Source organism: Candidatus Paceibacterota bacterium (assembly GCA_035530615.1).
In the GTDB taxonomy this organism is placed as follows: domain Bacteria; phylum Actinomycetota; class Actinomycetes; order Nanopelagicales; family Nanopelagicaceae; genus QYPT01.
The window spans coordinates 403,698-508,213 of the sequence record DATKUL010000003.1; the positions used below are offsets into that span (position 1 = coordinate 403,698).

The window sequence follows — 104,516 nt, forward strand, 5'->3', positions numbered from 1 at the left end:
AAGAAATATACGCCTAAAGGCCCAGGTGCTGTGATGTCATTTGAACTCAAAGGCGGCCTCGACGCAGGACGCAAGTTCGTCGAAGGACTCGAGATGTTTAGTCACGTGGCAAATATTGGTGATGTCCGTTCGCTGGTGATTCATCCAGCATCGACCACTCATTCGCAATTGAGCCCTGACGAGCAACTGCGCGCCGGGATTACCCCCGGGATGGTGCGCTTGAGCATTGGTCTTGAAAACATCGTCGACATCAAAGCCGATCTCGAATTGGGATTCGCCGCCGTTCTTATTTAAGCGAACGAAGTCCTAGGAGCGAGGAAGTTCCCATAATGGAGTCCAATGTTCGACGGTGGGTGGGCTTACAAAGAATGGTCCAATGATTGCGCGCCACTCAGCAAAGAGTGAGGATTCTCTGAATCCGATTGTGTGGTCTTCAAGCGTTTCCCAATGAAGAGTGAAAATGTAAACATTGGAACGTTCTATTCCGCGATGTATTTGAAAGTCTATAAAGCCCTTGGCTCTCGGAAGCACTGTGCTGGCCGCAACCTTGATTGCCGCTTCAAATTCTGGTTCGCGACCCTCAAGAACTTCAACTAAACCAATTTCCCGAATCATCTCAAACCCCTTTAGTTATTTATGTGTCATAAGGATAGATATAAAAGCCCGACAATAACGACAAGAATGCCAATCCAGCCACGGCCATTAATAGTTTCTTCGAGTACAACAGCAGCCAAGATGGTCGCGGTAGCAGGCTCTGCCAAGATCAGAGTTGAGGCAGTGCTCGCCCGCACCTTCTCTAACCCATATGCATAAGCTATGTAGGCAAAGGCGGTTGGCACGAGTCCCAACCAGAGAATCATGGCAGAGCCTTTTGCGCTAACGATCCAATTAAGATCTCCCACAAATAACAACGGAAATGAGAGAACGGCCGCAAGGGCGAATATGCGAAACATCGCCTCGGTTATTTTCACACCGCTGGCAAGTGCGCGTTTACTCACCACCGCAAGTGGTGAGACGCCCTTCGGACCCAATGCTTGGGCAGTTCCGGTCGTGCCGAAGCAAACACCAGCGAGAACTAGAGCGGCGTTGCGCGCTCGTAGATTGGAAACGGCTGAAGTCTATGGGCGCTGCTTGTAGAGACTTCCTAGGTGAGTGGTTTGAGAGTGAGACGCGCGAGCAAGTGATAGGGTCTTTTGAAAATTACCCGATACGTGTAATTGGTGCGACTAATGGGGACTACGAATGACGAAATCGACGAAGCGGCTTCTCCTTGGTCTCGATCTTGGTGGAAGCTCGATCAAGATTGCCGTTATCGCAGTTGGTGTAGATGGTAAACCAACGGTCCTGGCGCAAGAAAGCAGGGATACGCACCCCTCTAGGGCATTGTCCAAAGTCCTGGATGACCTTCTTCTCATAACCAATGAATTTCGCGAGAAGTACGGCGCCTGCGATTCCATCGGCGTGGGACTACCAGGCATTCACGATGAAATCAGTGGAGTGACATCACACTTGACAAATTTTTCCGCGGAATGGGAAGGGTCCCAATTTCGAAGTAAGTTAAGTAATCGACTGGGCCGACCGATAACCGTTGCAAACGACGGGCGTGCCTTTAGCCTGGCCGAGTCAGTGCTCGGCGCGGGCGCTGGATTCGAGACGGTTGTGTGTGTAGTTCTTGGTACTGGAATCGGTGGAGGCGTGGTGATTGATGGAAAACTGTGGAAAGGGAGATCGAGCGTAGGTGAACTTGGGCATCAGAGTGTTCAATTTGACGGACCGCTCTGTGGATGTGGGAATCGAGGTTGTGTCGAGTTATTTGCCGGCGCAGCAGCGATTACAGAGGCGGGTGGAAGGGAAACCGTTCGCGAAGTTTTTGAGGCCGCAGCAAGTGGAGATGCCTTGGCACAGGGCGCGGTTGATCAAGCGATTTCTGCGCTGGCAGCGGGTTTAGCCAATACGTATGTGATGCTGGCGCCTGACCTGATTGTCGTTGGGGGAGGCGTCGCCAAAGCTGGAGCTCAGCTACTTGATCCGCTTACCGCGCAAATTCGTGAGCGCGCCAATTTGGTTTCGTCTGCGCAAATTCGAGTTGTTCCAGCAGAATTAGGTTATTTTGCAGGTGCGATTGGCGCGGCATTAATGGGGGCTGAGCAGTTCGCGCTCTAGCGTCCCCGCAGGAGATAATCGATGTGAGGTATTAAGGTTCTGACTGACCAATATTGATTTTAGGAGGATTCTGTGGCAACAACACGCAAAGCATCAGCGGTATGGAATGGAACGCTTTTAGAAGGTCAAGGCGTAGTGAGCCTGGATTCTTCTAACATTGGAAAGTTTCCCGTCTCGTGGCCAGCACGAAGTGCCGAGCCAAATGGCGTCACGAGCCCTGAAGAACTTATTGCCGCTGCACATTCCACATGTTTTTCGATGGCCCTCTCCAATGCATTGGCTAAAGCAGGAACTCCAGCCGTGGAACTGCGTACTTCAGCCGAAGTTGATTTTCAACCTGGCGTTGGCATTACAGAAATTCGCCTCCATGTAAGTGGAGATGTGCCTGGTCTTGATGCTGCGGGATTTGCAGCCGCAGCCCAGGGAGCAAAAGAAGGATGTCCGGTGAGCAAGGCACTGAGCGCGGTACCGATCACACTTACGGTTGGCTAATTTCGAACTGTCGGGGCAGGGTCAGAATATGCTTTGAGTCGAAAGTAAGAGGTGAAGAGATGAGCAAATTTCCAGACCGTAGTGGCGCAGCGCTTCTTGTCATCGATGTACAAAATAATGTTGTTAAAGACGCGTGGCATCGAGATGAAATCGTGAAGAACATAAACACAGCAGTCGAGAAAGCCCGTGCTGGAAATACAAAAGTAATCTGGATTCAGCACTCCTCTAAGGATCTTCCCGTCGGAAGCGAAGGATGGGAATTTGTTCCAGAATTGAAGCCTCTCGATTCAGAACCCATGGTTCGCAAGATTTACCGAAGTTCATTTGAAGATACCGAATTGGAATCCCTGCTAAAAGAAATGGGAGTGTGTCGTCTCTTCATCACTGGAGCTCAGACAAATAACTGCGTCCGCCATACGACTCACGCTGCCCTTGAGCGTGGGTATGACGTAACTCTTATTAAGGATGCTCACACAACGTCTGACGTTAAGTGGAAGACATTCGATGTTCACGCCGCCGACATTATTGACGATCTCAATCTTTCTTTCTGGGACTACAAATTGCCGGGGCGCTCGGCGAACACCGCATCAACATCGGAAGTGGTTCTTTAGGAGTTGCGCCGAATGGTTCCTTGACTGCTCGGAATATCCTGACCGCTCGGAATATATGGAGGGAGGATCGCTAGGTGCTTAAAATTTCCAACTTCAGGCAGCGTGTAGTTCTCGTTTCGGTATTCGCATTTGCAATGGCTTATTTTGAATCGGCAGCTGTTGTGTATCTACAACGTGCACTAGATATGACACCTCAAAGCATCTTCCCTTTGCGCGATCAAAATTCTCTTGGTGGTCTGGGAGGTGTTGAAATCGGTCGTGAGGCTGCAACCCTGGTGATGCTTGCAACGGTTGGTTGGATAACCGGAAAGCGCGGTCTAGAACGCTTGGCGTGGACAGCCGTGGCATTCGGCGTTTGGGATATCGGTTATTACTTCTGGCTCTGGATCTTCATCGGATGGCCAACAAGTCTGGATACTTTTGATTTACTTTTCTTGCTCCCGGTACCTTGGGTCGGACCCGTCTGGGCTCCTATGGTGGTCAGTTTGGCACTGATCACCTTTGGCTTGATCGTTGCGAAGAGGATGAGAAGTAATGAAATCGTCATCGCTAAACCCAGAGATCTTGCCCTCCTTATTGGAGGCGGGCTTGTGGTCATGTTAAGTTTTACGATTGATGCGGCGGACACATTGCATGGTGCGATTCCAACGACTTTTGCTTGGCCAATTTTTATTGCGGGGATCTCTTTGGCGCTAGCAGGGATCTTGCCGTTGTGTAAGACGTCGTCAAAAGAACTTTGATTTAAGAATTTCGGCTCGATCTTTTTTGGTTCTGCCTCTCACCTTTTCTCTCTTGCTTTACCTGTGCTATTGCGCGCAATGAGCGTTGGTCTGAAGGCGATATCGGGAGTCGACGTAGTGGAATTCTGAACTGATTCCTCTGCATTGAGCCATCCAGCGACGTAGTCAGAAATCGCATCGATGGGTTGTGCAACGGTTGAGAGTGAAGGGAATACCCAACGCCCCATTTCGATTCCATCCGAACCGAGAATTGATACATCATCGGGAACTGAAACCCCCATTGATTGACAGTAATTCATGGCTCCGATGGCGGTTAGATCGCTTGCGCAGATGAGAGCGGTTATATCGGGATGCGATTCAAGCAATTTGCGCGCACCGATTACTCCACCTTCAACTCCCCAGTCGCTGTGGATGGGATGAATGACGGCATTGGGAACTCCCGCAATCATTTCCTTTATTCCAGATAGGCGAAGGTGGGATCGGCTTGAAGTTGTTTCAACGCCAGTTATAAAACCTATTGAGCGATGACCAAGTTCGAGAATATGTTGCGCAGAAATTCTGCCGGCGGCCCACTCGTCATCTCCGATGGCAGGTGCAGCGAGATCATTGGGCGCGCCGTTCACAAAAAGCAATCGAGCGCCGTGTTCGAGCAACGCTTGATAATGCGGTAAATGTTCCGCGGTATTTGCTGCGACGGAAGAAACGAAAATCAGGTTTGTGATTTGACGGGTGTAGAACCCTTGAGCATGCTCTCGCTCTGCACTTGCCAAGTCGCCTGTAGTGCAGAGGACAATTGCCCATCCGGCGTCTCGAGCCTTCATCTCTATTGCCTGAGTTATTTGGGTAAAAATTGGGTTCAAAATATCTGGCACGAAGAGACCAGCAAGTTTCTCGGGCTGCGATGGCACCGGAATGGAGAAGAGCAACTCCTTCATGGCTCTCTCAACTCGCTCGCGTGTCTTCGGACTCACGATTTCTGAGTTATTGAGGACGCGGGAGGCGGTAGCTACGCTCACGCCAGCGTGGGCTGCTACATCTCTCAAGCTTGCCATGGCGAAAATGTATCATGTTTCAGACTCTTGACATATGTTTCATACGGGCTTACTTTTCCACCACTAGCAAATCCACCTTCAAGAAGGGAAGCCCGTGGTGAAACGAACTCATCGCAGCCTCGCCTCGATCCTAAGCTTGGCCGTTCTCGCTACGGTCTCCCTAGGCACTGGGTCAGCGATCGCCGCAAGTAAGGCAACAAAGCCAGTAACAATTCAATTCTGGAACTACTGGGATGGCGGAAACGGACAAGCACTGAGCAAGCTTGTCGCTGAATTCAACAAGAAGAACCCAGGGGTCATCGTTAAGCCAGTGACATTCCCTTGGGGTGATTTACTTCCCAAGCTCCAAGCATCTATCGCAAGCGGAACAACCCCTGCCCTTGCTGCAACGGATATCGCATGGATGGCCAACATGAATCGATCAGGCAAGTTGGTTGATTTGGGTGCTGCACTCGGTGGCATTAAGAAAGCAACGAATGGCATCTACCCGCAATTGCTCACCTACGGTCTATACAAAGGCAAATTGCAATCATTGCCGGCTAGCACAAACAATCTTTCGCTCTTCTACAACAAGGACCTGTTCCGCAAGGCTGGTCTAAATCCCAATAAGCCACCGAAGACATGGTCTGAAATGCGCGCGGCCGCGATCGCAATCAGCAATCTTGGCAACGGTATCCAAGGGATGGAAATCTATGTACAGCCAGGTGAAGGACTTACCTGGCAGTTCCAGCCATACCTTTGGCAATCTGGTGCCGGTTTCTTGAATAAAGCGAACACGGCACCCACATTCAATTCGGCAGCTGGAAGATCAGCCCTCCAATTCCTTGTAGATCTCATCAATGTTGACCACGCAGCAACTGCTGGTCAATGGGGCGCCTTCGATAAGGGTCAGGCTGGCATGAGAATCGACGGCTCTTGGATGGTTGGCGGATACCGTGAAAACGCTCCATTCGAATTCGGAACTGCGATGTTGCCGATTCCAGATGGTGGCGTACATGCAACCAATATGGGCGGCGAGCAAATTATGGCCTTCAAGGGCAAGGCGGCTTCCCAATCCGCAGCCGTGAAGTTCATTCGTTGGTTCACCAGTGCCCCTATCCAAGCTCGCTGGGATGTTGCGACAAACTTCATGCCAATCAGCGACGCTGTCGCCAATAGCAAAGTGATTTTGAAGCACATTGCCGATGAGCCTGCTCTCAAGGCTTTTATCAACCAGCAGAAATACGCCAAGGCACGTCCTGCTATCGCCACCTACCCGGCCGTATCAGATGCCTTCTCAAAGGCACTTGAGCCTGCGTTCTATGGGACGGTAAGCGTGGCCGAGGCTATGGCCAATGCCGATGCTGCAGTACGCAAAGCACTGAAAAGTAATTAAGTAAAAATAGAACTGCCCTGGGCATAATGAGGTCTGGGGCAGTTCTATTCTTTTGTAACAATCCACTCTGACCTTATTAGGGAGTTGAAAATGCAGACTCGCCAGACGAGAACTGCTTATCTCCTAATTGCGCCAGCCCTCCTGCTCTTTGTCGTATTTACCGCGTACCCCTTCATCTGGAGTGCTCAAATCAGTTTGACGAGTTGGGATGGTCTAAACGCAGTCAAAAAATTCGTTGGATTCCAAAACTACATTCAACTTTTCCAGGATGCGGAGTTCAGGCAATCCATTTCTGTCACAACCATCTACACAATCTCTGTCACTCTCATAAGTACGGTCCTTGGCTTTGTAATTGCGTTGATGTTGCAACGAAGAAGGAGATCATCAGCTATCTATCGGACTATTTTCTTCTCACCCGTTGTGACAGCCACGGTCGCTGCTGCCGTTGTGTGGCAACTCCTTTTTGACCCCTATGTTGGTGTCATCGACATCGGTCTAAGGGCGCTTCACCTCCCGGCGCCAAATTGGCTCAGTGACACTAACTGGGCTTTACCAGCGGTGATAATTGTTGGAATATGGAAGAGGCTCGGTTTCGCAGTAATTGTTTACGCGGCAGGGATGAGCAGTCTTCCGGTCTCGTGTTTTGAAGCAGCAGATCTTGATGGTGTCTCCGGATGGCAGAAGATTCGCTACATGACCATTCCTCTGATGCGACCAGTTACGACCTTGGTACTTATCACGGGCTTTATCGACGCAATTCAAGTATTTGACCACATCTTTTTACTTACTTCGGGCGGTCCAATGGGATCGACAAATGTTATGTCGCTATTTTTGTATAACCAAGGTTTCAGAATCTTCCATCTGGGCTACGCATCGGCAATCGGATGGACTCTCTTTACGGTGATTCTTGGCCTCACCGTCTTGCAGTGGCAATTGAGACGTAGGGGCGAGTCGTGAGATCTACGAAGACGCTGTTGATCAAGGTCGCAGATCACATGACTCTCATTGTGATCTCTAGCATCGTGATTCTGCCATTTCTTTGGATGATTACAACATCGCTGAAGCCACCTAAATTGGCCTTTAGTTCGCCATATTTGATTCCCACTCATTTCTATTGGCAGAACTTTGTTAACGCATGGCAAGAAGCACCCTTTGCTCGCTACTACCTCAATTCCATAATTGTTGCTGTTTGCGTCACGTTCGGCCAAGTATTTACGAGTGCCTTAGCGGCGTACGCTTTCGATAGATTTGAATTTCCATTTAAACGAACTTTGTGGTTTACCTTGCTGGCATCAATGATGGTTCCGCTGCCATTGCTTGTCATTCCTTCATTCCAGATAATTCAGAATTTGCATTGGGCAGATAATTTGGCTGCGCTGATCATTCCTCGATGCTGGTCGGCTTTTGGAATACTTCTGCTTCGTCAGTTCATACATTCGATTCCGCGCGACTTTGATGACGCGGCAAGGATGGATGGAGCAAACACATTGAGAGTCATATGGAGTGTGATCCTGCCAATAGCGCGCCCCGCAGTCGCCACATTGGCTTTGTTTGCCTTCCTTTTCGCTTGGAACGATTTCCTCTGGCCCCTGATTGTTCTAAATACCCCTGAGCACTTCACGGTGCCGCTGGGAATCGCCAATTTTTCAGGAAAATACGGAACACGGTGGACGTTATTGATGGCGGCCACGGTGTCAGCGACAATCCCCGCCGTGATTGCGTTCTTGGCGATGCAGAAATCCCTTATTAGAGGTTTAGCGTCGGGAGGAGTCAACGAATGAGCCAGGAGATTGTGCCGTCAGCGAATCCAGATCGGCTGGACTGGTTCCGTAAAGGAACCCTCTACCAAATTTTTCCGGATCGCTTTGCCCGAGTTGAAGAAGACGCTTCCAGCTCATCCACTCTCGTGCCTTGGGATAGTGCGCCAACGAGAGAAAACTTCTTCGGCGGCAATCTTGCAGGAATCTCGTCAAAGCTTCCGTATCTTCAGCGGATTGGAATCGCAAATCTATACTTGAATCCAATTTTCTCTTCTCCCTCAAACCATCGCTACGACACGCAAAGTTACTTTCAAATTGATCCACTTCTGGGGGATGAGAGAAGTTTGGCCAAACTGGTTCTGTCAGCAAATGACTCTCAGGTAGGGATTCTGCTGGATGGAGTCTTCAATCATGTCGGGGATCAATTCCACAGTTTTACGCGTGCACTCAATGGCGTGACGGAAGATCGCGAGCTCTTCACGTTTATATCGAATTCATCTGAGTATCAAACCTGTGGGGGAGCTGACTTTCTCCCCAAACTTAATCACGGTAATCCACAAGTACTAGAAATGATTTCCCAAGTCATGTCTTATTGGGATCAATTCGGAATTAGTGGTTGGCGCCTCGATGTGCCCTGGAAGGTCTCGCCCGAATTTTGGCAACAACTGCGACTTTCAACGAGAGATCTCATCTCTTCGCAGTTATGGCTGGCTGAGGCTTGGCAACAGTGGGGGTTCGCCTCTGAATTTGAGTCCGTGACCAATTATTTTGCCCGTACACGTCTTCTCGATTTCGTTGTGCGTCACGATGCGGATGCAGAGGATCTTGCTGTCGATATAGAGCTTTGGTGCCGCCTTCGCTCTGATCCATCGCTGATTACCAATTTTGTCGGGAGTCATGACACATCACGACTGATAAATGAATGTCGGGGCTCGCACCGAGATGCCTTGATAGTACTGATTCTCAACCAATTCTTACCTGGCGTTCCTGCTCTCTACTACGGTGATGAAATAGCCCTTGAAGGTGGCAATGATCCTGACTGCCGCCGCACCTTTCCTCAGAAGTTTACGAGTCAGCAAGATCGCTTCTTGGCAACACTTGAGCCGATTCTGGCATTGCGTAGAGAACATCGGTGCTTGAGCCATGGCAATTTCTCCATCGTGGAAAGTATAAATCGAACAATTGTCATCAAGCGTGAGTATGAAGATTGTGAGTTTACTATCGTCGTCAATTCCGGCGATCGAGCACAACTTGTTTCTACCAACCTGTTCGGAAATTTCCAATCGATCGTCGGTGAACAGGTGAGTGGAAACTCCGTGCCGGGCCATTCACTTCTTATTGAAGGAGGAACGAAATGCTCGTGCCCGAAACGATAAGAAATGTGGTTGCGCCGAAGTCGTCAGAGAAACAATGGTGGCGAGATGCAGTGACTTACCAGATCTATATTCGCTCCTTCGCTGACGAAAACGGAGACGGGGTAGGCGATATCCAAGGAATTATCAGTCGCATTGATTATTTGAAGAAACTTGGCCTCGATGCCATATGGATAACTCCGTGGTATCCATCACCACAACACGATAATGGTTACGACGTCGCTGATTTCATGGATATTCATCATGAATATGGAACTTTGGATATCGCCCAAGATTTGATCAACAAAGTGCACCAGGCGGGACTTCGAATTATCATTGATATCGTTCCAAACCATTCAAGTAATGAGCACCAGTGGTTTAAAGAGGCTCTCGATTCTGAGCCGGGTTCGCTTGCTCGCGATCGCTATCTCTTCCGCGATGGAAAGGGGGAGACTGGGGAACTGCCGCCTAATAATTGGCAATCTGTTTTCGGTGGCCCAGCGTGGACTCAGATCCGGGAAAAGAATGGCGAATTTGGCCAGTGGTACTGCCATATTTTTGCTCCAGAGCAACCTGACTTCAATTGGGAGAATCTCGAAGTGAGAGATCACTTCATCCAAGTCCTGCGTTTCTGGCTTGATCGAGAGATCGATGGATTTCGAGTTGACGTCGCACATGGGCTCATTAAGGCAGAGGGGCTACCGGACGCGCCTATTCAAGAATATTTCGGCCAGTTAGATTCGCGCGACTTCCCTTTCTGGGATCAAGATGGCGTTCACGAAATCTACCGCGAGTGGCGCAAACTACTCGACTCATATCCTGGTCAGCGGATGGCTGTCTCGGAAGCGTGGGTCAATCCGCCATCTCGTTCTGCGCTCTATGTAAGGCCAGACGAATTGGCTAATACTTTCAATTTCGATTTTTTAACGCTGAAATGGGAGATTGAGTCGGTTAGATCAAGTATCGATCGCTCTATTGAGAGTATGGAAGAAGTCGGTGCTCCTGTGACTTGGGTGCTTAGCAATCATGATGTGGTACGTGCTGTTGACAGGCTCGATATGAATCTCACTGCAGGTACGAGACAGACTGTTGAAGAACAACGGAACGAGAGCAGGCTTTTTGATCTCGAACGGGGTAGAAGGCGCGCTCGCGCTTCCGCGATGTTGATGCTGGCACTTCCCGGAGCCGTTTACCTCTATCAAGGAGAGGAGCTCGGACTCCCCGAGGTCTTTGATATTCCACTGGAGAGCCTTCAAGACCCGATTTGGCGAATGAGCGGCAACACCGATCGTGGTCGGGACGGATGCAGAGTGCCCCTCCCATGGAAAGCATCCCAGAGTGGCGCCTTCGGTTTTTCAAATAATGAATCACTTGCGCCAGATCAGTCTTGGTTGCCTCAACCTCTGAACTGGGGTCGTTTTTCGGCGGAGGAGCAGGAAGTCGATGAGAGTTCCATGCTCAATCTTTACCGACGGGCTCTTAGTATTCGAAAGACAAATTTTCACTTGCGTGACTCATTCTTCTGCTGGATCGAGTCAGGCGAAGGGCGATTTATGTTTGCCCGAAAAGATGATGATTCTTTTCTTTGCATCGTCACATTTGAAAAAGGTGAATCTATTCCACCGAATTATGACATTCTGCTCAGTAGTCAAAAAATTGTATTAGGTCAGATCCCACCGGATACGGCCGTGTGGCTACAGAGAATAATTTAAAGCCAATTAAACTGGGCAATTGAAGAGAAATCGATCTGTTACTCTCACAGCCATGTGGTTGGAAGAGCTTCGGCGAGCAAAGCTCGCGGTAACTCTCACTTTCATTACAAACGGGTTGGTAATTGGATCCTTCATCGCGCGCATTCCTGATATCAAAGCTCATCTCGATATTTCCAATTCAACACTCGGCCTTGCTCTGCTCTCATCATCTATTGGTGTTTTCTTGGCTCTTGGGCCATCAGGAAAGTTCTCCGCAAAGTACGGAAGCGCCCCGATTGCTTTTCGATCATCACTCGCCCTCGCCACCACAACCGCGCTCCTTGGATTTATTTTCAATCTTGCGTGGTTCTGTTTTTCCCTCTTTCTCTTTGGTTTTTCTCTCGCGTTCCAAGATGTGGCTATGAATTCTCATGCCGTGGCTCTTGAACACAAATCTGGCAATCGAATGATGAGCGTCTTTCATGGAATGTTCTCTCTGGGAGGGCTCATTGGAGGCGCGATTGGTGGAGTGTTTTCACAGACCAAAACGTCCTTCTTACTACAAACATTGATTGTCGGCGCTTTTGTAATCTTTGTCGCCTTCTATGTAAAGCCGCGTTGGCTTCCCGCTGATGCAGACAAGCATGAATTCATCAAGGAAGAGAAGACAGAAAAACGTCCAACACTTCTCTGGATCCTTGGATTCTTTGGTTTCTGTGGCGCTCTCTCCGAAGGCGCTGCAGGGGACTGGGGTGGGGTTCTTTCGCGTGAAACTTTTCACACATCAAACTTTGTCTCGGCTCTTCCCTACATCGCCTTCTCTGCCACGATGGTGATTGGTCGATTCTCTGGAGATCGCCTGGCACACAGGTTTGGCGCACCGAAGATTCTCTCTGCTGGCGGCGCGGTTGCAAGTTCTGGGTTGGCAGTTGGATTAATCATTGGGGGAAGTTTTGGAGTTGTTCTGGGCTGGTTCTTCCTCGGTTTGGGACTCTCAGTAGTTATTCCACTTCTCTTCAGCGCTGCCGGAACTATTGCAGCAACGCGCTTTAAAGGGCAGGTCGCTCCTTCGCAAGCAGTGGCAATTGTCTCGGGAATTTCCTACTTCGGATTCATAGTAGGGCCACCAACGATGGGCTTTTTAGCTGACATTTTCCAACTTAGGTGGGCAATGTTTGTTCCGGTAGTCCTCATCACTTTCTTGATTGCTAGCGCGAGGTATGCCAAGACTGATTGATAAAGATGAAGTTATTAGGAGTAAATTGTAATCATGACAATTCAAAGCCACGAACGATGGCACAAGCTACTCAGCGAGCAGAGTTAAGAATTCGCCATGTGCTCTCATTGTGGGTGTCAGTCGATATTAGTAATAAGACGCTTAACTCTTCAGCATGAGGAAATCATCAATAAAGTGGGAGCGATACGTCGTGCTCTCAAAAAGTCGGATCTTCCGACGGCGCAACTTTTAGCTTCCGAATTGGGGCATCTCATGAATACTCACACAGTATTTGAGGAGGATGGATTATTTGCGGCACTCATGTCGGATCTTGAATTCAGGGAATCTCTTGTGAAGCTCATGCTTGAGCATACGGAAATCGACAGATTAATCGGTCGCTTGATCGAAGGCGATATCTCGATAGTAGAAGACCTCGATAGGCTGCTTCGAAACCATATTGGTAATGAAGAAAATGGAATTTTTCCTGCTTCGGCAGTGACACTTGATGGCAGCATCTGGGATCAAATCGAAAGAGATCATGACATTGATAGTCACTTCGATTCAAAATAAGTACAACCATGAGTTCAAAGCGCAGGACGTCAGGTTTTCTTCGATTCGATTGAGCCAGCGGAGTCAACTAAACCTTCAGTAGTCCCAACAGTGTGAAGTCTCATATTGCAAAAACAATTCGCGTGCTATACGTTGTCAGAGTTAGCCAATAACCACGGGAGTTCGCATCAGCGAACTGAGAGGACGACTAGGGTCGTCGACCGTTGAACCTGTCCGGGTAATGCCGGCGTAGGGAGGATTTAAAATGACCAATAGCGACTTTTCAAAACCATCCACCGTGACCACTGGGTCTATTCAGAACAGTATAAAACGGTACGAACCAGTTGCTGGGTTCGCAGAAATGAGTTTCCCGGTCAGACGAGTGAACCTAAGCAATGGAGAATATTTCGATCTCTATGACACGTCGGGGCCCTACACGGATGAGCGTGCTGTCATCGATATAGAAGCGGGTCTGCCAAAGACTCGAGATAAGTGGGAGCGGTCCGCGCCCATAAATGGTGCATCCACACAGTTGGTCTGGGCTAGAGCTGGCATTGTCACGCCAGAAATGGCCTACATCGCGGCTCGTGAGGGAGTTTCACCTGAACTTGTCAGAGATGAAGTCGCACGTGGTCGTGCAATCATCCCTGCTAACCACAACCACCCCGAGAGTGAACCGATGATCATCGGTAAGAAATTTGCGGTGAAAATCAACGCCAATATCGGCAATTCCGCAGTTACCTCATCTATCGCCGAAGAGGTTGAGAAAATGGTCTGGGCTGCCCGTTGGGGCGCTGACACCCTCATGGACTTGTCGACTGGCAAGAATATTCACGAAACTCGAGAGTGGATTCTGCGGAACTCGCCCATCCCTATTGGCACCGTTCCTATCTATCAGGCTTTGGAGAAAGTCAAAGGCGACCCCACTGCGCTGACCTGGGAGATCTACCGAGAGACCATCATCGAACAGTGTGAACAGGGCGTGGACTACATGACTATCCACGCTGGAGTTCTCTTACGTTATATACCGTTAACAGCCAAACGCGTCACAGGGATAGTGTCACGCGGCGGATCGATTATGGCCGCCTGGTGTCTTGCCCACCATCAAGAGAACTTCCTCTACACACACTTCGCGGATCTCTGCGAAATTCTTAGCCGTTACGACGTCTCGTTCTCACTGGGTGATGGGCTTCGTCCTGGCTCCGTTGCGGATGCGAATGATGAAGCACAATTTTCAGAGTTGCGAACTTTGGGCGAACTTACCAAGATCGCAAAATCTCACGGAGTCCAAGTCATGATCGAAGGTCCTGGACATGTGCCCATGCATAAGATCGTTGAAAACGTCCGCATGGAAGAGGAACTCTGCGAGGAGGCTCCCTTTTACACACTCGGCCCACTAACTACTGACATTGCCCCAGCCTACGATCACATCACTTCTGCCATTGGTGCGGCAATGATCGCCCAAGCCGGAACTGCGATGCTCTGCTATGTCACTCCGAAGGAACATTTAGGTCTTCCCAATCGTGATGATGTAAAAACTGGTGTTATCACGTACAAGATCGCAGCCCATGCTGCCGATTTGGCCAAAGAACATCCACGAGCCCAAGAGCGCGATGACGCACTAAGCAAGGCTCGTTTCGAATTTCGATGGGCTGATCAATTCGCGCTCTCACTTGATCCAGATACTGCGCGAAGTTTCCATGACGAGACTTTGCCGGCAGAAACAGCAAAAACAGCTCACTTCTGCTCGATGTGTGGGCCAAAGTTCTGCTCGATGCGCATCTCTGCTGATGTAAGGACATATGCGCAAGAGAACGGGCTCTTAACCTTGGAGGCAATAGAGGTCGGCATGGCCGACAAATCTGCCGAGTTCATTCGGATGGGCAACTCGGTCTACGTGCCAATCAGCACCCACTAAGACTGTCCAGGTCGCTTAAGTGGAAAGATCACTAGTTGCTCCTGCAACTGCGCAAGACGCGATCCGCGTTCTTACGGCTCTTCGTACTATCAATCCGCTCGTACACTGCATGACAAATATTGTCGTGGCAGGATTTACCGCAAATGTTCTTCTGGCAATCGGTGCCTCACCGGCGATGGTAGAGAATGCTGAAGAATCAGCCGAATTCGCAAAAATTGCTGATGCCTTGCTGATAAATCTTGGCACCCTGTCTCCAGATAAAGTTTCCGCGATGCGATTGGCCGTACATGCCGCAAAGATCGAGGGAACTCCATGGGTGTTAGATCCAGTAGCAGTTGGAGCTCTTGGCTATCGCACTCGGTTCGCTGCCTCCCTACTAGCCGAGGGTCCATGTGTTATCCGAGGCAACCCATCAGAGATTCTTAGCCTTGCTGGTGTAGCAGATTCAGCGGGCCGAGGAGTCGATTCCACGATCGATTCACGCAACGCCTTTGAAGCAGCCTCAGGCTTTGCTCGCAAAGAGCAGACCGTTGTTGCTATGAGTGGTGCTGTTGATTACATCACCGATGGAGTTTCCACCGTTGAAGTGAGAACTGGTCACGAAATGATGACGCGAGTTACCGGAGTTGGGTGCGCACTTGGCGCGCTTGTAGCAGCATGTTCTGCAGTAGAACCTTCGCCGCTCATCGCCGCAAGCGCTGCCACAACAATCCTTACTGTCGCTGCAGAAGTTGCGGTAAAAGAAAGTCAGGGACCAGGTAGTTTTGCAGTCGCGTTGCTCGACTCTCTTTACAGGCTAGATGAATCCACTCTTCGCAACCATCTCATCGCTAAGTTATGAAAAATAATCTCTCCCTGTATCTGGTTACGGATCCGCAACTCTGCGGCGAACGTGGAGTAGTCGCCACAGTTGAAGCAGCCGTGCGCGGTGGGGTAACCGCCGTGCAATTGAGAGATAAGGGAGCTCCTGCTCGCGAACTCGTCCAAGTAGCCACTGCGCTTCTGGATCTTCTTAAAAAAACCGGTATCCCACTTCTGATTAATGACCGGCTTGATGTAGCCCTGGCAGTCGGTGCGGACGGCGTACACCTGGGTCAATTGGATTTGGATGTGCGAGCGGCGCGTAACCTCGCTGGAGCGGACTTTCTTATAGGCCTCACGGTCTCACGATCGGAGGAAATTGCAGCGGTACATGCTCTTCCAGTTGGAACCGTGGATTACTTCGGAATTGGTCCAGTTTTTGTGACATCAACTAAGGCAAATGCGCTAGATCCACTAGGGCTTGATGCAGTAGCGCAGTTACGTCGATCCACTGATGTGCCGTGCATTGGAATTGGCGGCATCACCTTGAAAAATGCCTCGTCGGCATGGTCCACTGGTCTGGACGGCCTTGCGGTTGTCTCCGCGATCTGCGCTTCTGATGATCCTAGGTCTGCGGCAGAAGCCTTCCGAAATAGCCGACCATGATTTTTAATACGGTCAGTATCGCCGGCACTGATCCCAGCGGTGGTGCTGGGATGTCGGCTGATCTGAAAACTTTCTCTGCACTTGGCACCTACGGGATGAGCATCATCACAGCCGTTGTCGCGCAGAGTACGCAAGGAGTCGCGGCGGTCCATCAGATTTCTGGAGACTTTGTCACTCGTCAATTGGATGTCTTGTTCGATGATGTTCGGGTTGATTCAGTGAAGATAGGCATGCTTGGAAATACAGAAGTCATTCGAGCAGTTGCAAGTGCCTTAGAGCGCTATCGCCCTCCGTATGTCGTATTGGACCCTGTCATGGTTGCCACCAGCGGTGATCGACTACTTGCCCCTGACGCTGTCGTGGCACTTCGAGACGAATTGCTACCTCTTGTTGATCTTATAACGCCAAACATTCCGGAGGCAGCCCAACTTCTTGGTCGGGGTGAGGCAACAAACGAGGAGGAGATGTTGGATCAACTGGAAAGGCTAGGTCGGTTCAGTGCTGGTGTTCTTATTAAGGGCGGACATCTACATGGTAATGAAAGCGTGGACCTATTAATGATTGACGGAACAACTACTCGTCTTGAGGCACCGAGAGTAAAAACGAAGAATTCCCACGGTACTGGTTGCACTCTCTCTGCGGGGATTGCTGCACTCCGTCCCCAGCGATCAGATTGGATTAGCGCGGTATCTGATGCTAAAAACTATCTCACGACTGCATTGCGAGCATCGGAGATGCTTACAGTGGGTCACGGCAGTGGTCCTGTGCATCATTTTCATGAACTTTGGTCGTCATGAGGAAGTCTCTACATAACGATGCTCTGACGGGTCTGACGGAGACCGCAATGCCACTCAATGCCAGACGTGCGGTGCGCGGTGGAATACTCGGCAACTATGTCGACCAATTCGACATTTTTCTTCCCATCATTGCGCTTGCCCCAGCCGCGGCACATCTTTACGGGACTGAGAACATGGCAAGAAATGCCGGCCTTATTTTCATTGCGACACTTATCGGACGTCCCCTTGGATCCGCATTTTTTGGTTCGATAGCTGATCGAATCGGTCGAACGACCACAACAAAAATCACCATCCTTGGCGTTGCTATTACCACCCTTCTCATTGCACTGGTACCTGGGTCACTTGGCAGCGGAACGCTCTTCTGCATCCTCGCTCTGCGATTCATCGGCGGTATTTTCATCGGCGGTGAGTACACATCTGCCATACCACTAGCGATGGAATGGACGCACGAACGACGACGCGGTCTCGTTAGCGGTCTGATCATGTGGATGTCACCGTGGGCTAACGCCTCAATTGCCGCCCTGGTCTTTATATTACTTAGCGTTTTAGGCCCGGATCAGTACAGTGAATGGGGTTGGCGCATACCGTTTATTCTCGGTGCATTGATGGCCTTTGCCATGCTGATCTACTACCGTGCATATGTTTTGGACTCTCCACTCTGGCAAGAGAGCAGAAAAACATCAAGCCCACTTAGGGATATTTTTACCGGGGCGAATCGTCGCGCACTCTTGCAAGTTTTTGTATTGATGAGTGGGATGTGGCTTTTTACTTACATGGCGATTGCTGTTCTCACTGGTCAATTGAAAGACAGTGGACACCTTAGTTATCAAGGCGTCTCTTTTACGATGATGTGTGCGACAGCACTCTCTGCCATCGCCATGGCGACCTGCGGCCATCTCTCTACCTATATCGGCCGACGTAACTTTTTTATTCTTTTTGGCGCTCTCTCAACAATTCTTGCGCCGATTGCGTACTTACAAATTTTTCAACAGAAATCACTGATGCTGCTGGCCTTCTTTGTGGTTCTACTGCAAGTTGTCACAGTCTCCGTCTACGGACCAATCGCTGCCTATCTCACAGAGCGTTTCCCAACTGTTGTGCGTTCAAGCGGATACGGAGTGGCGTACAGCATGTCTATCGTTCTGCCTGCTCTCTACCCCTACTACCTACCGCCATTGCAACGGGCATTCGGTGAGCATCTAGCAGTGGCACTGTTGCTTGGATTGGCAGGAGTCCTTGTGGCAACTGGCGCGGGCATCGGTCCGGAAACATTCAAGAGAGTTCAGAAGATTGAGAGCACTCAGAGTAGATTGCGATGAATTGTGTGAGTTCTGGACATCACAAGAGTGCGGGAGGCGGGACTTGAACCCGCACGTCCGAAGACACAGGTTCCTAAGACCTGCGTGTCTGCCATTTCACCACTCCCGCAAGAGCGTAGATCCCCAAGAAGAACAAGAAGGATCGGCAGGGGCAAGGTTATGGCCTTTTCGGCCAACTTCCAAAACAGGTCAGATTCGGTGCTTTTTGCAGAGCGCTTCAAGGCCTTTGCAGATGTCGGCCCGCTTTTGGTAGCCATCTGCGATCACTATTTTTACCCGCTCTTTTGTTATGCCAACGGGGGCCACCAAGACTGAAGGCACATTGATTAGATCGTTACTAGTTTTGTGGGTGGCATTGGTGATCGTTTTGCCAAGCAGAAGCGCCACTGCCAAACTTGCCGCAGCGTTCGCCTCCGTCTTAATTGGCCTATAGGTAGTGATTGCAAGATCGCCCGTGAGGATAGCGCGGAGTCCATCTGCTGTGGCATCTTGTCCGGAGACACAGATCTTGCCGTTGAGTTTGTTCTTTTTGAGAATATTAATAATCGCCAACCCAAAAGCATCATTGGGTGCGACGACGGCATCTAAATTGCCGCCCGATTTTGAAAGCTGTTGCTCAAAAATTATGCCTGCACTATTTGGATCCCAACTTGGAACTGCGGTGTCGTCAACAAGTGCGTACGCCTTAGATTTAACCAGCGGTCCAAGAATCGAGTCGTAGCCCTGTTTGTAAAGCACGGCATTGCTATCGTTACTCGGGCCATTGAGATAAGCAATGCGGGCGGTCTTTTTTCGAGCTCGGTTGAGACAAGACTTAATTCCTTGTCCTATCGAACGTCCAATTGCAATGTTGTCGAAGGAAACGAAATAAGAGGCAGAACCTTTGGAAGTAAGGCGGTCATAGTCGATGGTAGGAACGCCATATTTTTTTGCTCGCTCCTGCACCGCTCTGGCAGATGGTGAATCAATTCCGGCGAGAACTAGGACTTTCGCACCCCTGGAAAGCATCTGGTCGGCAATATTTTGAAAGGTATCAACGTCACCGCCGGCGCTTTCAATGTCATAGCCAACACCCGCGGCCTTGAATGCTGCGTTGAAGTATGGCCGGTCGAAAGTTTCCCAGCGACTTGAGTCGCCGCTATCGGGGAGTATGACCCCAATAAATCCCGTGGCAGCAGTCGAGGAGGTCGTGACGAGCCCACTTATCGTGAGCGCGGCTACTGCAAGTGCAGAAATTGCTCTACGTAGGGTCAAAAGAATGTACCTTTCGCGGGGGAATTCAGGCTCGGCAGAAAACTCGTTTTCACGCTCAGGGTTGGCGCGAACTATCTGGAAATCTACTGCCCACCTTTGAATAAGGCACGGCTTAGAAACGGACAAATCGGATATTTAATCTAACGATTCCGTAACACCGTCTCACTATTTGATGAAAAATGCAGAACTGCAACGCAAAATCAGGTGACCTCCGCGCTCCCGTCAACGGTAGCCTTGCGCAGGTGTCCTCTCATGGTGAATTACTAGCAGCCAAAATCAAGGCTGCCCTCGAAACCCTGGTCCAACAAGGCGAGTTTGAGTGTGTGATTCCTGACCATATCCCGCTGGAGAGGCCGAAAAATCGCGATCATGGCGATTACGCCTCATCCATCGCCCTGCAGGTGTCAAAGGGCGCCGGCAAGTCCGCGCGAGAAATCGCCGAATTGTTGAAGCGCAGCCTCGAAGGGCTAGATGAGGTATCCCTCGTTGAAATCGCTGGCCCAGGATTCATCAATATCACTCTCAATGCCGCAAGCGCTGCCGATGTCGTTCGCCAGATCCTTGAAAAAGGTACTGATTTTGGAACCGGCACCGCTCTATCTGGTGTCAACGTCAACCTCGAGTTTATTAGCGCGAACCCAACTGGTCCGCTTCACTTAGGTCACACGCGGTGGGCGGCGGTGGGCGATTCCCTTGGTCGAGTTCTCACAGCATCGGGTGCGAAAGTAACGCGCGAGTTTTACATCAATGACCGCGGCAACCAGATGGATCTTTTTGGCGCCTCTGTTCGGGCGGCAGCAGTAGGTGAGCCAATTCCGGAAAATGGTTATCAAGGTGCATACATCAATGATTTGGCCAGCGCTGTTGTCGCGGAGTACCCAGAAATTTTGTCACTACCTAAAGCTGAGCAACTGATTGAATTTCGCGAACGCGCATACAAAGCGCAGTTGACTGATCAGCAGCGAGTTCTCGAACTCTTTCGAACTCATTTCGATGTCTGGTTTTCGGAGCGAAGCCTTCACGAGAGCGGCGCGGTTGAGCACGGCCTCGACAAGTTGCGCAAGCAAGGTCATATTTTTGAGAAAGATGGCGCAACGTGGATGCGCACGACCGACTTTGGGGATGACAAGGATCGCGTCCTTGTTAAGAGTGAGGGGACATTGACGTACTTTTCCACGGATACTGCCTATTACATAAATAAGCGCGAACGCGGTTTTGACATCTGCATATACATGCTCGGAGCAGATCACCATGGGTACGTCAATCGTTTGAAGGCATGTGCCGCGTGTGCAGGGGATAATCCTGAGTACAACATCCACGTTCTAATCGGACAACTCGTGAAGATCATGGAAGGTGGGGAGGAAGTAAAACTCTCCAAGCGAGCCGGCACGATTATCACCCTTGAGGATCTTGTCGAAAAAGTCGGCGTAGACGCTGCCAGGTATGCATTAATTCGCTACCCAGTCGATACGCCTATGGTTCTTGATGTTGATGTATTGAAGAAGCGCACCAATGAAAATCCCGTGTATTACGTTCAGTACGCCCACGCGCGTATCGCTGGCGTTCTTCGCAATGCGGTGGAATTGAATGTGCCTGGCACGCTCAATGACTTCGATCCGGCCATGTTGACACACGAACGCGAGAGCGAATTATTAGGAACTCTCGCGCAATTCCCACGTGTGATACAAGGTGCCGCTGAACTTCGCGAGCCGCATCGAGTGGCGCGTTACCTTGAGGAATTGGCCGGTGTTTATCACCGCTTTTACGCAGATTGCAGGGTCTTGCCGATGGGGGACGAGTCAGTTTCATCGATTCACTCTGCTCGTGTGAATCTTTGCGCAGCTACTCGGCAGGTGCTGGAGAACGGACTTCAACTTCTCGGTGTAACCGCACCAGAACGGATGTAAGTGTCATGAGCAACATCTGGTCTTTGAAGGTTTCTTTTCCTAATGGATTACTCCACTTGGATGGCATACCTGCAACTGACCTCGCTCGCGATTTTGGAACACCGACCTTTTTCCTAGATGAATTTGATTTCCGCAATCGCGCTTCTTCTTGGAAGTCTTCCCTTGAGAAATCATTTGGCACCAACGCAGGCACTGTCTATTACGCGGGCAAAGCATTCCTCTGCGTTGAAGTTGCGCGATGGGTTGAGCAGTCCGGTATCGGCCTTGATGTGTGCACGGGTGGCGAACTAGCCGTTGCACTTGCGGCAAATTTCCCGCCTAAGAAGATACAAATGCATGGAAATAACAAATCGGTCGAAGAGATAGACCGTGCGGTCGAAGTGGGAGTCGGGACCATAGTCATCGATTCACTGATCGAAATCGAACGAGTTGCAACCGCTGCTAAAAAATGTGGCATGCGTCAGCCAGTACTCCTTCGGCTTACTCCTGGCATTGAAGCGCACACTCATGAATCCATAGCCACTGCGCATGAGGACGTGAAATTTGGATTCTCGATTGCCAGCGGTGCTGCTTGGCAGGCGATTGTTGCAGCCCGTAGACACCCAGAAATCGAGCTCCGCGGATTTCATAGCCATATTGGCTCGCAGATACTTTCGCATGACGCTTTTGGTATAGCGGCGGAGCGGCTCATCACTCTCCTTGCGAAATATCGTGATGAGTTTGGGCAAGAGTTGCCAGAACTTGATCTAGGTGGGGGTTATGGAATTGCCTACCTTCCAGAGGATGAGGAATTGGCACCTAACGATGTTCTCCCTTGGCTCTTTGAGGCAGTAGAGCGCGCCTGCAAGAAATCAAATCTCGCGATTCCTAAGGTTTCCATTGAACCCGGTCGCTCGATTGTCGGACCAGCAATGTTCACCCTGTACGAAGTCGGAACCACCAAAGATGTCATTCTCGAATCAGAGGAGACCAGGCGGTATATCTCAGTCGATGGTGGAATGAGTGACAACATCCGCACGGCTTTATACGGAGCTGAATACACCGCCGTCATTGCCAATCGGGTTTCGAGTGCTGAGATTGTCCTGTCACGGGTGGTTGGAAAACATTGCGAAACTGGGGATATTGTCATTAGAGATATCCAATTGGCCAGCGATCTTCAACCCGGTGATCTGCTCGCGATACCCGCAACTGGAGCTTATGGACGCAGTATGGCGAGCAATTACAACCATGTTCCCAGGCCACCAGTTGTGGCGGTTGTCGACGGTAAGGCGCGAGTGATCGTGCGGCGCGAAACCTTTGCCGATCTGCTCAATCTAGATGTGTGAAAGAGTAAGCACATGAACTCAGCATTGCCCGTACTCAAGATAGGGATGCTGGGCTGTGGAGTAGTAGGCACTCAGGTCGCACGACTTCTGGCCCGTCATCAACAAGAACTTTCGACGCGTTCAGGTGCGCGACTGGTTCTTTCCAAAATTGTCGTGAGAGGCCTCAGTATTCCTCGTGACGGGGTTGATACCTCTTTATTAACAACGGATGCGAACTCTGTGGTCTCTGATCCAGAGATCGACCTCATCATTGAAGTAATGGGCGGAATCGAACCCGCCCGCGAATTGATTCTGGCTGCAATTTCCCATGGGAAGTCCGTCGTCACTGCTAATAAGGCTCTGCTCGCAACCCATGGCGCAGATCTTTATAGTGCAGCGGATAAACAAGGCGTAGACCTTTACTACGAAGCTGCCGTCGCTGGTGCGATTCCGATTCTTCGCCCACTTCGCGAATCTCTGGTTGGCGACCACGTCACTCGGATTATTGGAATTGTCAACGGCACGACAAACTACATTCTTACCAAGATGGACGAAGAGGGCTTGGCGTTTGGAGAAGCACTCGCACAGGCTCAGAGTCTGGGCTATGCCGAGGCTGATCCGACTGCAGATATTGAAGGGTTCGATGCGGCTGCAAAGGCCGCGATTCTTGCTGGTCTTGCATTCCATACCCGCGTCACCTCCAATGATGTTTATCACGAAGGAATAACCGCAATCACCGCCATGGACGTCGCCGTGGCAAAATCAATGAACCACGTCATTAAATTACTGGCGATTGCTGAGCTCACCGCCGAGGATCACATCTCCGTCCGTGTTCATCCAACGCTCATTCCACGAACGCACCCTCTGGCATCTGTACGTGAGGCTTACAACGCCGTCTTTGTCGAAGCAGCGTCTGCTGGCGAGTTAATGTTTTATGGGCGCGGTGCTGGTGGAGAACCTACCGCCAGTGCGATTCTGGGAGATGTAGTTGCGGTTGCACGCAATAAGACAACTGGAGCAACCGGACCTCGTGAGAGCGATTATGCAGATCGCGCCATAGCATCCATAAGTGAAGTGCGCACCCAGTACCTCATCCGTTTAGATGTTGCCGATAAATCAGGTGTTCTGGCATCAGTTGCACAAGCTTTCGCCAGTGAAGGTGTTTCCATTCAGACCGTCCGACAGACAGGTCGCGGAATTGATGCAGAACTGATCGTGGTAACGCATGGTGCGACAGAGTTGGCTCTGGCATCCACAGTTAAGAGGCTTACACAGATGGATATGGTGCGGAGTGTTGAAAGCGTTATTCGAGTTGAGGGAGTTGCTTAGAAATGTCACACCAATGGCGTGGAGTAATTGAGGAATACCGTTCGCGACTTCCAGTAGATGCAAACACTCCTGTTATTACACTTCGGGAAGGCGGAACTCCACTCGTTCACGCGCAGAATCTTTCCAAGTTGCTCCACAATGACATTTGGTTGAAATTTGAAGGTGTTAACCCCACGGGGTCTTTTAAAGACCGCGGAATGACGATGGCTATTTCCAAAGCCGCTCAAGATGGAGCAAAAGCTGTCATCTGTGCATCCACAGGAAACACAAGTGCGAGCGCTTCCGCCTACGCCGCGAAAGCCGGCATGGTGTCAGCCGTACTTGTCCCACAGGGAAAAATTGCCATGGGAAAGATGGCGCAGGCGATTATTCATGGATCGAAACTTCTCCAGGTCGAAGGGAATTTTGATGATTGTCTGACTCTTGCTCGCGAGCTTTCCGAAAAGTATCCCGTTGCACTCGTTAACTCAGTCAATCCATACCGAATTGAAGGACAGAAGACTGCGGCATTTGAAGTGATTGATTTCCTCGGGGACGCACCTGATATCCACGCGCTTCCGGTGGGCAACGCAGGCAATATCACCGCATACTGGAAAGGCTATGGCGAGTATCGACTTGATGAAATCTCCTCACATCTTCCTGCCATGTGGGGTTTCCAAGCTGAAGGCTCAGCGCCAATCGTGCGCAACGAGATAGTTGCTAATCCCGAGACGATTGCGACTGCTATTCGAATCGGCAATCCCGCTTCATGGAAGCAAGCAGTTGCGGCACGCGATGAATCAGGTGGTCTTATTGACTCAGTTACTGATGATGAAATCTTGAGTGCTTATCGTCTCATTGCGCGCGCTGAAGGCGTCTTCGTCGAGCCATCAAGCGCGGCTGGACTTGCCGGGCTCATTAAGTATGAAGCTATGGGTAAGTTGCCGCACGGAAAGAGGATTGTCATTACGGTCACTGGGCATGGTCTAAAAGATGTTCAGTGGGCACTAGAAGACGCTCAAGATCCGATTGTGATTGCCCCTATTGCTGAAGTTGCTGCATCCGCTCTAGGTTTGAGTTAAGTCAAGGTTAAGGGGCGCCACAATGGCAAGACCGACTTTCCGAGCCAACCCAATACAGGTACAAGTTCCAGCGACGAGTGCCAATATTGGACCTGGTTTTGATTCTTTCGGCCTGGCCCTCGGGTTGTACGATCGTTACGTCGCGCAAATTATGGACGACCCGGGCCTTGATATTGACGTAACCGGTGAAGGCGCCGAGACCGTGAGACGCGATGAGAAGAACTTGCTTGTGCGGGCGATGTACCAAGGATTCGAATTCATGGGTGGCAAGCCGCGCGGACTCGCAGTTCGCGCGCTTAACGTCATTCCACATGGTCGAGGGCTTGGGTCATCGGCAAGTGCGATTGTTGGCGGCTTAGTTCTGGCACGTGCACTTGTTCTTTCTGGTGATGCGCGAATGAATGATGAAGCCTTGCTCACCATCGCGGCAAAGATGGAAGGACACCCCGATAACGTCGCTGCTGCGCTCACCGGTGGTGCGACTATCGCTTGGCAAGAAGTTCGACATGGGCAATCGGTCTCGCGATGCGTTGGATCAACGGTTGATCCACGGATCAAAGTGCTCGCGTTCATTCCTTCCAATTCAGTTGCGACTATGAAGGCGCGAAAACTTCTTCCTGATATGGTGCCGCATGCGGATGCAGTAACGAATTCCACTCGTTGCGCGTTGTTGGTGCATGCATTGTCGAACCGACCTGATCTACTTTTCATAGCAACAGAGGATTTTTTGCACCAAAAATATAGAGAAGAAGTGATGCCTAAGTCTTTTGCCCTGGTACATAAGTTGCGGGCTGCAGGGGTCGCGGCCTTCATCTCTGGCGCTGGTCCGACCGTTTTAGTATTGCACACAGGCGACCCAAGTGAAGTCGCCGAGCTTCAAAGAACAGCGGGGGATACCTTCGCCCTTCATGCACTTGAAATATCGGCGGTGGGCGCTGGAGTAGTTCCTAGTTAGCCCCCGATGTCGGTATCCCCACTCGCCATCGAGGGGTTTTTGCAGTTGACCATCTCTGGTGCTATGGTTTTGGTATCTGATCGGCCTTAAGGCGTTTTACATTCAGATAATTAGCAAAAATAATCACGGGATTTTTCCCATAACTGAAATGAAGCTCAATGACTGAAAAAGGTACCGTCCGTTCAAATAGCCCTGAACTATCCTCCATGCTCCTTCCGCAACTCCAAGGAGTTGCTGGGCAACTAGGGATCGAAGGCGCTAATAAGTTGAAGAAGGCCGCACTCGTGCAAGCGATTAGCGATTTGCAGGCCGCCAACCGAGAAGCAGCCAAACTTGAGCGAGAAGCTCGACGCGCGGAGCGCAATAACAACCGTAATAAGAAACGTGAAGCCGCTGAGGAGAGCGAAGAATCTCCGCAATCCAGCAACGAAGAACGCGCTCCAGAGTCCAACTCTGATCGAGGCAATTTTGACAGCGCAGATCGCGACGGCGGGTCCCGCCGCGACCGCGACCGTGGGCGCGACCGTGGGCGTGGGCGTGACGGCGGGCGTGATCGAATGAGAGAGCGTGCTCCACGCGAAGAGCGCGAGCCAGTGATCTCCGAAGACGACGTGCTCGTCCCCGTCGGTGGACTTATCGATATTATGGAAAGTTATGCATTTATTCGTACCGGCGGCTACCTACCAGGGCCGAATGATGTTTATGTCTCACTCCAGCAAGTTCGTCGCTTTGCTCTGCGCAAGGGCGATGTGGTCACTGGCGCAGTGCGTCAACCACACGAGGGGGAGCGCCGCGAGAAATTTAATGCTCTGATCCGTCTGGACACGATCAACGGGATGCAACCTGAAGAGGCGCGCAACCGGGTTGAATTTTCCAAATTGGTTCCGCTCTATCCTCAGGAGCGGTTGCGCCTTGAGACCGAGCCCAACATTCTCACCACGCGCGTGATTGATCTGATTTCACCAATTGGTAAGGGACAGCGCGGTCTTATCGTTTCGCCTCCAAAAGCTGGCAAGACCATGGTGCTACAAGCGATCGCAAATGCGATCACGACAAATAACCCTGAATGTCACCTCATGGTTGTTCTCGTCGATGAACGTCCCGAAGAAGTTACAGATATGCAGCGGTCTATCAAAGGTGAAGTTATTGCTTCGACATTTGATCGTCCTGCAGATGACCATACAACGGTCGCCGAACTTGCGATTGAACGAGCAAAGCGTCTGGTAGAACTTGGGCACGACGTCGTAGTCTTGCTCGACTCGATCACGCGCTTGGGCCGTGCCTACAACATCGCAGCCCCTGCAAGCGGTCGAATCCTTTCGGGTGGTGTTGATTCTGCCGCCCTATACCCACCGAAGAAATTCTTTGGAGCGGCGCGAAACATTGAAGATGGTGGCTCGCTTACCATTTTGGCAACGGCTCTTGTCGATACTGGTTCACGAATGGATGAAGTTATCTTCGAAGAGTTCAAGGGCACGGGCAACATGGAACTCATCCTGGATCGCCGTATGGCAGATAAGCGAATCTTCCCGGCGGTAAATGTGGATCTGTCGAGTACTCGTAAGGAAGAAATCCTTATGGGTTCAGAGGAACTCAATATTGTTTGGAAATTGCGTCGCGTGCTCCATGCACTTGATGCCCAGCAGGCACTCGAACTTCTCCTTGAGAGAATGAAGGGCACCAAATCCAACGCCGAATTCCTTATGCAGGTTCAAAAGACCACCTTGGCCAACGGCAACGAGGGCTGAGTTACTCATTAATTGAGCGGTAGATCCATGTGAAATTGCTGGATTTCCTTAAGAGGGCGCTTCGGGGATACCCTTACGCCCATAACGAGCTGGTTCACGACCGGTAAATACGGCGACCCAGCCCAACCGAGAGGGAAAAAATGAAGAAGGAAATTCATCCGCAATACGGTGAAACCAAAGTCACCTGCGGTTGTGGCGAATCATTTGTCACTCGCTCAACCGTTCCAAGCGGTGCCATTCACGTTGAAGTTTGCTCAGCATGCCATCCGTTCTACACCGGCAAGCAGCGCATTCTTGATACTGGTGGACGCGTTGCGAAGTTCGAAGAGCGTTTCGGAAAAGCAGGCGCTAAGTAGCTTTCTAAATAGACCGCTTCCGTTACCTTCGTAACGGTTGCGGTCTTTTTATTTCTCGAAATGAACCATTTTAAGACACTACTAAGGACCTATTAAGAAAATGAGGGGGCGAATATGAACAAGAATGATCGTTTTGCCTCTGCTCATAATCTTGTCGACGAGTATGCCGAACTTGAAGCACAGATGGCCGATCCTGGAATCCATAATGACCAAGGCAAAGCCCGGCTACTCGGACGCCGTTACGCTCAACTTGGCCCGGTAGTTGCAGGTTACCGAGAATGGCGAAGCGCTGAAGACGACCTGGCCGCGGCGAGGGAACTTGCGCAGTCCGATCCTGATTTTGAATCAGAAATTCCAGTTCTTCAGGAGGCTTGTATCGCGGCCGCAACCAAGTTGGAAGAACTTCTTCTGCCCCGCGACCCCAATGACGACCGTGACGTCATTATGGAAATCAAAGCAGGTGCCGGCGGAGATGAGTCCGCCCTCTTTGCGGGTGACTTACTTCGCATGTATTTGAGGTACGCAGAGAAACACGGCTGGAAGACCGAAGTGCTCGACGCGACCGAAAGTGATCTGGGCGGTTACAAGGACGTCTCCATCGCAATTAAATCGCGGGGAGTGCCCGAGCCTGGAAAGTCGCCTTACGCACGATTGAAATTCGAAGGTGGAGTACACCGAGTCCAACGTGTTCCAGAAACAGAGTCACAGGGGCGAATTCATACTTCCGCCGCTGGTGTGCTCGTTCTTCCTGAAGCCGAAGAAGTCGAAGTTGAAATCAATATGAATGATCTGCGTATCGATGTTTTTCGGTCAAGTGGCCCTGGTGGACAGAGCGTAAATACGACCGACTCGGCAGTGAGAATCACGCACATTCCTACTGGAATTGTTGTCTCTTGTCAGAACGAAAAGAGTCAATTGCAAAATAGAGAGTCTGCGCTACGTATTTTGCGCGCTCGTATGCTGGCAGCGGCGCAAGAGGCAGCGGACGAAATTGCATCGGCGGAGCGCAAGAGTCAGGTGCGAACCGTAGATCGGAGTGAGCGAATCCGTACGTACAACTATCCGGAGAACCGGATCAGCGATCATCGCGTGAATTTCAAGGCAAATAACCTCGATGCTGTCCTTGGGGGCGAATTAGATCCCATGATTCAGGCCTTGCTTGATGCAGATAAAGCCGCCAAATTGGCTGCCACGGGCAAGTAAGAACGGTTAGTGATGGAAGTGAGGGATCAACTCAAAAAGGCGAAGGGCAATTTTCGCGCTTTAGGTATAAGTGAAGTTGATGCCGAGCATCTCTTTGCACACATTCTAGGTATTTCTCGGATGGATCTGCATAACAGCATCAAGGTTGATCAAGCACTCTCGGAATTTGAAGATCTAATGGATGTTGAGGAGAACTTCTCTGCGCTCTGCCGTAGACGAGAGACTGGTGAGCCACTTCAGTACATCACCGGAATTGCATACTTCTATAATCTGGAATTGGAAGTGGGACCTGGAGTATTGGTGCCTAGACCTGAAACGGAGCAACTCGTCGAGAGTATTTTGCTTTACCTCAAATCGTCGAAGAAGCCCACAAGTGTGATTGATTTAGGAGCAGGATCGGGAGCGATCGCTCTTGCTATTGCTACGCAGGTGCCAACTGCTCATGTCATCGCAGTTGAGAATAATCCCGGCGCCCTCGTTTGGCTGCGTAGGAATTGTGAGAGTGCCGATGCGGAAGTCCGTATCGTTGCGCAGGATGTTGCAACGGCTTTGATGGGCGTTAAAGCCGATTTGGTTGTCGCAAATCCGCCTTATATTCCCAACGGTCAAAAATTGCCAAACGACGTTTTAACTCACGAACCGCACGTCGCACTCTTTGGTGGCGGAGACGATGGGATGGAAATTCCCAGGATCTTCATCGACGCAGCTGCACGATTGCTCAAGACTGGTGGGCTTTTTGTCATGGAGCATGGAGAAGAGCAAGCGGATGCGGTCAACATTAAATTGTCCGAAGATTTTGTAGAAATCAAGACTCATGTGGACCTCAACCAGCGACCGCGGTGGAGCAGTGCCTTGCGGAAAAATCATGACTGAAAGAATTCAAATAGATCCTGCAGATCAAGAGGCGCAGATATTGCAGGCGCTGAGTTGGATCCATTCAGGATTTGTCATCGCCGCCCCGCTGGAAAGCGGATACGTTTATTTAGCAGACGCATTTACCCACGATGCGGTCCGTTCTATGCATGTGCTGCGCGGAGATGATCTAGGCGTTGCCGCGCAGGTATTGATCGCCGGCATTGAAGTCCTCCACGGTATCGCGAGAGACGTCTCTCCAAGTGCGAGAGTGCTCATGAGCAATTTCTGGCCAGGTTCACTTTCGTTTTACTTACGACCCCAACAGGCGCTCTCGTGGGATCTTGGTGATGGGGGAAGGTTGGATCAGATCTGTGTGCGTGTTCCGAAATCGAGTTTTGTCCTCTCACTTCTTCGCAAGAGCGGACCTCTTGCAGTTGTAAGTGCCGCGAATGCTGGTAGACCCCCCCTCTTGAATACTGATCTCGTCGCAACTGGAAGTCCGGCGTTAGCCGCAATATTTGATGGGGGCCAACTGGCGGCATCGTTGGCAAGCACGATCGTGTCAGATATCGAGACTGCGCCGACTCTGGTTAGGGAAGGGTTGATTACTCTGGCAGAACTCAAGGGACATCTGCCTAACATAGAGGGCGAAGATTCTGTAAATTGAAAAGTAACGCCTAGGCTAGGCCGTATGGCTGATACCCCTTTCTACGGTCCTGATTTTGACCTCCTTTCTAAGCAAGACCCCGATATAGCATCGATTCTCATCTCTGAATTGCACCGACAACAGAACGACTTGCAACTCATTGCCAGCGAGAATTTCACTTCGCGCGCCGTTCTTGCCGCTCTCGGATCGACGCTTTCCAATAAGTATGCTGAGGGGTACCCAGGTAAGAGGTATTACGGTGGCTGTGAAGAAGTGGATAAGGCTGAAGTTCTAGCCATCGAACGAGCCAAATCCCTTTTCGGTGCAGAGCATGCAAATGTTCAACCACACTCGGGCGCAAGTGCCAATATTGCGGTTTACGCCGCCTTCACTAAACCGGGCGACACCATTCTTGCGATGTCGCTCCCACACGGCGGCCACCTGACACATGGATCCAAAGTTAATTTTTCTGGCAAATGGTTCAATGTCGTTTCATACGGCGTCCGTCCAGATACCGAATTAATTGATTACGATGAATTGCGCGATCTGGCAATAAAAAATAAGCCAAAGATGATTTGTACGGGTGCTACCGCCTATCCAAGTTTGATCGATTTTGAGACAGTCCGAAAGATTTGCGATGAAGTTGGGGCAATTATGTGGGTTGATGCAGCCCACTTCATTGGTTTGGTCGCTGGAAAGGCGATCCCGTCGCCGGTTCCGTACGCGGATGTAGTTTCATTCACAACACACAAAGTTCTTAGGGGCCCTCGTGGAGGAATGATTCTTTGCAAAGCGCAGCACGCGGGCGCCATTGATAAGGCAGTCTTTCCAGGAACGCAGGGCGGTCCAATAATGTCGGCCGTGGCCGGAAAGGCAGTTGCTCTTAAAGAATGCGCGCAACCCGTTTACCAAGAGTATGCACGGAATGTGATTTCCAATTGCCAAGTACTTGCCAAATCTTTGGAAGAAGAGGGCATGCGGGCCGTGTCTGGCGGAACTCAGACCCACCTGGCCCTTATCGATATTCGCAACACTAGAGTCAATGGCAAAGTTGCCGATCAACGCTGTGGTCAAGCAGGCATTGTTCTCAACAAGAACTCGATTCCCTTCGATCCAGAATCTCCCATGGTTACCAGTGGTATTCGAGTTGGGTCGGCTGCTACGACAACTCAAGGCATGGGTTCCGCCGAAATGAAGACAATTGCCGCGCTGATCGCGCGCGCCATCGCTAGCGAAGATGAGAAAGTCCTCGCCCAGATTCGCACTGAAGTGCACCAACTCACTTCGCGCTTTCCGATTTACGCAGTTTAGTAAGCAAGCCTGGTAGAAAACCATGCGCGTCTATCTGGTTACCTCTCTATTAGCGGCGGCGATCTGTTACTTAGTTACTCCTTTTGTGAAGCAGGTGGCGGAGCATTTTGGGGTTGTGGCTCAGATACGCACTCGAGATGTTCACACTCTTCCTACCGCCCGCTGGGGTGGAGTGGCGATGTGGATTTCGATGGTGATTACATTTCTTATCGCGCGCCATTTAACTTTGGTAGAAAGCACATTTGGACATGAGCTGCAAGGCATCTTTTTTGCTTCAACGTTCGTCATCCTTTTGGGAATGGCCGACGACCGCTATCAATTAGATGCGCTCACTAAGTTGGCCGGACAGGCATTGGCCGCCGGCATTCTCCTTCTTTACGGAATTCAGATTCTCTGGCTGCCCATTAACGGCGTGATGACCTTGCCGCCAAGCATTGGCCAAGCAGTCACTGTATTGGTGGTTGTTATCACCATTAACGCCGTCAACTTTGTTGATGGTCTCGATGGACTGGCAGCAGGAATTGTGGCAATCGCCGGTGCTTCATTTTTTGCTTTTGCTTATCTGCTTGCAGTGGTAAATGGATTTAGCCGAGCGGGTTCTCCTTCCTTGATAACAGCCATAATCGTCGGTGTCTGCATAGGTTTTCTTCCGCATAATTCGCACCCGGCAAGAATCTTCATGGGGGACTCAGGATCAATGTTCTTGGGACTACTTCTGGCCGCTGCCGCGGTAACTCTGACCGGACAGGTGGATGCAAATGCAATCACCGCAGAAAATAAGGGACCAACCTTTCTTCCACTTCTCCTCCCATTTGCAGTCTTGGCCATCCCTTTAGTAGATCTAATCCTGGCTGTCTTCCGCCGCGCCTTCTCCGGACGATCCCCATTCGCTCCCGACAAAGAGCATCTGCATCACCGTTTACTGGGAGCAGGAAATTCACATCAGCGCAGTGTTGTCATCATGTATTTCTGGACGGCCGCCATTGCAGTGCCCGCAACTCTTCTTGCTTTCCTACCTGTGTGGGTTGGAGTGGTCACGGCACTTGTATTGATGGGAATTAGCATGGCGATTTCTCGTCGATGGCTAGATGGCAGAAAGCAGAAAAGACCGGTTGATATTGCTCAATGAAAAAATTGACCCATGCCTATTCAAGTGATGAAGCGAATTTAATTCGGGGAGCGCTCATCCCGACTATTGCAGTCGGCATTCTGGGAATAATTCTCGCCACGATTTTCCGTGGAAAACCTGGATTTTTCGCGGCCCTGTTGGCACAGCTGGTTGTTGTGATGTACTTCACGGTTCATATCGCAGTCTCTTCGATTTCCAGGAAATTGGATCCGATGACGACTTTTGCGCTGGCTATGTTCTCTTATTTTGCCAAAATTGCCGCCCTGGGCGTCTTTCTCTGGTTCTTGACCCGTTTCACCTCCCGCTCCAGCATTGATCGCGCCAGTTTCGGCATCGTTGCAATTGCACTCACCGTGGCTTGGCTGGGCGGGGAGATACGAAGTTTCTTAAAACTGCAGATACATCTACCATTACCGCAGAGCACGGACCGTAATGAATCCAAAATAGGGGAGATTGAGTGAAGAGAGACGAAGGCGCGGCCTGGTCGATCTTTGGATATCTCCTTTCGGGGCTCCTCTTTTGGGGTGGCGCCGGCTACTTCCTGGACCGCTGGCTCAATACCCGGTATTTCCTGCTCGGCGGGTTGCTGCTGGGCGTGAGTGCGGCTATTTATCTCATCTGGCTCAGGTTCGGGCGGGAATGAGTCGGCTCATGCCCCGATTTCACAGGTGAGAACCTTTGCCAATAAGGTTGCCCCGCTGACCAAATCTTTCCGAAGTCAATAAAGTAGAAGTCAATACAAAACTCTCGAAACATAAGGAGTGTGTGTGCGCACGTTGCACTTGTTGAGTACTGAAGGTGGCGGATTCGTCCCGCCGAGCACAAACGACTTCAATCTCCCACCTATTTTCGGCAACAATGAATACACCACAAAGCCAATTCTCTTGGTCTTTTTGTCGGTCATTCTGGTTTCGGTCTTTTTCATCATGGCTTCACGTAAGGCAGCAGTTCTCCCTTCAAAATTGCAGTTTGCTGGCGAGAGTATCTATTCCTTCATTCGCAACGACGTGGCTCGCGACAACATCGGACACGAGTTCATGCGCTTCGTGCCTTACTTATTCACACTCTTCACTTTTGTCTTAACCAATAATATTTTTGGCATCGTTCCTTTACTTCAATTCCCTTCCATGTCACACGTGAGCTTCCCTTATGTGCTGGCTGTGTTCACCTTTGTCGTCTTCCACTATGTCGGAATTCGCAAGCAGGGGATTCGCAAGTACATGAAGGACATCATGTTCATGCCTGGCGTTCCCAAAGCGGCATACATCCTTCTGACTCCACTTGAGCTAGCGACCTTCTTTATTGTTCGCCCACTTACTCTATCCCTGCGTCTTTTCGCCAATATGTTCGCGGGGCACTTGCTTCTTCTCGTTTTCATCTTGGGTGGAGATCATCTACTCAAGGGAGTCATTGGTTTGAAGTTGATCAGTCCTTTCGCCTTCGCATTCGGCATTGGTCTGACCTTCTTTGAATTTATGGTCCAAGTTCTGCAGGCGTATATCTTTACCCTGCTTACTGCTCTCTACGTCGCCGGCGCCCTAGCCGACGAGCACTAAAGAAATAAATCCCATCAAGCAGTTCGCTTGATTACTTGCTAGAAAGGTAAGAAAAATGACAGGCACACTCAACCTGGTCGGTTATGGCCTCTCTGCAATCGGACCCGCGATTGCTACTGGCATGATCTTCGCTGCTTACATCAGCGGCGTTGCACGTCAGCCAGAAGCACGTAGCGTTCTACAGCCAATCGCCTTCCTTGGATTCGCACTTGCTGAAGCACTTGCGCTCTTCGGTCTCGTTCTCGCATTCGTTCTCTAACCACTAGCGATGCACTCAATTAATCTGGCAGCGGAGACTGTAGAGAAGATCAACCCTCTCATTCCGCATACCGCAGAACTGGTGGTCGGCTTTATCGCCTTCACCCTTCTTTTCCTCGTCATGAAATCCAAAGTCGTGCCAATGTTTGAAAAGGGTTTTGCGGCACGAACTGAGGCCATTCAAGGCGGGATTGAGAAGGCGGAGAAGGCGCAGGTTGAGGCTGAGCGCGCTCTGCGTCAATACACCGAGCAACTTTCCAAGGCTCGCGATGAGGCTCACTCACTTCGTGAAGATGCCCGTACCCAAGGTGTTGCGATCATCGAAGAACTGCGTAGTAAAGCGCAGGAGGAGGCAGCTCGTATTTCTGCTTCCGCGCACGCTTCTATCGAAGCCGAGCGCCAGCAGGCAATTACTTCACTTCGCAATGAAGTGGGAGCACTGGCAGTCGAATTAGCGTCCAAAATTGTCGGTGAATCACTCGATGACCAGGCGAGAGCCTCGCGCGTGGTTGACCGATTTCTTGACGATCTTGAAGCCTCAAAAAATCCAACGACCACAACGAGCAATTAAGTCCACTTCGGAAAGATAGGTTCATGAGAGCACATTTCGGCGGAAGCAGCAGAGAATCCCTCAAGGTTTCTCGCTCGGCCATAGATGCTGCCGTAAAAGGGGCTACCCCTGAAGCGGCGTCGACTCTAAGTACCGAACTTTTCTTCGCCGAGATGATTCTCGCTGGCTCTATTGGATTACGTCGCGCGATCACAGACCCATCACGTGACAACGCTGCGAAAGCAACTCTTGTCACTGAGATTTTTGGAAAGACTGTGGATGCGAAGACGCTGGGGATTCTCACCACTATTTCCTCGCTTCGCTGGTCTTCTTCGGGAGATCTCGTCCAGGTGATCGAGCAACTGGCGATCGAAGCTGAAGCATCGGCAGCCAATATGGGAAACGAACTAGATCGTGTTGAGGATGAATTCTTCGCGACATCACAAGCAATATCTCAATCCTTTGATCTTCGAAAAGCACTTCTGGTTCCGGATGCGGTAGCTGCAAAAGGTGCACTTATACAAAAACTTCTGGGGAAGAGTGCGACGGCATCGACCATTAAATTGGTGATTCATCTGGTCAATAATCTTCGCGGGAGAAGTATTGAAGCCGCCTTTGACGATTACCTGTATGCGCTCGCCGCACGTCGCAACCGCGTAATTGCCCATGTACGTGTTGCTGCTGCTCTAACAGATGCACAGCACGATCGACTTGTCACCGTTCTAACTGCGCAAGTTGGTCAACCAGTGCGGGTCAACGTGGAAATCGACCCCACCATTGTTGGGGGAGTAAGCGTGATGTTTGGCGATGAAATTGTCGATGGAACTATCAGTAATCGAATAGCGGATGCCGGACGAGCTCTCGTCGGTGTGCACGCGTAAAGAAATTATTTAACCGACCAATAAGGGAGAAGAAGATGGCCGAACTGCAGATCCGACCAGAGGAAATTCGCGATGCACTTGCGAATTTCGTGAAGTCGTACGATCCAGGAGTCGCTGCACGTGATGAGGTCGGAACGGTCACGCAGGCAGGCGACGGAATCGCCCGTATTGAAGGCCTTCCTTCCACAATGGCCAACGAACTTCTTCAGTTCGAGAATGGCACATTAGGTCTGGCCCTCAACCTCGACGTCCGCGAAATCGGCGTTGTTATTCTCGGTGATTACGCGGGAATTGAAGAAGGCACATCAGTTCGTCGCACCGGTGAGATTCTCTCTGTGCCAGTTGGAGATGCATTCCTCGGACGCGTTGTTGATCCACTCGGTCGCCCCATTGACGGCAAGGGAGAAATTAAAGCCGATGCCCGTCGTATTCTTGAATTACAGGCACCTTCGGTAGTTCAGCGTCAGCCAGTTAAAGAGCCACTGGCCACTGGTATCAAGGCGATCGACGCGATGACGGCTATTGGTCGCGGCCAGCGCCAGTTGATCATTGGTGACCGGCAGACCGGAAAGACCGCGGTTGCAGTCGACACAATTATCAACCAACTCGAAAATTGGAAGACCGGAGATCCAAAGAAGCAGGTGAAGTGCATCTACGTGGCTATTGGTCAGAAGGGTTCGACCATTGCCTCCGTTAAGGCATCTTTGGAGGAAGCAGGCGCCATGGAGTACACAACCATTGTTGCCTCTCCTGCTTCCGACCCCGCCGGATTTAAGTACCTTGCTCCATATACAGGTTCTTCAATCGGCCAGCACTGGATGTACGCGGGCCAGCACGTGCTCATTGTTTTTGATGATCTTTCCAAGCAGGCTGAGGCATACCGCTCGGTCTCACTCTTGCTGCGCCGTCCACCAGGGCGCGAGGCCTACCCAGGCGATGTTTTCTACTTACACTCACGTCTTCTCGAGCGTTGCGCAAAGCTTTCCGACGAACTCGGTGGCGGTTCCATGACCGGACTTCCGATTATCGAAACAAAAGGGAATGACGTCTCTGCGTTTATCCCTACCAACGTAATTTCTATTACTGACGGGCAGTGCTTCTTGGAGACTGACCTCTTCAACGCAGGTGTGCGCCCAGCGATCAACGTCGGTGTTTCGGTATCGCGTGTTGGTGGTTCGGCCCAGACGAAGGCGATGAAGAAGATCGCCGGACGTCTACGTCTGGACCTGGCACAGTTCCGCGAACTCGAAGCATTTGCGGCTTTTGGTTCCGACCTTGACGCTGCTTCCAAAGCACAACTGGAGCGCGGTGCGCGCATGGTCGAACTCTTGAAGCAGGGCCAGTACTCGCCTTATTCACTTGAGAAGCAGATTGTCTCAATCTGGGCCGGTACGTCTGGTCAACTCGACGATGTTGCAGTTGCCGACATTCGACGTTTCGAGACCGAGCTGCTTGATTTCATTGCTCTGGAGCGGAAGTCAATCTTCGACGTGATTTCAGAGACCAAGGAACTCAAGGACGACACTGTTACTGCTCTTGAAGAAGCAGTCACAATGTTTAAGTCTCGCTTCACATCCTCTGTTGCAAAGGCGATTAACGAAGCGCCAGTTGCTGCTCTTGAAGGCGAAAAGAACGAACAAGTGACTAAGTACGTTGCGCCGGCGGTAAAGAAGTAAACAATGGGAGCCCAACTACGCGTTTATCGCCGCCGGATGCGTTCGGTAAAAGCGACTAAAAAGATTACGAAGGCTATGGAGTTGATTTCGGCCTCTCGTATTGTCAAGGCGCAGCAAAAAGTTTGGGCCTCCACTCCGTATGCAAACGAATTGACCCGCGCGGTTTCCGCGTTGGCTACTTATTCCTCCACGGACCACCCGTTGACCACTGCAGAAGAGAATCCAATGCGCGCAGCGGTTTTGATTATTACATCTGATCGAGGCATGGCCGGTGCTTATTCAAACAACGCGATTAAGGAAGGCGAGCAACTCGCGACCCTTCTGAGAGAGCGCGGTCTGGAAGTCCGCCCATACTTGGTGGGACGCAAAGCGGTGAATTACTACAAGTTCCGCAACCGTGCTGTTGCTGGATCATGGACGGGATTCTCCGATAGTCCGACTTATGAAAATGCCAAGGAAGTTGCTGACGCACTCATCAAGGCGTTTGTGGCGGATGCATCAAGTGAAGATTTTGGAATCGATGAGATTCACATTATCTATACCGAATTTCAATCAATGATGACCCAGACTGCCATGGCAAAGCGAATGCTGCCCCTCGAGGTTGTCGAAACTGACGAACCAATTCCTGAGGGCTTGCTGCCAATGTATGAGTTTGAACCGGATGCAACCAGCGTGCTTGACGCGTTGCTTCCCCGTTATATCGAAGCTCGAATCTTCAACGCGATGTTGCAATCAGCTGCTTCCGAGCACGCTGCTCGCCGTCGTGCGATGAAGTCAGCGACTGACAATGCTGATGATTTAATCAAGTCGCTCACGCGGCGTGCGAATGCGGCCCGTCAGGCCGAAATTACCCAGGAAATCAGTGAAATTGTTGGCGGCGCAGACGCGCTTGCCTCGGCTAGTGCAGGGAGAGAATGATGTCGACAGTAACCGGTAAAGGTCGAGTAGCGCGCATTATTGGACCAGTGGTGGATATTGAATTCCCCGCCGACTCAATGCCATCGATCTTTAATGCACTACACGTTGATGTGACCATGAACGGTCAGACTCGTATGTTGACGATGGAGGTAGCTCAACACATCGGAGACAACCTCGTGCGCGCTATCTCGATGCAGCCAACTGACGGCATGGTCCGTGGTGCTGAAGTGAGCGACACCGGCTCTGCGATCTCAGTGCCAGTCGGTGATGTCACCAAGGGACACGTCTTCAACACACTAGGCGAGTCACTCGATGTTCCAACATCATCTCTCGATATCAAAGAGCGTTGGCCAATTCACCGCAATGCGCCAGCATTCGATCAACTTGAGTCAAAGACCGAGATGTTCGAGACCGGCATCAAGGTCATCGACCTACTCACACCATATGTAAAGGGCGGAAAGATCGGCCTCTTCGGTGGTGCCGGTGTTGGTAAGACCGTTCTAATTCAGGAAATGATTTACCGGGTAGCTGAAAACTTCGGCGGTGTCTCCGTATTCGCCGGTGTTGGAGAGCGTACTCGTGAAGGTAACGACCTCTTCTTGGAAATGACCGAGACCGGCGTTATCAATAAGACCGCCTTGGTCTTCGGTCAGATGGACGAGCCACCAGGGACCCGTCTTCGTGTCGCTCTCTCTGCGCTCACGATGGCTGAGTATTTCCGCGATGTTCAGAAGCAGGACGTTCTGCTCTTCATCGACAACATCTTCCGCTTTACTCAAGCAGGTTCTGAGGTATCAACTCTGCTTGGACGTATGCCATCTGCGGTTGGTTACCAGCCAACACTTGCCGATGAAATGGGCCAGCTTCAGGAGCGCATTACTTCTACCCGCGGTCACTCGATTACATCGATGCAGGCTATTTATGTGCCTGCCGATGACATCACCGACCCAGCTCCTCACACCACCTTCGCTCACTTGGATGCGACCACAGTTCTCTCGCGCCCAATTTCCGAATTGGGTATTTATCCAGCGGTAGATCCACTTGATTCAACTTCGCGTATCTTGGATCCGCGCTACATTGGCGAGCACCACTTCCGAGTTGCCAACCGGACTAAGCAAATTCTGCAGCGTTACAAGGATTTGCAGGACATCATCGCAATTCTTGGTATCGACGAACTCTCTGAAGAGGACCGGATTCTCGTTGGGCGCGCTCGCCGTATTCAACGCTTCCTTTCCCAGAATACCTTCGTCGCCAAGGTCTTCACCGGCCTTGAGGGTTCGTTCGTTCCACTAAACGACACCATCGAAGCCTTCGAAGCACTTGCAGATGGAAAGTACGATCACGTTCCAGAACAAGCATTCTTCATGTGCGGCGGTCTCGATGACGTTGAGCGCCGGGCTGCTGAATTGGCTAAGGGTTAATAGATCATGTCTGAAAGTGTGCTTGGAGTAGAACTCGTAACTCCAGAAGCAAGGGTCTGGTCCGGGCAGGCGAAGATGGTTTCTGCACGTACCGTAGAGGGTGACCTGGGAATACTTCCAGGTCACGAACCACTCTTTGGTGTACTAGTTGATGGAAAAGTAAGTATTAAGGCTCTCGATGGCGCCGTGAGCGAATTTGAAGTTCACGGCGGATTTCTTTCTGTCTCCAATAATCGTGTGTCGATCCTGACCGAGAGTATTAGCTAGTTCGAATCCCTTCGGGTGCACAACCAAAATCGATTTGACTATAGAAAAAGCCCCCAGATTTACCTGGGGGCTTTTTGCATCCACCTGACTAAATAAATGGTAACACTTTTCCCCAAGGTTCTACGATAAACATAGAGTTACCCATCGCTCACGCCGAAATTCGCCTAGGAAATATGGTTCGCGAATGCGGCTGTAGCTCAGCGGATAGAGCATTCACCTGACGAATGGAAGGTCGTGAGTTCGACTCTCACCAGTCGCATATACGTGGGGTGGCCTTCGTCTCGTCAACGGGGGTCATTTCACTCTCGATTTCGAACATGAGTATGGAAACACGATTTAGTTACAAATTTACGATCGAAACCCAGTGCCAAGTTTCATCCCTTCGGGCGCAGTTATGAGGAAGGGCGTCACTACTAGTCATGGTGCAGCCCTTTTTTCACATTCAAATCAATTAATATTCAGCCACTTTCAACTGCTCGATCGTGTCAGTTACTTTAAAGCGTTCGGCGGAGAGCGAACCAGCATTCAAAATTGCTGCTACTAAACTTTCGCTCCCACCAATGAGAGTTACGTTGAAGTCAATCTCTGTCGCCAATATCCAACCCCGATCACTTGGCCACAAGAGGTTAGGTGATTGAGACTGAAACGACTCGGAGAATACCCAACCGATCTTTCTAGCCTCTGATAATGGGCCACGCATCAGCAAATATTCGCGATTAGGGAGTTTAAATCGCTCCGATTTCATGATCCCTACCGGCAAAGTGTGCGACTCTAAGTGATCCAGCGATTGAACTTGCGTCCGAATTCTCCTTCTAAACCTCCTAGCGCTGATCTTGATCGAAATTCGCAGAAAAAATCTATGAAGTATTGGGTGTCGAAGAGGTTTGAGAGTCGCGATGCTTCCCGCATGCATCCATCCATACCCCTCCCATAATGCAAAAAAGCACTCTTCGGGGGTAATTGTGAAATTGGAGAGTATCTCTACTAGCGTTCCGAGGCTTTCATTTCCGAGTCCTCCTTGGTGATCACCCGGACCGGTATGGCGAACCAGTACATAACTCTCGAACCCTTTAGGAATGACTATTCCAATAGTGACCGGGATTTCAGAAAAAGCTACCCATGGATCCAAAGATTCTCTGATCCAGTCACCGACTGAAACATCGAGAGCAATATCAATTTGCACTTTATCAAATCCTGAATTCACCTTCAGAATCTACTACCCACTTGCTCCTTTTTAGGCTAGAAGAACGATTGACTCCCAGTGCCCAGTTTCATCCCTTCGGGCGCACTCTGTTCTAATTACGTTTGCGACTTTAACAAACCTTGCTCGCCCGCATTGCTATAGGCACTAAGAAAGGCTCCACAGTAAGTGGAGCCTTTCTGGTGATGTGCCCCTGACGGGATTCGAACCCGTATCTCCGCCTTCGTTGGAGGCGTGCTCTTTCCGTTGAGCTACAGAGGCACCTCGCGTAAGTCAGAGGATGGGGCCTTGGCGATTTGCTGCTTTGCGGGAGCATGTGGAGAACTTGTTTTAGTTAAAGGGGAAAGTCACAGAGAGTAATCATCTGTATTTCGCAAAGCACAACCAGTGAATTCCGATTCGTGCTACAGTTTCAGAACTTCGTTGGGGGCGCAACAGACTCTGTTTGTTGAGTTACTACCTAAAACCTCGAGAGAACATCTCGAGGTTTTAGTGTTTCTATACCGAACTATTGGCAATTCCTTCCTTGGAATCCTCTCATTGAGACAATAACAATTGAGATTTCCGATGCCCAGTTTCATCCCTTCGGTCGCACTGGTGAATTAACTCCAGATGTTGTCACCTCGGATTGATGCATCAGCGCCGCCATCAATGTAGATCGTCTGACCAGTTGTATGGGTGTTCTCCTCACTGGTAAGCCAAGCAAGCAGATAAGAAACTTGCCGGGCTTTGAGGTAGTGGTTGAGCGGCATAGGAATCATCGCATCCATAGCGGTTCTGGACTCTTCAGTAGCAATCAATCCTGCGACCATCGGGGTCTCGACAATTCCAGGTCCGACGGCATTGAGTGGGATCCCTGCCCCCGCCCATTCCGGTTTGATGCACTCACGACGAATCCAACGACTAAGTGCGCGCTTGGTCGAACCATAAATCAGTCCTGCCGTTTTAGGCCCTTGATCAACTAGCCCTTGCGCAATTAGTAAGGCCCGCGCCTCATCATTGGCGAGCATTGCATCGACTAATTCAGAAGAAATGGGAAATAGGGACGCCATCGAACTTGGTATGGCGACTCTTGGCGCCGAACTATTTTTCAGAGTTGGGAGGAGCTCGGTGAGAAACTCAGTGACTCCGAAGAAATTGACGGAAACAGTCGGGGCAATTGAATACACCAATCCAGCGCAAGGGATGACACCATCAATGCTTCCTCCACTCAGCTTTATGGCACTCCTTGCAGCATCTTTACGTCCGATGGAGGTACTCAGATCGGCGCTGATATCGGAGTTATGAATATCCACTCCAATTACTTTGGCACCACGTTCCTTAAGCAAGGCCGAAGTAGCCGCTCCAATTCCAGAGGCAGCGCCCGTAATTACATATGTTCTTGTCACTGTGATGACCTTTCTCAGGCGTATGGATGGATCTGCGCTTATTCTCCTCTTTTCTGAGTAATACGGAAATGAACCACTCAATTCGAAGATAGATCGGAACGACCGATTCCCAACTTCCAGTTTCATCCCTTCGGGCGCGCTAAAGACCTCTCTTCCTGAGGATTACTAGTTCGGTCTTTGATAACTTCGCCATTGTTCGTCTACCGCAAAGCCAAGACTTCTCACTGTTGCATGACTCGCTTCATTGACTGCTGCGCCCCCAGTCGAAAAAAGACGCTCTCCAAGATTCGCGTAGGTACTTATCGCGAGCGACACAATTGCAGATCCCACTCCCAAGCCTCGGTGTTCTCTTCTCACGCTACCGAAATCTATATTTACTTCCTTCGCTCCCTTGGATGCGGCCACTACTCCTACGAGTAGTCCTTCTTTGAATGCGCCGAAAACCCCGTTGCCCGCTTTCCATAAGTTCCTCGTGCTTTCAAAAGTCGGCGTGGCATGCGCGGTTGCTGGTGTGTATGGGTAATCGGGATTGTTCGTAACTTCAAGTTCTAGAACCTGGTTGGCAAGGCCGAGTGCAAGGGATTCCACCTGATATCCCAACGTCTGTAATCCAGAAATCTTTCCCGCATATAGACTCAAATCGATAGGGTCGCTTAAGCGCAGATGCGCTCCCCATGATTCTCCGACAACTGTATAACCAGCAGTTTCGAGTTCTAGACATCTGGGATCTAGGGCATTGACTATCTCGATTTCTGAATTCATCGTGACAACCTACTGCCTATTTGCGTTTTCAATGGTAGAAAAAGAATTGACTCCTAATTCTCAGTTTCTTCCCTTCGGGCGCGCTCGGTGGGATAAAACTGGGAATCGGTCGTTGATTTAAGCATTAAGAGGGGGTCCTGAGTGAAAACTTAAGACCCTTTTCAGTTACTTCTAAAAAGCCATTCTGTCTTCCGCCATTTGACTGAGATTATGCACATGACTTCTGAGGGAAATTTACCAATGTCTAAGGGTGAGTCAATATCGCTCAAATACGCGCATGTGGAAAATGAAAGACGATTCTTAATTCGAAGTCCTTTTGCCACGACAAGCGGCGCAAGACGCCTCTATATTCGAGACCGATATCTGATTGGAACGAGACTCAGATTGCGGCAGGTTGAGGAATCTGGATTTCCAGTAGTTTATAAACTCGGACAGAAGATCAGAGTTGATGGGAGTTTGATGAGTTCGGTGGTTCGTTGGCCAACCTCGTCCTTGCGGAGGTGGATCTGGGAAGCACTGGTACCTTGCCCGCCATGTTTCCGATCGATTTGAACGACGAAGTCACCAATGATGAACGTTTCACGGGAGGCGCACTTGCTAAAACAACAGCTGAGGAACTCACGGATATATTAAATTCTTTTAACATTCACTAGTAGGAAACTTTCTCAAAATCAAGGCAGTAAAGCTCGCTGCGCCAAGCCAAGCATGAGCGCGGCAACTTCATTGCGTCGCTGAGTGGATCGCAGCCGTGGTGTTGAGTTGAGCAATCCAAAGACTGCGTGCGCCATGGTGCGGGCAGTCTCTGGTGTGTCATTTCGCCGCACTAGTTGGATTTGATCTACCCAGAGTTCGACATATCGCCGTTGCAGGCGTCGAACCTGCCGGGCATCATCTTCTTCGAGATTACTAAAGTCGCGCTCGTGGACTCTGATGAGATCGGGATAAGTGATCGCGAATTCGACGTGACGTTCGATCAATGCGGAGAGAGTTTGCTGCGGATCGAGATTCTCCTCGATCACTTCAGTCGCTCCCTCGAGCAGTGACTTGCTAACGGTAATGAGCATCTCCCCGAGCAGGGCACTTTTCGTGCGAAAGTGCCGGTACATCGAGGGACCGGTGAGGCCGACCGATTCGCCTAGTTCTTCAACGCCAACGCCATTGAAACCCTTGGCGGCAAAGAGCGCAGCTCCGCTTTCAAGAAGACGCTCACGAGTCCCCATTATTCCTCCAAATCAAAAAGTCGCCTCGAGGTCTTCCAAACTCGGTAGCTAAGCGACTATCCTAACAATGTTAATGAACACTAACAGTAGCGGAGGATCATGAGTTTTCCACGACTATTGACGACGATCGATCTGCGAGAGCCTTCCTTCCGCGAAAGAGATGCTGCGTTCCGAGATCTCATTGATGAATTCATGGCGCAGATGGCCCGCGCCGCCCTCGGGGGTCCAGAAAGCACACGCATCCGTCATCAAGATCGCGGAAAGTTGCTGCCGCGCGATCGCGTAACTCATCTTCTAGATCCAGGTTCGCCATTCCTCGAGCTCTCACCGCTGGCTGCGAATGGCATGTACGGCGATGAGGCGCCAGGCGCAGGATTGATTACGGGTATTGGAATCATCAGCGGCCGTCCAGCAATGATTATTGCAAATGATGCGACGGTAAAAGGTGGGACGTATTACCCCATGACAGTGAAGAAACATCTACGTGCGCAAGATATCGCATTTGAGAATCGCCTCCCGTGCATTTACTTGGTCGATTCGGGTGGAGCTTATCTGCCGTTGCAACATGAGGTGTTTCCAGACCGAGAACATTTCGGTCGGATATTTTTCAACCAAGCACGATTGAGCGCAGCAGGAATTCCACAAATCTCTGCAGTACTCGGAGCCTGCACGGCGGGAGGTGCATATGTTCCCGCTATGAGCGATGAGAACGTAATCGTTGCGGGGCAGGGTCACATCTTCCTAGCTGGCCCACCGTTGGTTAAAGCCGCAACTGGCGAAGAAGTGTCAGCAGAGGATTTGGGTGGCGGAGCAATGCATTCGCGCATCTCGGGGGTTACTGACCACTTGGCCGAGAGCGAGGGTCAGGCACTCATAATTATTCGCTCAATAGTTTCCACACTTCCCCAAGGCGTAAGTTGGTTGACGCCAAATTCAGAGGTGGAGCCGCCGCTGTATAGCGATGGGGAAATCCTCGGCATCGTGCCCACTGATACGCGAACGACTTACGATGTTCATGAGGTTATCGCCAGAATCGTGGATGGAAGTCGATTCCTCGAGTTCAAGGCGGAGTTTGGCGAAACGCTGGTCACGGGTTTCGCTCATATCGACGGCTTCTTAGTGGGAATCATTGCTAATAATGGTGTTCTCTTCAGCGAATCCGCTCAGAAGGGCGCTCACTTTATTGAGATCTGCGACCAGCGGAAGATCCCTCTGGTATTCCTGCAGAATATTTCTGGTTTCATGGTCGGTCGCGAATACGAGACTGGCGGTATCGCCAAACACGGCGCCAAAATGGTGACTGCGGTGGCCTGCGCCCGAGTGCCGAAATTCACTGTGATTATCGGCGGCTCTTTTGGCGCGGGCAACTATTCCATGTGCGGGCGATCATACGATCCGCGTTTTCTCTGGATGTGGCCCAATGCTCGCATTTCGGTGATGGGTGGGGAGCAAGCTGCTTCGGTTCTGGCCACTGTCAAAAAGGACCAACTTGCGACAAAAGGCGAGCATTGGACGTCGGAGGAGGTTGAGGAATTCAAGGAGCCAATCCGCGCAAAGTATGAGAGAGAAAGCAGCGCATATTTCTCGACTGCCCGGCTTTGGGACGATGGAATTATCGATCCGCGAGATACTCGCCGAGTCCTATCGCTCGCTCTATCAATCTCTGGTCTTTCACCATTGCCGGCAAGTTCTTTCGGAATTTTTCGGATGTAATGGTGTTTGCAAAAGTTCTTATTGCCAATCGCGGAGAGGTCGCCCTCCGGATCAATGGAACATTGGAGCGACTTGGTATTGACGCTGTCGGCGTCTATACCCAGCACGATCGCGACTCACTGCATGTCGCGCGAATTTCGGAAAGTTATCTTCTCGATGACGTGCAACAGAGTGGGTACCTCGATATCCAACAGATAATTGCCGCCGCCCTGGCTAGCAACTCTCAAGCCATCCATCCCGGCTACGGATTCCTTGCAGAGAATGCGCAGCTCGCGAAAGCATGTCAGGAGGCAGGGCTCATCTTCATCGGCCCGCCAGCGCACGCAATGACTGCAATGGGCGAGAAAATCTCAGCGCGAGATTATGCGATGAGAGCAGGAGTCCCCGTCGTGCCCGGTATTGGTGAATCTTCCATGTCGAACGCAGAGTTGCTCGACGCCTGTCGTGGTTTGCAATTTCCTTTGCTGGTCAAACCTGCCGCCGGTGGTGGCGGAAAAGGTCTCCATGTGGCCCGCGACTTTGATGAATTACGCGAAGTACTTCCGAGCGCGCGTCGTGAAGCGAAGACTGCATTTGGCGACGAGAGCCTGCTTGTGGAGAAGTATCTTCTGCATGCCCGGCACATCGAATTTCAAGTTGTGGCTGACAACTATGGAAGTAGCACGCATTTAGGAGAGCGGGAATGTTCGCTGCAGCGACGCCATCAAAAAGTTGTGGAAGAAGCACCGGCGCCGCGATTTTCGAAGAGCAATCGCGAAATCATGGGTGCCGCAGCAGTAGCTCTGACTTCGGCCATCGGCTACCAGAACTTAGGCACCATTGAATTCCTCGTCGACGCCGATGCGCCGGAGACTTTTTACTTCATGGAGATGAACACGCGCCTGCAGGTGGAGCACCGCGTTACCGAGATGATCACCGGGTTGGATCTGGTCGAATGCCAGCTGCGATTGGCCGCCGGCGAACGGTTAAATGATGTAATACCGACGAGCGGATTCACCGGACACGCCATCGAGGCGCGCATTTATGCCGAGGACGCATTCAACGACTTTCTTCCAACCGGTGGAGTCGTTGGCAAATTCAAGCCAGCCAATACCTCCCACACTGTGACAGATTCGGCGATCAAGGATGGCGCATTCATTTCATCTTCATTTGACCCAATGTTGGCCAAGGTCGCCTGTTGGGGCAAAGACCGACCTTCTGCCCTCGAAAGTTTGCGAGAGACACTTTGTAATACCGTCCTACTAGGCGTCACCACAAATATCGACTTCCTCATCCAACTGTTGCACCTGAGCGACATTGCAGAATCCAACTACGACACAAAATTCCTCGAGGCATGCGAGCTTGAACGTGCCCTTCCGTCACCGGCAGTCCTAACTGCGTACGCGGCGATAGCAGCCTCTTCTTCGAACGTTGGGTCCTGGCGCGCAGATGGATGGCGCCTTAACGGTATGCCGCACGCGACGATTGCGGCGTATATCGACGGCGTCCGTCATGATGTGCCAACAGGTACTCGCTCATCTCTGGTGGTGGACTCGTATCGCGATGATGATAACTACTGGCTTCATCATCGATCCTTTGGTACGTGGCTCATCAAAGAGGCGAATGAGCGGCGTGTTTCGAAAGATCGGTTGAGTGACGAAATTGTGAGTCCGATGCCGGGGGTGGTGATCGCATTGAATGTGGCTATTGGTGATCAGGTAACACTCGGCGATCCGCTGGTTGTTATCGAAGCGATGAAGATGGAACACATTGTTCGCGCCAGGCACTCTGGCCACGTTCTGCACTGCAACGTGACTTTAAATGCCAATGTGCGAGTGGGGCAGCTCTTACTCGAGGTGGTGGAAGATGTTTGATCACAGCGAATTACCTAAAGCAGTCACCGTTTATGAAGTTGGACCGCGGGACGGGTTGCAGAACGAGAGCATGGTTCTAACGACTGCAGTGAAAGCAGAGTTGATCAAACGCCTGGCAGGCGCGGGAATTCCCGCAATCGAAGTCGCTAGTTTCGTGCGACCCGATGTCGTCCCTGCCTTGGCAGATGCCGAAGAATTGTTAGCCGAGTTGGCGCCCCTGCTTGCGAAACATCGGATGAGTGCCTTGGTTCCGAATCAGCGAGGACTCGACCGTGCAATAAAGGCGGGTGTGCAAGAGATCGCAGTATTCGCCAGCGCGACCGAGTCATTTGCAAAGGCGAACCTCAACAACACAGTTGCGGGTTCGCTGGAAATTTTCCGTCCGGTCATCAAGCAGGCACGAGATGCGGGTCTTCGAGTGCGTGGATACATCTCGATGTGCTTCGGCGATCCTTGGGAAGGAAAGGTGAGTGCAGAACAAGTAGTCGATGTGGCGGAGAGGCTGTTCGCAGATGGAATCACCGAACTTTCTTTGGGCGACACCATCGGAGTCGCGACACCCGGTGATGTTATAGATCTACTGGATGCATTAGAGGCGCGCGGTATCGCGCGTTCGCTCCTTGCGGTTCACTTTCATGACACTTACGGGCAGGCGCTTTCGAACACACTCACTGCACTTATGGAAGGTATGACAACTGTTGACTCCTCCATCGGAGGTCTGGGTGGATGTCCGTTTGCCAAAAGCGCGACAGGAAACCTTGCTACCGAGGATCTCGTTTGGCAATTGCACGGACTCGGAATCTCCACAGGGATCAACTTCGAAGCACTACTTGACACGAGCCGCTGGCTACGTGACACGAGCGGACTGGCGATCCGCTCAAAGACTGCAATCGCATTGATGGATAACAACGAAATGGCGGAAAAGGAATGAATTCAGTCTTAATGCAATTGTCCGAGGATCATCAGACTCTGGCGAAAACTGTTCGAGAGTTCGCCAACAACGTTCTCGCTCCTGTGGCAGCCAAACACGACAGGGAGCAATCCTTTCCTTATGACGTGATCAAAAAGATGGGGGCAATGGGAATTTTCGGTCTGCCCTTTCCGGAAGAAGTGGGCGGGATGGGTGGAGACTTTCTTTCGCTCTGTCTAGCAATTGAGGAGTTGGCTCGTATCGATCAGAGCGTTGCCGTCACCGTCGAAGCTGGAGTCGGTCTGGGTTCGATGCTGATTTATCGAACGGGAACTGATGAGCAGAAGAAGAAATTCCTTCCAGCTCTCCTCAGCGGCCAAGCACTTGCCGGATTCGGCCTAACTGAGCCGGACGGCGGCAGCGATGCCAGCGGTCTGCGCACGACTGCGCGGCTAGAAGGCGATGAGTGGGTGATAAATGGCGCTAAAACCTTTATCACCAATTCAGGCACGTCGATCACCTCCTTGGTCATCGTCGCCTGCATAACTGGCACGAAGCCCGATGGAACAAAGGAGCTCAGCACGATCATCGTTCCAAATGGAACACCCGGTTTCGTCGTCGAACCCTCCTATCTCAAGGTCGGTTGGCATGCCTCTGATACGCATCCACTCTCGTTCACTGACGTTCGTGTTCCAGCGAGCAATCTCTTAGGTGAGCGTGGACGGGGTTACGCCAATTTTCTCCAGGCATTGGATGAGGGGCGCATCGCGATCGCAGCGCTGGCTGTAGGAGCAGCACAAGGATGCATTGATGAATCCGTACGCTATGCCAAAGAACGCAAAGCGTTCGGGAAAACGATCGGCGAGTATCAGTCGATTGCCTTCAAAATTGCAGAAATGGAAGCGCGCACGCACGTTGCACGCCTTGCTTATTACCACGCGGCTTTCCTGATGGCAGCAGGCAAAGATTTTAAGACCGAAGCATCGATCGCCAAATTAGTAGCAAGTGAAGCCGCGATGGACAACGCCCGTGCCGCCACGCAGATCTTTGGGGGCTATGGATTCATGGATGAATACTCTGTTGCTCGACATTATCGTGACTCTAAGATTCTGGAAATCGGCGAAGGAACCAGCGAAGTGCAGAAAATTCTGATCGCCCGCAGCCTGGGATTGAATGCGCAATGATTACAAACGACGAGTTGCTTTACGAAGTTTCTGATGGCATCGCCACCATCACTATCAATCGGCCGGATTCACGCAATGCCCTTAACGCCGCTGTTCGTAACGGCATCAGTTCATCACTTGAATCTTTCAATAAGAATGATCGGGCAAAGATTCTGATCATCACGGCGACAGGTAACATCGCATTTAGTGCCGGAGCCGATCTCAAAGAAATGTCCGAAGAACACCTCACTATTCCTCCTGACGATTTCATTTCTGATTTAGCTAGTCACAAACCAGTTATCGCCGCTGTTAACGGAACCGCCCTTGGCGGGGGCTTCTTTCTCGCCCAAAGCGCCGATCTCGTCATTGCTGCCAGTCATGCGACCTTCGGAATTACGGAGGCACACTACGGGCGAGGTGCACCATGGGCCGCGCCACTTGCGCTGTTGATTCCACCACGGATCGCCCTCGAACTTCTTATGACTGCGCAGCCCATCTCTGCATTCAGAGCTCAAAATCTGGGTCTAATCAACTTCGTGGTTCCCTCCGGAGAACTACGTTCTACGAGCCGAGCTCTTGCAGAACAAATCGCTGCTAATGCTCCGCTCTCAGTGGCTGCCGGCAAAGCCATGGTGCGCGGCACACTTGAAGCAATTCTTGGAGATGCGCGTCCGCGTGCAAATGAAATTTGGAATCCGGTTTATCTCAGCGAAGACGCGCAAGAAGGGCCTCTTGCATTCAAGGAAAAACGCTCGCCGCGCTGGCACGGTCGTTAATAAGCAGAAGGTTTTCGGTTCGAATCCCTGCGGGCGCACTTTTTTGGATTCTCCCGGCACTTTAAACATTAAAAAGACCCCTTGGCAATTCAGCCAGGGGGTCTTTGCCATATGACGAATGGTGTTAAATCTTAACACTCTTAACAGGATTCCTTTATCAACATGTGAAATTCCTCAAGCACAAATAACGGGCCAAAAATATAACTTTCGCATATGCGGCTGTAGCTCAGCGGATAGAGCATCTATATGACGAATGGAAGGCGGTGAGTTCGACTCTCACCAGTCGCATATACCTGGGGTGGCCTCCGTTTCGTCAACGGGGGCCATTTCATTCTCGATTTCGAACATGAGTATGGAAACACTCTTTCGATATCGATTTACGATCGAAACCCAGCGCCTAGTTCCATCTCTTCGTGCCAACAATGACTACTTTGCGTAACTTCTATTTCTGGCATACTTTTCATACCTTCGGTTTGGCAGGCAAATGGACTCGATTATTTATCGGGTCCATTTGTTATTCCACACTGAGGAAGTATCCATAGAATCACTTTTCATCAATCGAGAGCATTTCGATTTGATCGAGACTTCGACCGCGATGTTGGCGTGTTGTAATCGGCAGCATATCTATTTTTGCCAAATCGAAGGTGCGGGTTCGATCCCCGTCGCTGACACCGTAGTCTCAAACTCTCTTGGCTGATCTAGTGGCATCGATCAAGAAGTCGAAAAGATTGAGCAGGGGTCTTGGGTGAAAACCTAGGACCCCTTTCTAATTTCTGACAAACAAACGTTCGGACTTCCAAATTTTGAACTAGATTACGGATATGGCTTCTGACAAGGGATCACCAATGTTTAATGGTGAGTCGATTTCACTCAAATATGCGCTTATAGAGAATGAGAGACGATTCTTAATTCGGAATCGCATTGCTATGTCGAACAACCCCAGATGCCTGTTTATCCAAGACAGATATTTGGTTGGAACTCGACTTCGGTTACGACGGGTTGAAGAATCTGGACTTCCCACCGTTTTCAAGCTGGGCCAGAAAATAAGATTTGATGGGAGTTCTCCTTCAGAGAATGCTCACACAACCATTTACTTGTCTGCAAAAGAGTTCGACCTCTTTGCTCGACTACCTGCGAATGAGTTGGAGAAGGTGAGATGGATTAACCCCATCGGTGGGCAAAGTCTCGCAATAGATGAGTTCGGCGGGCGGCTAACTGGCCTAATACTTGCGGAAGTGGATTTGGAGACCGCAGGAACCATACCCTCCAATTTTCCAATCGAATTGAACGTTGAAATTACAAATGATGAGCGCTTCACCGGAGGAGAATTGGCGAAGACAACATCCCAGCAACTCACGCACATTTTGGATTCCTATGATATTTACTAGGGTACTCACGCAAATCCGATGATGGATTCCCAGTGCCCAGTTTCATTCCCTCGGACGCACGGTCTAAAGTAATGAGATGCGCCAGACTCTCTTCCACTGTGTGGACGGTGATTGCGCGTGAGTACTTACCAATGGATCGAGTCTGAAGTCCCAAAAGGCTTAGAAATTCGCCAAGTTTATGGATTCATCTTTAATTTTGATGGGCGAATCCTTCTGCTGGAAGACAGAGGAAAGTACAACCTTCCGGGTGGCAAACCTGAAAACGACGAGAGTGTGTTCCAAACTCTCATTCGAGAAGCTGAAGAAGAAGTACAGATAGCGATTGCCTCTCTCAATTATCTGGGGTATCAACTCATCACAGTTGATGAGGAATTTGCTCAAGTGCGATTGGTCGGCTTGATCGATCAAATAACCCCAAGCGCGTCTGATCCGAACACTAGGAGGAAGTACGCGAGACTATGGGTTCCACCCATCCATACGAATGATTTGCTCAATTGGGGAGAATCAGGACGTCAGCAGATAGCGACGGCAATTGCGGCGGCTGCAAGACTTAGAGTGACTTGGGATGGATCTCCCCGTGAATACATCGAGATTAACTAGCTCTTTCCGCATTGGAAAGATGGATACCCGTGCCCAGTTTCATTTCGCCGAGCGCACTTTGTCGCGAATTCAATGAGAGATTGCAAGAGACTGCCCCACTTCACCCTCCTGCTAGGTAGACTTTTTTGGTGACTTTTCATCAGGGCACAAACGGCAGAGTGGCTGTGTTGTTACCTGGCCGAAACTACTCGCCGCACCACCCTCTCCTCTATTACGCATGGAATGTGCTATTAACTAAAGGATGGTCCGTAGAAGAAGTTTGGTGGGAACCAGAAGATCTCCTTTCCGAGGAGGCTCTTATTGGAAGAGTGAAGACGACGCTAGACAAATTCTCTAGCCAGGTTCCTCTTGTTGTTGGTAAGTCTCTAGGTTCGCTCGCCTTGCCTTTAGTGATTGAACGTGGTTTGCCGGCGATCTGGCTCACGCCACTCCTAAATAGGCCTGAATTAGTTGAAGCCTTATCACGCGTAACAAGCAAGACCTTATTGGTTGGCGGGACTGCCGACGATTCATGGAATGGCGATATCGCAAAGGCGAGTGGCCAGCAAGTCCTAGAATTGCTTGGCGCAGACCACGGTTTGGAAATACCGGGAGATCCCTTGGCTTCCGTAGGACTCCTAAAAGAAATCGTGGCGGCCATAACGTTATTTGTGGAGAACCTCTAAAGACAGAGCGGATTCCCAGTGCCCAGTTTCATCCACCCAAGCGCACAAAATCCAATGTCTGGCGCACGTGCCAAACCAGAGGAAAGGCAAGAGCATCATCAATGCTTAGCCAAATTGCTTTGTCGTGTTCTTCCTCCGAAATCTTGATTCCATTAGTGGCTTGCTCTTCTTTCCAATTCATTCTGTACGTCATCGTGTGGAAGACTAAATCCCGCCCTTCAGTGTCTGCATTTGTGTAATGAGTAATCAGTTCTCCACACGTTGCACCGAATCCAGTTTCCTCGAAGCATTCCCTGACGGCCGCGTCCTCTGGAGACTCGTCCACTTCAACAGTCCCGCCAGGAATATCCCACTGTCCACCCAGATAACGATCATCGCGCCGTCTAAGGAAGAGATAGGAAGAACCCTTGGAAACTAGGCAATGCGCTACATATTGATCTTGACTCACGACACCAAGATATAGACACGAAAAGATTTTGTCAGCGCCTAAGTCAAGATCAAAACAGAGACCCAGAGTCCAGATTCATCCCTTCTGGCGCATAGTTTCGAATGCGAAGAACTGTTGTATTACCTCTACATTTGCGTTTTCGGTACCTTGTATGGAATCTCGTTAACGATTATCCTCTCAAAAATGGATCGCAAAATTTCTGTCAGGAGAGTCGGTTCGTGTTCAGAATGCGGGTCGGTCATCCCTATCGGGAGTCAAGCATGGTGGGACCCGACCCAACGGATCTTGATCTGCCTGTCTCACACCGATGCTGACCATTTGACTACGAAAGAGCACGCGAAGATGCAAGATCTGGGGAGAGCCGGGGGTTCTGCTCTGGCTATGAGTCAAAAGTTCCATAATCGGGATCAGATAAAAGCTAAACGCGATCAGGAGAACTTTGAAATCTCGCATCCATTCCTCAGTAAATACATCACTCCTAAAGCCCAGACTTCAAACCAAACAAAGGTGTGGGGCAAGGGGGCGGAAGGAGAAGTCGAAGTTGGCAAGCTCCTAAATGACTTGGCTGATAAGTACGGTTTCTTAGCCATTCATGATCGGCTAATGCCAAGGTCGAAGGCAAACATCGATCATATGGCCGTCACTAGTACCGGCATTTTTATTGTTGATGCGAAGAATTACCAAGGCACCATCGAGGTTCGAGGGAGAATGGAAAAGTTTGTCGGCGGCACCTCCCAACTTTGGATTGGAAAGCGGAACCGAACAAATCTTGTCGACGGCGTGAACAAGCAGATCCTCGCTGTAGAGACAGTGCTTGAACACGCAGGCGTAAAATTTCCCGTATTTGGTGCCCTGGCGTTTTATAAAGCTAAATGGGATCTGCCAACTTTTCTTCGCCCAAATTCCGTGAATGGGATCCTAGTTAACTCGAAAGGTCTCGAACACATCTTTGAAAAGATGGCCCCCAATGATCCACATGAGGTAGCAGGGATTGCGGAGCTATTACTATCGAAATTACGATCCGCTTCTTGAGGAGAAGATGAGTGGAACGCTGGATTCCCATTGTCCAGTTTCATCCGCTCGGGTCCTTTCTTTTTATTTGAATCAGAAAGATAACTCGAGAAATCGAGAAAAGTAATTCAGACTCACGCCAAGAGTTGAGATGGTTCTTGCAACATCCCTGCAATGTCGGCCAGAAATTTCGAGCCTTGGGCGCCGTCGACGAGTCGGTGATCGAAGGACAAAGCGAGCGTCGTCACTTGTCGCACGGCAATCTCGCCGTCGATTACCCATGGGCGATCGACAACTGCACCTAGCGAGACGATCGCTGATTCACCGGGCGGCATGATTGGAGTTCCTGCGTCGATGCCAAAGACACCGATGTTGGTGATGGACATAGTCCCGCCCGCCATTTGCGACGGTACTGTCCGACCCTCTCGTGCTGCCTCAATGACAACAGCGATGGCCCGGGCCAGTTCTTTCACAGTAAGTTGGTCGGCATCTTTAACATTGGGCACCAACAGGCCACGGTCGGTCGCAGTTGCAATACCGAGATTCACATAGTGCTTGGTCACAATCTCCTGCGCGGGCGCATCCCAGAAACTGTTGATCTGCGGCGTCCGGCGGGCCGCGATACACATGGCGCGGGCGAGCAACGTCAGAGGGGAAAGCCGAATTCCCGCATACTCCGGTTCAGTGCGAAGCTTGTCGAGCAACTGCATTGAAGCGGTGACGTCCACCGTAATGAATTCAGTAACGTGGGGCGCAGTAAAGGCACTGGCAACCATTGCCTCAGCCATCGCCCGACGCACACCTCGGATCGGTGTGCGGGTTTCGCGAGAGTTATCGCCCGAGTTTTCGGATGGCGTAGCAGAATCTTTTTTCTCTCCGGCGGCCGCCAACACATCTTCGCGAGTGACTGAACCGTCAGGTCCACTGCCGATGAAGCCAGTCAGATCAACTCCGAGTTCGCGAGCTAATTTACGAACAGGGGGTTTAGCCAAACCAGCAGAGTGACTTTCCACGATCGGTGGAGTTGCTGGTGTCGGCGGAGTTGGAGGTGGTGTTGGTGTTGGTGTCGGTGACGCGGCATCGCGTCCGTAGGTGCGTGGTGCGCGCCTTTGGCGTCGGGCTTCTTCATTTCGGGGGCCCGAACCCACCAGCATCTCTGTTCTCTCCGTATTCGATGCGACTGCAGCGACGCGCTCTGGCTCGTCGCGTTGGATTCGGATAATGGGAACTCCAACTCGCACGACTTGGCCTTCACTGGCAAGTAATTCGAGCACTATTCCAGCGAACGGGCTGGGTAACTCGACTAATGATTTTGAAGATTCGATCTCGACGATGATTTGGTTGACCGCGATCTGCTGACCTACTGAAACTTTCCATTGGACGATCTCAGCGTCTTCCAATCCTTCCCCGACATCAGGAAGCAGAAACTCGAATTCTGAATTTGTCGCCATCTTAGTAACTCATACTCTTCTCGACCGCGTCCAGAATACGGTCTGCATCGGGTAGATAGTCATCCTCAATTCGACTTGGCGGATATGGAGTGTCATACCCGGTTACTCGCAAGACTGGAGCTTTCAAATTGTAGAAACATGATTGCATCAATGATTGACCGATCTCGCCGCCAACGCCACCGCTGCTTGATGCCTCGTGAACTACAACGGCACGACCTGTCTTCATCACCGACTCTATAAGAGTAGGCATGTCGAGCGGACTCAGCGAGCGCAGGTCGATGACTTCAAGTTTTACGCCGTCTTCGGCTGCGAGCCGAGCTGCTTGTAGACAGGTTGTGACCGTTGGACCATAACCGATGAGCGTGCAGTCCGAACCCTCAACCATGACCCTGGCCTTGTACATCGGCGGCACTGTCGAGAGATCTGCGGTGGTGTCGACCTCACCTTTTTGATAATAACGCCGCTTCGGTTCGAGAAAGATAACGGGGTCATCGCTGGCGACGGCTTGCTGGATCATCCAATATGCATCCGTTGAGTCGGCGCAGGCTACGACCCGTAAGCCAGGAGTGGAAGCGAAATAAGCCTCCGGCGATTCGCCGTGATGCTCAACCGATCCGATACCGCCACCGAAAGGCATCCTGATGGTGATTGGAAGATAGAGGGCACCGGCCGAGCGATATCTCATTCGGGCTACCTGGACCACGATCTGGTCAAAGGCAGGATAGACGAACCCGTCGAACTGAATCTCAATCACCGGTCGATAGCCGTAGAGCGCAAGACCAATTGCAGTGCCGACGATTCCAGATTCTGCCAGCGGAGAATCAATGACTCGATCTTCACCGAAATCCTTCTGTAAGCCTTCGGTTGCTCGGAAAACACCGCCGAGTTTGCCGATGTCCTCACCCATGAGCAGAACTTTCGGATCGGACTCCATGGCACGGCGCAAACCTTGGTTAACCGCCTGAACAATATTGAGCTCTGTCATCTCAATTCATCCGCTCTTCGGAGAGGATGGTCGCAACTTCGCGCCGCTGCGCATCGATCCGAGCATCAGGGCCTGCATAAACGTGGTCGAACATAGATAGCGGATCCGGATCAGGGAGTTCGCGGCAACCCTCGCGCATCCGATCGGCAAGGGATGATGCCTCGCGGGCCAGTTCGGATTGCAACTCGTCATTGAGAAGACCCTTTGCCCGCAGAAGAATCCGCAGTCGCTCGATCGGATCGCGGCCACGCCATAATTCGTCGTCGGCACCATCGCGGTATTTCGTTGGATCATCCGATGTCGTGTGAGCACCCATTCGATAAGTGACGGCTTCGATCAGGGTCGGACCATGGCCCAACCGGGCACGATTGAGTGCCGCTGCGGTGACGGCATGGCAGGCAATGACATCGTTCCCATCCACACGCACCCCGGGCATACCGAATCCATTTGCCCGCCGGGCAAGCGGAATCAGACTCTGTCGCTTCGTCGGTTCAGAAATGGCCCACTGATTGTTCTGGCAGAAGAAAACCACTGGAGATTGATAGGCGGTGGCGAAGACGAAGGCTTCGTTGACATCGCCTTCACTCATGGCGCCATCACCAAAGTAGGCCACGACCGCTTGGTCTCGTCCTGTCTCGCCGGTGCCTACTCGCCCTGCGAGTCGAGCACCCATCGCATATCCAGTGGCGTGCAGAGCATGCGCCCCAATAATGATTTGATAGCCATAAAATCGATGCAGGTTCGCATTCCACGCTTGATGCATGGTTCCGCGCCAGAATCGGAGCATGTCAACCGGATCAACCCCGCGACACCATGCCACCCCATGCTCCCGATAGGTCGAGAAAGCGAAATCCTGGTCCTGCATTGCTCGAGCCGAGCCGATCTGCGCGGCCTCCTGACCCAGAAGTGGTGCCCAGAGGCCGAGTTCCCCCTGTCTCTGCAGGGCTGTTGCTTGTTCGTCGAGTTGGCGAACCAAGACCATGTCCCGATAGAGACCGGAAAGCGCGGCATCGTCCAACGTGGACCGGTATCGCGAGTCATCGATGATTGAGCCGGTGGTGTCAAGTAGTTGAACGATGGGATCGAGCTGGTCCATCGGGCCTCCGAGTACGAGCGTGCATGAGAGATGCTTCTCTGGGTCCGATGATGCTAACAATCGGTGTCCCATAGGTACAAGAGGAGTCGACAATGCTAGACCATTGGTCCATTTAATGTCAGAATTCATAGTCAACGAGAGGTGAAATCATGTCCCTTGACCAAATTGACTGCGCCATCTTAGGCGAGCTCCTGAGCCGACCTCGGGCGGGGGTTCGCGATTACGCGCGCACGCTCGGACTCGCTCGCGGAACCGTGCAGGCCCGGCTCGATAGATTGACGGAACAAGGAGTCATTGGCGATTACGCACCCCAACTCAGTCACGCGGCTCTGGGATTCCCGGTTCTTGCCTTCGTACATATTCAGTTGCAACAGGGCAGTCTCGAGTCATTCGCCAAGGAGTTGGCAACTCTCGCCCAAGTCGTTGAGGCCCACTCGATGACTGGTGATGCCGACATGCTCTGCCGAGTAGTCGCGCGTGATAACCGAGATCTCGAGGCGGTTATTCAAGCAATCTTGCATCTTGAGGGCGTTGTCCGAACCCGCTCTGAAATTGCGCTGAGCGAGAGGGTCCCACGACGCGATGGCACTTTGCTGGAGGAGTTGGCTGGACTGGCACCAAGCAGCAGCCGGGCCGGCGTGCCCATCCACTAGATAGACAAGTTACAAATGCGATTCTTCGCTGTTCTGGTCTCTGAAAGTTGGAACTTTAGAAACACCAAAGCCACGAGATATTCTCTCGAGGCTTCAGGTTGCAACTCAATTGATAGAACACAAATACGGTATCGACGAAACAAGAGGACTGTAACACGCTATCTTTAATTGGCGCTCTAGTTATGTAGAAATTGTGTAACTACTTTAAGTAACTGGGTGCACGGAACCTGAATTCCCTATAGGTGGATTTCTTTTTTGGACTTCGTGGTTTTCTCTCGTGTCAACGTCGGTCAAGTTATCTTTACGGGATTTCTTGATTAGTGCCAGATAGACCTGATTGGATCCCATGCGGAGGTCTCGTGCGCGCTACCGCGGAGAACGGGGTCAGTAAATTTGTAGATGGTATCCAAAAGCGCTCCGAAATCTTCTGGTAATTCAAGTCGATCTTGTTTTATTCGCCAGTTTTCATATTTGGTTTGGCCAATTTGCGGGTAGTCCGAAAGCACTTCTCGGAGAGCTCCTATTTCTACTGTGCGGTGGGCTGATACAGCAGTGATTGATATCTTCATCTCTTTTAGCGATAAGGAATGAATTCGGATCAGATTATAGATATCTCCGAAGTCACGCCAACGAGTGCTGGCAGTTCCGCGCTGGATCGCCGTCACGACTTTCTCTGCCAAGACCATAGAAATTGGGTAGCCCAATAATTGAATTCGGATTGAGTCGTCTAATATGCGCGGATAATCTACCTGGACTGCACCGGGTTCGATTGGACACCCACATTCACATCAATGTGAAATGTAATCTGTGCAGTCGCTATTCTTGCCATCATCGAAACTCGGACACCCGAGTACTCGTCGTCATCCCGAATAATGATAGCCGCAGCCGAGGCGACATCAAAGGTGATGCCATCGGCTTGGGAGATTGACGCGATAGTGCAACATGCGTCTAGCACATATTTGGTTTCATTACTTGTACCAAGTGCAGCAAAATCAATATCACGGGTTGGCCTTCTTGCATTCCAGGCGGCGAGTAAAACTCCACCCTTGAGAACTAATTGTTCTCTAAATTGGCTCTGGGCAACTCGAGAGAGAAAGCCTTCCAATACGTATAACGTCATGAATTCTGCAGTGCTACGGCCCGCCTCTCGTGCCCGACGTTGTAACTCCCGATAAATCTCACCTTCGATTGTCATGACAGTATTTCCAAAATAGTTTGAATTCGATAGCGTGCTCCGGGAAGTCTGCGAGCAACTTTCAAGAGATTGGCAGGGTGGTTCCCTGGTTTCCGTAACCAGCGACGGATTCCTTCAATTAATTCTGCCTGATCTAAATTGGGATGACGAGCAAGGTCGGCGAGCGTTCGCTCTGGCGTGTAAATCCCAATAGTTAAATCTGTACCTGGAATTGGTCGCTCTCCTCTACCGAGGTTAAATTTCTCTGGGTCGAATCTATGCCAAGCGACTGCCGCCGTTGTCCTTGGTGCCCATGCACCACGAGGAATTGCAATGTGCAATTTCTTGGGTATTGCATCCGACAGATCATGTTCCACTAAGGCTGATGTTAAACATATCGTTGCGCTAGGTGCCTTTGAGGCTATCTCCACCAAATCCAGGTCAACTGTGCTCTGTGCATCTCGGCTATAGAGCCCACGAGCTATTGAATGAATGTCACCACGTTGAGCGAGGCGATGAAATGTGGAACTTGGAATTCCCTTCGCAAGGGCTTCGGCCGTAGTAAATAAGTATGGCAAATCAGCGATTGGCTTGGTTTTGCCGATTTCGCTTGCCTCTAGGCCCTTCGTCATGGGAGTAATCATACACACCCCATAGGGGGGTGTAAAGGATTTCTCCAGCCCCAAGAGTTTAGGAAATAGGTTTATGAAGTCCCAGTTTCATTTTTGCTTATGTGGCCCTTGACGGCTCTGGAGAACACACGACGGACCTTGCCAGGTTTGCCAATTAAATTCGTTCTAGCTTCTAAGGTTGTGCTCGGTCTCAATCAGGCGAACAGTGTGGCTCTCACCGCGCATCACGATGGAGTGACTTATCGCTCCAAAACTTGTGTGTCGGACTCCGCGTAGTAGTTCGCCATCGGTAATTCCTGTGGCAGAGAGAAAAACATCCTCGGAGTTGATGAGATCGCGCGAGTTAAGAATTTTTGAAAGATCATGGCCCAGATCAATCGCCTTCTGTCGTTCTTCATCATCCCTCGGGGCAAGCTGACCCTGGATGGTGCTGCGTGCCGTGGGCGATTGAGGACAACAACGGTGAAGTAGGGGATCGACCATATATTAGGCAACAAAAGAAATCGCAATTGGTGTTTGGATCGAGGATTGATTCGAACGTTGCCGTAGTTCAAGTTCTTCTGGGGTTTGCCTCAATCGAAATATCGTGTAGAAATCGATTGACCCCACTACGTGATTTGAAATAATACTGCGCGAGACTTGTATCTGACTTGCCCACACGAAAAGTAATGCCGCTCCTAGCGAACACGCGAAAGGCATCTTCGTCGGTTAAGCTGTCACCGATATAGACCGCAACGGCGTTCCCTTTTCTGGTTAGGCCATATATGTGCTTCGCGCAACTGCCCTTTGTCCAACCGGACATGGGCGTAATTTCAAATGTAAATAGATTGTCTAATACGCGAATGTTTCCGGCGCGAACAAAAATCTCTGATTTCTCCATTGCTCCGATGCGGAATTGTGTCGCCTGCATAGCAGAAAGCGAACGATATCCCAACGCGAGGCTAAAATCATTATCTTCTACTTCCAGTTCTGGGAACAGTTTGGCATATTGCAAAAGTAGACTTCGCGCCACTTCAAACGCTGCCATGATATTTTCGGGGACCTCATAGCGATTTAGGCGGCCCTCTATTTTCCAGTCGAGCCCATGATTGCCTGCATATATAACATCGTTTAATCCCACCCGCTTCTCAATATCAGACACCGTACGGCCAGTTATTACCGCCACGGGCATCCTCTTGGCACAGGCCAGCAATGATCGGCGGGCAATCGGCGATATGCGTGCTTTTGAGGGGAGCTTTACGATAGGGGATAGAACGCCGTCAAAATCAAGCATGAGAACACAGCCGCGGCTTCGAATATCGGCGACGATCGAATCGATGTGGTTGGCCGCGTCCTTCATACTATTCAAGTTGCAAGAGGGCTTTGATAAGTTCGGCCGACCAGCGATAGATGTTGTAATCGCTGACAGAAGTGCGCATCATCCTCATTCTACGTTGCTGCTCAGTTTTCGGCATCACCAAAGCGGTATGAATTGCGGCGGACGTTTCCTCGGCACTGTACGGATTGATGAGCAATGCGCCGTTCAAATCGCGTGAAGCACCCGCGAACTGGCTCAATATCAACACGCCAGATTCATCATTTCGTGCAGCAGCGTATTCTTTTGTCACAAGGTTCATACCGTCGTGCAGGGATGTAATCAGGCAGACATTCGCAAGCTGGTAGAGGTGAATGAGATCATCATGCGAGTAGTTTCGCTTCTCAAGCACGATAGGCTTCCAGTTGTTTGTGCCAAATCTCTTGTTGATTCGTTCCGCTTCCTCGGTCACGCGGATTGCAAACTCCCGATATTGTGCAACGTTCTCGCGAGATGGCGATGCAATCTGAAGCAACGTGAGATTCTCCAAGTATGTGGGGTTGGCCTCAAGAAAAAACTCGACTCCCTTGAACCTCTCCAGTATTCCTTTCGTATAGTCAAGGCGATCCACGCCGAGCACTAGATGTTCGCCGCGAATGCCAAGCGCGTCGATCACTTTATTGCTGGGCTCGGGGTGACCCTCAGCACTACCTGGGAATGCAACTGATATGGGGAACGGCTTAATCGCAGTTTTATGTGCGCCCCGGAATATTGCAAATTGCTCATAGTCTATGCGCGACTCGATCTCATTACCGACCGTCTCGATGAAGTTATTACAGTGCTGCTGCGTGTGAAATCCAACGAGATCCGCATTGAGCATGCCGCGTAGGAGTTCCCTCCGCCAAGGACATATATTGAATTGCGCTGCGGACGGCCAAGGTATGTGCCAGAAAATGGCAACTAGAGCATCTGGGCGGCTCTTTTTTATCATTTCCGGTACGAGCGCTAAATGATAATCTTGGACCAATACAATCGGTCGCTCGATATTTCGTATTTCAACCAGCAAAGTCTTTGCGAACTTGGCATTAACTCTCTGGTATTCAGTCCAATCCTCCGAGCGAAAAAGTGGGCGCGTGTGAGCCATGAGGCACAAAGGCCAAAGCGCTTCATTAGAGAAACCGACGTAGTAACCTTCGATTTCTTTTTGGGTGAGCGAGACGCGCTTGAGGGTGTATTTCGGTTCATCCGGCGGAACCATTATCTTGCCGTACTTATCAGCAACATCCATGTCCGCATTGCCGCTGCCGTGCGCTATCCATGTTCCACCGGAGGCTTCCATGACGGGCTCCAACGCGGTCACCACGCCTCCAGCTGGCACCGACCATTGAATTCTATTCTTCGTTTTATTGTGCACGTACGGTTCGCGGTTGGAAAGTACAAATATCGGTCGATCCTTGGCGTAGACTTTCATAAATTCTCGGAGTCGATCTTCTGTCCATGGAGAGTCGATCTTTTCGATACGCATTCGAGCTTCATCGCTCGCCGCCTGTCGTGCCCGCCGCAAACTTTTAGTAACTTTTGTGATTTCTCCCGCAAGGGGATTGAAGAAACTTGGACTTTGGATCGTATCGATCTGGGAATCGCCTCTACGAAGAGCTTGTAGTGACTCAACCATTTGCGAGATTGCGTTAAGAAAGAACCAACGTACCAGGACAAAGATTGTGATGGCAAAAATCAAAATTTGCAACAGCAGGCGAACAGCGTTACGCCGCCAGATATCACCCTTACTTATATCGATATACGTGGCATTCTGCGCGATTGCGAGAGCACCGACAACGTTCCCGTCCATATGGAGAGGTGTGACGAGCACGTAGTAGGTGGAGTTGCTTCGGTGGACATAATCACCGATAGCCTGATCGCTATCCATCACCATCGTAGTGAAAGTTGCATCCTCTGGAAGCGGCATATTCTTTGAGCCTGCCACTATCGCACCCATGTTATCAAAAACACTAAGACCAGCTAGACGTTCGCTGTGAGTGAATTTATCTATTACTTTTTGCACGTCGCTTGTCGTGCCGTAATTGTATGAGCGCTCGATACTTTCTGAAAGACTGTCGGCCAAAACTTCGGTGCGTGACTGAAGTCGTGAAGTTAGATCAAGTTGTTCGCGGTTTACCTGGTTTATAGTCAAAATACTCGCCAAGAGGCTCGCAAAAAGTATGGCCGCGGCAACTATTACATAAACCTTTCTCATGGTTATCACCTTAGCAGTATTCATTATTTGAGTTTTAGCAATCCTCTAGTGGGGCCGTTCTCTCACATCGTTAAAGTACGTCTGGCATCACTGAGAAGCAGCCTTTTTTAATAATAGGTGCTTGCATGAATTATTATGGCAATTTCTCTCTACTATCAGTCGCCCCAACCAAAATCACTGCCTAGGAGTTCGCGAAGCCTCTTGTTGCTCTCGGCGTAAATGCCATGCAGGAATTCCCGATCTTCAACCGACATCTCAGGCGCTACCTCGACCATTCCGGTCTTTCGAATCCACTTCTGTTTTTTCGAATAACTAATAAACCAAAATCGATTGATCATCTTCACTAAGTACGGGTAACGACTCTTTTTGGCCGTATTAACCTTGGGAAATTCGATCGTTCGACCTGATTCACCAATGACGTCCTTTCCAACTAGGAATCGCATTACCGGCGCAATGCATTTGTCGGGATCACTGGTCATGGATTCAAAAGTTATGAATTTCATCTGCTCTAGTTTGAAAAATTCAAGCCAATGCTCAATCTGATCAATGTAGAAACCTCGCGAGACGACATCGCCGTAGGCCTTCCCAGCGAGAGCCTCATATTCTCTGATTGCTTGAGAAAAGGAGCGGCTCTTTGGAATAGCGCCAACGCGTAGACCATGTAGATACGCCGAAAGTGCCCTATCGGCAGGATTACGTAAGACCGTTACTAACTTAATCTGCGGGAAGAATTCCTTCACTCTTCCTGGCGCATCAATGCTCGGTAGATAACTCGGGCACTTTTCGCCAATCAGCTGGCTCGGACGCCTACTCTTGAAATGCTCAAAATACTCGGGGAGGCCCTCGCCACTTCTAAATTCGGACTCTCTGTTCCAGAAATGCAACTCACTGCTCGGTAGATAGAAATGATCTGGAAATTGATTGAAGTACTCTCTTAAACTGGTCGTACCGGCCTTCTGAGCGCCAATAATGAGAAAGTCTAACTTCCTATCCCTCGGCGAATTTTCCACATCAGCAGGCTACTAGTCGCCCAAAGAAGGATGAACCTAAAAACGCGTTAAAGATTGTGAAAATCTTGTGAATTCGCGCCACGCGTTTGTAGGTTGGAATGAACGTATGGTCCACTCCGTGAGATTTCTGCGAAAATAAATCCAATCTCAATCTAGTGATCTCGTCACACGGGGTGAAGAAGTTGCTTTTCACGGCCTAACTTCTGAGATTATGTTCGGTTTCAATCAGACGGACTGTGTGGCTCTCACCGCGCATCACGATGGAGTGACTTATTGCGCCGAAGCTTGTGTGGCGAACTCCGCGAAGTAATTCGCCATCAGTTATTCCTGTAGCAGAGAGAAAGACATCCTCGGAGTTGATGAGATCGCGCGAACTAAGAATCTTCGATAGATCGTGGCCGAGGTCAATCGCCTTCTGACGTTCTTCATCATCCTTGGGAGTGAGTTGGCCCTGGATTGTTCCACCTAAGCAGATCATTGCGGCTGCGGTAATAACGCCCTCTGGTGTTCCGCCTATCCCCATCAAAATATCTATACCGGTTCCTGGACGGGCTGCCTCAATGGCAGCGGCAACATCGCCATCTTGAATGAGTCGAATTCTTGCGCCGACATCGCGAAGTTCTTGCAGCAGTGCCGCGTGACGGGGTCGGTTTAGAACAACAACGGTAACGTCGCTGACGGAAATCTTTTTTGCTTTCGCAACTCTTCGCACGTTCTCAGCTGGAGGGATCGTAATATCAATGACATCAGCGGCATCTGGGCCCGTAGCCATTTTATTCATATAGAAGACGGCTGATGGGTCATACATGGTGCCGCGAGGGGAGAGGGCGATGACGCTGATCGCTCCGCTCATTCCATTGGCGGTGAGTGACGTCCCATCAATGGGATCAACGGCGACATCGCACCGAGGACCCAAACCGTTGCCAACGGCTTCTCCATTGTGGAGCATCGGCGCATGATCTTTTTCGCCTTCGCCAATGACGACAATTCCAGCCATGTCAACGGTATTGATGCGTTCGCGCATGGCTTCTACCGCGGCATGGTCGGCAAGATTTTTATCTCCGCGACCCACCCAAGCCGAACCAGCGAGCGCGGCGGTTTCTGTTACGCGGACTAATTCGAGGGCTAGATTGCGGTCAGGATTTATGGTTGTCGACATTGGTCTTAATCTACGCTTTCTCTAGTGACATCCGCGCCCAGGGCTCGGAGTTGTTCGGGGAAATTTGGATAGCCTCTATCAATGTGAAAAGAATCCTCGACTATTGTAATTCCATCACTTACCAGGCCTGCAATAACGAGTGCCGCTCCGGCTCTAATATCGGTAGCAGCCACAGGCGCACCCGAAAGTCTCTCAATCCCGTGGATTGAGGCGTGGTGTCCATCGACGTTGATCTGCGCCCCTAAGCGAACCAATTCATTGACAAACATGAATCTTCCCTCGAAGACATTTTCCGTCACAATTGCATTTCCATCGGCAATGGCGTTGAGACAGATAACAAGTGGCTGCAGATCCGTCGGGAAACCAGGGTAGGGAAGCGTTGCTACATCTATTGATTTTGGCCGACCTTCCATACGCACGCGGATGCCATCTGCACTTGTTGTAATGATTGCACCGGCGGAGGCAAGTTTTTCCAGTGGCAATGCAAGGTCTGTAGCCCGTCCTCCGTGAATCGTGATGTCGCCTCTTGTCATCGCAGCAGCAAAGGCCCATGTTCCAGTCACAATTCGGTCTGGAAGAGTGACGTGATTGGTCGGATGCAATTCTTTGACACCATGAATCGTGAGAGTCGGCGTACCCAATCCTTCGATCTTTGCTCCCATACTGATAAGGAATTCACCGAGATCGACAAAATCCGGTTCGCGCGCGGCGTTCTCAATGACCGTAGTGCCAGATGCAAGAACCGCGGCAGTGAGGAGATTCTCAGTGGCCCCAACACTTGGAAATTCAAGAGAGAGTTCTGCGCCTTTGAGTCCTTCTGGCGCCGATGCAAGAACATACCCGTGCTCAATGTGGGCGGTAGCTCCCAGCATTTCGAGTCCGCGCAGATGAAAATCTAATCCGCGCGATCCGATTGCGTCTCCACCGGGCAGGGCAACTTCCGCGACACCGAGGCGGGCAACCAACGGACCCAGAACATTTATTGAGGCGCGAAGTTTACGCACGAGGTCGTAGTCAGCTCGATGCCCTGGCCTCTGCGGGACATTAATTGTGACCGAATTCTTTGCGCGAGAAACCGTGCATCCCAGTCGGGTGAGTAAGTCGGCCATGATTCCGACATCGGCAATTTCTGGAACATTGCTGATTGTGGTTGTCCCAGGGGCGAGCAAGGTTGCGGCCATGAGTTTGAGAACGGAGTTCTTGGCTCCGCAGACGGAGACCTCTCCACGGAGTCTGGTGCCTCCGACGATGCGTAGTCGTTCGGACAAAGGGCCCCCTTCCCACTGGATCAAACGCTCGCTTGTAGAGCAGAAGCCCCGACAGTAGGTCCATCGTAACTTGTCCTATTAGGCTTTACCCATGGTTCATTTGACGAGGATTTACACGAAAACTGGCGACGATGGCACCACATCTCTCGGAGATATGAGTCGAACATCGAAAAACGATCCGCGTTTGGAGGCCTACGCCACCGTGGATGAGGCCAATTCCTCAATTGGTGTGGCACTGGCCATGGGCCAACTTCCACCGGATCTGACCGCACTTCTTGTCAGAATACAGAATGATCTTTTTGATGTGGGTGCCGACCTTTGCACCCCTGTTGTTGATTCGCCTGCATTTGAGCCATTGCGAGTCTTGGAATCGCAAATCACCTACCTTGAAGATCGTATTGATTTCTATAACAAAGAACTAGAACCACTTCGATCCTTCGTCCTGCCTTCTGGGACACCGGCTGCCGCGTTGTTGCACGTTGCACGAACTGTCACCCGCCGCGCAGAGCGACGGACATGGGCAGCGATTCATTCCTTTGGATCTGGAGTGAATCCTCTGACCGCAAAGTACCTCAATCGACTCTCTGATTTACTTTTCGTTCTCGCGCGGACTGTAAATAAGGAACTCGGTGATCAACTCTGGGTTCCTGGGGCAACTAGGTAGAAGTAGTTAAGACCAGGTAGTAAATAAATCAGCTCGTCGGTTCTGGGCTGGGTGAAATACTTGGAGAGATGCTTGCACTTGGTGCTGGCGTGGGAGTGGGAGTGCCGGTGACGTACCAATTTGATGGAACTCGACCGGTAACTGGTGAGTGATAACAATTAACGCTGATTCCACTCACCGTAACATCAGGTTTAAGAAGTTCTTTACTAATTAATAGAATGGTGACAACCTGTTTTGGTTTTGTACCTTCGGCGGTTGTGCGAAGTACGCCAAGTGGCCTTAATGTTGGATCCACATCCGAGGTTGGTCCAGAAACGGTTGAGGTAATTTCCCACCATGTGCACCCCATGGCGGAGGCAACTCGAACCGCGCCACAAGCGAAAGTTGAACACTTCTTCACTTGAGTAGCCAAAGTCTTGGTAGCAGAAAGTATGCCAACCAATTCTTTAGCAGTAGGCACTTTGGCATAGACCTTAGAGTTCTCACGGAACCCTTTGGGCGGCCAGGCTGGTTTTGGGGAGGGGGCAACCGTCACACCGCGTCGTTTTTTAACATATTTCTTCTTGCTTGCCGACTTTTGACTCGCGGTTTTCTTCTTTACTACCGGTTTCTTTGTCGCCTTAGCGCTTGGCTTTGTCGCTGCCTTTGTGATTGTCCCCATAGCAGATGGAGTGGCGGAAGGAATCGCGACGGAAGTCGAGAGGAGCACGGCGCTGGCAATGAGAATTGACAGCGCTCGCGACCCTACTCGCGATCCCATTTGAAAGTCCGAATCGAGAGTACGAGACCGATGACAAACCAGATAAGTAGTATGAGAAGAGTTTTACCCGTCTCCCATGAGTGCGCGACCTCGCTCTGCGCGAAGGCATCAGGGAGGAAAACTGAGCGGATGCCTTGGCAGAGCCATTTTAAAGGGAAAATCGCCGCTATTTGCTGCATCCAGTCGGGAAGTTGGGTGAAGACGAAGAAGACTCCACTGAAGAATTGAAGAATAATAACGAGTGGCGAAACAACTGCCGATGCACCTCGTCCGCTCTTCGGGACGACTGAGAAAGCGATTCCCAACGCAGTAGAGCCAGCGGTGCCAAGAACAATCAGTGCGGCGAAGGTTAACCACTTCTCTAAAGTAGTTGGTAAATGGATTCCGAAGAAGAGAAGACCGCCTAGAAGTAAGAAAAATACTTGAAAGGTTATGCTGGCCAGAACAAGGATCGTCTTGCCGATGAAATAACTCGTTACGGGCATTGGTGTTCCGCGCAGTCGCTTGAGGGATCCGTCATCTCGTTCCATTGGTATGTTGATGGCCAATTGTTGAAATCCGCTATTGACGAGTCCGGAGGCGATCATCCCAGCAAGGAAGTACTGACTAAAGGAGACGCCAAATTCAATTTCGCCGGTAAAGACGGAACCAAAGATTGTCATCAAGATGAGAGGAAAGAGAAGTGTGAATACGACTGACTCTCGCTGACGAGTGAATTGGCGAATCTCTAATTTGCCACGGCGCAATCCCAGAGTCAGAGTCGATGGAAGTGAATTCATGTGTGGCTCCCGGTTACTTCACCGATCATTTCAAGATAAATATCTTCCAAGGTTGCTCTCAGTACTGTGAGCTTTGGAATCTCTCCAGTAAATTCTTTTGATAGACGAGCAATCACAGCAGTTGGCTCGTTTGTGAACTCTTCATGCATCTTTCCATCTGCTTCCCAGCGCACACGTGCCAGGGAGGTTGCCCGATCACCTAAATTCGATGGAGTGGCTATTTCAAGAATCTGCCCGGCGTTGATAACTGCGACTCGATCGGCGAGCGCTTCTGCTTCGTCCAAATAGTGCGTGGTGAGAACAATGGTTGTGCCAGATTCTCGCAGGGCGTGAATCAATTCCCAGAAAGATCGTCTCGCCTCCGGATCAAAACCAGTTGTTGGCTCGTCCAGAAAGAGAAGTTCGGGATTTCCAATAATTCCTAGCCCCACGTCTAACCTTCTACGCTGTCCGCCTGAGAGAGTATGAATGAGGGCGTTGCTTTTCTCGCCTAACCCAATGGATTCAATCACTTCGGAAGGCTTGCGTGGCTTTGAGTAGTAACCGCTGAAATGATTCAAAGTTTCACTTACGGTGAGATCGCCGGCGTCTGAGGTTGATTGAAGGACGATTCCTATTCGGTCGCGAAAATCTCTGGCACTCCTGCCCTTGATAGCCGGATCCATCTCCAGAACACGAACGTCACCGGAATCTCGCTTCCGGAAGCCTTCAAGAATCTCGACCGCAGTCGTCTTGCCCGCCCCATTGGGCCCCAAAATTGCGAAGATTTCGCCCTGATCGATTGAAAGGTCGATGCCGTTGACAGCCTGAACCTCGCTGTAACTCTTTCGCAAATCCCTTACTTCGATGACGCCCACCCGCCTATCTTGCCATTGGGGCATAGAAATACGAAAAGATAGGGGTATGAGCCCCCGCCGCAACTACCCCAAGGGTCGCAAACCCAAAAATGAGGAGCGTGAAATTGGAACATCGGGTGAAGCAATCGAAGAACATGCTGAGGGAATCTATAGAGTTCGCAGAATCACCGGCTCAAGTTCGACGAAACCATATCGATGTCCTGGTTGCGATCAGATGATTCCAATGGCAACCCCGCACACTGTCGCCTGGCTTGAAGAGGATGTTGAAAGTCGACGCCACTGGCACAATGCATGTTGGAACAAAAGAGCACAACGTTCGCCCCGAATTGAACGGACTAGAAATGCACCCCGTTATTAGTTTGGGTTATTAGTTTGTGCCATTAGTTTGTTTTACTTTTGAATTTACTTCCGTAGAGGAGTTTGGCAAGTCGAACAATCATCCGATCCGCAAAGTGATTTCTTCCAAAGCTTGTGAGCATTATTGGCAACTGAAAACGAGCCCGGACTACCGAACGCGAATAAGTGAATTCCAAAAGACCTTCGGGTCCGTGAATGCGACCGTACCCAGAGTCTTTCACTCCGCCGAAAGGAACAGTTGGAACCGCTGCGAAGGAGATAGTGGAATTGATTGCGACCATGCCGCAATGAAGTTTTGACGCAATCTCATTGCCGTGGTTCTTTGACCAGACGGATGCTCCCAACCCATATGGACTGTCGTTGGAGAGTCCAACTGCCTCAGACATATCTTTCACTCGGTTGATAATAATGACGGGCCCAAAGGTTTCGTTCTTCATTGCAATTGAATCTTCCGGAACATTAGTCAAGATGACCGGTTCAACATAAGGTGGCTTCACCGACTCGGTTCCGCCCAGCAATGCAGTTCCGCCGCGCGCAAGTGCATCCTGAATATGAGACTTAATAATTCCGAGTTGTTTTGGCATGGTGGCCGGGCCGTAATTTCCGACTCCAGGAATACCTGGAGAGATCTGCTTGCCCTTCTCAACCATGAGGGAGATGAATTGGTCGGCAACCTTTTCGTGGACGTAGACCCGTTCGGCGCCGATACACGTCTGTCCCGCATTGGACATCGCCGACCAGAGAGTGGCATCAGCGGCCGTCTTGAGGTCGGCGTCTTCGGCGATAATGACCGGGTCTTTTCCGCCACATTCAATGAGCACAGGGGTAAGAGTCTTGGCACAGGATGCAGCGACATTTTTTGCGGTTGCAGTAGAGCCGGTGAAGGCGAGTTTGTCGACTCCGCTTTCGCAGAGCGCGCGTCCGGTATCGCCCGTGCCGGTTACAACCAAGAAAATGGATGTGGAGGGAGCGACTTCAGCGAAGGTATCTGCCAGCCAGACCCCTACACCTGGGGTGAATTCGCTGGGCTTGAAGACGACAGTGTTTCCAGCAGCGAGTGCGTACGAGATAGATCCCATGGGTGTGAAAACCGGATAGTTCCAAGGTCCGATAACACCGACAACCCCAACAGGTGAGTGTTCGACTTTTGCCGACATATTGGCCATGAGAATGCCAGGTCGTCGAAACTGATCACGCAGAACTGAGCGAGCATTCTTTGCGGCCCAAGCAAGATGTCCGAAGGCCAGAGTCGCTTCGAGTGTTGCATCACTGGTTGGCTTGCCAGTTTCCAATGAAATCAAGGTGGCGCACTCATCAATGCGACTTACAAGCACTTTGCACCAGTTGAGCAGAATCTTTTGCCGACCGTCGTGACCTAATCCCTGCCATAACAAAGTTGCTTCCCGAGCCTTCGCTACAGCTGTGGCGACATCCTCCGCAGTTTGAACGGGATATGTATCGAGAACTTCGTCCGTCACAGGATTGAGTGAAGTGAAGTGATTATGCGCGGCCATGAAAAAAGTGTAGTGGCGGCCAGGTTGGTTAGACTGAGCCCATGTCCGAAATTATTCGCGCAAATACAGTCCTACCTGCAATTCGCACGCCATTCACCGTTCTCACGGAAGATGGATTGAAGTTAATTGGGGAAGTTGCCCGTCCGACGGGAGAGTCAAAGGGCGCGATTCTCTGTCTACATCCACTTCCTACCGCTGGCGGAATGATGGACAGTCACATCTATCGAAAAGCCGCCAATCGACTCCCAGAGTTGGCGGGAATTACTGTCGTCAGATTTAATACGCGCGGCACGGAAAGTGATGCTGGTAAGAGTGAAGGGGAATTCGACAACGGAGTAAGCGAACGTCTGGATATTGAGGCGATGCTGAGATACTGCTTTGACGAACTCAAACTTTCCAATCTCTGGGTGGTGGGCTGGTCATTTGGCACTGACCTTGCATTGCAGCATGCCAAGGATTCACGGCACAAGGGCTTAATTTTGTTGAGCCCACCGCTGCGGACATCAACGCCCGAACAACTTGCATACTGGAATTCTGATCAACGTCCGATTATCGCCCTCATTCCTGAATTGGATGACTACCTGCAACCGCCGCAAGCGCGGGAGAGATTTTCGGTTATTCCCCATGCCCAACTCATCGCGGTGGAAGGCGCAAAACATCTGTGGGTGGGGGAGCCGTCGGTCTATCGAGTTCTCAGTGAAATTGTTAAGTGTGTAGCGCCAGAGCGATTGCCCTTGCCAACCCAGTTTTGAGAATGTGACCCTTTGCGCTTCAGGAGGTTAGGTAGTTGGTGCGTTGTGATGAATCCGACCTCTCGGTTTTTAAAGGTTTGACCCCTCGGTTTTTAAAGGTTGTGTTAAAATGGGCGGATGGCAGGCAAGTCAAAAGTGATCTCTCGTAGAGTCACTTCTCTAATCCAGGACCGAATGGGCATTGAGCCCGTCATTATCCTTGAGGGTCCTAGGGCGGTGGGCAAGTCAACGGTGCTCAGAGAAATATCTGCTATTACTAAAACCCCAATTATCGACCTCGACAATCCCGCAACCCGCCGGGCTGTTGAAGCAGGCTCAGGGCATTTTGTTGCAGGCGGTGGCTTGGTTTTAGTAGATGAGTATCAGCGTGTTCCAGAAATACTTGATTCGATTAAAGCCGAGTTGAACCAAGATACAAGGCCCGGCCGTTACCTTCTCACGGGCTCGGTCAAACAAGAAAAATTACCACGCGGAACACAAGCGTTAACAGGCCGTTCGCATCGAATGGTGATTTCGCCTCTCATGCAGTGCGAAATTGGAAACACTAAGACAAATTTATTAGATGAGATACTTAATGCTCCAGAGCAACTAACAAGTCAGATGCGATCAAAGACGACGCGTATTGATTACGCCAACAGGGTAACGATTGGTGGATTTCCTTTGGCTTTGACAAGACAAGATTCGGCTCAGCGCAATCGTTGGTTTAGAGATTATATTTATAAAACATTGAGTCAAGATATTCAAGAAATTAGCAAGATCCAGCAAGTTAAAATACTTCCAAAACTGCTTACTCAAATGGCTGGGCAGAATTCTCAAGTTCTCAATACTTTAAAGGTTGCTCGCCAATTGAATCTAAATCCTGTCACGACCGAGAATTATGTCCAGTTAATGGAATCTTTATATGTTGTGAAGAGGTTACCTGCATGGGGGACCACTTTGAATTCTCGCTCAACGCACAAACCCAAATTACATTTCGTTGATTCCGGACTCTTGTCTTACTTATCAAAGATGACCACAGAAAAAATTTTGAGCAAGAATGCAACAGCATTGAGTGAGTATGGGCATGTCTTCGAGACGTTTATCATCGGTGAAATAACACGGCTAGCTGAATTCAGAGATGATTTTCTTGACAGCGGTCATTGGCGAACGCATGATGGTGACGAAGTTGATTTAGTGATGGAATTTCAATCAGGAGAAGTAATAGGAATTGAAGTGAAAGCTGGCAGTATGCCAAGCGAAAAAGATTTCAGAGGATTGAGCAAACTAAGAGACTACTTAGGAACTTCATTCCACGCGGGAATTCTCATTCACCAAGGCGAGTTCGCTTATCAGAAGAGTGATCGAATCTTTGCAATTCCGGCTGATCGACTATGGAAATAGTTGGTACCGGCCCACTTCTAAGTGTGTTGTGAATGGTTGGGGTGTACTAAGGATCTTGGACAGATTGGCGTGCCATAGGTTTCTTGACACAGCCCAGGTTTGTAACTATTAATGAAGTTGTTCGTGCCGCATTTCAATGCCATCGCGATTAATAGTCAATGCAATTTAATGCAGACGAAATTAAGAATTCTCCGCTCTCGGTATAAAGACCTCATCAAGAATCAAAATGAACGAGGCGGCAAGTGGGACGGCCAGAAGTGCTCCAACTAGTCCCAATAATGCCGCCCCGGTGAGGGCAGCGATAATGGTCACGACGCCCGGAATTGCTAAGGACCTACGCATTATTTTTGGCGTGATGACATAATTTTCAACTTGGACATAAAGCGCATATGCCACGAAAGCGATAATACCTACGAGCACTGAATGAGTAAGCGCAATGATTGTGATGATGGATATGCCAATGGTGTGTCCGATCAGTGGGATTGCCAAATCGCAAACGAAAACCAACATCGCAAGTGCTATCGGGGATGGCAGGCGCAAAATTATTGCTAGGCACAGAATAAATGTGCCAGAAATAAGCGCAACCGTGATCTGGCTTCCTATGTACGTTCCAATTCGGTCCACCACGCCATTGGTTAGGCGGGTGACTCTGTCTCGTCGGGTTGCTGGAACTAGTTTCAGACCCAATTCAATGATGGTGGGTAGCGAACTGAGAAAGTAGAGGGTGAGAATTAGGACCGTAATCGCGGCAAATGTTCCTGAGAGTACGCTTTTCCCAACTCCAATGACGCCGCCAAATGCTGAGAAGAGAAGCGTTCCGTTGGATGAGATGGATGCGAACTTCTTCTGCAAAGTGTCGACAATTCCATATTGATCGTTAAGGCTTGCGATCGTCGCATTATGTTTCAAATCCGCAAGAATTGTTGGACCATTCTCTATTAGTTGAGTTCCCTGCGAGACTACCGGCGGAATGACCAACCAAGCGAAAAGCCCAACGAAGATCATGACGGCGGCGAAAATTACCGCCACTGCACTGGATCGCGATAGTCCACGGCGGCGAAGTGATTCGACCGCGGGGTTCAGCCCAGTTGCGAGAAATAATGCGATGATAATCAGAACGAAAATCTGGCTGGCAGCAGCGAGCGAGCGGAGCATGACAAGGGCTAGGAGCCCACCACTCGTGGCGAGAAATCCGAAGTAAAAGGGATGCGATCGGTTGATCGGAAGTCCAGGAGCTCCGAAATCGACAGTCAATGCTTTTTTTGTCCTACTCGATTTTTTTGCCGGTTCCTTGGTTGCCATAATCACATTCTAAGCATTGCGGGCTTCCATGAGGCTCAAATCGGGTTGAGTTCACCTCGGGTTAACATAGATAGGCAAGAATGAGAACATGGCGTTGCGAATAACCGGTCAAGCCGAAGAGATAACCGCGGTTCTGGGTTTGCCATGGGAGCGTCCACTCGAGTCTTGGCCGGAAGATCCCAGTTTGGCCGAGAAGCGCGGAATATCACGGCACGTTGTCCGTCTGGTGAGAGCAACGGAAGCCCCTGACAGTGAAATCTATGCGGTTAAGGAAACTGTCTCGGAGTTTGCCAACCGCGAATATCGGCTGCTGCGCCAACTCGCCAGCCTGGACGCTCCGAGTGTTGAGCCGATTGCTGTGGTTGAGGGCCGACTTGATGTAGACGGAAATGAACTTCCCTCTGCACTAGTCACTCGTTTCCTTCCATACTCATTGCCTTACCGCGTGCTGCTCTCTGGCGAAGTGAGTGCTCATGACGTCATGACCATGGCCAATGGGCTGGCGCTACTGCTGGTTCGGATGCACTTGCTGGGATTCTGGTGGGGAGATTGCTCGTTATCCAATGCCCTCTTTCGTCGTGACGCGGAAGGTTTTGCGGCCTATCTCGTGGACGCAGAGACGGGGGAGTTTCACAAGAATTTGTCTAATGGACAACGCGAGCACGACCTGGAGATCGCTCATTTCAATGTTGCAGCCGAACTTGAGGATCTATCTCTTTCTGGAGTCCTTTATCCAGGAATGGATCCGGTAAGGGCAAGTGATGGAGTAATCAAGCGATACCGACGGCTGTGGGCGGCGCTTCGGGAACCTCAGTTGCTCGATCCCGAGGATCGACATGCGGTTGAACGTGCCATGCGGCAACTTCAAGATTTGGGGTTCGCGGTTGAGGAAGTGCAAGTCTCATTGGATGGCAATCATCAGGCACTTGCCTTCCAGCCGAAGTTGGTGGCAGCTGGATATCACCAAGCGAGACTGCGCGAACTCACGGGGCTTGAAACCGAAGAACTCCAAGCCAAGCGGCTTCTCGCATCCTTTGATCGGTACCGAACGCGACAAGAGAGCCCGCAATCTTCAATAGAGGAAAGTGCTCGGCTCTGGCTAACCAATGTTTTTCAACCCATTACCTCGTTGGTCCCCGCGCATTTGGCAGGCAGGGTCGAACCCGCACAAGTATTTCATGAAGTTCTTGAGCATCGGTGGTATCTGAGTGAAAAAGCTGGTCGGGATGTTGGGTTAGAATATGCAGCACGTTCTTATATTTCCGAGATCCTTCCGTTCCGAAGAGATTCAGGTGTTGAATTAAAGTGAGAGTACGTCTGTGACACTTCCTCCAAATTTTGGTCGCGCCATAGATCTCAGCGCGCTTGGAAAACCACCAGTTACTCAATCCGTATCCGTGGCAGCTAAAGAAGTAACCGCGGCGAATCTCGCTTCAGAATTTCTGCCTCTTTCACGGGAGAAAGTTGTAATACTTCTCTGTTGGTCAGCACGCAGTCCTGAGTCGATTGCGGTTCTGGAGATTTTGGCCAAATTGCAAAATCAAGACGCTGACAAATGGATACTAGGTACCGTCAATATTGATGTTGAGGCGCAGGTTGCCCAAGCACTGCAAGTTCGCACCATTCCATATGCAATTGCAATTGTTGCCGAACAAGTGGTCCCACTTTTTGAGCAGAGCCATCCAGAGGCACAAATAAGATCAGTGATAGATAAAGTGTTGGCGATTGGCGCCGAGCAAGGTATTGGTGGAGTGCCCCAGGAAATTATCGAACCTGAAGAGGAAGAGGCAGTTGCCGCGCTTGAATCCGGAAATTACGCGAAGGCGGAAGAAGCCTATAAAAAACTTCTTTCACGCAAGCCTGCTGATCCATACGCCAAGATTGGATTGGCGCAGACTCAATTGTTGATCCGCACTTCGAATCTTGACTCTGCCCTGGTGGCAAAAGCCGCAGATGCTCAACCGGAGAACATAGACCTGCAAATTCAATGTGCAGATTGCGAAATGGTGGCTGGAGATGTCGATACGGCATTTTCTCGGCTGCTTCAGGCGGTTCGAATTTCATCGGGCGATGAGAAAAACCAGGCCAAAAACCACCTGCTCGAACTTTTTTCCCTGGTTGATTCATCCGATCCTCGGCTTGTCAAGGCGAGAAATGCCTTGGCTAGTGCTCTCTTTTAGATGAAGACTGCACAAAGACGGATGCTGGGCGCTCTCTTCTTCCTCTTCGGAGCGGGCATTATGGGTTGGGTCCCTCGATTTCCTGAGGTGAAAGCGAATCTCAATGTCGGAAATGGGCAATTCGGAACTCTCATTAGCATGGGAGCGATCGGCTCGGTCATCAGTCTGGTAGCCGTTGGTCCACTCGTTCATCGTTTTGGAAGTCGCAAGGTCATGACAGTAAGTGCAACAGTTCTCTTTAGCGCGATCGCGGTAATCGTTCACATCAGGTCTGAGTGGCAGTTTCTCGTTTGCAACATGATGATTGGTGCAGGGATATCCGCATTCCATATTGCGGTCAACAGCCAGGCGCTTTTTGAGCAATCCCGTGATCGCGAAAACTTAATGCCGCGCCTTCATGGATTGTGGTCTCTTGGCGCACTCACAACTGCGATGCTTTCTGCTCTACTCATTGGAAACGTTCCATTATGGATTCACATCGATGTGCTCTGCGTTTTTGTGTATGTGGCGACTTTGATTCTTATTAAGAAAATCGCCTCGAGTTCGCTCAAGGCAAGTAAAGAGCCAAGAGAGGAGTATTCATTCAGAGTACTTTTCAATAGAAACAATATTGATTGGATCCTGGGGCTAGGAGCCACCTGCGCATTGGCAATTGAGTATGCTATTGCAGACTGGGCAGCGATTTTTTCAAAAGAAGAACTGCACATGAGCGCCAGTCTCAGCGCTCTTCCGTATGTTCTATTTATTCTCGCAATGATTATTGGCCGCCTGAGTTTCCATCACGTGACCGAATACATTGGAATTGGTAAGTTAATCAGGATCTGCACTCTGGTGGGCGGCACAACTTTTATTCTTGCTATCCTGATTGGAGTCCAGGTCAGCAAGAGTTCAGCGACCGCGGGTTTCGTTATCGTGCTGGGTGGACTGTTCATTGTGGGGCTTGGCGATTCTTTCCTCGCGCCGACCTTCATGCACGCTGCTAGTAATCGATCTAAGTCGCCAGGAAGCGTTGTTATCGGGCAAATGGGCGCGATCAATACGTCGCTGGTGCTTGTTATTAAGCCCGTTATTGCGTGGACCGCTCAGATAACTTCGGTGGCTTTGGCTCTTCTTATTCCGGCAATTATGCTCTTGTTGGTCTCCACTTTTGCTCGCACTGTACAGAAGGCAAATGATTAACCTAACGCAAGCCATAACGTAGCAAGAGGTGGGATTCGCAATTTGACACGATTTCCCGATTCAACGTGAGATGTAATATTCTCATTTGAAATTCCGCTACCACCGAATGCAACATCGTCGGTATTCATCACTTCTTTCCAATTACCCGATACCGGCAGAGTCATTTCATACCGTTCATGAGGAATAGGAGAGAAATTTGTAATGCTGACCAGTGGATTCCGCGCATCATCCCAGCGTACGAAGGCGAGGATGTTGCTAGGCGCATCATTGTTGACCAGCCAAGTAAACCCCTCAGGAGATGCGTCCTTCTCCCACAGTGAGGGAGTCGCGACGTAAATGTGATTGAGTGCCTTGACACTCTTTTGAATGCCTTGGTGTTCGCCGTACTGAGCGAGGTGCCACTGCAATCCCAGGCTTTCGCTCCACTCATCACTTTGAGCAAATTCGCAACCCATAAAAAGCAATTTCTTACCGGGGTGCGCCCACATAAAACCGTAGAGAGCTCTCATGGTCGCAAGCTTCTGCCAACGATCTCCATGGAATTTATTTACGAGTGAGGCTTTGCCGTGCACCACCTCATCGTGCGAGATTGGCAGGACGTAATTCTCACTCCAGGCATAAAGAATCGAATAGGTGATTTCGTTATGGTGATGGGCACGGTGGATAGGGTCCTTCTGGAGGTAAGAGAGAGTGTCGTGCATCCACCCCATATTCCATTTATATCCAAAGCCAAGCCCTCCGGAGTCGGTACTCCTTGAAACGCCAGACCAAGCGGTTGATTCTTCTGCGATCATCATGATTCCGGGGTGTTCTCTATATGCCGTAGAAGTCACTTCTTGCAGAAGCTGGACCGCCTCCAAATTCTCACGGCCACCAAACTTATTGGGAAGCCATTCGCCTTCCTTGCGGGAGTAGTCCAAGTAGAGCATGGACGCCACTGCATCTACTCGAAGACCATCAATGTGGAATTCAGTGAGCCAAAAAAGTGCACTTGCAACGAGGAAATTCTTTACCTCCGTGCGGCCGAAGTTGAAGATGAGAGTTCCCCAGTCTGGGTGCTCTCCTAATCGTGGATCGGCATGCTCGTACAGCGCAGTGCCATCGAAGTTGGCGAGCGCCCATTCATCTTTGGGAAAGTGGGCGGGCACCCAATCGAGTATGACTCCGATACCGGCGGCGTGAAGGGCATCGATGAGATGGCGAAAATCATCGGGGGAACCAAACCGTGATGTGGGAGCGAAAAAGGATGTGACTTGATATCCCCAAGATGGGCCGTATGGGTGTTCCATGACTGGAAGAAATTCCACGTGAGTGAACTTTTGATTCTTCACATATTCGATGAGTTCAATCGCGAGTTGGTTGTAACTGAGTCCGAGTTTCCAGGATCCGAGATGGACCTCATAGATTGAGACGGGTTGCCTCCATGATTGAAAGGACTCTCTTCGATCCATCCATGGTTGATCGCTCCACTGAAAATTTGATTCAAAAACAATTGAAGCGGTGAGGGGAGGAGTCTGCGTCCGTCGGGCAAGTGGATCTGCGTGATCGATCCATTTCCCGTCACGCTGCAAAATCGCGTATTTGTAGTGAAGTCCTTCACCGACGTCGGGAACGAAAAGTTCCCAGATTCCGCTCTTTCCCACGGGAGACAACTTGTGTGTGTTTCGATCCCAATAGTTGGCATCGCAGATCAGGCTTACCTCACGCGCGTTGGGTGCCCAGACCGCAAACGTAGTGCCGGTGACCACTCCGTTAGGAGAGTATTTAATATGAGAACCCAAAACCTCCCAAAGCTTTTCATGGCGACCCTCACCAATCAGGTAGAGATCGATCTCGCCAAGTAAGGACATTAGTAGGTTATCCGAAATTCACATGTGCGATATGCGCGACTTTGCCACGTGATCCCGTGGGATCTAATCGAATAAAAGTATCGCTGGACCATTCAAAAGATGTTCCGTCAATTAAATCGGTTACGGCAAACTTTTCAGAATCAATTCCAAGAGCATTCATATCCCAGTGCACCACTGTTTCTTGGGGACAGGTGGGATCGAGGTTGACGACCACAAGGATGAGATCTGACCCTTCTTTCTTGGAGTAGGCAATAATGGCATCAGAGCCAGTGTTATGGAATATTAGATTGCGTAAGCGTTGCAACGCCCGGTGCTCTTTGCGAATCTGATTGAGCGTGCCGATAAATGGAGCCAAGGTGTTGCCCTTCTCTTTCGCGCCCTCAAAATCACGGATCCGTATCTGATATTTTTCAGAATTCTTGTACTCCTCGCTACCCTCCTTCAAAGGTTCGTGCTCAAAAAGTTCGTACCCTGCATACATCCCCCATGAAGGCGAGAGTGTGCTGGCGAGGACCGCACGAAGTGCAAAGATGGCGGGAATTCCGGTCTGTAAGTGGAAAGGAAGAATGTCGGGCGTATTCACCCAGAAACTTGGACGAAAGAACGCGCTCGTCTCGGTGGCAACTTCGTTGCCGTATGAAATGAGTTCTTGCTTGCTTGTCCGCCACGTGAAGTATGTATACGACTGGTGAAATCCAACTTTGCCCAGTGCGTGCATCATGGGAGGGCGGGTAAATGCCTCTGCCAGAAAGATTACTTCTGGATTCTGCTCTCTGATTATTTTGAGGAATTCTTGCCAGAAGTGGAGTGGCTTTGTGTGCGGATTATCTACTCGGAAAATTGTGACACCCTTGCTGACCCAGAATCGAACGATCCGCGTCACCTCAGCGAGAATGCCGTTGTAATCTTTATCAAAGTTAATTGGGTAAATATCTTGGTATTTCTTAGGTGGATTCTCGGCGTAGGCAATTGTTCCATCGGGCCTGTGGTTGAACCATTCGGGGTGGGCTTTCACCCAAGGATGATCGGGTGAAACTTGGAGCGCGAAATCCATAGCTACTTCTAATCCAACTGTCTTTGCACTACTTACAAAACCTTCAAAATCCTGCATGGTGCCAAGTTCGGGATTTATCGCGTCGTGCCCACCATCTCTATTGCCAATTGCCCACGGCACTCCCGGCTCATTGGCCCTTGGATTAAGTGAGTTGTTTGCGCCTTTGCGGAAAGTCAGGCCAATGGGGTGAATTGGCGGCAAGTACAGAACGTCAAATCCCATTGCCGCCACGTCAGCAAGTCGCTTGGCTGCTGTGGCAAAAGTTCCGCTTGCATGTGCAGTAGCGCCTTCACTTCGGGGAAAGAATTCATACCATGCCCCGACGAGGGCACGTTCGCGGTCCACTCGGATCGGAAATAAGTCGGTTTTGGTCACTAATCGGCGAAGTGGTTTTTCATAGAAATAACTTCGTATATCTCCGCTTGTGGCGATTGAGAATCGGTTGGCGGGTGCCATCGACCTGTTCTGAAGTGCTTCTAGAGCATTTGTTAGAAGTTTGTTCGATGAGGAGCCGATAGCTTCCGCAAAAATTAGGGAGCCCATTTCGCAACAGAGTTCGGGGTCGATATTCGCACTTATTTTGATTTCGCTGTCATGGTGCCAGGTTGCGTACGGGTCATCAAAAGATTCAACAAAGAATGCGAAATCACCAGTGACGGGAAGGGCGAGCTCTGCTTGATATCGATCACTTCCTGGCCAGATCTCGACCATTCGTTTCCGGTAAATCTCAACTCCTGAAGAATCCAGTACGACTACCTGCGCTCCAAGCGCATCGTGACCTTCACGAAAAACAGTGGCAGATACTGTGATGATTTCGCCGGGGATTGCTTTGACAGGAACGAATTCTCCCCCGAGAAGAGAAACGGGGGAGACATCCGTGATTGGAATTCGCCCTATCAACCAGAGCCCTCAGTGTTGCCAGCATCGGCAGCTGAAATGTCGAAAATCTGATACTTTTTTATTGCATCCTCAACGAGGCTCGAGTGGATTTCGCCACTTTGAGCAAGTTGCGACAGCACTGCAATCGCGATGGATTGCGCATCCACTTTGAAATGCCGACGTAGAGCGCCGCGAGTATCGGATAATCCGAAGCCATCGGTACCAAGAGAGAGGAATGGTTGTTCTACCCACGGCAGAATTTGATCTTGCACCCCTCGCATGAAATCACTTACCGCGACAACAGGGCCTTGGGCACCCTCCAATTTTGTAGTGACGTACGCTTTGCGTTGATCGTGCGGGTGGAGCAAATTGTGCTTATTTGTTTCCAATCCGTCTCGACGTAATTCATTCCATGAGGTCACCGACCAGACGGATGCAGAAACGCCCCAGTCTTCTTCAAGAAGTTGTTGGGCTTTAAGAGCCCAGTTGAGGCTTACACCCGAGGCAAGAATTTGCGCGTGATACTTTGCGTCGCCCCGAGCAGGTGAATACTGATAAATACCCTTTAGTAGTCCATCGACATCCAGATTCTCTGGTTCTGCCGGCTGAACATAAGGCTCGTTGTAAACGGTCAGGTAATAGTAGATATTTTCACTATTTTCACCGTACATTCGTCGCAGACCATCTTTGACAATGTGACCGACTTCGAATGCGAATGCTGGATCGTAGGCAACTACTGCAGGATTTGTTGATGCGAGCAGTGGCGAGTGTCCATCTTCGTGTTGCAAACCTTCACCATTGAGAGTGGTGCGACCCGCAGTGGCACCCAGGACAAATCCCCGTACCATCTGATCGCTTGCCGCCCAGAATGCATCTCCTGTCCGTTGGAAACCGAACATTGAGTAGAAGATGTAAATCGGAATCATTGGTTCGTCATGAGTGGAGTAAGAGGACCCAACCGCGGTGAAGGAGGCAACAGATCCCGCCTCATTGATTCCTTCGTGAAGAATCACCCCGGATGTAGATTCTTTGTACGAGAGCATTAATTCGCGGTCGACTGATGTGTAGGTCTGCCCCAGCGCGGAATAGATTTTGAGTGATGGGAAAAGCGAATCCATTCCAAAAGTTCTGGCTTCATCGGGAATGATCGGTACAAATCGACTTCCCATCCCGGGATCCTTGAGAAGGTCTTTGAGAAGTCGGACGAAACTCTGGGTCGTCGCAACTTCTTGCGCTCCCGAGCCGCGTCGTGCTGATTCATAGACGGAATCGGCTGGCTGCGGCAGTGGCCGGGATTGGGTGCGACGGCGCGGGATAGATCCACCCAGGGCTCTACGGCGCTCCAGCAGATACTGGGTCTCTGGAGAATCCTCTGCAGGTTTGTAATAAGGAGGTAATTTCGCGTCAAGTTGGTCATCTGGAACTGGAATCTGCAGGCGATCGCGGAAGGTCATGATGTCTTCCAAAGTCATTTTCTTCATCTGGTGCGTTGAGTTGCGACCTTCGAAACTTGATCCAAGAGTCCAGCCCTTGATGGTCTTTGCCAGAATAACTGTCGGTCTTCCCTTGTGATTGACGGCTTCGCTATAGGCGGCATAGAGCTTTCGATAGTCGTGACCACCGCGCTTGAGTCCCCAGATTTTATCATCGGACCAATTGGCGACCATTGCGGCTGTGCGGGGATCGCGACCAAAGAAATGCTCGCGCACGTACGCGCCACTTTCTGCTTTGAAAGTTTGATAATCCCCATCCGGGGTTTGATTCATGAGTTGGACGAGTGCGCCTTCCCTATCTTGGGCTAATAGCGGATCCCATTCCCGACCCCATACGACTTTAATGACGTTCCAACCTGCTCCACCAAAGATGGATTCAAGTTCTTGGATGATTTTTCCGTTGCCACGAACTGGTCCATCTAGGCGTTGCAGGTTGCAGTTGATGACGAATGTCAGGTTGTCTAGTCCTTCGCGCGCTGCGAGTCCGATTGCACCAAGACTTTCTGGCTCGTCCATCTCGCCATCGCCCAGGTATGCCCAGACATTCTGCTGGCTGGTGTCTTTTATGCCGCGGTTGTGCAGATAGCGATTAAAACGCGCTTGATAAATGGCATTCAACGGTCCAAGACCCATGGAGACGGTGGGAAATTCCCAGAACTCCGGCATTAATCGCGGATGCGGATAAGAGGAAAGGCCACCTCCATCGTGAGAGAGCTCCTGTCGGAATCCGTCTAGTTGGGTTTGGTTCAATCTTCCTTCGATAAAGGCGCGGGCATACATTCCAGGACTGGCATGTCCCTGGAAGTAAATTTGATCTCCGCCACCTGGATGATCTTTGCCCCGGAAGAAGTGATTGAATCCCACTTCATAAAGAGCCGCCGATGAGGCATACGTTGAAATGTGTCCGCCAACACCAACGCCAGGACGCTGTGCACGATGGACCAGCATGGCCGCGTTCCAACGAATTGCCGCACGGATGCGCTTCTCGACTGCCTCATCACCTGGGAAAGTGGGTTCGCGCTCTGGAGGAATGGTGTTGATGTAGTCAGTAGTTCGCAGATAGGGAAGACCGACATTTTTTTCTCGTGCCCGCTTGAGCAGACTCAGCATGAGGTAGCGGGCTCGGACGGGGCCGGCATGTTCAAGAGCGGAGTCGAAGGAGGCGTGCCATTCGGCGGTTTCCTGGGGATCGGTATCAACAAGTTGGTCGATGACCTGATCGGGCGTATTAAATATTTCGCTCATGCCCCTATCTTTCCCTCTTTAGGTGCCTCCCGTCACATCGGGGCCAAAATGCCAGACGATTGCCGGCAAAGGGGAGATTTCTGCGCGAAAAAATGGCGAAATAACCGTTAAATGGTCTTGCGCAGAGGCCAACTCTTGGGTGGACTTATCCCTTGGCCAGCGGGGCCAAAATTGCCAAAGCGCAGATTTTCTGCGCTTTCGTGAAGATGTGAGAAGGGACGGCGTTGGTGAATACCCCCTCGGGGACAATGGCAGAAAGATTGGGATTTGAGCCAGGTTTTCTTATTCTGGAATCGGGTTATGGCGATGACTGTGATGAAACGCTTCGCCAGGACATTATTAAATTCACGGGCAATCAATTCATTAGTGGTCATGTGCAAGAGGTGGTCGATGCCGTCCTGCTCTGGTGGCGAGATGACGGAAGCGATCTGGTAGACGAATTGGTCGATGCCCTTGCATACCTAACTGATGGCGGTCCGATCTGGGTTATCACTCCGAAAGTTGGTAGACCTAATCATGTTGAACCAAGTGATATTCAAGATGCAGCACCGACTGCGGGGCTAAGTCAGACATCTTCATTTTCGGTTGCACCGGATTGGTCCGCGACACGATTGGTGGCACGAAAGGCCGCTAAGCGATAAGTTCTCTATATGTCCCAAAGCATTGGAAGCCTTGCCATTGGAACTCTGGCGCCGGATTTTGATTTATCCGACCAGCATGGAGCTAAAGTATCACTGACTTCATTTCGGGATAAGAAGAATGTGGTTCTGCTCTTTTATCCATTCTCGTTTACCGGAAAGTGCACTGGTGAACTCTGTGAAATTCGTGACGACTTGAATGCATTCCAAAATGATGATGTGCAATTGCTGGCAATCTCGTGCGACTCAATATTTTCGCAGAGATCCTTCGCGCAGGCGCAGGGATACAAATTCCCAGTTTTGAGTGACTTCTGGCCGCACGGTGAAGTATCCAAGGCCTACGGAGTATTTAACGAGGCTCGCGGATGTGCCATCAGAGGAACATTTATTATCGATAAGAGAGGCATTCTTCGCTGGCAGGTAGTCAACGTTATGGGTGACGCCAGGAGCGCTCTGGACTACAAAACGGCGATTGCAGCCCTTTAACTAGTGACTTCGGTCGACAATTCGGTCAACTGGTACTAATCCAGTAGAATCTGCTGACCGTCAGGGTGCTTAGCTCAGTGGTAGAGCGCCTCGTTTACACCGAGGATGTCGGGGGTTCGAAACCCTCAGCGCCCACCAGAAAAACAGTGGAGGGTAGGAGATTGATGAAAGCCTCCCCAAGTGATCAACTGCAGATACTTGATATTCAGCGCATGGATTTTCAGGTTGCAACGCTTCGTAACAAACTCGCTTCGCTCCCCGAAATAGCTGAGTTGTTGGCATGTACCCAGCGTTTAGCCGTCGTGCGTGATCTCGAAATCGCGGCGCAGACACAGATCAGCGACATAAAACGCGAGTTATCGCGTGCAGAAGCGGACGTAGAGCAAGTGGTGGTCAGGCTCGAACGAGACGAGAAGCGCCTTGCAGAAGGAAGTGCCGCGCCCAAGGAACTAGAGAAATTGCAGCATGAGATTGAGACACTAAGCGCTCGTCGTTCTGAATTGGAAGAAGTCGAATTGGAAGTGATGCTCCGTATTGATTCGATTAAGTCGCGTTTAGAAGAATTGCAGGGCGAAGAGGAAAGTCTTAAAACTTCAAACGATGAAATTACCGTAAGAAAGAATTCAGCCTCGTCTTCCATCGAAGATGAAATCGCATCCACAATTTCGGAACGAAACGCCACAGCAGCGACCGTGGATGTGGCGCTTCTCGAGCTTTATGAAAAGATTCGAAGTAGTACCGGAACAGGTGCGGCTGCCCTACGTGAAGGACGATGCGATGGTTGCCATCTGGCCATCAATAGTGTTGAAATCGGAAGATTGAAAACTCTGGCATCGGACGAGGTTGTCCGTTGCGAAGAGTGCCGCTGTATTTTGGTGAGGGGAGCGAATTAATGGCACGCCATTTTGTCATGACCGCAGATGGCGGTTCGCGTGGAAATCCGGGGCCGGCGGGGTACGGCGCAGTAATACACGAAGGTCATATTGTCCTCCAAGAGCTTTATGACTTCATTGGAATTGCCACCAATAACGTGGCGGAATACAGCGGATTGGTCGCAGGTCTTACCGCAATTCATTTGCTTGATCCTGAAGCGACCATTGACGTCCGCATGGACAGCAAATTAGTTGTTGAACAGATGTCAGGTAGATGGCAGATAAAGCACGCCGATATGCGCGCCCTTGCTATGGAAGCGCGAACAGTGCATTCTCCAACGCTTGTTTCATACACTTGGATTCCGCGTGAAGAGAATGCTCACGCTGATCGCCTTGCCAACCGCGCACTCGATGAGCGCGGGGGAAAGAAAACCCAACAAGTCAATTTCTTAACTGAGCGTCTTCGCATGCCCGAAATTCCAACAATGATTTATTTTGTCCGTCACGGCGAGACAATCCTGACACCAGATCGTAAGTTCTCGGGCAGTGGCAAATTAAATCCACCTCTAACTCCAGAGGGGCAGGCTCAGGCTCAAGCGTTAGCAAATGAAATTGAAAAACTAAAGCCCGAAATCTTAGTTGCCTCTCCTCTGCAGCGGACCAAGGAGACTGCCGAAGTAATTGCATCAAAGGTGAAATTGCCAATTATTTTTGATGAGGCTTGGTATGAGTGCGGTTTCGGAATCTGGGATGGAATGTCCATTGATGAAGTGGCCAGTACTTATCCGGCCGAATACCAAGCCTGGCTCGCATCATCCGCATATGTGCCTCCTGAGGGAGAGTCGTACGACGAACTAGGGTGGAGAGTTGACGAGGCGATTGACAAACTCGCTGCCAAATACCCTGGCAAGCGAATTGTTGTTGTCAGCCACAATGGAGTGATTAAGCAGGCTATAAGACTGGCGATCGGCGGTTCTGCCGAGAGTATTTTCCACATTGATGTTGCGCCTTGCTCGATCTCGACAATTTCAATCTGGCCAAGTGACGGATTACGCGCCATGAGATCTGCAAACGAACGCGGACATCTCCGCTAAGCCGCGCTATTGTCTAGGCATGACGCAGAGTCAGTCAGGCGCAAGAATTCTTCAGGCGGCTACAGGTTCAAAAATGAGCGCCCTTGGTTGGGGTCAAGAAGCCGCGCTTCGCATGCTTCACAACAACCTTGACCCTGCAGTAGCCGAACATCCAGAGAAACTTGTTGTATACGGTGGCACAGGTAAGGCTGCGCGGGACTGGCCATCTTTTGATGCGATCGTGCGAACCCTTACGAAACTCAAAGATGACGAAACGCTCCTTGTGCAATCAGGCAAACCAGTCGGCGTTTTTCAAACGCATGAATGGGCGCCGCGGGTATTGATTGCGAACTCAAATCTTGTCGGAGATTGGGCGACCTGGCCTGAATTTCGTCGCCTCGAACAACTCGGCCTCACGATGTACGGACAGATGACTGCTGGTTCTTGGATTTACATCGGGACTCAGGGGATCTTGCAAGGAACATATGAAACATTCGCCGCCATCGCACGGAAGCGATACAACGGGATGCTGCAAGGCACGCTTACTCTGACTGCGGGCTGTGGTGGAATGGGAGGCGCCCAACCACTTGCCGTCACGATGAACGGCGGTGTCTGTTTAATAGTAGATATTGATAGGACTCGACTGGAGAAGCGAATCGAAACTCGTTATTTGGACGAGATTGCACATGATCTTAATGACGCAATTGATCGGGTATTGAAGGCGAAATCGGCAGGCAAGCCACTTTCGGTTGGTCTTGTGGGAAATGCCGCGGTGGTTCTTCCACAACTCCTGTCCATGGATGTCCCAATCGATATTGTCACTGATCAGACTTCAGCTCACGATCCGCTTGCCTATGTTCCGATTGGCGTTGAATTCCACGATGCGGCGCAATTGGCCATGGATGATCCGGAAGATTTCACTCTTCGCGCTCGCGCATCCATGGCAAAACACGTCGAAGCAATGGTCGGATTTTTAGATAAAGGTGCGGAGGTTTTCGATTATGGCAATTCCATCCGTGATGAAGCGCGCCAGGGTGTCTTCGGCCGTGCGTTTGCATTTCCGGGTTTTGTTCCCGCCTATATCCGCCCACTTTTCTGCGAAGGCAAAGGACCTTTCCGTTGGGTAGCTCTTTCGGGAGATCCAAAAGATATTTATCGCACCGATAAGGCTGTTCTTGATCTCTTTCCGGAAAATGAAGGACTTCATCGCTGGATCACATTGGCGCAGGAGAAAGTCGCCTTTCAAGGCCTTCCTGCCAGAATCTGTTGGCTCGGATATGGTGAGAGAGATAAAGCGGGTATTGCCTTTAATGATCTCGTCGCCAGCGGAGAAGTGTCTGCACCGATTGTAATTGGGCGCGATCACTTGGACTGTGGCTCTGTGGCATCCCCCTATCGAGAGACTGAAGCAATGAAAGATGGATCCGATGCGATAGCAGATTGGCCGCTTCTCAATGCCATGATCAATGTTGCATCCGGTGCATCGTGGGTCTCAATCCATCATGGTGGCGGCGTTGGAATCGGTCGTTCAATTCATGCGGGCCAAGTCTGCGTCGCCGATGGCACGAAGTTGGCAGGTCAGAAACTCGCCAGAGTGCTGACAAACGATCCTGGCATGGGCGTTATCCGCCATGTGGATGCGGGATATGACGAAGCAACTAGTGCCGCACGTCAGAAACATGTTCATGTTCCGATGCTGGATGTGGAGTAACCATGACTCGAACCCTGGTAGATAACATCGGATTACTCGTCACCAACGACTTATCGATGGACGGCAGTCCTCTGGGACTAATTCAAGACGCGGCTTTCCTTATGGAAGAGGGCGCAATTTCTTGGATTGGAGAGTCTTCCGCTGCTCCGCGAAGTGAAATTCCCAACCGCATTGACGCGCAAGGAAGATGCATTATTCCGGGATTTGTTGATAGCCATACCCATCTCATTTTTGCGGGAGATCGAAGTGATGAGTTTCGTGCCCGGATGCAAGGGGAGCCTTACACGGCCGGCGGAATTAATTACACGGTTGAACTCACGCGGAAAGCATCGAATGGGCAGTTGCTACAGAGCGGTCGTCGTCTGATTGCCGAGGCAAATGCATCGGGCACAACAACAATTGAATGTAAGTCTGGATACGGCTTGACCGTTGATGACGAAGCTCGTTCGCTGGTAGTCGCCAAGCAACTCACCGACGAAACCACATTCTTAGGAGCTCACATCGTCCCGCTGGAATATCGAGAGAGTCCTGAAGAGTATGTCGATCTTGTATGTGGTCCGATGCTGGATGCTGCCCGACCAAATGCAAAGTGGATTGACGTATTCTGCGATAAAGGCGCCTTCACGGCCGAACAGACAAGAAGGATTCTGAGAGCAGGGATTGCGCACGGCCTTCTTCCCCGGCTGCACGCCAATCAACTCGAACCTGGCGAGGGCGTACAGATCGGCGTTGAACTTGGCGCAGCATCGGTAGACCATGTCAGTCACCTCTCGGATGATGACATTTCTTTACTCGCTGATTCTGAAACTCTGGCAACTCTATTACCCGCAGCGGAGTTTTCAACCCGGTCTACTTACTCTGATGCGCGCAGACTCTTTGAAGCCGGCGTCAATGTTGCTCTGGCCTCCGATTGCAATCCAGGAAGTTCGTACACCACCAATATTCCATTTGTTATTGCAGTTGCGGTGCGTGATCTGCACTTCTCTCCAGAGCAGGCAATTTGGTCGGCGACAAAGGGCGGTGCGATGGCACTTCGGCGCGAAGACGTCGGCCACCTAGGAGTTGGCGCAAGTGCCGATTTTTCAATACTGAGCACTACTTCTTACATACACCTGGCGTACCGCCCAGGAGTTCCGTTAGTAGATGAGGTATGGCGTCATGGTAAACGGATCAAATAACTCAAATAGCGTGATAACTCTCGGTACTAGTGGGGTCACATTTGAGGATGTAATCGCGGTTGCGCGCCATGGTGCACAAGTCGTCCTTGCCTCTAAGGCGATTGAAGCGATTAGTGAAACACGAAAATATATTGATGCGTACGCAGCAGGTGGGGTTCCTGTCTACGGAGTCTCTACCGGCTTTGGTGCCCTGGCAAATCGCCATATTGATGTTGAGGATCGAACTCAACTTCAAAAATCACTGATCCGATCGCATGCTGCTGGAGTAGGCCCCGCGGTCGAACGTGAAGTTGTACGAGCATTGATGTTTTTGAGGTTGCGAACCATGGCATCTGGTCGCACGGGGGTGCGGGTAGAAGTAGCCCAGGCATATGTTGATTTTCTTAACTCTGGCATTACGCCATTGGTCCCAGAATTTGGTTCTCTCGGCTGCAGCGGCGATTTAGCACCACTTGCTCACTGTGCACTTTCGATGATGGGCGAAGGCCTTGTCCACGATGGCGACGGAAATGAAATGCCATCTTTGGACGCAATGAATGCGGCGGGTTTAAAGTCGATTGAACTTCAAGCGAAAGAGGGTCTGGCTCTCATCAATGGCACCGATGGAATGCTCGGGATGTTGATTATGGCGTGTGCAGACCTTGCCCAACTCTGCACGGTCGCAGATATCACTGCTGCAATGAGCGTCGAGGGCTTGCTCGGAACCGATCGAGTCTTTGCACCTGATCTACACGCGCCACTTCGTCCACAAATTGGGCAGATAACGAGCGCGGCAAATATGTACGCACTCCTACAGAATTCAGGGATTGTTGCATCCCATCTTGAGCATGATTCCCGCGTGCAAGATGCTTACTCTCTGCGTTGCGCACCGCAAGTCAATGGAGCGGTAAGGGATACCGTCGATTATGCGTCAACAATCGCTCACCGTGAATTGCGCAGTTCGATAGATAATCCAGTTGTCCTTCCTGATGGACGAGTAGAGTCAAATGGCAACTTCCACGGAGCCCCCGTTGGTTATGTGCTCGATTTTCTGGCAATTGCGGCAGCAGATCTCGGATCGATGGCCGAACGGCGTACTGATCGAATGTTGGATCAGCATCGTTCGGTGGGTTTGCCACCATTTCTTGCCTACGACCCCGGCGTGGATTCGGGTCTGATGATTGCCCAGTACACCCAGGCAGGCTTGGTGAGCGAGAACAAGCGACTTGCTTCCCCTGCCAGCGTGGATTCAATTCCAAGTTCGGCGATGCAAGAGGATCACGTTTCAATGGGATGGAGTGCGGCCCGCAAATTGCGCAAAGTAATCGAGAATCTTTCTCGCATACTTGCAATCGAACTTGTCACTGCCGCTCGCGCCATTGAATTACGCGAAGGATTGACTCCCTCGCCAGCCACATCATCGGTTATAAAGACTTTGCGACAAGTGGTGCCGGGATCTGGTCCAGATCGTTGGCTCTCGCCAGAACTTGAAGCCGCAGTTTCACTGGTACAGAGTGGAAAAGTTCAATCTGCGGCAAGAGAGGTCGTAAGAGAGTTGCTTTAACGCTTGGCAACTCCACAAGCGGCTTCGAGTACTAGGAGTGCACCGAGTCGGACTGTTCGTTGATCCGGAGCATCAGAGGCCGCATCAATCTCTGTAATATCCATCGCGCGCACTGAAGAATTGGCACCAGCCAGGAATGCTGCTTGGCGAAGTTCATCCGCACTTATGCCACCAGGCACTGAAGCAGGACAGGCCGGAGCGACGGATCGATCGCAGACATCGACATCGATATCTACGTATATTTCTCTCCTAGATCCTCCGGCGATTTCAAGGGCTTCCAGCATCACGTCTGCGATGGGTCGCTTACGCAGTGACTCCCGAGAAAAGATGTGGATCCCATGATCCTTTGCTCTTGCTGCGTAATCTTTGCTATTTGCAAAATCACTGATGCCAATTTGGACAATGTTGCTTCCTTGCATGCCGGCTTGAATGAGTCGCCAGACGGGTGAGCCGCTTGATCGACCGTCGCGCAAATCATGGTGTGCATCAAGTGTGATTAGGCCACACTGAGTCAAGTCCGGCCATATTCCAGCAGCAACTGAATAAGTAATGGAATTATCTCCGCCTAGTGCGATAAGCAATTTATTGACGCGAAGCACATCTTTGACGGCAGCTGCTACTCGTTGTTCTCCTTCTGTAAATTCCGGAGAGATCACATTTCCAAGATCACGAGTTTCGATCTCACGCAGATCCACATTGTGGGAATGAGAGTATGTTGAGTATCGCGCTAGCGCGTTTCGGATTGCATCAGGAGTCTGGTGCGCTGATGTAGGCGAGAGAGATTCTTCGCAAGCCGGAACGCCAATGAGTGCTACATCTGCAGATTCCTTCTTTGAAGTGAAAAGAGTATTTGCCCGCACCCAATTGGGGTCGTGTGGAAGTGCTGGGCTAGTCATGACCTTGATATTACGCGAAAAACCCTGGCTTATTTGGATAGTGGAAAGTACGATGACCCGATGATAAATCTTCATTCCATTGATATTTGGCAGCAGTTTTCGATAATCATTGACGGGACAATTGCGGCCATTTTGGGTTCGATCATTGGGTGGGAGCGTGACCGAGCGGGTAAGTCTGCCGGTCCACGGACGATGGCACTTGTAGGCACGGCTGCGGCAATTGTCGTTTCTATCGGCGAAGTTCTCGATGCCAATGCTCGCTATGGAGATCCAACACGCGCACTGCACGCGATTATTACGGGTATTGGTTTTCTCGGCGCGGGTCTCATATTTACGGATAAGCGCGGGGGAATCCAAGGTGTTACGACAGCTGCAACGATTTTCGCAACCGCAGCGATGGGTGTCTCTGTTGGTCTTGGATTCCAGATCGTGGGTGTAGGGCTAACAATGATTATCCTTATTATTCTTCGCTCTTCACACGTCAGGGAGGTCGCGCGTCGCCGCAGCGTCCAGGATGAGGATCCGAACGCAAAATCGCGTTAACGTGATCACCGCTCACGAAGTTTCCGTCACAAATTGGCGGAAGATTCGCGCGATTTCTTTCGCCAGGGCGATCTCTTTTTTAGGTAGCGAGCTTACTGTTTTCGCGCTGATTCTTCGAGAGAAGGATTCGGGTGCCAGCACAGTCTCGGTGCTTCTCATTTTGGGCATGCTGCCATTGATTCTCTTCGCTCCGTGGGCAGGGCTAATTGCGGATAAGTACTCAACCAGAGAAGTGGTGCTTACTTCTTCGCTAATCCAAGCAGGGCTGATATTCAGTTTGACGATTGATGGGCCACACTGGGTTGTTTTTGCAACGCTATTTCTGGCCAATACCTGCGGTTCAGTTGCAAATCCTGCATGGGGTGCTTTATTGCCTACCCTATGTACTAAAGATGACCTTCCGCGCGCATTGGGATTCTCGCAGTCGATTTTTGCTCTGGCAGGATTACTTGCCCCCGCGCTAGCGGGTCTATTGGTTTCGACAAGTGGTTTCTATTGGCCTTTTGTCATTGACGCCATCACCTTCTTGTTTATAGCCACGATGCCGGTTGCATTGAGAGTAAATCGAATTAGGGCAGTCGAGGTAACCGGTCAAAAGAACGGAGCAATGGAAGGAATTAACTTTCTCTTTCGCGAACCCTTATTGCGTGCTCTTTTAATTCTTCTTACGATATTTATCTTGGCACTCGGCGTTGTAAACGTTGGAGAAGTATTCCTTGTAACCGAAGAACTTGGTGCTAGTTATTTTATTTACGGTTTGGTAGGAACTGCATTTGCTCTGGGTGCACTTCTTGGCTCAACCGGATCGGCTTCTGCCAAGATTCCCGAAACTAAGCACGTGCAGATAGTTATTCTTGGGTTGACATTGCTCTCCGTCGCCGTCCTTGGGATTGCCCTGGCTTGGCACTGGGGTGTAGTACTTGCCTTCTCTCTACTTGCAGGAATCGGAAACTCCATTATTAACGCATATGCGGTAGGGATATTCATCAACCGATCTGATCCCGCAATCCAGGGTCGCATATTGGCTGGAGTGTCTGGAGTGATCAATGTGGGACTGATAACTGCGATGGGTCTTGCTGGCGTCATGATTGGAGTCTTCGGAGTGCGTGAGGTTCTATTTGTGGGAGGACTGCTTTCGATTGCCGTGCTAGCAATCATGACTCCAGCGGTTTTACGTCACGCGCCTAGGGTCGCGTAGAAGTGCTCCTCAAGGAGCGCCCATCTAAAAACGAGCACAGTATGGGTCTCCTCGAGCTCTTGACCAGAAATGTGTCACTGTTACCATGTAAGACGTGATGTCGGCCACCTAGCGTCGTGGCAGAACATCGCCGCAATTTTCCATCTCTGCGCAATTTTGAGCGGTAGGCACGGCAATGTCGAAGAAATCGACTGAACCAAAGGGTGATCGGGACCTTGAGAAGTTGTTCTCGGTTTTAAAACTCTTTTTATCTGGTGATTATTCCGTTCGCATGCCCACTGACCAGACGGGAGTGCTTGGTGAGATCGCCCAGACGGTTAACGAATTAATCAGTTCCAGATCTAAGATTTTGGATAGTTTCATGAAGGTATTCAAGGAGGTCGGCGAAAGAGGCCTTATCGATTCGAAGATTTCTACCGATGAATTGCCACCAGCAGTGGCCAACTTAGTTGTAGCTCTCAATCAGATGCTCGAGAAACTAAATGAGCCATTGAATGAAATGGTGGAAATTATTAGCGCTGTGTCCCGTGGTGAGTTGAATCGCAGGGTGTCGACTGAAATCAACGGCAAGAAAAAAGAGGGTCAGTTTTTTGCATGGACTGAGATGATGAATGACATGTTGGACGTGTTATCTACCTTGACCTCTGAAATATCCCAAGTGGCGCGCGAAGTGGGCATGGAAGGCAAGCTCGGCGGCCAGGCCAACGTGCCGGGTGTGGCAGGCACATGGAAGGACCTAACCGATAACGTCAACTCGATGGCAACCAACTTGACTGACCAGGTGCGCGGTATCGCCCAGGTAGTTACGGCGGTGGCCAACGGCGACCTCAGTAAAAAGGTCACAGTCGATGTCAAAGGCGAGATCGCCGATCTGGCTGGCACTATCAATAACATGACCGAGACCTTGGCGCTCTTCGCTGACCAGGTCACCCAAGTGGCGCGCGAAGTGGGCATGGACGGCAAGCTCGGCGGCCAGGCCAACGTGCCGGGTGTGGCAGGCACATGGAAGGACCTAACCGATAACGTCAACTCGATGGCAACCAACTTGACTGACCAGGTGCGCGCTATAGCTGATGTCTCTACTGCCGTGACTAAAGGTGATCTCACTCGCTCGGTAGTTGTTACGGCCAAGGGCGAAGTGGCCGAACTCAAGGACAACGTCAACGAAATGATTCGTAATCTGCGCGAAACCACTGAGAAAAACTCGGAACAAGATTGGCTCAAAACTAATCTGGCCAAATTCAATAGCATTCTGCAAGGCCAACGTGACTACGTCACCGTTTCTAAAGCAGTGCTCTCCGATCTCGCGCCGCTGGTCGAGGCCCAGTATGGCGCCTTCTACATTATGGAAGAAAGCGAGAGTATCGAAGCTTGTTTAAAGTTGCTCGCCACTTATGCTTACAAAGAAAGCAAAGACCTTGACAAAGAGTGGAAGATGGGAGAGGGGCTAGTGGGGCAATGCGCCTATGAGAAACGGCGTATTTTCATTACCGATGTGCCTGGCGATTACGTGGAGATTACTTCAGGGTTGGGTCGGGCCAAACCGCTTAGCATCCTAATTCTCCCCGTCATTTTTGAGGGCAAGGTAAAGGCCGTTATTGAATTGGCTTCTTTTAAGGAGTTTTCTCTTACCCATCAGACATTCCTGGATCGACTAACTGAATCTATTGGTATCGTGCTCAACATTATCGAAGCTGATATGCGTACCGATGAATTGCTCAAGCAGTCACAGTCCCTTACTAGTGCGCTACAAAGCCAGCAAGAAGAGCTGCGTCAGGCAAACGATGAGTTGGAAGACAAGGCACGGTTGCTGGAAGAGCAGAAACTTGAAGTTGAATTAAAGAATCTCGAGGTCGAGCAGGCAAAGACTGCGGTAGAAGAAAAAGCAACGCAACTGGCACTCACGTCAAAGTATAAATCCGAGTTTCTTTCCAATATGTCGCATGAGCTTCGCACGCCACTAAACAGTTTACTAATTCTTGCCGAACATCTTGCCGCAAACCCGAAAAGTCATCTCGATGCGAAGGAGGTGGAATTCGCAAAGTTAATTCATGTTTCTGGCAATGATCTACTTTCTCTGATCAATGAGATTCTCGACCTGTCCAAGATTGAATCAGGCGTGGTATCGGTAGAGAACGCGTCGGTACCGTTTACCACGATACAAGATCAACTAGAGAATACATTCAGCCACGTAGCAAAAAATCGGAGGCTTGACTTTGAGATAACTTTTGCCAGTGAATTGCCTTCAGTAATAGTCACCGACGAGATGCGACTGCTGCAAGTGATGAAGAACTTGCTCTCCAACGCTTTCAAATTTACCGAGAAGGGGAAAGTATCAGTCCGCGTGGATCGTGTTCTCTCTGGTTGGAGCGCGGAGAACGAGAGTCTTAACAAGGCAGCCGAAGTCTTAGCCTTCACCGTTGAAGACACGGGCATCGGTATATCGGCCGCCAAGCAGCGCATAATCTTTGAAGCGTTCCAGCAAGGTGACGGGACAACCGCCCGTAAATATGGCGGTACCGGCCTGGGATTATCGATCAGTCGCGAACTTGCTCGCTTATTGGGAGGTGAGCTGGCACTGGTGCGGAGTACTTCCAAACAGGGGAGTGTATTTGCGCTTTATCTGCCACTGAACGGATCCAAAGGTGGAGTTCTCGAAGCAATTCCTAAGGAAGAGCGCAGAACACATAGCACACAAAATTTTGATTTTGATTCAGGTGGCACAAGCAGTACCCATGAAGCATCAAGTGCGATTCACGACTCAGCCATCGCCGATGATCGTGACCTTATCGAAGGCGATCGAGTCCTGTTGATCATCGAGGATGATCCGACGTTCGCCAAAATCATTCTTGATCTGGCACGCGAGAAGGGCTTCAAAGGCATTGTCGCAATGCGCGGATCGCAGGCGTTGGAACTGGTGCGCAAGTACAAACCTGACGCCATTACCCTCGACATCCACATCCCAGATATAGACGGGTGGACGATTTTGGACATACTCAAGCGCGATTCCGACTTGCGCCATATTCCTGTAGACGTCATCACCGTTGAAGATTATCCATTGCGCGCTCTCTCGCAAGGGGCTTTTAAGTATCTCACTAAACCAGTGAGCCACGTTCAGCTTGCTAAGGCGATAGAGGCCACGCGCACCTTCCTGGATCGGCCCATGAAAAACCTTTTGTTGGTTGCCGGTGACAAGGTTGAGGATGAGCAGATTACCGAGCAACTCGGCAACGGCGACATCACAGTCCATCATGCCCGTAGCGGCAAGTTGGGGTTGATTGAGATGGGCAAGAGATCTTTTGACTGTGTGGCGGTCGCTACGAAAATGACGGATATGAGCGTGGCTGACTTCATCACCGCTATGCGAAAGAATAAATCGTTAGAAGAGATACCTGTCGTGGTGTTTAGTGGTGCGTCAATTACCGATTCGGAGCGGGGCGAGATTGAAAAGCTTGGTACAGCTAGCGTAGTGAGAAGCGCCGATTCCCTCGACCGTTTGCTTGACCAGACCGCGTTGTTCTTGCACCGGGTGGTTTCGCACTTGCCAGAAGAGAAGCGTAAGTTGCTCCAACAACTACATCAAGCAGCGAACAATCTCGGCGGGAAAAAGGTGCTGATCGTGGATGATGATGTGCGCAATATTTTCGCACTCACCGCTGCATTGGAGTCCAAGGGCGTAATTGTGTCCTCTGCGGAGAATGGAGTTATCGCTATTGATTTATTAAGGAAGACACCTGACATTGATCTGGTGTTGATGGACATCATGATGCCGGAGATGGACGGGTATGAAACCATGCGTGAGATCCGAAAGTTGGCGAAATTTAAGAAGTTGCCGATCATCGCGCTGACGGCCAAGGCCATGGTTGGGGACCGTGAAAAATGTCTTGAAGCTGGTGCCTCGGATTACCTGAGCAAACCAGTTAACATCGAGCAACTCTCCTCACTGATGCAGGTGTGGCTATCGAAATAGAGGACATTGAAGTCCTGGCGCTAGTTGAAGCGATTTATCAGCGTTGGGGTTATGACTTCCGCGACTATGCTCCTGCATCTTTGAAGCGGCGTATCCGGCGCATTGTCGAGTTGGAAAGGTTGTCATCGATATCTGCTTTGCAGGAGCAAGTATTGCGCGACCCTGCCTGCATGCAACGTTTTCTGGATCAATTAGTGGTGAGTGTTACCTCGATGTTTCGCGATCCTGGATTTTACTTAGCCTTTCGCAAGGTGGTCGTACCACTGCTGAAAGATCGGCCTTCGCTTCGAATATGGCATGCTGGTTGTGCCAGCGGCGAAGAGGTGTACTCCATGGCCATTTTGCTACACGAAGAGGGGTTGCTCGATCGATCACGAATTTATGCTACCGACCTTGATCAGACAGCCCTTGATACCGCCAAGGAGGGCATTTATCCGCTGGGAAAAATGAAGGAATATACCGAGGATTATCATTCCGCCGGAGGCAAGGCGGAGTTTTCCGAGTACTACCACGCAGGTCATGGTCATGTTGTCTTGCGAAAAGATCTATCAAAGAACATTGTCTGGGCACAGCACAATTTGGTAACAGACGCGTCCTTCAACGAGTTTCACCTGATCGTCTGCCGCAATGTGCTGATCTACTTCAATACGCGTTTGCAGGAACGTGTACATCGCCTGCTCTATGAGAGCCTGGTAGAAGATGGTTTCTTGGTATTAGGCAGACAGGAAAGTCTGCGACTCACACCCAACGAATTAAGTTATCGCACTCTCGATCGCCGTGAGAAGATCTACCAGAGAGTGAAATGATGCCGCTCCATTTAGTGGTGCTAGGCGCGTCGTTGGGCGCCCTCGATGCATTGCATGTGTTGTTGCCGGCGTTGCCGGCAGATTTCCCCGCCGCGCTTATTATTGTTCTGCACCGCGATAAGGAGGAGAGTGGGGACTTGATTCCTCTTCTTGATGCAGATTGCGTTTTACCAGTTGCCTTTCCATTGGACAAGGAACTCATTCTGGCTGGTCACGTATACATGGCCCCGCCGAATTACCACCTGTTGGTGGAAGGTGATCATTTCGCCTACTCTCTGGATGAGCCTGAAGATTACGCCCGCCCCTCAATCGACATTCTCTTTGAAAGCGCTGCGGAAGCTTATGGCGCACATGTGACTGGCATAGTGTTGACTGGCATGAGGCGAGATGGCGCGCGTGGGCTGGCAGCAATCCACCGCCATGGTGGGACTGTATTGGTGCAATCGCCAGATGATGCGGTTGCACAGGGGATGCCGCTGGCCGCATTGGTTGCGGTCCCTGATGCGCAGGTGTTGACCCTTAAGGAGATTGGGCAGTGGTTAGCGACATTGAGACGCTGATCTGGGATAAGGGATTTGGAGCATCTGCCCTTTAGGAAATTGACTACTAAGGGGTGATGCACGGGGAGTGGTTCATGCTACTTTGAAGTCGAGGTGTAGGTAGTATTTTCTCATTTCTTCCAAGGAGAGATCAATGAATTCGACGGACGTACAGAACCACCCCATCCGAGTTCTCGTTATCGACGACCACCCGATTTTTCGGCTCGGCGTCTGCGAGCGGATAAACACCATAGGTGAGCGCGTGGTGCTGGTAGGAGAAGGACAAGATGGCGTTGTCGCTCATCGCTTGGCGGGTGAATTGACTCCGCATGTGATTCTAATGGATCTCCAAATGCCCTTAATGGGGGGAATAGAGGCGACTAGCAAAATCAAAGCCGATTTTCCTGAGATTCAAATAATTATTCTCTCGGCCGACGATGAAATAAATGATGTTAACGACGCGCTGCAAGCAGGTGCTAGTGGCTATCTACTTAAGTCGGTTAGCGGGCTTGAATTACAAGAGGCGATCTTCGCCGTTATGGACGGGGGTTCAGTACTCTCTCCAACAGTGGCTCGTAGGTTGCTCACCGATCTAAGAGCGCCAGTTGGCACTACTATCAATTTGAGCGAACGAGAGATTCAAATTCTTAGGATGGTAGCCACTGGGACTACCAATAAGAGTATTAGCAACGAACTATTTCTAAGTGTCCGAACTGTTGAAGCACACATTCATAAGATTTTCCAAAAACTGGGAGTTTCTACCCGAACCGAAGCGGTGACCACAGCTATCCGTAAGGGTTTGATCGAGAACGATATTTAATTCTAATTTTCACCTAGTTCTTCAGCGTTGCACTTTCTGCAGATCTGGGTCAACAAGTGGTGCATGCAAGTTCGAATCTGGGGATATCGTTGGTAAATCTTGGTGGAAAGCGTCTTCAGAAATTTGGAGAACTTGAGCCGATGAATTAGGGGTAGTCGTGGGACCCTCGGATGTTGCGGCACTAGCCAGAGCGGAACCGCAGGCAATGCCCAATACTGCCACGGCAAAGATGATGAGGCTGGCAATTGGACCTGTGCTAGAACCCTTGGCGTTACGAGTTCCAATCTGGCTGAGTGTGTTGTTCATGGTGCTTTTCCTTTACGAAGTGGAATTCGTTTGGTGAATCCCTATGGCTTTAATCTCCTCGCTTGCGGGCTTATCTACATTCGTACTGACCGCACACTTATCCTGTGATTTCCTTGCTCTTTAGTCCAGAATTGCACCTACTGCCCGTAGAGGAAACTACTTAGCCAAGAGTCGCGTAGACTTGCACCACAGAAGAGTCGCCCGGATCGCCGCGTCATAGAAATATGCCGAGGAAAGTCCGGACTCCACAGAGCAAGGTGGTGGGTAACACCCACCCGGAGCAATCCGCGGGAACAGTGCCACAGAAAATAAACCGCTCGTTAGCAATAACGAGTAAGGGTGAAACGGCGGTGTAAGAGACCACCAGCATGTACGGCAACGTATGTGGCTAGGCAAACCCCACTTGGAGCAAGACCAGACAGGTAGCGCTTGAGAACTGCTCGTTCGAGCTACCGGGTAGGTCGCTTGATTCCGTGAGTAATTGCGGAACTAGATGGATGGTGATCCTAGACAGGATCCGGCTTATAGGGC

98 protein-coding genes, 6 tRNA genes, 1 other RNA gene, 2 pseudogenes and 1 riboswitch (1 of these 108 only partly in view) are annotated in these 104,516 nt (G+C 50.7%); of the genes and pseudogenes, 74 read left to right on the forward strand and 33 right to left on the reverse strand.

Going from position 1 to position 104,516, the window contains the following annotated elements:
- Nucleotides 1-294, forward strand: partial view of a bifunctional o-acetylhomoserine/o-acetylserine sulfhydrylase gene (locus VMW30_10490; protein ID HUW88780.1) — the 3' end only. 1,020 nt of this gene lie to the left of the window's left edge; 294 of the gene's 1,314 nt are visible here — the last part of the coding sequence; its start codon lies beyond the left edge, outside the window; the stop codon is at nt 292-294.
- Nucleotides 295-306: 12 nt separating this feature from the next.
- Here the strand turns inward: VMW30_10490 and VMW30_10495 are convergent, their stop codons facing one another.
- Nucleotides 307-615 carry an antibiotic biosynthesis monooxygenase gene (locus VMW30_10495; protein HUW88781.1) on the reverse strand — a complete coding sequence of 103 codons (309 nt, stop codon included), beginning with the start codon at nt 613-615 and terminating at the stop codon, nt 307-309.
- A 26-nt stretch (nt 616-641) separates the two neighbouring features.
- Nucleotides 642-1,067: pseudogene (locus tag VMW30_10500) on the reverse strand (DMT family transporter).
- 175 nt (nt 1,068-1,242) lie between these two features.
- Here VMW30_10500 and VMW30_10505 point away from each other — a divergent pair.
- From VMW30_10505 to VMW30_10520, 4 genes are all read left to right on the forward strand, one after another.
- Entirely contained in the window at nt 1,243-2,163 is a 921-nt protein-coding gene (locus VMW30_10505; GenBank protein ID HUW88782.1) for an ROK family protein, read from the forward strand.
- A gap of 72 nt (nt 2,164-2,235) precedes the next feature.
- Nucleotides 2,236-2,655 carry an OsmC family peroxiredoxin gene (locus VMW30_10510; protein HUW88783.1) on the forward strand — a complete coding sequence of 140 codons (420 nt, stop codon included), beginning with the start codon at nt 2,236-2,238 and terminating at the stop codon, nt 2,653-2,655.
- A gap of 59 nt (nt 2,656-2,714) precedes the next feature.
- Entirely contained in the window at nt 2,715-3,266 is a 552-nt protein-coding gene (locus tag VMW30_10515) for a cysteine hydrolase family protein (protein ID HUW88784.1), read from the forward strand.
- A 74-nt stretch (nt 3,267-3,340) separates the two neighbouring features.
- Nucleotides 3,341-4,006, forward strand: a complete 666-nt coding sequence (locus tag VMW30_10520) for a hypothetical protein (protein ID HUW88785.1) — start codon at nt 3,341-3,343, stop codon at nt 4,004-4,006.
- Between the two features lie 38 nt (nt 4,007-4,044).
- Here VMW30_10520 and VMW30_10525 read toward each other — a convergent pair whose 3' ends face one another.
- Nucleotides 4,045-5,058 carry a LacI family DNA-binding transcriptional regulator gene (locus VMW30_10525; GenBank protein HUW88786.1) on the reverse strand — a complete coding sequence of 338 codons (1,014 nt, stop codon included), beginning with the start codon at nt 5,056-5,058 and terminating at the stop codon, nt 4,045-4,047.
- Between the two features lie 136 nt (nt 5,059-5,194).
- Here VMW30_10525 and VMW30_10530 point away from each other — a divergent pair, with 136 nt between their 5' ends.
- From VMW30_10530 to VMW30_10585, 12 genes are all read left to right on the forward strand, one after another.
- On the forward strand, nt 5,195-6,433 hold the full coding sequence (locus tag VMW30_10530) for an ABC transporter substrate-binding protein (protein ID HUW88787.1): 1,239 nt from the start codon (nt 5,195-5,197) through the stop codon (nt 6,431-6,433).
- A gap of 90 nt (nt 6,434-6,523) precedes the next feature.
- Nucleotides 6,524-7,390 carry a sugar ABC transporter permease gene (locus tag VMW30_10535; protein ID HUW88788.1) on the forward strand — a complete coding sequence of 289 codons (867 nt, stop codon included), beginning with the start codon at nt 6,524-6,526 and terminating at the stop codon, nt 7,388-7,390.
- Nucleotides 7,387-8,214 carry a carbohydrate ABC transporter permease gene (locus tag VMW30_10540; GenBank protein HUW88789.1) on the forward strand — a complete coding sequence of 276 codons (828 nt, stop codon included), beginning with the start codon at nt 7,387-7,389 and terminating at the stop codon, nt 8,212-8,214. The genes VMW30_10535 and VMW30_10540 overlap by 4 nt, the downstream gene beginning before the upstream one ends.
- A complete protein-coding gene (locus VMW30_10545; protein ID HUW88790.1) occupies nt 8,211-9,569 on the forward strand; it encodes an alpha-amylase family glycosyl hydrolase in 1,359 nt (452 codons plus the stop codon). Before VMW30_10540 ends, VMW30_10545 begins: the two co-directional genes overlap by 4 nt.
- Nucleotides 9,548-11,257 carry a glycoside hydrolase family 13 protein gene (locus tag VMW30_10550; GenBank protein HUW88791.1) on the forward strand — a complete coding sequence of 570 codons (1,710 nt, stop codon included), beginning with the start codon at nt 9,548-9,550 and terminating at the stop codon, nt 11,255-11,257. Before VMW30_10545 ends, VMW30_10550 begins: the two co-directional genes overlap by 22 nt.
- A gap of 19 nt (nt 11,258-11,276) precedes the next feature.
- Entirely contained in the window at nt 11,277-12,473 is a 1,197-nt protein-coding gene (locus VMW30_10555) for an MFS transporter (protein ID HUW88792.1), read from the forward strand.
- A gap of 96 nt (nt 12,474-12,569) precedes the next feature.
- Nucleotides 12,570-13,022 (forward strand): hemerythrin domain-containing protein, encoded by a 453-nt coding sequence (locus tag VMW30_10560; GenBank protein ID HUW88793.1) that lies wholly within the window; start codon nt 12,570-12,572, stop codon nt 13,020-13,022.
- A 144-nt stretch (nt 13,023-13,166) separates the two neighbouring features.
- Nucleotides 13,167-13,274, forward strand: a riboswitch (TPP riboswitch).
- Complete coding sequence (thiC, locus tag VMW30_10565) at nt 13,267-14,919, forward strand: phosphomethylpyrimidine synthase ThiC (GenBank protein ID HUW88794.1); 1,653 nt, start codon at nt 13,267-13,269, stop codon at nt 14,917-14,919. It overlaps the preceding riboswitch by 8 nt.
- 19 nt (nt 14,920-14,938) lie before the next feature.
- The gene (thiM, locus tag VMW30_10570; GenBank protein HUW88795.1) at nt 14,939-15,760 is read left to right on the forward strand and encodes a hydroxyethylthiazole kinase; all 822 of its coding nucleotides are present in this window, start codon (nt 14,939-14,941) and stop codon (nt 15,758-15,760) included.
- Nucleotides 15,757-16,386: a thiamine phosphate synthase gene (gene thiE, locus VMW30_10575; GenBank protein ID HUW88796.1), complete on the forward strand. Its 630-nt coding sequence runs from the start codon at nt 15,757-15,759 to the stop codon at nt 16,384-16,386. The genes thiM and thiE overlap by 4 nt, the downstream gene beginning before the upstream one ends.
- The gene (gene thiD / locus VMW30_10580) at nt 16,383-17,183 is read left to right on the forward strand and encodes a bifunctional hydroxymethylpyrimidine kinase/phosphomethylpyrimidine kinase (protein ID HUW88797.1); all 801 of its coding nucleotides are present in this window, start codon (nt 16,383-16,385) and stop codon (nt 17,181-17,183) included. Before thiE ends, thiD begins: the two co-directional genes overlap by 4 nt.
- The gene (locus tag VMW30_10585) at nt 17,180-18,502 is read left to right on the forward strand and encodes an MFS transporter (GenBank protein ID HUW88798.1); all 1,323 of its coding nucleotides are present in this window, start codon (nt 17,180-17,182) and stop codon (nt 18,500-18,502) included. Before thiD ends, VMW30_10585 begins: the two co-directional genes overlap by 4 nt.
- Before the next feature lie 28 nt (nt 18,503-18,530).
- On the opposite strand, the gene VMW30_10590 is transcribed toward VMW30_10585, so the two are convergent.
- Nucleotides 18,531-18,611 (reverse strand) — tRNA-Leu (locus tag VMW30_10590).
- A gap of 80 nt (nt 18,612-18,691) precedes the next feature.
- Complete coding sequence (locus VMW30_10595; GenBank protein ID HUW88799.1) at nt 18,692-19,882, reverse strand: substrate-binding domain-containing protein; 1,191 nt, start codon at nt 19,880-19,882, stop codon at nt 18,692-18,694.
- Between the two features lie 116 nt (nt 19,883-19,998).
- Here VMW30_10595 and argS point away from each other — a divergent pair, with 116 nt between their 5' ends.
- The 23 genes from argS to VMW30_10710 all read left to right on the forward strand — a co-directional run bounded on the left by argS (nt 19,999) and on the right by VMW30_10710 (nt 41,346).
- A complete protein-coding gene (gene argS, locus VMW30_10600; protein ID HUW88800.1) occupies nt 19,999-21,663 on the forward strand; it encodes an arginine--tRNA ligase in 1,665 nt (554 codons plus the stop codon).
- A gap of 5 nt (nt 21,664-21,668) precedes the next feature.
- Nucleotides 21,669-22,988 (forward strand): diaminopimelate decarboxylase, encoded by a 1,320-nt coding sequence (gene lysA / locus VMW30_10605; GenBank protein HUW88801.1) that lies wholly within the window; start codon nt 21,669-21,671, stop codon nt 22,986-22,988.
- A 12-nt stretch (nt 22,989-23,000) separates the two neighbouring features.
- Complete coding sequence (locus tag VMW30_10610; protein HUW88802.1) at nt 23,001-24,296, forward strand: homoserine dehydrogenase; 1,296 nt, start codon at nt 23,001-23,003, stop codon at nt 24,294-24,296.
- Between the two features lie 2 nt (nt 24,297-24,298).
- Nucleotides 24,299-25,357, forward strand: coding sequence for a threonine synthase (gene thrC, locus VMW30_10615; GenBank protein ID HUW88803.1), 1,059 nt, complete (start codon nt 24,299-24,301; stop codon nt 25,355-25,357).
- A gap of 22 nt (nt 25,358-25,379) precedes the next feature.
- Nucleotides 25,380-26,312: a homoserine kinase gene (thrB, locus tag VMW30_10620; GenBank protein HUW88804.1), complete on the forward strand. Its 933-nt coding sequence runs from the start codon at nt 25,380-25,382 to the stop codon at nt 26,310-26,312.
- A gap of 158 nt (nt 26,313-26,470) precedes the next feature.
- Complete coding sequence (gene rho / locus VMW30_10625; GenBank protein HUW88805.1) at nt 26,471-28,060, forward strand: transcription termination factor Rho; 1,590 nt, start codon at nt 26,471-26,473, stop codon at nt 28,058-28,060.
- A 140-nt stretch (nt 28,061-28,200) separates the two neighbouring features.
- A complete protein-coding gene (gene rpmE, locus VMW30_10630; GenBank protein HUW88806.1) occupies nt 28,201-28,416 on the forward strand; it encodes a 50S ribosomal protein L31 in 216 nt (71 codons plus the stop codon).
- Between the two features lie 114 nt (nt 28,417-28,530).
- The gene (gene prfA, locus VMW30_10635) at nt 28,531-29,619 is read left to right on the forward strand and encodes a peptide chain release factor 1 (GenBank protein ID HUW88807.1); all 1,089 of its coding nucleotides are present in this window, start codon (nt 28,531-28,533) and stop codon (nt 29,617-29,619) included.
- 12 nt (nt 29,620-29,631) lie between these two features.
- Nucleotides 29,632-30,492: a peptide chain release factor N(5)-glutamine methyltransferase gene (gene prmC, locus VMW30_10640; GenBank protein HUW88808.1), complete on the forward strand. Its 861-nt coding sequence runs from the start codon at nt 29,632-29,634 to the stop codon at nt 30,490-30,492.
- On the forward strand, nt 30,485-31,141 hold the full coding sequence (locus tag VMW30_10645) for a Sua5/YciO/YrdC/YwlC family protein (protein HUW88809.1): 657 nt from the start codon (nt 30,485-30,487) through the stop codon (nt 31,139-31,141). The genes prmC and VMW30_10645 overlap by 8 nt, the downstream gene beginning before the upstream one ends.
- Nucleotides 31,142-31,165: 24 nt before the next feature.
- Complete coding sequence (glyA, locus tag VMW30_10650; protein ID HUW88810.1) at nt 31,166-32,431, forward strand: serine hydroxymethyltransferase; 1,266 nt, start codon at nt 31,166-31,168, stop codon at nt 32,429-32,431.
- Between the two features lie 22 nt (nt 32,432-32,453).
- Nucleotides 32,454-33,560, forward strand: a complete 1,107-nt coding sequence (locus VMW30_10655; protein HUW88811.1) for an MraY family glycosyltransferase — start codon at nt 32,454-32,456, stop codon at nt 33,558-33,560.
- Entirely contained in the window at nt 33,557-34,021 is a 465-nt protein-coding gene (locus VMW30_10660; GenBank protein HUW88812.1) for a hypothetical protein, read from the forward strand. The genes VMW30_10655 and VMW30_10660 overlap by 4 nt, the downstream gene beginning before the upstream one ends.
- Nucleotides 34,018-34,203, forward strand: a complete 186-nt coding sequence (locus VMW30_10665) for an AtpZ/AtpI family protein (GenBank protein ID HUW88813.1) — start codon at nt 34,018-34,020, stop codon at nt 34,201-34,203. Before VMW30_10660 ends, VMW30_10665 begins: the two co-directional genes overlap by 4 nt.
- A gap of 124 nt (nt 34,204-34,327) precedes the next feature.
- Nucleotides 34,328-35,116 carry a F0F1 ATP synthase subunit A gene (gene atpB / locus VMW30_10670; GenBank protein HUW88814.1) on the forward strand — a complete coding sequence of 263 codons (789 nt, stop codon included), beginning with the start codon at nt 34,328-34,330 and terminating at the stop codon, nt 35,114-35,116.
- A gap of 55 nt (nt 35,117-35,171) precedes the next feature.
- The gene (locus VMW30_10675) at nt 35,172-35,375 is read left to right on the forward strand and encodes an ATP synthase F0 subunit C (GenBank protein ID HUW88815.1); all 204 of its coding nucleotides are present in this window, start codon (nt 35,172-35,174) and stop codon (nt 35,373-35,375) included.
- Nucleotides 35,376-35,384: 9 nt separating this feature from the next.
- Nucleotides 35,385-35,945: a F0F1 ATP synthase subunit B gene (locus tag VMW30_10680; protein HUW88816.1), complete on the forward strand. Its 561-nt coding sequence runs from the start codon at nt 35,385-35,387 to the stop codon at nt 35,943-35,945.
- A 23-nt stretch (nt 35,946-35,968) separates the two neighbouring features.
- Entirely contained in the window at nt 35,969-36,805 is an 837-nt protein-coding gene (locus tag VMW30_10685; GenBank protein HUW88817.1) for a F0F1 ATP synthase subunit delta, read from the forward strand.
- 35 nt (nt 36,806-36,840) lie between these two features.
- Nucleotides 36,841-38,481: a F0F1 ATP synthase subunit alpha gene (gene atpA, locus VMW30_10690; GenBank protein ID HUW88818.1), complete on the forward strand. Its 1,641-nt coding sequence runs from the start codon at nt 36,841-36,843 to the stop codon at nt 38,479-38,481.
- A gap of 3 nt (nt 38,482-38,484) precedes the next feature.
- Nucleotides 38,485-39,399, forward strand: a complete 915-nt coding sequence (locus VMW30_10695; GenBank protein HUW88819.1) for a F0F1 ATP synthase subunit gamma — start codon at nt 38,485-38,487, stop codon at nt 39,397-39,399.
- On the forward strand, nt 39,399-40,820 hold the full coding sequence (gene atpD, locus VMW30_10700) for a F0F1 ATP synthase subunit beta (protein ID HUW88820.1): 1,422 nt from the start codon (nt 39,399-39,401) through the stop codon (nt 40,818-40,820). The genes VMW30_10695 and atpD overlap by 1 nt, the downstream gene beginning before the upstream one ends.
- A 6-nt stretch (nt 40,821-40,826) precedes the next feature.
- On the forward strand, nt 40,827-41,087 hold the full coding sequence (locus tag VMW30_10705) for a F0F1 ATP synthase subunit epsilon (protein HUW88821.1): 261 nt from the start codon (nt 40,827-40,829) through the stop codon (nt 41,085-41,087).
- A 186-nt stretch (nt 41,088-41,273) separates the two neighbouring features.
- Nucleotides 41,274-41,346 (forward strand) — tRNA-Val (locus VMW30_10710).
- A 192-nt stretch (nt 41,347-41,538) separates the two neighbouring features.
- On the opposite strand, the gene VMW30_10715 is transcribed toward VMW30_10710, so the two are convergent.
- The 5 genes from VMW30_10715 to VMW30_10735 all read right to left on the reverse strand — a co-directional run bounded on the left by VMW30_10715 (nt 41,539) and on the right by VMW30_10735 (nt 45,658).
- Nucleotides 41,539-42,291, reverse strand: coding sequence for a hypothetical protein (locus tag VMW30_10715; protein HUW88822.1), 753 nt, complete (start codon nt 42,289-42,291; stop codon nt 41,539-41,541).
- Between the two features lie 185 nt (nt 42,292-42,476).
- A tRNA-Val gene (locus VMW30_10720) sits at nt 42,477-42,549 on the reverse strand.
- A gap of 341 nt (nt 42,550-42,890) precedes the next feature.
- Nucleotides 42,891-43,676: an SDR family oxidoreductase gene (locus VMW30_10725; GenBank protein HUW88823.1), complete on the reverse strand. Its 786-nt coding sequence runs from the start codon at nt 43,674-43,676 to the stop codon at nt 42,891-42,893.
- A 165-nt stretch (nt 43,677-43,841) separates the two neighbouring features.
- Nucleotides 43,842-44,438, reverse strand: a complete 597-nt coding sequence (locus tag VMW30_10730) for a GNAT family N-acetyltransferase (GenBank protein HUW88824.1) — start codon at nt 44,436-44,438, stop codon at nt 43,842-43,844.
- Nucleotides 44,439-45,109: 671 nt separating this feature from the next.
- A complete protein-coding gene (locus VMW30_10735) occupies nt 45,110-45,658 on the reverse strand; it encodes a TetR/AcrR family transcriptional regulator (GenBank protein ID HUW88825.1) in 549 nt (182 codons plus the stop codon).
- Nucleotides 45,659-45,757: 99 nt separating this feature from the next.
- Between VMW30_10735 and VMW30_10740 the strand changes: the two genes are divergently transcribed.
- The 10 genes from VMW30_10740 (at nt 45,758) to VMW30_10785 (ending at nt 54,726) form a co-directional block, all read left to right on the forward strand.
- A complete protein-coding gene (locus VMW30_10740; protein HUW88826.1) occupies nt 45,758-47,371 on the forward strand; it encodes a carboxyl transferase domain-containing protein in 1,614 nt (537 codons plus the stop codon).
- The gene (locus tag VMW30_10745) at nt 47,371-49,224 is read left to right on the forward strand and encodes a biotin carboxylase N-terminal domain-containing protein (GenBank protein ID HUW88827.1); all 1,854 of its coding nucleotides are present in this window, start codon (nt 47,371-47,373) and stop codon (nt 49,222-49,224) included. Before VMW30_10740 ends, VMW30_10745 begins: the two co-directional genes overlap by 1 nt.
- Complete coding sequence (locus VMW30_10750) at nt 49,217-50,155, forward strand: hydroxymethylglutaryl-CoA lyase (GenBank protein HUW88828.1); 939 nt, start codon at nt 49,217-49,219, stop codon at nt 50,153-50,155. The genes VMW30_10745 and VMW30_10750 overlap by 8 nt, the downstream gene beginning before the upstream one ends.
- An 11-nt stretch (nt 50,156-50,166) precedes the next feature.
- Nucleotides 50,167-51,318 (forward strand): acyl-CoA dehydrogenase family protein, encoded by a 1,152-nt coding sequence (locus tag VMW30_10755; protein HUW88829.1) that lies wholly within the window; start codon nt 50,167-50,169, stop codon nt 51,316-51,318.
- A complete protein-coding gene (locus VMW30_10760; GenBank protein ID HUW88830.1) occupies nt 51,315-52,073 on the forward strand; it encodes an enoyl-CoA hydratase-related protein in 759 nt (252 codons plus the stop codon). The genes VMW30_10755 and VMW30_10760 overlap by 4 nt, the downstream gene beginning before the upstream one ends.
- A 215-nt stretch (nt 52,074-52,288) precedes the next feature.
- Nucleotides 52,289-52,361 (forward strand) — tRNA-Val (locus VMW30_10765).
- A 309-nt stretch (nt 52,362-52,670) separates the two neighbouring features.
- Nucleotides 52,671-52,744: transfer RNA gene (locus VMW30_10770), tRNA-Gly, on the forward strand.
- 150 nt (nt 52,745-52,894) lie between these two features.
- Entirely contained in the window at nt 52,895-53,461 is a 567-nt protein-coding gene (locus tag VMW30_10775) for a hypothetical protein (protein HUW88831.1), read from the forward strand.
- Nucleotides 53,462-53,578: 117 nt separating this feature from the next.
- The gene (locus tag VMW30_10780; protein HUW88832.1) at nt 53,579-54,061 is read left to right on the forward strand and encodes an NUDIX hydrolase; all 483 of its coding nucleotides are present in this window, start codon (nt 53,579-53,581) and stop codon (nt 54,059-54,061) included.
- 128 nt (nt 54,062-54,189) lie between these two features.
- A complete protein-coding gene (locus VMW30_10785; GenBank protein ID HUW88833.1) occupies nt 54,190-54,726 on the forward strand; it encodes an alpha/beta hydrolase in 537 nt (178 codons plus the stop codon).
- A 28-nt stretch (nt 54,727-54,754) separates the two neighbouring features.
- Here the strand turns inward: VMW30_10785 and VMW30_10790 are convergent, their stop codons facing one another.
- On the reverse strand, nt 54,755-55,174 hold the full coding sequence (locus tag VMW30_10790; protein HUW88834.1) for an NUDIX hydrolase: 420 nt from the start codon (nt 55,172-55,174) through the stop codon (nt 54,755-54,757).
- A 183-nt stretch (nt 55,175-55,357) separates the two neighbouring features.
- Between VMW30_10790 and VMW30_10795 the strand changes: the two genes are divergently transcribed.
- The gene (locus VMW30_10795) at nt 55,358-56,206 is read left to right on the forward strand and encodes a nuclease-related domain-containing protein (protein ID HUW88835.1); all 849 of its coding nucleotides are present in this window, start codon (nt 55,358-55,360) and stop codon (nt 56,204-56,206) included.
- Between the two features lie 113 nt (nt 56,207-56,319).
- Here the strand turns inward: VMW30_10795 and VMW30_10800 are convergent, their stop codons facing one another.
- From VMW30_10800 to pdhA, 3 genes are read right to left on the reverse strand one after another with little or no spacing between them, the layout of a single operon-like run.
- Nucleotides 56,320-57,636 carry a dihydrolipoamide acetyltransferase family protein gene (locus VMW30_10800; protein HUW88836.1) on the reverse strand — a complete coding sequence of 439 codons (1,317 nt, stop codon included), beginning with the start codon at nt 57,634-57,636 and terminating at the stop codon, nt 56,320-56,322.
- 1 nt (nt 57,637) lies between these two features.
- Nucleotides 57,638-58,621 (reverse strand): alpha-ketoacid dehydrogenase subunit beta, encoded by a 984-nt coding sequence (locus VMW30_10805; protein HUW88837.1) that lies wholly within the window; start codon nt 58,619-58,621, stop codon nt 57,638-57,640.
- A gap of 1 nt (nt 58,622) precedes the next feature.
- Nucleotides 58,623-59,717, reverse strand: a complete 1,095-nt coding sequence (gene pdhA, locus VMW30_10810) for a pyruvate dehydrogenase (acetyl-transferring) E1 component subunit alpha (protein HUW88838.1) — start codon at nt 59,715-59,717, stop codon at nt 58,623-58,625.
- A gap of 149 nt (nt 59,718-59,866) precedes the next feature.
- Here pdhA and VMW30_10815 point away from each other — a divergent pair, with 149 nt between their 5' ends.
- Nucleotides 59,867-60,370, forward strand: a complete 504-nt coding sequence (locus tag VMW30_10815; GenBank protein HUW88839.1) for an Lrp/AsnC family transcriptional regulator — start codon at nt 59,867-59,869, stop codon at nt 60,368-60,370.
- 317 nt (nt 60,371-60,687) lie between these two features.
- Here VMW30_10815 and VMW30_10820 read toward each other — a convergent pair whose 3' ends face one another.
- From VMW30_10820 to murA, 9 genes and pseudogenes are all read right to left on the reverse strand, one after another.
- Nucleotides 60,688-61,140 (reverse strand): nucleotidyl transferase AbiEii/AbiGii toxin family protein, encoded by a 453-nt coding sequence (locus VMW30_10820; GenBank protein HUW88840.1) that lies wholly within the window; start codon nt 61,138-61,140, stop codon nt 60,688-60,690.
- Nucleotides 61,116-61,565 carry a nucleotidyl transferase AbiEii/AbiGii toxin family protein gene (locus VMW30_10825; protein HUW88841.1) on the reverse strand — a complete coding sequence of 150 codons (450 nt, stop codon included), beginning with the start codon at nt 61,563-61,565 and terminating at the stop codon, nt 61,116-61,118. The genes VMW30_10820 and VMW30_10825 overlap by 25 nt, the downstream gene beginning before the upstream one ends.
- Nucleotides 61,562-62,176, reverse strand: a complete 615-nt coding sequence (locus tag VMW30_10830) for a type IV toxin-antitoxin system AbiEi family antitoxin domain-containing protein (GenBank protein HUW88842.1) — start codon at nt 62,174-62,176, stop codon at nt 61,562-61,564. The genes VMW30_10825 and VMW30_10830 overlap by 4 nt, the downstream gene beginning before the upstream one ends.
- A 165-nt stretch (nt 62,177-62,341) precedes the next feature.
- Nucleotides 62,342-62,602: pseudogene (locus VMW30_10835) on the reverse strand (fructose-bisphosphatase class II).
- Nucleotides 62,603-62,726: 124 nt separating this feature from the next.
- On the reverse strand, nt 62,727-63,515 hold the full coding sequence (gene otsB, locus VMW30_10840) for a trehalose-phosphatase (protein ID HUW88843.1): 789 nt from the start codon (nt 63,513-63,515) through the stop codon (nt 62,727-62,729).
- 1 nt (nt 63,516) lies between these two features.
- Nucleotides 63,517-65,748 (reverse strand): trehalose-6-phosphate synthase, encoded by a 2,232-nt coding sequence (locus VMW30_10845; protein HUW88844.1) that lies wholly within the window; start codon nt 65,746-65,748, stop codon nt 63,517-63,519.
- Between the two features lie 131 nt (nt 65,749-65,879).
- A complete protein-coding gene (locus VMW30_10850; GenBank protein HUW88845.1) occupies nt 65,880-66,734 on the reverse strand; it encodes a sulfotransferase domain-containing protein in 855 nt (284 codons plus the stop codon).
- A gap of 196 nt (nt 66,735-66,930) precedes the next feature.
- Nucleotides 66,931-67,893 (reverse strand): class II fructose-bisphosphatase, encoded by a 963-nt coding sequence (glpX, locus tag VMW30_10855; protein ID HUW88846.1) that lies wholly within the window; start codon nt 67,891-67,893, stop codon nt 66,931-66,933.
- Between the two features lie 5 nt (nt 67,894-67,898).
- On the reverse strand, nt 67,899-69,161 hold the full coding sequence (gene murA / locus VMW30_10860; protein ID HUW88847.1) for a UDP-N-acetylglucosamine 1-carboxyvinyltransferase: 1,263 nt from the start codon (nt 69,159-69,161) through the stop codon (nt 67,899-67,901).
- A 91-nt stretch (nt 69,162-69,252) separates the two neighbouring features.
- Here murA and VMW30_10865 point away from each other — a divergent pair, with 91 nt between their 5' ends.
- Entirely contained in the window at nt 69,253-69,825 is a 573-nt protein-coding gene (locus VMW30_10865) for a cob(I)yrinic acid a,c-diamide adenosyltransferase (GenBank protein HUW88848.1), read from the forward strand.
- Nucleotides 69,826-69,853: 28 nt separating this feature from the next.
- Here VMW30_10865 and VMW30_10870 read toward each other — a convergent pair whose 3' ends face one another.
- The 3 genes from VMW30_10870 to VMW30_10880 are packed head-to-tail and all read right to left on the reverse strand — an operon-like array spanning nt 69,854 to nt 72,245.
- Nucleotides 69,854-70,585 (reverse strand): hypothetical protein, encoded by a 732-nt coding sequence (locus VMW30_10870; protein HUW88849.1) that lies wholly within the window; start codon nt 70,583-70,585, stop codon nt 69,854-69,856.
- Nucleotides 70,570-71,364 (reverse strand): ABC transporter permease, encoded by a 795-nt coding sequence (locus tag VMW30_10875; protein ID HUW88850.1) that lies wholly within the window; start codon nt 71,362-71,364, stop codon nt 70,570-70,572. Before VMW30_10875 ends, VMW30_10870 begins: the two co-directional genes overlap by 16 nt.
- On the reverse strand, nt 71,361-72,245 hold the full coding sequence (locus VMW30_10880; GenBank protein HUW88851.1) for an ABC transporter ATP-binding protein: 885 nt from the start codon (nt 72,243-72,245) through the stop codon (nt 71,361-71,363). The genes VMW30_10875 and VMW30_10880 overlap by 4 nt, the downstream gene beginning before the upstream one ends.
- A 22-nt stretch (nt 72,246-72,267) precedes the next feature.
- Here VMW30_10880 and VMW30_10885 point away from each other — a divergent pair, with 22 nt between their 5' ends.
- Nucleotides 72,268-72,579 (forward strand): hypothetical protein, encoded by a 312-nt coding sequence (locus VMW30_10885; GenBank protein ID HUW88852.1) that lies wholly within the window; start codon nt 72,268-72,270, stop codon nt 72,577-72,579.
- 22 nt (nt 72,580-72,601) lie between these two features.
- On the opposite strand, the gene VMW30_10890 is transcribed toward VMW30_10885, so the two are convergent.
- On the reverse strand, nt 72,602-74,092 hold the full coding sequence (locus tag VMW30_10890) for an aldehyde dehydrogenase family protein (protein ID HUW88853.1): 1,491 nt from the start codon (nt 74,090-74,092) through the stop codon (nt 72,602-72,604).
- Nucleotides 74,093-74,133: 41 nt separating this feature from the next.
- Between VMW30_10890 and VMW30_10895 the strand changes: the two genes are divergently transcribed.
- Nucleotides 74,134-74,844 carry an alpha/beta fold hydrolase gene (locus VMW30_10895; GenBank protein HUW88854.1) on the forward strand — a complete coding sequence of 237 codons (711 nt, stop codon included), beginning with the start codon at nt 74,134-74,136 and terminating at the stop codon, nt 74,842-74,844.
- Between the two features lie 117 nt (nt 74,845-74,961).
- Nucleotides 74,962-76,224, forward strand: a complete 1,263-nt coding sequence (locus VMW30_10900; protein ID HUW88855.1) for a DUF4143 domain-containing protein — start codon at nt 74,962-74,964, stop codon at nt 76,222-76,224.
- A gap of 180 nt (nt 76,225-76,404) precedes the next feature.
- On the opposite strand, the gene VMW30_10905 is transcribed toward VMW30_10900, so the two are convergent.
- On the reverse strand, nt 76,405-77,526 hold the full coding sequence (locus tag VMW30_10905) for an AI-2E family transporter (GenBank protein HUW88856.1): 1,122 nt from the start codon (nt 77,524-77,526) through the stop codon (nt 76,405-76,407).
- 88 nt (nt 77,527-77,614) lie between these two features.
- On the opposite strand from VMW30_10905, the gene VMW30_10910 reads away from it, so the two are divergent.
- Genes VMW30_10910 through VMW30_10920 form a run of 3 tightly spaced genes read left to right on the forward strand, consistent with a single transcriptional unit; the run spans nt 77,615 to nt 80,885 of the window.
- Entirely contained in the window at nt 77,615-78,835 is a 1,221-nt protein-coding gene (locus VMW30_10910; protein HUW88857.1) for a DUF4032 domain-containing protein, read from the forward strand.
- Between the two features lie 10 nt (nt 78,836-78,845).
- On the forward strand, nt 78,846-79,706 hold the full coding sequence (locus tag VMW30_10915) for a tetratricopeptide repeat protein (GenBank protein ID HUW88858.1): 861 nt from the start codon (nt 78,846-78,848) through the stop codon (nt 79,704-79,706).
- On the forward strand, nt 79,707-80,885 hold the full coding sequence (locus tag VMW30_10920; protein HUW88859.1) for an MFS transporter: 1,179 nt from the start codon (nt 79,707-79,709) through the stop codon (nt 80,883-80,885). It abuts the gene before it with no gap.
- Here VMW30_10920 and glgB read toward each other — a convergent pair.
- The 3 genes from glgB to aceE are packed head-to-tail and all read right to left on the reverse strand — an operon-like array spanning nt 80,882 to nt 87,406.
- Nucleotides 80,882-82,735, reverse strand: coding sequence for a 1,4-alpha-glucan branching protein GlgB (glgB, locus tag VMW30_10925; protein ID HUW88860.1), 1,854 nt, complete (start codon nt 82,733-82,735; stop codon nt 80,882-80,884). The genes VMW30_10920 and glgB overlap by 4 nt on opposite strands.
- Nucleotides 82,736-82,742: 7 nt before the next feature.
- The gene (locus VMW30_10930) at nt 82,743-84,689 is read right to left on the reverse strand and encodes an alpha-1,4-glucan--maltose-1-phosphate maltosyltransferase (protein ID HUW88861.1); all 1,947 of its coding nucleotides are present in this window, start codon (nt 84,687-84,689) and stop codon (nt 82,743-82,745) included.
- Nucleotides 84,686-87,406, reverse strand: coding sequence for a pyruvate dehydrogenase (acetyl-transferring), homodimeric type (gene aceE, locus VMW30_10935; protein ID HUW88862.1), 2,721 nt, complete (start codon nt 87,404-87,406; stop codon nt 84,686-84,688). The genes VMW30_10930 and aceE overlap by 4 nt, the downstream gene beginning before the upstream one ends.
- A gap of 248 nt (nt 87,407-87,654) precedes the next feature.
- On the opposite strand from aceE, the gene VMW30_10940 reads away from it, so the two are divergent.
- The 8 genes from VMW30_10940 to hutH all read left to right on the forward strand — a co-directional run bounded on the left by VMW30_10940 (nt 87,655) and on the right by hutH (nt 94,907).
- On the forward strand, nt 87,655-88,047 hold the full coding sequence (locus VMW30_10940; protein HUW88863.1) for a DUF3052 domain-containing protein: 393 nt from the start codon (nt 87,655-87,657) through the stop codon (nt 88,045-88,047).
- Nucleotides 88,048-88,056: 9 nt separating this feature from the next.
- Nucleotides 88,057-88,530, forward strand: a complete 474-nt coding sequence (locus VMW30_10945; GenBank protein HUW88864.1) for a peroxiredoxin — start codon at nt 88,057-88,059, stop codon at nt 88,528-88,530.
- 63 nt (nt 88,531-88,593) lie between these two features.
- A tRNA-Val gene (locus VMW30_10950) sits at nt 88,594-88,668 on the forward strand.
- 26 nt (nt 88,669-88,694) lie between these two features.
- Nucleotides 88,695-89,423, forward strand: coding sequence for a C4-type zinc ribbon domain-containing protein (locus VMW30_10955; GenBank protein HUW88865.1), 729 nt, complete (start codon nt 88,695-88,697; stop codon nt 89,421-89,423).
- Entirely contained in the window at nt 89,423-90,496 is a 1,074-nt protein-coding gene (locus VMW30_10960) for a histidine phosphatase family protein (protein HUW88866.1), read from the forward strand. Before VMW30_10955 ends, VMW30_10960 begins: the two co-directional genes overlap by 1 nt.
- Nucleotides 90,497-90,515: 19 nt before the next feature.
- Nucleotides 90,516-92,186 (forward strand): urocanate hydratase, encoded by a 1,671-nt coding sequence (hutU, locus tag VMW30_10965; GenBank protein HUW88867.1) that lies wholly within the window; start codon nt 90,516-90,518, stop codon nt 92,184-92,186.
- A 2-nt stretch (nt 92,187-92,188) separates the two neighbouring features.
- Nucleotides 92,189-93,364: an imidazolonepropionase gene (gene hutI, locus VMW30_10970; protein ID HUW88868.1), complete on the forward strand. Its 1,176-nt coding sequence runs from the start codon at nt 92,189-92,191 to the stop codon at nt 93,362-93,364.
- Nucleotides 93,345-94,907: a histidine ammonia-lyase gene (gene hutH, locus VMW30_10975; protein HUW88869.1), complete on the forward strand. Its 1,563-nt coding sequence runs from the start codon at nt 93,345-93,347 to the stop codon at nt 94,905-94,907. The genes hutI and hutH overlap by 20 nt, the downstream gene beginning before the upstream one ends.
- On the opposite strand, the gene VMW30_10980 is transcribed toward hutH, so the two are convergent.
- The gene (locus VMW30_10980; protein ID HUW88870.1) at nt 94,904-95,803 is read right to left on the reverse strand and encodes an agmatinase family protein; all 900 of its coding nucleotides are present in this window, start codon (nt 95,801-95,803) and stop codon (nt 94,904-94,906) included. The two genes, hutH and VMW30_10980, sit on opposite strands and share 4 nt — an antisense overlap.
- A gap of 60 nt (nt 95,804-95,863) precedes the next feature.
- Here VMW30_10980 and VMW30_10985 point away from each other — a divergent pair, with 60 nt between their 5' ends.
- The 6 genes from VMW30_10985 (at nt 95,864) to VMW30_11010 (ending at nt 103,679) form a co-directional block, all read left to right on the forward strand.
- Complete coding sequence (locus VMW30_10985) at nt 95,864-96,346, forward strand: MgtC/SapB family protein (GenBank protein ID HUW88871.1); 483 nt, start codon at nt 95,864-95,866, stop codon at nt 96,344-96,346.
- Nucleotides 96,318-97,544, forward strand: a complete 1,227-nt coding sequence (locus VMW30_10990; GenBank protein ID HUW88872.1) for an MFS transporter — start codon at nt 96,318-96,320, stop codon at nt 97,542-97,544. The genes VMW30_10985 and VMW30_10990 overlap by 29 nt, the downstream gene beginning before the upstream one ends.
- 175 nt (nt 97,545-97,719) lie before the next feature.
- Nucleotides 97,720-101,514: a response regulator gene (locus tag VMW30_10995; protein ID HUW88873.1), complete on the forward strand. Its 3,795-nt coding sequence runs from the start codon at nt 97,720-97,722 to the stop codon at nt 101,512-101,514.
- Complete coding sequence (locus VMW30_11000) at nt 101,499-102,320, forward strand: protein-glutamate O-methyltransferase CheR (GenBank protein HUW88874.1); 822 nt, start codon at nt 101,499-101,501, stop codon at nt 102,318-102,320. The genes VMW30_10995 and VMW30_11000 overlap by 16 nt, the downstream gene beginning before the upstream one ends.
- Nucleotides 102,317-102,880 (forward strand): chemotaxis protein CheB, encoded by a 564-nt coding sequence (locus tag VMW30_11005; GenBank protein HUW88875.1) that lies wholly within the window; start codon nt 102,317-102,319, stop codon nt 102,878-102,880. The genes VMW30_11000 and VMW30_11005 overlap by 4 nt, the downstream gene beginning before the upstream one ends.
- A 133-nt stretch (nt 102,881-103,013) precedes the next feature.
- The gene (locus VMW30_11010; protein HUW88876.1) at nt 103,014-103,679 is read left to right on the forward strand and encodes a response regulator transcription factor; all 666 of its coding nucleotides are present in this window, start codon (nt 103,014-103,016) and stop codon (nt 103,677-103,679) included.
- Between the two features lie 21 nt (nt 103,680-103,700).
- Here VMW30_11010 and VMW30_11015 read toward each other — a convergent pair whose 3' ends face one another.
- The gene (locus VMW30_11015) at nt 103,701-103,985 is read right to left on the reverse strand and encodes a hypothetical protein (protein ID HUW88877.1); all 285 of its coding nucleotides are present in this window, start codon (nt 103,983-103,985) and stop codon (nt 103,701-103,703) included.
- Nucleotides 103,986-104,178: 193 nt separating this feature from the next.
- Here VMW30_11015 and rnpB point away from each other — a divergent pair.
- Nucleotides 104,179-104,516, forward strand: an RNA gene (rnpB, locus tag VMW30_11020) — RNase P RNA component class A; the annotation flags it as partial.

Coding starts and splice junctions, on each gene's coding strand:
- VMW30_10945 (HUW88864.1), top strand. CDS start 88,057: ATGTCCCAAAGCATTGGAAGCCTTGCCATTGGAACTCTGGCGCCGGAT.
- VMW30_10585 (HUW88798.1), top strand. CDS start 17,180: ATGAGGAAGTCTCTACATAACGATGCTCTGACGGGTCTGACGGAGACC.
- glpX (HUW88846.1), bottom strand. CDS start 67,893: ATGTCGACAACCATAAATCCTGACCGCAATCTAGCCCTCGAATTAGTC.
- atpD (HUW88820.1), top strand. CDS start 39,399: ATGTCGACAGTAACCGGTAAAGGTCGAGTAGCGCGCATTATTGGACCA.
- thiD (HUW88797.1), top strand. CDS start 16,383: ATGATTTTTAATACGGTCAGTATCGCCGGCACTGATCCCAGCGGTGGT.
- VMW30_10995 (HUW88873.1), top strand. CDS start 97,720: ATGTCGAAGAAATCGACTGAACCAAAGGGTGATCGGGACCTTGAGAAG.
- VMW30_10960 (HUW88866.1), top strand. CDS start 89,423: ATGGCACGCCATTTTGTCATGACCGCAGATGGCGGTTCGCGTGGAAAT.
- VMW30_10675 (HUW88815.1), top strand. CDS start 35,172: ATGACAGGCACACTCAACCTGGTCGGTTATGGCCTCTCTGCAATCGGA.
- VMW30_10550 (HUW88791.1), top strand. CDS start 9,548: ATGCTCGTGCCCGAAACGATAAGAAATGTGGTTGCGCCGAAGTCGTCA.
- VMW30_10990 (HUW88872.1), top strand. CDS start 96,318: ATGAGGATCCGAACGCAAAATCGCGTTAACGTGATCACCGCTCACGAA.
- VMW30_10535 (HUW88788.1), top strand. CDS start 6,524: ATGCAGACTCGCCAGACGAGAACTGCTTATCTCCTAATTGCGCCAGCC.
- hutU (HUW88867.1), top strand. CDS start 90,516: ATGACGCAGAGTCAGTCAGGCGCAAGAATTCTTCAGGCGGCTACAGGT.
- VMW30_10755 (HUW88829.1), top strand. CDS start 50,167: ATGCAATTGTCCGAGGATCATCAGACTCTGGCGAAAACTGTTCGAGAG.
- VMW30_10895 (HUW88854.1), top strand. CDS start 74,134: ATGTCCGAAATTATTCGCGCAAATACAGTCCTACCTGCAATTCGCACG.
- VMW30_10900 (HUW88855.1), top strand. CDS start 74,962: ATGGCAGGCAAGTCAAAAGTGATCTCTCGTAGAGTCACTTCTCTAATC.
- VMW30_10805 (HUW88837.1), bottom strand. CDS start 58,621: ATGACAGAGCTCAATATTGTTCAGGCGGTTAACCAAGGTTTGCGCCGT.
- VMW30_10760 (HUW88830.1), top strand. CDS start 51,315: ATGATTACAAACGACGAGTTGCTTTACGAAGTTTCTGATGGCATCGCC.
- VMW30_10880 (HUW88851.1), bottom strand. CDS start 72,245: ATGCCCCAATGGCAAGATAGGCGGGTGGGCGTCATCGAAGTAAGGGAT.
- VMW30_10985 (HUW88871.1), top strand. CDS start 95,864: ATGATAAATCTTCATTCCATTGATATTTGGCAGCAGTTTTCGATAATC.
- VMW30_10980 (HUW88870.1), bottom strand. CDS start 95,803: ATGACTAGCCCAGCACTTCCACACGACCCCAATTGGGTGCGGGCAAAT.
- VMW30_10830 (HUW88842.1), bottom strand. CDS start 62,176: ATGACGAAGGGCCTAGAGGCAAGCGAAATCGGCAAAACCAAGCCAATC.
- VMW30_10515 (HUW88784.1), top strand. CDS start 2,715: ATGAGCAAATTTCCAGACCGTAGTGGCGCAGCGCTTCTTGTCATCGAT.
- VMW30_10905 (HUW88856.1), bottom strand. CDS start 77,526: ATGGCAACCAAGGAACCGGCAAAAAAATCGAGTAGGACAAAAAAAGCA.
- VMW30_10655 (HUW88811.1), top strand. CDS start 32,454: ATGCGCGTCTATCTGGTTACCTCTCTATTAGCGGCGGCGATCTGTTAC.
- VMW30_10890 (HUW88853.1), bottom strand. CDS start 74,092: ATGGCCGCGCATAATCACTTCACTTCACTCAATCCTGTGACGGACGAA.
- VMW30_10815 (HUW88839.1), top strand. CDS start 59,867: ATGTCCCTTGACCAAATTGACTGCGCCATCTTAGGCGAGCTCCTGAGC.
- VMW30_10525 (HUW88786.1), bottom strand. CDS start 5,058: ATGGCAAGCTTGAGAGATGTAGCAGCCCACGCTGGCGTGAGCGTAGCT.
- VMW30_10660 (HUW88812.1), top strand. CDS start 33,557: ATGAAAAAATTGACCCATGCCTATTCAAGTGATGAAGCGAATTTAATT.
- VMW30_10875 (HUW88850.1), bottom strand. CDS start 71,364: ATGAATTCACTTCCATCGACTCTGACTCTGGGATTGCGCCGTGGCAAA.
- VMW30_10730 (HUW88824.1), bottom strand. CDS start 44,438: ATGAATTCAGAAATCGAGATAGTCAATGCCCTAGATCCCAGATGTCTA.
- VMW30_10505 (HUW88782.1), top strand. CDS start 1,243: ATGACGAAATCGACGAAGCGGCTTCTCCTTGGTCTCGATCTTGGTGGA.
- VMW30_10845 (HUW88844.1), bottom strand. CDS start 65,748: ATGAATACTGCTAAGGTGATAACCATGAGAAAGGTTTATGTAATAGTT.
- otsB (HUW88843.1), bottom strand. CDS start 63,515: ATGAAGGACGCGGCCAACCACATCGATTCGATCGTCGCCGATATTCGA.
- VMW30_10865 (HUW88848.1), top strand. CDS start 69,253: ATGGTTCATTTGACGAGGATTTACACGAAAACTGGCGACGATGGCACC.
- thrB (HUW88804.1), top strand. CDS start 25,380: ATGGCAAGACCGACTTTCCGAGCCAACCCAATACAGGTACAAGTTCCA.
- VMW30_10825 (HUW88841.1), bottom strand. CDS start 61,565: ATGACAATCGAAGGTGAGATTTATCGGGAGTTACAACGTCGGGCACGA.
- rpmE (HUW88806.1), top strand. CDS start 28,201: ATGAAGAAGGAAATTCATCCGCAATACGGTGAAACCAAAGTCACCTGC.
- glyA (HUW88810.1), top strand. CDS start 31,166: ATGGCTGATACCCCTTTCTACGGTCCTGATTTTGACCTCCTTTCTAAG.
- VMW30_10735 (HUW88825.1), bottom strand. CDS start 45,658: ATGGGGACTCGTGAGCGTCTTCTTGAAAGCGGAGCTGCGCTCTTTGCC.
- prmC (HUW88808.1), top strand. CDS start 29,632: ATGGAAGTGAGGGATCAACTCAAAAAGGCGAAGGGCAATTTTCGCGCT.
- glgB (HUW88860.1), bottom strand. CDS start 82,735: ATGTCCTTACTTGGCGAGATCGATCTCTACCTGATTGGTGAGGGTCGC.
- VMW30_10955 (HUW88865.1), top strand. CDS start 88,695: ATGAAAGCCTCCCCAAGTGATCAACTGCAGATACTTGATATTCAGCGC.
- aceE (HUW88862.1), bottom strand. CDS start 87,406: ATGAGCGAAATATTTAATACGCCCGATCAGGTCATCGACCAACTTGTT.
- VMW30_10870 (HUW88849.1), bottom strand. CDS start 70,585: ATGGGATCGCGAGTAGGGTCGCGAGCGCTGTCAATTCTCATTGCCAGC.
- VMW30_10885 (HUW88852.1), top strand. CDS start 72,268: ATGAGCCCCCGCCGCAACTACCCCAAGGGTCGCAAACCCAAAAATGAG.
- VMW30_10685 (HUW88817.1), top strand. CDS start 35,969: ATGAGAGCACATTTCGGCGGAAGCAGCAGAGAATCCCTCAAGGTTTCT.
- VMW30_10775 (HUW88831.1), top strand. CDS start 52,895: ATGGCTTCTGACAAGGGATCACCAATGTTTAATGGTGAGTCGATTTCA.
- rho (HUW88805.1), top strand. CDS start 26,471: ATGACTGAAAAAGGTACCGTCCGTTCAAATAGCCCTGAACTATCCTCC.
- VMW30_10560 (HUW88793.1), top strand. CDS start 12,570: ATGTGCTCTCATTGTGGGTGTCAGTCGATATTAGTAATAAGACGCTTA.
- hutI (HUW88868.1), top strand. CDS start 92,189: ATGACTCGAACCCTGGTAGATAACATCGGATTACTCGTCACCAACGAC.
- VMW30_11015 (HUW88877.1), bottom strand. CDS start 103,985: ATGAACAACACACTCAGCCAGATTGGAACTCGTAACGCCAAGGGTTCT.
- VMW30_10940 (HUW88863.1), top strand. CDS start 87,655: ATGGCAGAAAGATTGGGATTTGAGCCAGGTTTTCTTATTCTGGAATCG.
- lysA (HUW88801.1), top strand. CDS start 21,669: ATGAGCAACATCTGGTCTTTGAAGGTTTCTTTTCCTAATGGATTACTC.
- VMW30_10495 (HUW88781.1), bottom strand. CDS start 615: ATGATTCGGGAAATTGGTTTAGTTGAAGTTCTTGAGGGTCGCGAACCA.
- VMW30_10745 (HUW88827.1), top strand. CDS start 47,371: ATGGTGTTTGCAAAAGTTCTTATTGCCAATCGCGGAGAGGTCGCCCTC.
- VMW30_10610 (HUW88802.1), top strand. CDS start 23,001: ATGAACTCAGCATTGCCCGTACTCAAGATAGGGATGCTGGGCTGTGGA.
- VMW30_10740 (HUW88826.1), top strand. CDS start 45,758: ATGAGTTTTCCACGACTATTGACGACGATCGATCTGCGAGAGCCTTCC.
- thrC (HUW88803.1), top strand. CDS start 24,299: ATGTCACACCAATGGCGTGGAGTAATTGAGGAATACCGTTCGCGACTT.
- VMW30_10545 (HUW88790.1), top strand. CDS start 8,211: ATGAGCCAGGAGATTGTGCCGTCAGCGAATCCAGATCGGCTGGACTGG.
- VMW30_10920 (HUW88859.1), top strand. CDS start 79,707: ATGAAGACTGCACAAAGACGGATGCTGGGCGCTCTCTTCTTCCTCTTC.
- atpA (HUW88818.1), top strand. CDS start 36,841: ATGGCCGAACTGCAGATCCGACCAGAGGAAATTCGCGATGCACTTGCG.
- pdhA (HUW88838.1), bottom strand. CDS start 59,717: ATGGACCAGCTCGATCCCATCGTTCAACTACTTGACACCACCGGCTCA.
- prfA (HUW88807.1), top strand. CDS start 28,531: ATGAACAAGAATGATCGTTTTGCCTCTGCTCATAATCTTGTCGACGAG.
- VMW30_10800 (HUW88836.1), bottom strand. CDS start 57,636: ATGGCGACAAATTCAGAATTCGAGTTTCTGCTTCCTGATGTCGGGGAA.
- VMW30_11010 (HUW88876.1), top strand. CDS start 103,014: ATGAATTCGACGGACGTACAGAACCACCCCATCCGAGTTCTCGTTATC.
- thiC (HUW88794.1), top strand. CDS start 13,267: ATGACCAATAGCGACTTTTCAAAACCATCCACCGTGACCACTGGGTCT.
- VMW30_10680 (HUW88816.1), top strand. CDS start 35,385: ATGCACTCAATTAATCTGGCAGCGGAGACTGTAGAGAAGATCAACCCT.
- VMW30_11005 (HUW88875.1), top strand. CDS start 102,317: ATGATGCCGCTCCATTTAGTGGTGCTAGGCGCGTCGTTGGGCGCCCTC.
- VMW30_10910 (HUW88857.1), top strand. CDS start 77,615: ATGGCGTTGCGAATAACCGGTCAAGCCGAAGAGATAACCGCGGTTCTG.
- thiE (HUW88796.1), top strand. CDS start 15,757: ATGAAAAATAATCTCTCCCTGTATCTGGTTACGGATCCGCAACTCTGC.
- hutH (HUW88869.1), top strand. CDS start 93,345: ATGGTAAACGGATCAAATAACTCAAATAGCGTGATAACTCTCGGTACT.
- VMW30_10645 (HUW88809.1), top strand. CDS start 30,485: ATGACTGAAAGAATTCAAATAGATCCTGCAGATCAAGAGGCGCAGATA.
- VMW30_10750 (HUW88828.1), top strand. CDS start 49,217: ATGTTTGATCACAGCGAATTACCTAAAGCAGTCACCGTTTATGAAGTT.
- VMW30_10795 (HUW88835.1), top strand. CDS start 55,358: ATGGATCGCAAAATTTCTGTCAGGAGAGTCGGTTCGTGTTCAGAATGC.
- VMW30_10705 (HUW88821.1), top strand. CDS start 40,827: ATGTCTGAAAGTGTGCTTGGAGTAGAACTCGTAACTCCAGAAGCAAGG.
- VMW30_10695 (HUW88819.1), top strand. CDS start 38,485: ATGGGAGCCCAACTACGCGTTTATCGCCGCCGGATGCGTTCGGTAAAA.